Genomic DNA, 110790 nt, shown 5'->3' with positions numbered 1-110790 from the left:
GCCAATACAGTGGGTTCTGCAGTCTATGACGTCAGCGGCGCGAGCGAAAACGGTGTCGATCCAAAGACCGGCCTGTTTCACGCCCACTATCCCATCGGGATAATTTGTGGGCTGTCGGGCAAGGGGCCGCAGATCGATCTTACCCTTCACTACTCCGCCACGCGCGCCAATGAAAGTGCCTTGGGTGACGGTTGGGCATTGCGCTTCAGTGCTTATGACAATCGTCTGCACAGATTGACATTGCACACTGGTCAGACCATCACACTCACTGCTGACCACATTCAATCGGCAAAAGGCGCAAAGCGCCTGGCCATCAGTGGGGTCACGCTCACGGGTGCAACTGGTAATTACGCATCATTGACGGGCTTGAAAGTGATCCTTCCCTCTGGGCGCATGGAAACTTTGGCCAAACCCAGTCCCCATGATGGCCAGGAAGCGAGTGAGGATTACAAGCACGCATTCATTCGTAAACTGCAAAAAATCAAGGAGAACTTGCAACAGTGGCTCAAGGAATCAGGACTGACAACGGAGCAAACTACCAATTTCAACGATAAAATTACAGACATCGAAAAGCTTGAGAAGGAGATGAACCGCAAAGCGCTCATGCTGGTACCCACAAGCATCACCTCACCGCAAGGTGGCACGCTTACACTGGCCTGGGAAAGTAAAAGAGGCCATGTTCGACTGAACTCGATCGCGGATGGCGATATCCAGCTGCTTACGGCAAACCATGAAACGCCGAAAGCAACGGGGACCTATTCCAGCTCCTTTACGGTTTGGCCGGGCACTGACGAGCAATACACCGTAACCCTCAAAATTGAGGACTGCCTGCTGACGCAACTCCAACGTCAAGGAAAAAACGAAGCCAACCCGGTGCAAACGGTGGTGTTTGGCTACGAAGGTGAGCCGGTCCTCGACCGCGTGCTGTGCTCAGTGGCCGAAGAAGATGGCTCTCTGGAATACGTGAGTTATGCACCGATGTGGAAACATTGGGATACCAGCACCACGCTCATCCCTCTTTCCCGGGTGCTGCGCCATACCTTGTTGCCAGGCGCAGGGCAGCAGCCCATCACTCATATTTGGGAGTGGGAAGGTAAAAACAGCGGGTTTGGCATGAGCGAAGGCGATAGCTTCACCGCCACCCGTAGCCTGGAGACCGGCAGCCGTCTCCTTGGTCCCTCTACGCGTCGGACATGGCAGCTCATAAATGGCCTATTGGTGGAAACGAAGGTCGTTGTAACGACGCCTGGCTTGAGTCGTGAAACTACAGAGATGACGTACCCAGACGCGATCACAAGCACTGACGCAACCGTGATTTATCGCCTGGCGACTCAGCCTATATGCACGACAGTGACAACCGAAGATCTGCGCTCCAGCACCATCAATCCCGCCGCTCAGGGCAATACTACCGACGACTCCGTTGTGGAGAGCCAATCATGAACACAGGCCTGGAAGCAACCGCCACTCCGATGACTCAACCTGCTTGCGGACGGGTGACAGAAACGACCCACTTCACCTACGACGCCAACTTCGGGCTGCTGACAACAACCGTCACTGAGGATGGGTACACCACCCACCTTTGCTATTACAGAACGCAGGCAAGCGCCGAAAAACCTGATCGCAGTGATCAAGTTCCGAAGACCGCTCATTTGTTGAAAGGGCTCAAAGTTGAACAGGACCAAGCAGCCGCATCCGCCCAGGTGTTGTCATGTCCAGAGCTCCCGGACGCCAGTTCACCTCCGTTGCTGGCGCAGTGCAGCTATCTAGTGTTCCCAGATGGTAGCCGCTCGGAAATGAGTATTTTACTCTTCGGCTATGCCGATGCCCATAAGGACAGTTTGGGGATTCTGACTCCCGACACGATCCTGAGCTTGGAGGGTGTCACGGTCGACACCTCCAACACACCGTGGACCCTCGTTAAAGCTGAAGGCCGCGATGGGCTTCTAGTCAGCTTGCAGCAGGTGAGTAACTCAGAGAGCGGTGGGCTGAGCGAAACCGTAACGACTTCCACCCGTTGGTATAAAAACAATGAAGCTCGCCAAACTCACATTCTTAAGGAAACGACGACTGCAGATGCAACCTGCGGCACGCTGTCGAGCAAGAGCGAATCCCCCTTCGAATGGCGTGGACTGAAGCTGACGGCGACTGTGGCTCACCATGTACGCTCCGCGCACAGCGGTCTTGTGATGCGTGAAACGACGCAAGACGAGTTGGGCCGGCCCAGCGGCATGGTGTATCACACCTACGATGCCCGTAACCGGCTTTTGAGCAGCACAGCCTACGACTGGGACGAAGGTTGCTTTACCTCTGGGCGTGCCGATGGCGCTGCGCTCGCGAAGACCACCCATACGCTGGCCGATTCGGTAAATGGTACCTACGTGACCTCTGTGGGCCCGGATGGCCGTACTACGCGCACGTTGATCGATGGGCTTCAACGTCCGGTGCGCCGAGAAATGCAACGCCAGCCCGGACCCAACGACTTAGCCGGAGATTATGTCTGTCTTGAAGAAATAGCATACGGTGCGAATGGCGAAATGCAATCCTGCTGTACTTATGACTATCACCCAGGCGGCCTGTGCGTGCGTAACGACGGTGCCAGTTTGCCATCTCACCTGCGAGACTGGTTCTGGCAGAGCGAGTTGCAGCAGACCCTGGTCGAGGAAGATGGGTCGCAAGGTCTGAGCACGGCGCTGACAACTGGCACTGTGCTGAAGGGGCCTTTGCACTGCCAAGTTGAAACACAAAAAAATCATCGCGACGGCCGCATTACGCTCGAACTGCACCACCAGCATTGGAACAAAATGCACAAGCGAATGGATGACCAGCCGCTGCATACCGAGCAACGTATCAATGCTCGCGGCCAGTGCGTTCTCATTACAGAATCCTTGGGAAACATCAAAAGAGAATGGAAACATGAGTACGACGAATTGGGGCGCCGTACTCAGACCACAGCGCCAAATGGAGCACTAGTGAAATGGGCTTTCAAAGGGTTGAGCAATACCCCCGTGCGGGTCAGCATCAAATCAGCAACTGATCACGAGGTGCAACTGGGCCAACAAGAACTGCGTGGCCCCGGCAATGCAGGTGCTCGGGTGTTGTCCAGAACCGTAGGTACCGAGAACTCATCGCGGGTATTCAACTTTCATGACAGTGGCTACCAGCGGCCGGATGGTGCTAAGGTTTGGAGTGAAAGTAGCACTGACGGTAATACCGTGACGTGGTACAGCGAGGCAAAGGAAAGGCGTGGCGCGAAAACTAAAATCGCTTCCTTTAGCTACAACGCAATCACCCAGTCCATGCAGTCAGAGCGAACAGCCACTAAAGCAAACCTGCAAAGCCGTATCAGCGCTGAAAGCCAAGCGCCGCGGTTGCTTGGGCAACTGAGTATAGTGCAATCAACTCGCGGCTTACGACAGCACGCACGGGTACTGCACTCCCTACGTAATAACGCCACTGTTCTTGAGTCGTCTAACGGCGCCATTAGCCGCGCCTGGACGGATGCGCAAAATCGCCGTATACGGGTACGCCGCGGGCAGTTTGAGTATCGCTACCGCTATGCCGCTCAGGGCGAAATTGAGCACATGAACATCAATGACCGAAGCAGCGGCCGCAACATGGCTATTTCATATGATTACGACAGCCTTGGCCGAGAATCCCAGCGCACATACTTCCTCGACGGTGAGGTCAAGAGCCGTTATGAACAGCGCTGGTCCTCGACGGGCCAATTGTTAAGCAAGGCGTGGTACCGCAATGGTGACAATTCGGCAACTCGTACCGAAACCTATGAGTACGAGGCCGATCGCAATGAGCTCAAGCACTGGACCGTCGTCGCAAGCGAAGGCTTCGAGATCAGGGACGCAAACAATCAAGCCATCAAAGAACAAACCTACACCTATGATGTGCTTGGTAACGTTTCGACGTGCACAACGCTTCACCTTGACGGCGCGAAAGAAACGCGAGTCTACGCGTATACCAATCCATCGCAACCGACCGAGCGTACTCAAGTCACTGTCACACGCACAGCTCAAGATGGAAAAGCTGGGCAGCCAACTATTCTCAAACTAGTCAGCGATGAGAACGGTAGCCTCACCCGAGATGCGTTGGGGCAAGTGATCACTTATACCCCAGAGGGCAAAGTGCTTGCCGTCAGCATGGGTGCTAATGAGCAGGCTATTACGCACTATGAATACGACCAACTTGGAAGGCTGGCCACGCAATGGGATGAGCGCAAGCAGCAACGACGAGTGTTGCAATACCATGGCGCTCTCCTGTGTGGTGAGGTCTGGCTCGACGCGAACAACAAGCCGCAACGCCAGCGTGTGCTCGACGAGGAAGTTGGTCTAATCGTGCAGTGCCGGAACATTGCCGCGGACAGACAAAGTACGCAAACATTTTTTGTGCTCGCAGATCCGCAAAACGGCGGTGGAGAAGAGTATTCGCTCAACCGTAAAAGCGAGTGGGAAAGCCGGTCAGTTGGCTTTACTCCTTGGGGCGAGGCTCCACTGGAAAACCTCAATGCACTGAACAGCGGTCTTGGCTATAACGGTCAGCGTGTCGATCCGGTCACGGGCAGCTATCATCTCGGCAACGGCCACCGCGTCTACGACCCTCGCCATCAGGCCTTCTTTCAAGGGGACGGTCTGAGTCCGTTTGATAATGGCGGGTTGAATGACCGCGCTTATTGCGCAGGCCGCGACCCCGTTAACTGGCACGATCCGAGCGGGCGCATCATGATCAGCCGCCGCGAAGAGTCAGTCAGTCTGGCGTCTCTAGATGAGATGATTCGCGACACCAAGCCACCGCATCATGAGCCTGCTGCATGGTGGGAATGGGTGCTACTGGTTTACGGCACTTTGCTGATCGTCGGATTATCCGTTATGACCGGTGGTGCAGCAGGCGCACTGATGCTGGGCTTCGGCCTTTTAGGGTTCGGACTGGGAGCGGCGGCCCTGGCCACGCAGCGCGATAACCCAGCGCTCTCTGAAAAACTAGGCTGGGCGAGCCTGGCCGTTGATCTTATCGACATGTCCGGCAAGGGCCTTGTCAAGGCAGGCAGGGCACTGTTAAGTGCCGGAAGAAAGGCAGTCAAAGGCATTCGATCAATCCGTGAAATGAGAAAACTGCGAAACTTATCGAAGGCATTTGGCTCCCCTATTAAGAATGTGTTAGAGCGAGGACATGCGACATTACCTGGCGGGGCATACCCACTGCTGTCCCTCCATGGTGAAAATTTCACGCTTCACTCCGTACAGAACTCGAAAGGGTTGTTCATCAATGGCCATGGCACACGCGTCGATGGACTCAAACGAGGAGGACCCGCAGGAGCAGATGTGCCAGAATACTTTGGCACCACAGTCGCCCCCGAAGTTCACTTCTATACGCGCGAGGGGCTTAAGGCAATGATGCTGGGAAAAAGCTATGACAGCGTCCTGATGGGCGTGAGCAAGCCGTCAGAGCGGATTTATTCCAGTGTGGTTCCCAACTACATTATTTCCGAGCTAAGCGCTGCCGACGTGGCCACTGAGTTGCCCGCGCTCGCAGGAAAACCAACAGATCTTTTTCACGCAGCGATTGCAAGAATCGCAAATTCCTACAGCTTCGACTACCTGCAAGTTCACGGAGCGGCATCATTCGACTCAATCTTGAACATATTGGAATTGAACGGCCATCGTTACAACACAGTCAATGGAATGTTCTGCCGCGGCACAGCGTCATTGATCGCCCCGCCAAATACGCCGAAAATGTTGTACGACATGAAACTCGCAGCGATCTACTCGGCAAACGATATCGTTAATTATACAAAAGGCGTTAGGCAAGTTCCGTAGTCAATACTCATTACCGAAAGTGCCCAGGTGTATACCGGGCACTTTTTTCTTATAGCATTATTTAAAGAGTACCTCTCTTGAGGCTTTGCTTGCTAAAGCCGCTACCTATAGGCATGTCAACAGCCAGCGAGGCCATCGCGGCATAAACTTTTACGCGCTTGTCGAAGCGCGTACGATTCAGCAGTTCTCCTTAGCGTGCCAAGCAGGCCCATCCAAGCGGCATAGGTATTATGCTTACATCCCGATCAGCCGCCAGGAAGGCCCGCAATGCCCTATCCCACCCTGCCCCGTACCCTATCGACCGCCCGCACGATGCTGGTGCGTCCAGCCGTCGCATTCGCCCAGCAGTTGCAGCAGGCGCTGCTCGACAGCTATGACCTGCACCAACCGTTTCTCGCCTGGGCCAAGCCGAACTGGAGCTTGGCTGAAGTGGTCGACAGCCTGCAGCTGAGCGCCGAAGAATTTCTTCAGCCAGACAAGGAAAAACGCTTCTTCGTCCTGGCCCCTGGCAGCGGCGAGGTAATCGGCTGCCTCGGCCTGCGGCCCGGCCAGGGTGAATACGAGGTTGGCTACTGGGCCAGCCAGGCCAGCACAGGCCAGGGGCTAATGCGCGAAGCACTGACTTGCCTGCTGGACGCGGTCGAGGCGCCGGTATGGCTAACCACCGACATCGACAACCTGGCCAGTCAGCGCCTGGCCGAACGCGCCGGTTTCCACCGCGCCGGCTGCAAGCTGACCGAGCTCGACCCGAGCACGCCGCGCCCGCTCTATCGGCGCTTGCCGGTTGCACCCGCTGCCTGAAACGGCGGCGCTGCAAGCATCGCTCAGCGCTTGCGCTGCATCCAGGCCGCCCCGAGGCCGCTCAAGCAGATGATGGCGATGCCCAAAAGACTGGCGCTGTCCGGTACCTGACGGTAGATCAACAAGCCCAGCAGCCCGGCGAAGACGATCTGGCAGTAGCTGAACGGCGCCAGCAGCGCGGGCGCAGCGTGGCGAAAGGCCTGGGTCAGCAACAAGTGTGCGCTCATGCCAAAGCCGCCCAAGGCCAGCATCAGCAAGGCATGCTCCCAGCGCGGCACCTCCCAGAAAAACGGCACCAGCGCACTCATCACCACGGTATTGCACAACCCCGCGTAGAAGTTGCTGGTGGTGGGACTGTCGTAGGCGGAAAGAATGCGCGTGAGCAGTTGGTAGAAGCAAAAACCCAATGCCGAGCCGAAAGGCAAGAGAATGGCCGGGGTGAACATCGCCCCGCCTGGGTGCACCACCACCACCACGCCGATGAATCCAAGCACCACCGCCAGCCACTGCCCCGGCGTCACCCGTTCCTTGAGCAGCGGCGCCGACAGTGCGGTGACCAGCACCGGTGCAAGAAAGTTGACCGCGGTAGCCTCGGCCAGTGGCAGGTATTGCAGGCCTGTGGTGAACAACAGGCTGGTGCTCAGCAGGCTCAGGGCGCGCAGGGTTTGCAACAGCGGGCGGCGTGTGCGCAGTACGTTCAGGCCGGATTGAGGCAGGAAAATCCCGGCCATCAGCAGCGTATGCACGACGTACCGCGCCCATACCACCATGACGATCGGGTACAGCCCACCGAGGAATTTCGACAGCGCATCGTGGCTGGCGAACAGAAACGTCGCCACCACCACCAGGGCGATGCCACGCAGGGGTTGGTTGACTCCGGACAGCGGGGTACTGGAACTCATGGCGGTCTCGACGGCGGCGCGGCTCATTGCTGCGCCAGGGGAAGGTGCGACAGCACCGATTCTAGAAGAGATACGACGACTTGAGGAAGTTCATTCGTACCGGCGTGCACCGCGGGCAAGCCAATGCGTGCGCTAATCGACCACTTTCAATTGAGCGCTGGCGCTGTGCCCCGCTTCGTGGAGCCAGAAACTTCCCACGACCTACAGCGACACTAGACATCACGTGTGTAGGCAGTAGCCGCTTGGCTGTTTACATTCAGTGCCCCGGCATGGAGGCCAGTACAGCCAACACAGGCACCTGATAAGAGGAACGACCATGGCACTGTATTCATTTCAGCTCGCCTACACCGTAAGCCCTTGCAGCGACAGCGACGAGGACGCCGCACGCGATGCGCGGCGCCGCTTGCGCAGCGTCGAGTGGGAAACCATCAAACACATCGAGACCACTCTGCTCGGCGAGCTGGAGCTGAATCGAAGCACCCTGGCCGGCAGGATCACCCAGGCGCAGAAACTGGTCAGTGAACGGATCAAGGATGAGCTGCGCGATCTGAAGGTGCTGTCGCGAATCAGGTTTCGCGGCAGCCTGATGGTCGACGGCCTGGGCTCGGCCATCGCGTTCAGCCTGTCCTGAGACTGTACGGGCGTATCGAGTGCCGCGCACCTGATACGCCTGGGCTCACTTTTCTTCCAGCACTGCCCGCCCCTTGGCCGCCCGTGGCCCGCGTACGGCCCAGGCCAGCAAGCCCACGATCGGTACCCAGACCACGAACACGATCCATAACATCTTGCGTTCGGCGCGGCGTTCGCTGCCGATGATGTGCCAGATGGCCCAGATCTCCAGCAGGATGATCAAGGCCGCGACAATGATCCAGATCGTTCCGATTTCCATGTGCATTCTCCCAATGGCATGTACCGCTTTGGCCGCCGCCGGCCGCAGTGGTTCCTTTGAGTTTAGCCAACAAGCCGAGCGGTAAAGGGTTTGTTGTTCGGGCGAGGTCAACGGACGGATAGTCGGGCATACGGCCGGCCACTTGCCCGGTTACGACATCGGGCACGACACGCCTCTGGCAGAGATTGTCTTTACCTCACGCTGCCCCCACACTCTGCTGGCACGCCAGGAAACGGAGTCCAGAGTGGCCATTCCACGTCAGTTCAGCAAGAAAACCAGTACCAGCAACATGCTGCGGCTCAAGGCCAGTAGCGACAATCCGGCTGCGCCCTATCGAGTGGATTTCATTCTGCTCGAGCACTTTTCCATGGCCAGCTTCACCGTCGCCCTGGACGTGCTGGTCACCGCCAATTTGCTGCGCGCCGACAGCTTTCACTTCACGCCGCTGGCGCTCAGCGGCGACCGCGTGACCAGCGACCTTGGCCTGGAGCTGGTGGCCACCGAACTGTGCGCCGAGGAGCTCAAGGGCCTGGACTTGCTGATCGTCTGCGGCGGCTTGCGCACCGCATTGAAATACCCCGAGCTCGATCGCCTGCTCGCTGACTGCGCCGCCCATGGCATGGCCCTGGGCGGCCTGTGGAACGGCGCCTGGTTCCTCGGCCGCGCCGGCGTGCTCGACGACTATGGGTGCAGCATTCACCCCGAGCAGCGCGCCAGCCTGTCCGAACGCAGCCCACAGACGCGTATTACCCCATCGAGTTTCACCCTCGACCGCGACCGCCTCAGTGCAGCCAGCCCCAACGGTGCCATGGAGTTGATGCTGGGCCTGGTACGGCGCCTGTATGGCGATGGCCTGGCCGAGGGCGTGGAGGAAATCCTGTCGTTCTCAGGCGCACGCTACCGCCAGGTAGGCCCGGGAGCGAAAAAGTCCATGAGCCTGCACCTGCGCACCATCGTCGAGCTGATGGAGAACAACCTCGAAGAAACCCTGAGCCTGGATCAGCTGGCCGCCTACAGCGGCCGCTCGCGACGGCAGATCGACCGCTTGTTCCAGGCCCAGCTTGGCACCTCGCCACGGCGCTACTACATGGAGCTGCGCATCACCAAGAGCCGTCGCCTGCTGCAGTACTCAGACCTGTCGGTGATGGAAGTGGCGGTGGCTTGCGGCTTCGTCTCGGTGTCGCACTTCAGCAAATGCTACGCCGCCTATTTCGGCTACCCACCCTCGCGCGAACAGCGCCTGGGCGAATGAGCCCTAGGCGCGGATGTAGCTCATCACCACCTCGCAGATCATCTGCCGATGGCGTGCCTTGACCTGCTCGGCGGCCAGGTCGATCTGGAAGATGTCGCCGAAGGTATGGCGGTTGGAGACCCGATAGAAGCAGAACGAACTCATCAGCATGTGCAGGTCGATGACTTCGATGCCAGGACGGAACACTCCTTCCTCCACGCCCCGGGCCAGGGTGCTGCCCAGCGCTTGCAGGACCAGGCTGCTCATCTCGCGGATCACCGGTGACTTCTTGACGAATTCACCGTAGTGAATGTTCTCGGTGCAGACCATGCGCACGAAATCGACATTGCGATCGTGGTGATCGAAGGTGAATTCGGCCAGCCGGCGAATGGCCTGCTCGGCCGGCAGCGACTCCAGGTCCAGGCTCTGCTCGGTCTTGCGGATGTCGCCGTACAGCTTGACCAGGCACTCGACGTAGAGCTGTTCCTTGCTGCCGAAGTAGTAATAGATCATGCGCTTGGACGTCGCCGTGCGCTCGGCAATGGCGTCCACGCGCGCGCCGGCCAGGCCCTGCTGGACGAATTCGTTGATCGCCGCCTGCAGGATGTCTTCGCGGGTTTTCTCGGGGTTGTTCTTGCGCGGTTGGCGCGTAGCCGAGGGTTCAGGCGGGCTGAGGGGGGCTACGGGGTTGGTCATGGGGGCTCACGGAGTATTTTTGGAATTAGCGGGCGATTATCCGTGACTGCGCCTGCGCAGGGAAGCGTTGCCCATGGCGCAGCGACACTTCAGGAAAAGCGTGCGAAGGGTTTTGAACTATCGCCACAAGCCTGCGCCCTAACCTTGTGCCCATTAGCTTTTAACGGAAGGTAAAGCCCTATGAAGCGTGAACAGATCGAAGGCGTAGCAGACAAGTTGACTGGCAAGGCACAAAGCGTTGCCGGTGAATGGCTGGGCGACCCGGCCTTGGAAGCGGAAGGCGACGCACGTCAGGCCTCGGGCCAGGTCACCAAAGCCTACGGCGATGCACTGGATAACGTCTCGACGTTCGTGCGCGAAAAGCCGCTGACTGCACTGGCAGTGGCAGCGGGCCTGGCGCTGGTCGTCAGCCGCTTGCTGCGTCGCTGATCGACGCATGAGGTTGCGCGGCAGCACTGACCTCATCAAGGTCGCTGCCGCGACACCGCCCATCCCTGCGGCTGGCTAAACAGATGCCGCTACTTCACCCCTGCAGTTTCACAACACCGGTTTGCGCACCGCGCCGCTGCGCCGCTTGGCCATTGCCGCCAGGCGTACGGCGACATTCGCCGCACCATAGCCGGCGTAGTCACCCTTGCGTTGAATGATCTCGAAGAAGAAACGTTCTTCGAAGGGCTCGGTGTAGACGTGGAACAGTTCGCCGCCCTGGGCATCGCGGTCGTACAACACGTTGTAGTAAGCAAGCTCGCTCAAGAACTCGTCGGTGAAGTCGAAACGCGCCGCCAGGTCGTCATAGTAGTTCAGCGGGATCTCCAGCAACGGCACCCCTGACTCCTTGGCTCGCGCCACTTCACTGAAAATGTCCGCGCAATCGAACGCGATGTGGTGCACGCCCGAGCCACGGTAGCTGGACAAGGCGTGGGCAATGGCCGTGTTGCGGTTCTCGGAAATGTTCAACGGCAGACGCAGGCTGCCGCAGTGGCTGCGCAGGGCACGACTTTTGACCAGGCCATAGGGATCAGGCAGCACCACTTCATCGTCGGCAGCGAAATCGAACAGGCTCTTGTAGAACAGCACCCAGCTGTCCAGCGCCTCGGCCGGCAATGCCAGAGCCATATGGTCGATACGCTGCAGCCCGCCGCTGGGCATGGCGGCTGCGTCGAGGCGGAAGTCGGTGTCGTACAACGACGGCCCCTGCTTGCCCTGTTCGACCAGGTAGATCAAGCTGCCGTCGGGTGCGCGCACCGCTGGCACTTCACACTCGTTAGGGCCAACCAGGCCGCGAAACGGCTGACCGCGAAAGTCCGTGGCGCGCTGCAGCGCGGCCTGCTCGTTCTTGACCCGCAAGGCGGTGGCGCACAGCGACGGACCGTGGGCTTCGAAGAAGTTATGGCCGAACGAATAGGGCTCGGCGTTGAGCACGATGTTGATATCGTTCTGACGCAGCAGGCGCACATCCTTGCTGCGGTGCTTGCCGGCCTCGGCGAAGCCCAAGCGCTTGAGCCAGCCGCCAAGGCGCGCGCCGACTGCCTCATCGACGGCAAACTCGAGAAACTCCACCCCTTCGTAGGCACTGGCGGCCGGTGGGCTGAACAGTACTCCCGGCTCGAGGCTGGTGCCCTGCTGGGCCAGGCGCAGGCGCGTCTGTTCTTCGAGGTACAGCAAGGAGCGCAGACCATCGGCAGCATTCTGCCGTGGCGGCGCGGCACGGAAGCCATCGTTGAAGATTTCCAGCGACAGCGGGCCGCGATAGCCGGTGCTCAGGATCGGCGCGAGAAAGCCGGCCAGGTCCATCTCACCTTGGCCAGGGAAACAGCGGAAATGCCGGCTCCACTCCAGCACGTCCATGTTCAGGATCGGCGCATCGGCCATCTGCACGAAGAAGATCTTGTCGCCAGGAATGTCAGCGATGGCAGTCGGGTCGCCCTTGAGCGACAGGGTATGGAAGCTGTCGAGGATCACCCCCAACGACGGGTGGTCGGCCTGGCGTACCAGGTTCCACACCTGCTGATAGGTGTTCACATGGCGGCCCCAGGCCAGGCCTTCATAGCCAATGCGCAGGCCACGCTTGCCGGCGTGTTCGGCAAGCAGGCGCAAGTCGTCCACCAGCATCTGCTCCTCGCCCAGGGCGTCGGCCTGCACGTTGCTGCACACCAGCACCAGGTCGGTGCCCAACTCCTGCATCAGGTCGAACTTGCGCTCGGCCCGGTCGAGGTTTTTCTGCAAGCGCTCGCGCCGGCAGCCTTCGAAATCGCGAAAGGGCTGGAACAGGGAAATGGCGATGCCCAGGTCGGCACAGATCTGCCGCACTTCACGCGGACTGCCGGCGTAGTACAGCAGGTCGTTCTCGAAGATTTCGACGCCGTCGAAACCGGCGGCGGCGATGGCCTCGAGCTTCTCCGGCAGAGTGCCGCTCAAGGACACGGTGGCTATCGAACGCTGCATGGTAGGTTCCTTGTTATTGGACGGACGACAGGGCAAAACCCCACAGGTTTATGGCACTGTCGATTATTCGCAGGTAAAGTCACCCGGGCAATCTGTTTGTACGAAATGGTTAGTTTTTCGTTCGATTACCGCACACAAGCGAATTCAGCGAATTGCGTCACTGCAGGCCCTGGGCAAACATGAGTCCGGACGTAGTCGCCGAGCCCCCCTGCTCTGCCGCCTGGGAAGCTCGCTGTAACCTGCGCCACCATGCCTAACGTCACGCCCTGATAAATTCAATAAACCGGGTACCGACCTATGTACATCGACTTCGCCTTGCGATCTGCAGTTGCTCGTTCGTCTCTGTTGTGCAGGCACCGCCTGCGCGCACTTGCGCTTTAAACCCACGCCCTACTCCCGACAAGCGATCGCACCTCGCTTGGCCGCCAGCGCGCGACGCCAGCAGTGCGACGACCTACAAGAACAACGGAGACCACAATGGCTCACTCAAGCTCCCAAGCCAAGAAAGCGACCGCCAGCGGGTGGATCGGCTCGGCCCTGGAATACTACGATTTCTTCATCTATGCCCAGGCTGCGGCGTTGATCTTCCCGCAAATATTCTTCCCCAACAGTGACCCAAAAATGGCCATCATCGCTTCGCTGGCCACTTACGGCGTGGGCTACCTGGCCCGCCCGATTGGCGCCTTCGTGCTGGGCCACTGGGGCGATACCCGTGGTCGCAAGCATGTGCTGTTGCTGTGCATGTTCCTGATGGGCCTGTCGACCATGGCGGTGGGCCTGCTGCCGACCTACCACGACATTGGCCTGTTGGCGCCGGCATTGCTGGTGGTGTTGCGACTGATTCAGGGCTTCGCCGTGGCCGGTGAGATTTCCGGTGCCAGTTCGATGATCATGGAGCACGCCCCGTTTGGGCGTCGTGGCTATTACGCAAGCTTCACCCTGCAAGGTGTGCAGGCTGGGCAAGTGCTGGCGGCTGCGGTGTTCTTGCCGCTGGCTTACTTCATGCCGAGCGAGGCGTTCAACGACTGGGGCTGGCGCATCCCATTTCTGATGAGCGCGGTGGTCCTGATCGCAGGCTTCATCATTCGCCGGGAAGTACACGAGACTCCAGCGTTCGTCAATGAAGAGAAACACGCCAAGGTCGCCAGATCGCCGATCAGCGAGGCCTTCCGGCACAGCTGGAAACACATGGTGCTGGTGATGTTCATGGCGTTGATGAACGTGATACCAGTGGTCGCCACCATCTTCGGCGCCGCCTACGCCGTGCAGCCGGCCTATGGCATCGGCTTCGACAAGAGCGTGTACCTGTGGATTCCGGTGGTGGGCAATATCGTCGCGGTACTGGTGATCCCCTTCGTGGGCAACCTGTCGGACAAGATCGGTCGCCGCCCGACGATGATCGCGGGCTGCCTGGGTTCAGGCTTGCTGGGCTTCGTCTACCTGTATGCGATCAGCCTGCACAATGTGCCGTTGGCGTTTGCCGCGTCGATCATCATGTGGGGCATGGTCTACCAGGGCTACAACGCCGTCTTCCCAAGCTTCTACCCGGAGCTGTTCCAGACCCGCTACCGTGTCTCGGCGATGGCCATCGCACAGAACATCGGCACCATGCTCACCGCCATGCTGCCAGCATTGTTCGCCCTGGTCGCGCCCCCGGGTTCGCAGAACATCCCGCTGGTGGTAGGCGCGCTGGCGTTCTTCATCACCTGCGTCTGCGCGCTGGCGGCGTACATCGCTCCGGAAACCCACCGCCTGGCGATGGAGGACCTGGGCAATCCGCAAGCCAGGCCGATGGAGAAAGAGGCGTTCGAGGCCAGCCGCAAGGGCAGCTTTCAGGCGATAAGCTCATAACTGCAGGTGCAGGGCCGGGCGACGGCCCTGCCGGCAGCACGCCGAGTGGCCGTGGCTACGCCACCACCGCCTGCAGCTGGCGCCAGAGGTGCTCCACGTGCACGCGTTCGGTCGGCAGCGCCCCTACCGATACCCGCACCATCCATTGCCCTTGTAGTGTCGCAGGCGTCACATAGGCGGCACCGGAGGCGTTCAGGCGCTCGGCCCAGGCCCGGGTGTGGGCATCCAGTACCTCGCCCTCTAGGCCTTCAGGGCAATGCCGGATGCACAGGGTCTGCAAGTGCACCGGTGCCAGGATGTGCCACTGCGCCGCTGCCCCGATCTGCTCGGCCAGCCAGCGTGCATTGTCGAGGTCGCGGCGCAAGCGATGCTGCAATGCCTCGACCCCTTCGCTGCGCAGCATGAACCACAGCTTCAAGGCGCGGAAACGCCGCCCCAGTGGAATGCCCCAGTCGCGCAGATTCTTCACCTCACCATCGACCGCCGATTGCAGATAGCTGGGGTTGGTGCTCATCACCCGAATCAGGTGCTGCGCATCGCGCACATAGTAGAGCGAGCAATCGAACGCTACGCCCAGCCACTTGTGGGCATTGACCACCACCGAGTCGGCCAGCTCGATGCCATCCCACATCCAGCGGCACTCGGGCAGAATCATCGCCGAACCTGCCATGGCCGAGTCCACATGCAGCCACAGCCCGTGGGCTTGGGCAATCTCCCCGATGGGCCGCAGCGGATCGAGCGCGGTGGTGGTGGTGGTGCCGGTGGTTGCGACCACCGCGCAGGGCTGGTTGCCCGCTGCCAGGTCCTGCTCGATGGCCGCCTGCAGCGCCTGCGGGCACATGGCATAGGCGGCGTCGGTGGCGATCAGGCGGATGTTGCTGCGCCCGAAGCCGGCCAGCAGCGCCGCTTTGTCGACCGAGCTATGGGCGTGCGCACTGACGTAGACGATCAGGGCTTTGGCTTCGGCCTGCAGGCCACCCCGCACCAGGCCATAGTCCGTGGCCCGCTCACGGGCACTGATCAGTGCCACCAAGGTGCTGGTCGAGGCGGTGTCCTGGATCACTCCGCTCCATTGCGCGGACAGCCCGAGCAGCTGGCGCAGCCAGTCGAGCGTGGCTTCCTCGAGCTCGCTGAGCGCCGGGCTCGATTGCCACGACAGCCCCAGCACGCCCAGGCCGGTGCTGAGGAAATCGCCAAGCACCGAAGACAGTGTTCCGTTGGAGGGGAAATAGCCGTAGAAGTCCGGGTGCTGCCAATGGGAAAGGCCGGGCATGATCAGCGTGTCGACATCCGCCAGAATCGCCTCGAACGGCTCGCCTTGCGAAGGCGCAGTTGCCGGCAGTTGCGCCTTGAGGTAACCGGGTGCGACCTGGGCCATGACCGGTCGCGCAGCGACCGATTCACGGTAGTCGGCGATCAGGTCGATCAATTGGTGGCCATGGCGGCGAAACTGTTCTGGGGTCACGGGCGGGTCTCCTGCGCGGGTGGCTGTGGAAAGATTCAAGAGCCGTCAGTCTAGGCGCTCGCCCGGACGCGAATAAGCCCGCCTGGCGCATAGCTGCTATGGCAGATCCGCAACCCCGCCGTGCACCCCGAACTGCGACTGGCGCCACAGTGCATACACCCGCTCACGCAACCATCGGTGCTCGGCCGAAGCATGCAGGCGCTGGTGCCAGACCACCCAGTAGCGCTGGGTGTGCTCGATGAACGCCAACGGACGCCAGGCCAGACCGTGCAAACGGCACAGTTGGCGAGCGATGTGCTCGGGGACCGTAGCAATCGCTTGGCTGCGCCCCAGCACCTGCACGGTCGCGCTGAAGAACGGCACCTCCAGGCAGACCCGCCGCTGCAAGCCCTGGGCGCGCAAGTGGCGGTCGATGAAGCTGTCCTTGTCCCCGCCGCCGGAGATGCGCACATGCTTGCAGCCCAGGTAATCGGCCTGAGTGAGCGCTGCCAGTGGGGTAAGTGGATGATCGTGGCGCATCAGGCACACGGCGCGGTCTTCACCGAGCAGGCGGCCGTGCAGGTTGGCGGGCGACTCCTCGAACAGCGTGGTGGCCAGGTCGATCTCACCACTGGCCAGCAAGGCGTACTGCCCGGCCTGCCAACTCCGATAGTCGATCGACACCCCCGGTGCCTCGCGCTCCAGCGCCGTCACCAGCAACGGCAGCATGTGCTCGGCCACATAGTCCGAAGCCGCCAGGCAGAACCGTCGCTCGCAGCGTGCCGGATCGAAGGCCGCCGGTTGGCGCAGGGCCTGGAGCTCCTCGAGCACCTGGCGCAGCGGCTCGACCAGCGCTTGGGCGTATTCGCTCAATACGTAGCCACGGCCCTGGCGCACCAGCAGTGGGTCGTCGAAGGCTTGACGCAGGTGCGCCAGTTGCCGGCTCAGCGCCGACTGGCCGACATCCAGGCGGACGGCAGCATGGCTGAGGTTCTTCAATTGCAGGAGAACGTCGAGGGTGCGCAGGTGGGCAAGGCTGAGGGAGGCGAAAGCCGGGTTCATGCAGGCACCTTGGGTTGATCGAGCGCACCCTGAAAACGGGCCGCCAAGCGGCCCGATCGGTGTCTTAGGCGGTCAGGCCGACGTAGACGTTCTGTACGTCGTCGTTCTCGTCGATCGCTTCGAGGAAGGCTTCGACTTCGGCCAACGCCTCGGCGCTGAGGCTGGCTGCACTCACCGGGTTCTTCGGCGTGTAGCCGATTTTTGCCGAGGTGACGGTGAAGCCGTGTTCAGGCAGCGCCTTCTGCACGGCGTCAAGGTCGGTGATGTCGGTGATGAACAAGGTCGAGCCTTCTTCCTCACCCTCTTCGAAATCCTGGGCGCCGGCCTCGATGGCGGCCATTTCGGGGTCGGCATCGCCCTCGGGCATGGCCTCGATCAGGCCCACGTGATTGAAGTCCCAGGTGACCGAGCCGCTGGCACCGAGCTGACCCTTGCGGAACAGCACGCGAATCTGTGCCACGGTGCGATTGACGTTGTCGGTCAGGCATTCGACGATCAACGGCACCTGGTGCGGGGCAAAACCTTCATAGCTCACGGCATGGTATTGCACGGCATCGCCGTCCAGGCCAGCGCCTTTCTTGATGGCGCGTTCCAGGGTCTCACGGGTCATGGAGGCTTTCTTGGCCTGGACGATGGCCAAGCGCAAGCGCGGGTTCATGTCAGGATCGGCACCGGATTTGGCGGCGATCTGAATTTCCTTGGCCAGCTTGCCCATGATCTTGCCCTTGGCATTGGCAGCTGTTTCTCTATGTTTGGCTTTCCACTGTGCGCCCATGTCGACTCTCTTTGTTTCAGCGGCCGGTTCCGGAAACGACCGGCCAAAAGTGGGTGCAGTTTATACGCCCTCGGGCAGTGGCTCGACAAGTGTTCTGACGCTTGGCCCTAGCGCGTGGCCACCACGAACAGGCGCGGAAACGCCAACAGCACCTTGCCGTCGGCCGCTGGCGGATAGTGCTGCTGCATGGCTTGCAGGTACATCTGCAGAAAGCTGGCCTGCTGGTGCTCGTCGAGCCGGGCCAGGTAAGGCCGCAGCGCCGACCCCTTGAACCAGTCCACCACCGCCTCGGCGCCGCCAGCCAGGGGATGATGATAGGTGGTACGCCAGACATCGACCCGCGTGCACAGTGGGCTGAGCAGGTCGTAGTAGAAGCCGGCGGTGTGCCGTGGCGGTAGCTGAAGATCAGCGAACTTGGCCGCCCAAGGCCCCTGACTGGCGATCTCGCGCAGCTGCCGATGCGCCGGTTCGTCGAGGTTGTCCGGGGTCTGCACCGCCAGGCTGCCGCCCTCGCTCAACTGGCGCACCAGGTGCGGGTACAGCGAGCCGTGTTCTGGCAGCCATTGCAGTGAGGCATTGGCAAGGATCAGATCCTGCGGCTCGGGTGCCGACCAGCCGCCGATGTCGGCAACCTCGCAGCGCACCCGCGGCAGGTGCAGGCGCTTGCGCTCGCGGGCCTTGTCGATCATGTCGGTGTCGCTGTCCAGCGCAGTCACCTGGGCGTCCGGGCAGCGCTGCAGCAGCACCTCGGTGGAATTGCCCGGGCCGCAGCCAAGGTCGGTGGCGTGCCGCACCGGTCGCGGCGGAACGGCGGCCAGCAGGTCGCGCACGGCGCGGGTACGTTCATCTTCGAACAGCGAGTACTGGTTGGCAGACCAGGCCATGGGGCGGCTCCTTTGGCGGGCGATGAGTGAGCATAAGCATGGATCAACTGGAACTGTCCATCCATGCGCGAAGTCAGTCGTTCATGCGCATGCCCGTGAAAATCTCCCTGGCCTTGGCCATCCTGGCGCTGATCGCCGCCGCCGTCCTGCTCGGCTCGCCCTGGATGAACCAGGGTTTCCACATGCCCGCGGAAAAACACCCGGCGCCACAACGCGAAACGGCCGGCTCCTCGAAGGAGCCGGCCGCTTCCACAAGCAAATGATGCCTGGCGCGATCGATCAGTGCAGGCGCTTGGCGCTGCGCATCTGATGCACCACACCCATGGCCACCACGATGCCCGCGGCGATGCCGGTGGAGATCACCAGGATCTGATAATCAGGCATGAACGCCATGGTCACCAGCGCTGCGACGATGAAGCCGATCACCAGGTAGGTCAGCCACGGGAACAGCCACATCTTCAGGCGCACTTCCTTGCCTTCGGCAATCAGCTTGCGACGCATGCGCAGCTGCGAGAAGGCGATCACCAGGTACACCAGCAAGGCGATCATGCCGGTGGTGTTCATCAAGGTGTCGAGCACGTCTTTCGGGCGCAGGGTCTCGCTGAAGTTGATCAGCGCACAGACGACCGCCACGGCGCACGAGCCGATGATGGCAAATACCGGGACGCCGGTACCGGCGCGGGTAATCTTGAAGAACGACGGCGCATCGCCGCGCTGGGCCAGCGAGAACAGCATGCGCGAGGCAGTGTAGTGGCCGGAGATCAAGCAGCTGCTTACCGAGGTCAGCACCACGAAGTTCATCAGCAGCTCGGCGTGCGGCACGCCCAGCAGTTCCAAGGTGCGACGGTAGGCACCGTAGCCGGAAACGCCCAACTGCGGGTCGTTCCATGGCACCAGGCAGACGATCAGGAAGATCGAGCCGACATAGAACAGGCACACGCGCCACACCACCGAATTGGTGGCCTTGACGATCTGGGTGGCCGGGTCCTTGGCTTCGGACGCTGCGATGGTGACGATCTCCGCGCCCAGGAAGGCGAACATCACCCCCAGCAGCGCGCCGATCACCGTGGTGATGCCGTTGGGCATGAAGCCTTCGGCGGTCAGGTGAGTCATGCCGCGCACTTCACCGAACTGCCAGATGTTCATGACTGCGGCGGTACACACCACCAGGAAGCAGACGATCGCCACCACCTTGATCAGCGCGAACCAGAATTCGAACTCGCCGTAGTGCTTGACGTTGAAGAAGTTGACGGTGATCAGCAGCAGGGTCGTGGCCAGCACGAACACATTGACGCTCACGTCCGGGAAGAATCCGTGGAGGATCTTGCCCGCCACATAGGCTTCCCAGGCCATCAGGATGACCCAGTACCACCAGTACAGCCAGCCGATGGTGAAGCCGGCCCAGCGGCCGATGGCGCGGTCGGCGTAGGTAGAAAACGAGCCGGTGTCAGGCGATGACGTGGCCATTTCGCCGAGCATGCGCATGATCAGCACCACCAGGATGCCGCCAGCCAGATAGGCCAGCACCGCTGCTGGACCGGCGCTGTGAATCACGCTGCCGGAACCGACGAACAAGGCGCCGCCGATGACCCCGGCGATCGACATCATCGTCAGGTGGCGCGACTTGAGCGAGGCACTGAGCTTGCTCTCGTGCTCGCCTTTCGCGGTGGTGGATGTGGATGTTGCGTCCATCAGTTGTGTACCCCGTGCTTCTTTTTATCCAAGGAAAACTGTGAAACCCCGATGGCTCTCGGTTTCACCTGTACATCAGTGCTAATGCGGGCAGGATGGTGTGCGCAGCACACGCAGGCCTTCCATGGCGGCCTGCTGACGCGCCCCAGGTAGGCCCCTGGGACGAACTGAACATGCTTTGTGTGGCGATATCCGACACCTAATGTAAAAATGTCCGACGTAGAGAGCCATGCACAGTGGCATGAATCTCGCACTGCACTGTACAGGTCGCCGATGCAATACACCTCGCTGGCGCTTGCCGTCACGCACTCCTGAAGGCCCCGAATGCTTGAATTACACCCAGACTCGCCGACGCCGTTGGTCAATCAGATCATCGACGGGCTGCGTGAGCTGATCGACAACCAGACCCTCAAACCTGGCGCCAAGGTTCCGTCTATACGCGCTTTCGCCGCGACCTATTCGGTGAGCACCTTCACTGTGGTCGAGGCGTACGACCGTTTGGTTGCCCAAGGGTTGTTGGTGAGCAAGGGCAATGCCGGGTTCTTCGTCAACCGCGCGGCGGGCGAGTTGCTGGACAATCAAGCCAGCGAATCCGACAGCGGTCGCCCGACGTTCAATTCCGAGTGGTACCTGCAGCAGATCTTCGAGACCCGCCAGCTGCCGTTCAAACCAGGCTGCGGCTGGTTGCCCAACGACTGGATGTACGAAGACGGCCTGCGCCGCGGCCTGCGTCAAGTCGCGGGCAGCCCGTTGGAGCTGTCCGGTTATGGTGATCCGATGGGGTTGCCGGAGCTGCGCGCGCTGACCGCGCAGAACTTGCAGCAGGAGCTGTCGATCGTCTGCAACCCGGCGCAGTTGATGCTCACCCATGGCGCCAGTCAGGCCCTGGACCTGGCCGTGCGCACCCTGGTGCGCCCAGGTGATGTGGTGCTGGTGGACGACCCTGGCTATCCGAACCTGATGAGCATCCTGCGCACCCAGGGCGCCACCTTGATCGGCGTGCCGCGCACGCCCAACGGCTACGACCTCAACCACCTTGAGCAGCTGTTGGCGCACCAGCGCCCGACAGCGTTTTTCACCCAGCCGCACCTGCACAGCCCGACCTGCTCACGCACGCCATTGGCGCAGTTGCATCGGCTGTTGCAACTGGCCAGCCAGCATGGCGTGCGGCTGGTAGAAAACAACCTGTACGCCGACATGGTCGCCGAGCCGCAACCGTGCCTGGCCAGCCTCGATCACCTGCAGCAAGTGGTGTACGTCGGCAGTTATTCCAAGAGCATCTCGCCCAATGTCCGGGTCGGCTACCTGCTGGCCAACCCGGCGTTGGCGCAGAAGCTGCTGCAGCTGAAAATGCGTTCGGGCCTGACCACCTCGCAGGTCATGGAGCGGGTGGTATACGCCGCGATCATCGATGGTCGCTGGCGCAAACACCTCAAACGCCTGCGCCAGCGCCTGGCCGAAGCCCATCAGCAGGTCGGCCGACACTTGCATCGGCTGGGCTTCGAGCTGTTCATCGAGTCCGACGAAGGCATGTACATCTGGACCCGCCACCCGGCGATTCCGGACAGCGCAGCGTTGCTGGACGACGCGCTGGAGCAAGGCATCATGCTCGGCCCCGGGCAGTTGTTCATGGTCGATGCCAAGGCCACCGGCTGGATGCGCTTCAACGTGGCATTCAGTACCGATCCGGCGATGTGGGAATTGTTGGAGAAGGTGCTGGTCAAGCATGTGCGACGCTGAAACCGTGGCCAGACCGTGGCCAGCCAGGACAACGAGGCGTTAGCCTTACCGCACCTGCCATCGACCCTAGCGCCAGTCCCCCAGGTCCGCAAAAAACGCCCGTGCATTGTCCTGCAAGCTCTCCAGGTGATACCCACCCTCCTGCACGATGACACACGGCAAGCGCAGCGCTCGGATCCGCTCGCCCAAGGCGGCGAAGCCTGCGGTGGTCACCGCCACCTTGCTTTGCGGATCGAGCTCGTAGATATCGAAGCCTAACGACAGCACCAACGCGTCGGCGCCGAAGTTCTTCACGGCAGCCAAGGCCACCTCCAGCTTGGCCATGAAGTCCGCCTCACTGGCGCCATGGGCCATCGGCAGGTTGAGGTTGTACCCTGCACCGGCGCCGCTGCCGCGCTCGTCTTCGAATCCCGCTACGGCGGGGTAGAAATTGGTCGGGTCACCATGGGTCGAAACGTACAGCACGTCGTTGCGTTCGTAGAAGATCTCCTGGATGCCCTGGCCGTGGTGCATGTCGGTGTCGAGGATCGCCACCCGGCCGTAGCGGCTGCGCAGGGTCTGCGCTGCAACGGCGGCGTTGTTCAGGTAACAAAAGCCGCCGGCCGCCTCGACGCGCGCATGATGGCCCGGCGGGCGACTCAGCGCGTAGGCCGCTGGCGCCCCATCGATCACGGCCTGGGCGGCGGCCTGCGCGCTCTGCGCCGACCAGTAGGCCGATCGCCAGGTGTGCTCACCGACGGGGCAGCTGCCATCGGCCAGGTAGCGCGCGGCCTGGGCGAGGATGCCGCGCAGCGCGTTAGGCTCACGCACGAAGATGTTCGACATGACCTCGTCGCCCCAGTCTTCGGGTACTGCTTTCCAGCGCGTGTGCGCCTGTTCGAGAAACGCCAGGTAGGCCTCGCCATGCACCGCCTTGAGCGGCGCCAGGCCGGCATCGCCCGGCTGGCGGATATCCATGCCAAGCCGTTGCGCCGCTTGCAGCAGCTGCTGGGCACGCTCTGGGACCTCTTGCGGGGTGCGCATGGCGCCGCGCGAGTAGTAGCTGCGCGGATGATGCAGCAGCTGTTCGGGATGGAAATAGCAACGCATCAGGCTTCTCCTTGTGCGACGTGGCCGGCGCGGGCCAGCACCGCGTTAAGCAAGACATCGACACCCTGGCGGGCATCCTCGGGCAGTACGTCTTCGGCTTCGTTGTGGCTCAGCCCGCCTACGCACGGGATGAACACCATGGCGGTCGGGCAATAACGGGCCAGCAGGATGGCGTCGTGGCCGGCGCCGCTGACGATGGATTGCTGGGCATAGCCGAGTCCGTCCACGGCCTGCTGCACGGCCGCTACGCAGTCGGCATCGAACGGCGTCGCCGGGCTCACCCAGTGACGTTCGATGCGCACCTGCAGGCCGCGCTGCTTGGCGATAGCCTGGAGCTTCAGACCCAGGTCGCGCTCCATGGCCTCGATGGCGTCATCGCGGTGGTGGCGCAGGTCCACGGTAAACCGCAGTACCCCTGGAATGGTGTTGCGCGACGACTTGGCGATGCTCAGCTCACCGACGGTGGTCAGGCCTTGCGGGGCAAAGTCCGCCGCCAGTTGCTCAACGGCCTGGATCATCCGCGCAGCGCCATACAGGGCGTCCTTGCGCAGCGGCATCGGCGTGGTGCCGGCGTGGGCGGCCATGCCTTCGACCGTCACATCCAGCCAGCGGATGGCCTGGCCGCCACTGACCACGCCAATGGCCTTGGCGTTGTCTTCAAGGATTGGCCCCTGCTCGATATGCGCCTCGAAATACGCATCGACCGCGCCGCCCAGCGGGCGTTGCCCGGCAAAGCCGGTGCGCTTGAGTTCATCGGCAACGCTCAGGCCAGCCGCGTCACGGATCGCCAAGGCCTGATCCAGGCCCAGGCTACCGGTGAACACCGCCGAGCCGAACATCGCGGGGGTGAAGCGTGCGCCCTCCTCGTTGGTCCAGACTGCGAGTTCCAGCGGCTTGCGGGTACGGATATCCAGCTCATTGAGGCGGCGCACCACCTCAAGACCGGCCAGCACCCCATAGACGCCATCGAAACGACCGCCCTCGGGCTGGGTGTCGAGGTGGCTGCCGATCATCACCGGCGCCGCTTGCGCATCGGTCCCTGGGCGGCGGGCGAACAGGTTGCCAATGGCATCCACGCTCAGCGTCAGGCCGGCCTCGCGGCACCAGTGGCTGAACAGTTCGCGCCCGGCCTTGTCCTCATCGCTCAGGGCCAGTCGGCAACTGCCACCGCGGGCGGTGGCGCCGATTTCGGCCATTGCCATCAGGCTCGCCCACAGGCGATCACCATTGCTCTTCAACATGTGTGGATACTCCAGAAGCTGAGAAATCATCGCGCCATTTCCAGGCGCTGGCTGTGGGCATACTGGCGCGCCAGGGCGAGCACGCAGAGCAGCGAGGTCATGGCGATCACGCTGTAGAACACGGCCATGGGCCACCACTGACCGGTGAAGGTGTGTGCAAGCCAGGTGCCGATCAGCGGTGTCAGGCCGCCGGCGATGGCGCCACAGACCTGGTAGGCCAGGGATATCGCGGTGTACCTGACCCGTGTCTCGAACATGCCGCTCACGTAGCCGGCGATCACCGCATAGAACGCTGCCATGCAGGCCGCAGCCAAGGCGATGCCGAGCACGATCAACGGACCTTCGCCGGTGCTGACCAGCACGAACATCGGATAGGGCGAAGCCATTGCCAACAGCGCGACCAGGGCCAGGAAGCGGGTGGCACCGAGCTTCTCCGACAGCCATGCGGCCAGTGGCTGCACGCAGAACTGGATGAACGCCACGAAGAACAGGCACTCAAGGATCAGCGAGCGCTCGAGCTGCAACTGCTGCGTGGTGTAGCTGATCATGAAGGTGTTGGTGAAATAGACTCCGGCGATACCCAGGGTGTTAGCGCCGATGCACAGCAACAGCGGGCGCCAGGCGCTGCGCAGCACCTCCATCACTGGCGCTTGCTCCTTGCGCTGGGCCTTGGCCGCCTGCTCGCGGCTGGCGATGAACTCCGGCGACTCGTTGACCCCCAGGCGAATCGCCAGGCCCACCAGCAGCAGCAACGCGCTGGCCAGAAACGGCACGCGCCAGCCCCAGCTCATCAATGCCTCTTCGGGCAGGCGGGTGACCGCGCCAAAGGCCAACAGCGACAGGATCAAACCAGCCGGGCTGCCCAATTGCGCGAACGAGGCGAAGAAATTACGCCGTCCCTTGGGCGCATGCTCGCCGGCCATCAGCACCGCCCCGCCCCACTCACCGCCCACCGCAATGCCCTGGACCACCCGCAGGAGGATCAGCAGCACCGGCGCCGCTGCGCCGATCTGTGCATAGGTCGGCAGCAGGCCGATGCAGACGGTGACGATACCCATCATCAACAGCGTGATCACCAACGACTTCTTGCGGCCGATGCGATCACCCATGTGGCCAAAGATGATGCCACCCAACGGCCGGGCGAAGAAGCCCACGGCGAAGGTGCCGAAGGCGGCCATGGTGCTGAACAGGCTGTTGTCGGACGGGAAGAACAACGCGCCGAACACCAAGGCGGCGGCGGTGGCGTAGATATAGAAGTCGTACCATTCGATCATGGTGCCGATGAAGGCGGCAGCAGCGGCACGACGCGGCTGAGACTGGGGCGAAGCGAGCGGCTTCATGGTAGCTCCTTTGCTTGTTGTTCTGGCAGGAGTTGAAGATCACGGTGGCACTCTGGGGGTGCCTAGGGGTGATTTTTCGACCGAGGGCTATGATTAGTCAATTTTCTATTTATTATTCGCACTATTAGCCTTGCTTATTATCGAGTCGATCATGTCCGACCGCTTGCTCAACGATCGCCTGGACTGGAACCTGCTGCGCACCTTTCGCGTCATTGGCCAGGAGCTGTCGATCAGCCGCGCCGCCGCCCGCCTGCATTTGACCCAACCGGCAGTGAGCCAGGCGCTCAAACGCCTGGAGGAACAACTCGGCCGCCAACTCATCGCCCGACGCGGCCCCCGCTTCGTGCTCACCGACATGGGCGAGCAGCTGTTTCGGTTGGCGGGTGAGGTGTATGGGCAGATGTCGCAAATTGGCGGCCTGCTGGAACATCCGGCCGATGAAGTGGTGGGCAAGGTCCGGCTGTTGATGATCAGCCGCATCGTCAGCGAGCGTTTCGATGACTTTCTTGCCGATTTTCACCGGCAACACCCGCGGGTCGATCTTGAGATCGACGTGATGCGCAGCTCCGACATCGTCGCCGCCTTGCAGGAAAAAACCGCGACCGCAGGCCTGAGCCTGAACCGCCGGGCCCAGCCGCGACTGGAACAACGGCTGTTTCTGCGCCAGCGCTATGCGTTTTTCTGCGGCAAGCATCACGCTCTGTTCGGTCAGGCCGAGGGCGATCTGCAACGGGAAAACTTCGTCAGCTTCACCAGCGACCAGATCGGCGGCATGTTGTCACCGCTGACCATATTCCGTGACCAACAAGGTTTTTCCGGGCGCATCGTGGCTTCCTCGCCCAGCCTGGAAGAAGTACGGCGGCTGGTGATCGCCGGGTTCGGCATCGGTTGCCTGCCTGAACACGTGGTCGCGCCGGATGTGGCAGCGGGGCTGCTGTGGAAACTGCCGCCTCGTGAAGGCATTGCCGATGTCGATATTCACCTGTTGTGGAACAAGGAGCAGCGCTTTAGCCGCGCTGAAAACGTATTTATCGAAGCGTTGCAACAGTGTCTGGAGCACGCCATCGGTTAGCGCTTGCTGATGCGCTCGGGAAACTTGGATCCGATCGAGGGTTGGAGTATGCTACGACAGTAGCCAATTGCCATCACCTCGCACGTCGCTTGTGCCTGGTTTCAAGGACGAAGCCCAGTGCCCAGCCATCCGACCCGCCATACCATTGCTCGCCAGTGGCAGCTGCTCAAACTCTTGCCCGATCGCCATCCAGGCATGAGCTCGACCCAACTGCGCGCCGCGCTGGCCAAGCTGGGGCATGCCACCAGCAAGCGCACGGTCGAGCGCGACCTGGTCGAGCTGGCAAGTCTGTTCACGTTGCGCTGCAACAACAAAGGCACGCCGTATGGCTGGTACTGGCAGCCGGGGCTAAGCCTGGACGAGGCGCAGCAACTGCAGCCCGATACCCTCACGCCGTCGCCTGCGATCGAGCTGCAGGCGTGGGTCGACGATGGTCTTGCGCGCCAACTGCAACGCCAGCCGCTGGCCGACAACCAGCAGCTGGCACCCTACGCCGACAGCGGTGCACTGCTGGCGGCCACGGTCGAAGACAGCCGGGCATTGATGAGCTGGCTGCTGTCCCAGGCCGGGTCGATCCGAGTGACGGCTCCGGAAACGCTGCGGGTGGCGCTGGTCGAGCAGTTGCGCCAGAGCCTGGCGCTGAACGATTGCAATCTCTGAGCGAGCCATTCAGTGCGCCACGCTGCGCGTCGGACCGCACCGCAAGGAAAAGTCGTACACCAGGCGCCGACTCTCCTGACTGTGGTATCCGCCCAAGCTGACTAGCATCGGCACTCCTTCCCTGAGATGAGTGCCATCGCCATGCTCTCGATCCGCCCACGCCAAGCAGCGCTGACGCTACTTTGTACAGCTGTCCTCGCCAGCCCTGCGTTGTTCGCCTCACCGCTGACCCGCGACAACGGTGCTGCCGTTGGCGACAACCAGCATTCCCAGACTGCCGGTGCAACGGGGCCGGTGTTGCTGCAAGACGTGCAATTGATCCAGAAGCTGCAGCGTTTTGACCGTGAACGCGTGCCCGAACGCGTGGTGCATGCACGCGGTACCGGCGCACATGGCGAGTTCACAGCCTCTGCAGACTTGTCCCCACTGACCGTCGCGCCGCTGTTCACGCCCGGGGAAAAAACCCCGGTCTTCGTACGTTTCTCCTCGGTGGTGCATGGCCTGCATTCGCCGGAGACGCTACGTGATCCACGAGGCTTTGCCACGCGCTTCTACACCACCACGGGAAACTGGGACCTGGTCGGCAATAACTTCCCGACCTTCTTCATTCGCGATGCCATCAAGTTCCCTGACATGGTCCACGCGTTCAAGCCTGACCCGCGCACCAACCTGGGCAATGATGCACGGCGCTTCGACCTGTTCTCGCACATGCCCGAAGCCACGCGCACGCTGACGTTGCTGTACTCCAACGAAGGCACCCCCAAGAGCTATCGGCACATGGACGGCAACAGCGTGCATGCCTACAAGTTCATCAATGCCCAGGGCGACGCGACCTACGTCAAATTCCGCTGGAAAAGCCTGCAAGGCCGGGAAAACCTCGACCCCAAGGCGGTCGAGCGTATCCAAGGTAAAACCTTCAGCCACATGACCGAGGACCTGGTCACGGCCATCGAGCGCGGCGACTTCCCCAAGTGGGACCTGTACATCCAGACCCTGCGCCCTGAGCAACTGCCTGCCTTCGACTTCGACCCACTGGATGCCACCAAGGTGTGGCCGGATGTGCCGGAGCGCCGGGTCGGGCAGATGGTGCTCACGCGCAATGTCGGCAATGTCTTCCAGGAGGTCGAGCAAGTCGCGCTGGCGCCCTCCAACCTGATCAAGGGTATCGAGCCTTCCGAGGACCGCCTGCTGCAAGGTCGGCTGTTCGCCTATGCCGACACCCAGATGTATCGGGTCGGTGCCAACGCGGCCAACCTGCCGATCAACCAGCCACGGGCGGCTGTCAACAACGGCAATCAGGACGGGGCGCTCAACCCCAACCGCAGCCGCGACATGGTCAACTACCAGCCAAGCCGCCTGCAACCGCGGGTCACCACCGACAGCGCTCGCTACAGCCAGTTGCCCCTGGCAGGCACTACCGAGCAACGTGTCATCACCCGCACGCAAGATTTCAAGCAGGCAGGCGACCTGTATCGCGCTTACTCGAAAGACGAGCAGCGCGACCTGGTCAACAGCTTCGGTCAGTCACTGGCAGTTGCCGATGACCAAAGCAAGCACATCATGCTCTCGTTCCTCTACAAGGCCGATGCCGAATACGGGACACGTGTGAGCAAGGTGGCCAAGGGTGATCTGCAACGGGTCAAGGCCTTGGCTGCCGAGCTTGCGGATTGAAGCAACCGGTTACCGGGTCTCAAGGTTGATCAGCCGGGCACGGTAGGTTCCAGGACTCTGCCCGGTCCACTTCTTGAACGCCCGGTGAAAGGCACTGGGCTCCTGGAACCCGGCCTGGGTGGCGATCTCAGCAATGCTCAGGCACCCTTCACGCAGGTGCTCGAAGGCTTGCGCGCGGCGCACCTCATCCTTGATCTGCTGGTACGAACGCCCTTCGCGCTCGAGCTGCCGCCGCAACGTGCTGGTGCTGATGCCCTGCTGCTGGGCAAGCGCCGACAGGGTTGGCCAATGCCCATGGGGGCAAGCCCGCAGCTGTCGGTAGATTTGGGCAGCGCGCCCAAGCGGGTTGCGAACGCGGATCACCAACCCTTGGGGCGCGCTGCGCAGGAAGGTCTTGAGCCCTGCCACGTCCTGAACCACCGGCAGGCGCAGCCAGGCGCTGTCGAGTTCGACTTCGGTACGCCCGCTGCCCAATCGCAGGTCCGGGCCCCAGAGCAAGGCGTCGTCGTCCTGGGCCGGGCGGGCCACTGCCAGCTCGGTGCGGTGGATGACGACACGCTGCCCGGCCAGCCAGCACAGCAGTCCGATCACCAGAATCAGGTAGGTTTCCTCGGCATACACCCGCTGCAGTGGGTCGGCAATCACCGACTGCAGGCTGATCACCGCGCGTGAGCCGCGCAGCGTCAAGGTGCCGCGCAAATCGCGCAGGAACAGGGCAAAACTGTTCAGGCACTGGCGCAGCGCTTTCTCCAGGTTCGGCTCGTGGATCAAGCCGCGGCAGATCAAGGCAAAGCTGCCCAGTGGCATGCCATGGCTGTCCAGGTGAAAGAACTCATCGTCCAACGCCCAGATCATGTCCAGCCACAGGCGCGCGAAGGCCTTGGCCGGCACCCGCGCCTGGGCCTGTCCGAGCAGGGCCGGGTCTATGCCGACGCCGCGCAAACGGGCGTCGCGCGCTTCAGGCTGCTCGCGCAGCGCATGCAGCATGGCATCGAGAAAATACACCGCGACCGAATCGCTATCGCGCATGGCAGGCTTCTGTCTATGCTGAGTGGCAAAAAACGCCAGGTTGACTGAACAGATCCGGCATAGGCTGGCTTGATGGGTTTGCCTAGACTCAAGCCCACATCCGGATCGCCGGGCATTCTCGCAGAGCCGGCCCGGTCCCCGCCACGCCTTCGTCTCTGGAGCCCTCATGAGCCGCGCAGAAATCTACATCGTCAGTGCCGTACGAACCGCCATCGGTGGTTTTGGCGGTTCACTCAAGGATCTGCCTCTGGCAGATCTCGCCACGGCCGCGACGCGCGCCGCCATCGAGCGATCGGGCGTGGCCGCCGAGCAAATCGGCCACGTGGTGATGGCCAACGTGATTCCCACTGAACCACGCGATGCTTACCTGTCGCGTGTGGCCGCGATGAATGCGGGCATCCCCAAGGAAACCCCGGCCTTCAACGTCAACCGCCTGTGCGGCTCCGGCCTGCAAGCCATCGTTTCTGCCGCGCAGTGCCTGCTGCTGGGTGATGCCGAGGTGGCGCTCGCCGCCGGTGCCGAATCCATGAGCCGCGGCCCGTACCTGCTGCCGCAGGCACGTTGGGGCGCGCGCATGGGTGATCTGCAAGGCATCGACTACACCGTCGGCGTGTTGCAAGACCCCTTCGAACACTTCCACATGGGCATCACCGCCGAAAACGTCGCGGCCAGCCAAGGCATCAGCCGCCAGATGCAAGACGAGCTGGCGCTGATCAGCCAGCGCCGCGCCGCTCGCGCCCAGGCCGAAGGCCGTTTCGACAGCCAGATCGTGCCGCTGGAACTCAAGACCCGTAAAGGCACCGTGCACTTCGCCGTGGACGAGCACGTGCGCGGCGATGTGACCGCCGAGCAGTTGGCAGGCATGAAGACAGTGTTCAAGAAAGACGGCACCGTCACTGCCGGCAATGCCAGCGGCATCAACGACGGTGCTGCCGGGCTGGTGCTGGCCAGCGGCGAGGCCGTGCAACGGCTGGGCCTCAAGCCCCTGGCGCGGCTGGTGGCCTATGCCCATGCCGGGGTTGAACCGGCGCTGATGGGCCTGGGCCCGATTCCGGCGAGCCGCAAGGCCCTCGACAAGGCAGGGCTGAAGGTCAGCGACCTGGACGTGATCGAGTCCAACGAAGCGTTCGCGGCGCAGGCATGCGCCGTGGCCCGCGAGCTCGGCTTCGACCCAGAAAAGGTCAACCCGAACGGCTCGGGCATTTCGCTGGGCCATCCGGTAGGTGCCACTGGCGCGATCATCGCCACCAAGGCCATTCATGAACTGCAACGCGTCCAGGGCCGCTACGCGCTGGCCACCATGTGCATCGGCGGCGGCCAGGGCATTGCCGTGATCTTCGAGCGGGTCTGAGGACTGAAACATGAGCATCGAACACATCGCGGTCATCGGCGCGGGTACCATGGGCAACGGCATTGCCCAGGTGTGCGCGGTAGCGGGCTACCAGGTGCTGGTGGTCGACGTGAGTGAGGCTGCCTTGGAGCGCGGCCTGGCGACCCTGGGCAAGAACCTCGAGCGCCAGGTCGGCAAAGGGACACTGGACGCCGAGCGCGCCACTGCCGCGAAGACCCGGATCCGCACCAGCACCGACTACGCACAACTGCACAGTGCCCAGTTGGTGATCGAGGCGGCCAGCGAAAACCTGGCACTCAAGCAGCGCATCCTGCAGCAAGTGGCTGCCAACGTCAGCGCCGAATGCATCATCGCCACCAATACCTCATCGTTATCGGTAACGCAGTTGGCAGCGGCCATCGAGCAGCCACAGCGCTTCATTGGCGTGCATTTCTTCAATCCGGTGCCGATGATGGCGCTGGTCGAGATCATCCGCGGCTTGCAGACCTGCGACAGCACCTATGCCCAGGCCTTGCTGCTGACCGAGAAGCTCGGCAAGACCCCGATCAGCGCAGGCAACCGGCCAGGGTTCGTGGTTAACCGAATTCTGGTACCGATGATCAACGAAGCGATTTTCGTGCTGCAGGAAGGTCTGGCCAGTGCGCAGGACATCGACACCGGCATGCGCCTGGGCTGCAATCAACCGATCGGGCCGCTGGCCTTGGCCGACCTGATTGGCCTGGACACCTTGCTGGCGATCATGCAGGCGTTTCATCAAGGCTTCGACGACAGCAAGTACCGCCCTGCCCCGCTGCTCAAGGAAATGGTCGACGCCGGCTGGCTGGGACGCAAGAGCGGGCGCGGCTTCTTCAGCTACTGATCAGCCAGCTCCAGCCCTGCTTGCGCTTCAGCGCAGCAAGGTCTGGATCTGCTCGTGCAGGGTGTCGAGATCGAACGGCTTGGCCAGGATCGGCGCCTTGCGCGCGATCGGGCTACCGGACTCAAGGATCTCCGCCGGGTAGCCGCTGATGAAGATCACCTTCAGATCCGGACGCAGCTTCACCGCAGGCTCGGCGATTTCCACCCCGGAAATGCCGCCGGGCAGGCGAAAATCGGTCACCATCAAGTCCAGGTGCGGTTTGCTCGCCAGGATGGCGAAGGCCTGCTCACCGTCTTCTGCCACCAATACATGGTAGCCCTCACCCGCCAGGTAATCGCGCAGGATCATCCGGATCGCCGGTTCATCCTCGACCACCAACACCACATCTTGTGCATCTTCACTCATGATAACGCCTTGAAATTCATACAGTTGGCCATCTGACCCCAGCCTTAGACGGAGGTTGCCCGCAGCTGGTCGTTTTGTTCGGTGACGCCTGCCAAGGGCAACAGCAGACTGAAGGTCGAGCCCTGCCCCACTTCGCTCTCGACGTGAATCCGCCCGCCGTGCGCTTGCACGATCTGCTCGGAAATATACAGACCCAGCCCAAGCCCGGCACTGCTCTGCTGGGTAGCGACCCGTTCGAACTGCTGGAAGATGCGCTGCTGGTTGCTGGCACTGATTCCGATCCCATGGTCTTGCACCTGTACCCACGCCATGCCGTCCTGGCCGAAGACCCTGACATGCACGGGCTTGTGTTCACCGTAACGCAATGCGTTGGACAGCAGGTTGGCCAGTACTTGTTCAATCCGAAATTCATCCCACAGGCCCTGGAGTGTTTCGCAGCGTTGCAGCTCGATACAGGTGTCCAATGTCGCCGCCTGCGCGCTGAAGTTTTCCACCAGGCCGCGCACCAGCTGACTGAGATCGAAGACCTTGGGCCGCAACGACAGTTTACCGGTGCGAATGCGCGAGACATCGAGCATGTCTTCGATCAGGCGGATCAGGCTGTTGATCTGCCGCTCGTCGCGCTCGACCATGGCCTGCAGCTTGTCGGCACTGAACGCCTCGAGGTTGCCGCGCGACAGGTGCATCTTGCGCAACTGGGTTTCCAGGATCAGCCCGTTGAGCGGTGTGCGCACCTCATGGGAGACGATCGACATGAAGTCATCGCGCATGCGCACCGCGTGCTCCAGCTCGCCGCGTGCCAGCTGCAACTGCCCCAGCAGCAGCTCCTGCTCCTGGCGGCTGCGTTCGAGCGCCTGCAATTGCCGGTCGAGGACCTTGCGCTGACGGTACAGGTCGACGAACACCGACACCTTGCTCTTGACCGCCAAGGTGTCGAGCGGCTTGTACAGGAAGTCCACCGCACCACTTTCATAGCCTTTGAATGCGTAGTTCATTTCTCGCCCGGCAGCGGTGACGAAGACGATCGGGATATGACGCGTCTTCTCCGTGCCGCGCATCAGCTCGGCCAGCTCGAAGCCATTCATCCCAGGCATCTGCACGTCGAGGATGGCCAACGCGAACTCATGCTCGAGCAGCAGCGACAATGCCGCTTCGGCCGACTGGGCCTGATGCACTTCACGGTCATCGCCTTGTATCAGCGCGTCGAGCGCCAGCAGGTTTTCCGGCAGGTCGTCGACGATCAGCAGTTTGGCGGTGGTATGGCTTAGCATTCGCTGGATTCCAGGGTAGCGAGCAACTGCCCGATACCGCTAAGAGAAAGGATAAGGTCAGGCTGATGCAGGGCCAACGCGGCCTCCGGCATCAGCGCCACCTGTGCGTCGCGGGGGTCCTGGACCACAGTCCGGCCGCCGCTGTTCTTGATGTAGGCAAGCCCTTGGGCACCGTCTTCGTTGGCACCGGTGAGCAATACGCCGAGCAATGCGCGGCCATAGGCATCGGCCGCCGAGGTGAACAGAAAATCGATGGCTGGGCGGGAAAAATGCACCGGCTCCTCCTGGCTCAGTGACAGGCTGAAGTCCGCTTCGACCGACAGGTGGTAGCCCGGCCCGGCTACATAGATCTGTCCAGCGGTAATCGGTTCCTTGTCACAGGCCTGGCGCACCGGGCGCCGTACGCGGCGCTGCAGCACTTCGGCCAACTGGCTGTGGCGATCGTCGGGCAGGTGCAGCACGCACAGCACCGGAATGCTGAAGTTCGCTGGCAGCGCGCCGAGCACGGTGGACAGCGCCGTGACGCCGCCTGCCGAGGCGCCAATGACCACCGCCTGGATACCGTTCATGATTTACGAAAGATCCGTTCAGGCTTGACCAGCGGCTGGAAACGCTCGCTGTACGCTGAAAAATCCACCGATTCCTTGCTGCCCAGGACCAGGAAACCGCGGTGGCACAAGGACTCATGAAACAGCCCGAAGGCCCGGTCCTGCAGCTCCTTGTTGAAGTAGATCAGCACGTTGCGGCACGAGATCAGCTGCGTCTCGGAGAACACGCTGTCGGTGGCCAGGCTGTGGTCGGCGAAAGTCACGTTCTCACGCAGGCTGCTGTCCATGATGGCGTTGCCATAGGCGGCGGTGTAGTAATCGGAGAAATCACGACGGCCACCGGCCAGGCGATAGTTTTCCTCGTACCCACGCATGCTCTGCAGGGTATAGATGCCTTGCTTGGCACGGTCCAGCGAATGCGGGTTGATGTCGGTCGCATAGATGATGGCGCGCTCGAGCAGGCCTTCTTCACGCAGCAGGATGGCCATCGAATACACCTCCTCCCCAGTGCTGCAACCGGCGATCCACACCTTGATCGACGGCCAGGTGCGCAGCAGCGGCACCACCTCTCGACGCAGCGCCAGGAAGTGGCTGGGGTCGCGAAACATCTCGCTCACCGGAATCGTCAGGTACTGCAGCAGTTGCATGAACATGCCCGGGTCATGCAATACCCGCTCCTGCAAGGCCGAAACGGTCTGGCAGTCGAACTGTCGCAGGGCATGAAGTATCCGGCGCTTGATCGAAGCGCCGGAGTAGTTGCGGAAATCGTAGCTGTACTTGAGGTAGATCGCCTCGATCAGCAGCCGGATCTCGATGTCGGTGTTGCGCTCGCTAATCAAATTCGCTCCAGTTGCGGCAGCCAGACGCGGATCAACGAGAACAAGCGGTCCAGGTCGATCGGTTTGGCCAGGTAATCATTGGCGCCCGCTTGCAGGCAGCGGTGCTGGTCGTCTTTCATCGCCTTGGCGGTGACGGCAATGATCGGCAGCTTGCGCCAGCGCGGCTGCTGACGGATCAGGCGGGTCGCTTCGAAACCGTCCATCTCCGGCATCATCACGTCCATCAACACCAGGTCGATATCTTCATGCTGTTCCAGGCGCTCGATGGCCTCGCGGCCGTTGCGGCCGATCTCGACGATGGCGCCCTTGTGCTCCAGGGCACTGGTCAGGGCGAAGATGTTGCGCACATCGTCATCCACCAGCAGGATCTTGCGCCCCTCGAACACCTTGTCGCGGCTGCGTGCGGTCTTGAGCATGCGCTGACGTTCATGGGACAACTGCGATTCGACCTTGTGCAGGAACAGTGTCACTTCGTCGAGCAGACGCTCTGGCGAGCGCGCGCCCTTGATGATGATCGAACGCGAATACTTGAGCAGGTCGGTTTCTTCCTCGCGGGTGAGGTTGCGCCCGGTGTAGACGATCACCGGCGGGAAGGCGCGGATGTCCTCGGCGGTCATGCGCTTGAGCAGCTCGTTGCCGAGCATGTCCGGCAACTTGAGGTCGATGATCATGCAGTCGTAGATGTTCTCGCGCAGCAGCGCCAGGGCATCCTGGGCCAGGGCCACGGCGGTGATCTCGATGTCGTCGTCGCCGATCAGGCGCGCAATGCTCTCACGCTGCAGGTCATCGTCCTCGACCAGCAGGATGTGCTTGAGTTTCTGGGTCAGCTTGGATTCCAGGCGAGCGAAGACTTCCTTGAGCTGTTCGCGGCTGGTCGGTTTCACCGCATAACCCACCGCGCCCATGTGCATGGCCGCCTCGACCCGGTCTTCCACCGAAATGATGTGCACCGGGATGTGCCGGGTGCTGGCCTGCTCCTTGAGGCGCTGCAATACAGTCAGGCCGGAATGATCGGGCAAGCGCATGTCCAGCAGAATCGCGTCAGGCAGGTATTGCGCGGCCAGCTCGAAGCCTTCGTCGGCGCCATGGGCGACCAGGCAGTTGTAGCCCAGCTCGTGGGCCAGGTCGAAGAGGATGCGAGCGAAGTTGGGCTCGTCTTCGATCACCAGGATGCAACGATTGTCGAATGGGGCACGCTCACGATCATCGGCGAAGGTTGGCCCAGGGCTCTTGCTCGTCGCTGGCAAGGCAGGCACGCGCGGCGCAGGCAAGCTGTCGACTGCAGGGCGCAAGCTTACAGGCTCGATATCCTGGTCCTGCGACTCGTAGCGCTCAGGCAAGGTCAGGCTGAACACACTGCCCTGGCCTGGGGTGCTCTGCACGCTGATCTGCCCCCCCAGCAGGAGCGCCAGGTCGCGCGAGATCGACAGGCCCAGGCCGGTGCCGCCATAGCGGCGGTTGCTGGTGCCATCGACCTGGTGGAAGGCGCCGAAGATCGCCTGTTGCTGGTCGGCGGCGATGCCAATGCCGCTGTCGCGCACCGAAAAAATGATGCCGCTGTCGGCCCGGTAACCGATGTCCAGGCTGACCTTGCCGTGTTCGGTGAACTTGAAGGCGTTGGACAACAGGTTCTTGAGGATCTGCTCCAGGCGCTGACGGTCAGTGAACAAGGTGGCCGGCACCGTGGGTGCGACGCTGACATCGAAGCCCAGGCCCTTCTGCTCGGCCAGTGGCAGGAACATCCCACGCAGGCCCTCGACCAGACGCGCCAGCTGGGTGGTTTCCGGACGCACCTCGAGCTTGCCGGCCTCGACCTTGGCGATGTCGAGAATATCGTTGATCAGGTTCAGCAAGTCGTTGCCGGCTGAGTAGATCGACTCGGCAAACTTGACCTGCTCGGCGCTGAGGTTGCCTTCGCCATTCTCGGCCAGCAGCTTGGCCAGGATCAGCGAGCTGTTGAGCGGCGTGCGCAGCTCGTGGGACATGTTGGCGAGGAATTCGGACTTGTATTTGCTCGAGCGCTGCAAGTCATCGGCACGCGCCTGCAACTCTTGCTGGGCCTGGCTGAGCTCGTCGTTCTTGCGGTTCAGGGCGTCGGTGCGCTCGGACAGCTGCTCGTTGGTCTGCTCAAGTTCGGCCTGTTGGGTCTCCAGGTGCGCCTGGGATTCCTTGAGCACCCGCGATTGCTCTTCGAGCTCTTCGTTGGCGGTCTTGAGTTCTTCCTGCTGGACCTGCAACTCTTCATTGAGTTGCTGGGTTTCGGCCAGTACTTCCTGCAGGCGCTGGCGATTTCGCGCACTCTCTACCGAGATACCGAGGTTTTCGCCAATGCGCTGCATGAGCTCGTCGTCGCGCTCCTGCAAGGGGCGCAGGAAGCCCAGTTCGATCACGCCGTTGATCTGTCCATCGTCGCTGGTCGGCATCAACAGAGCGCTGCGCGGCAGCCCGCTGCCGAGCCCGGAGCTGAGGTGGTAATAGTCCTGAGGCAGGTCATCCAGACGCAGCAGGCGGTTTTCCCGCACCACTTGCGCCAGCAGGCCGTCGTGCTCGCCGAGCACTTGGGTGCGCGCCTGCTCGGCCGCGTCCAGGCCGTAGCTGGCCACGCGCACCAGGCGCCCGTGGTCGTCACGCACGTACAAGGCGCCGACCACGCTGCCCAAGTAGCCGGCGAAGAAGCGCAGGATCTTGTCGCCGAGCATGGTCAGGGTCAGTTGCCCCAGCACCTGTTCGGCCAGGCGGGTCTGGCCATTGCGCAGCCAGGCCTGGTGCTCGAGACGCTCGGCCGAGCGCTGTTGCGCCTGCAGGTTGGCCGTGTAGCTGTCAGAGAGCGCCAGGAGATCGCGGCGGCCCAGGTACGCCAGCATGGCGCTGAGGCCGACGATGAACAGCACGAATACACTGATGGCGGTGACGGTGACCGAACTGACCTTTTCATTTCGGGCCATGCGCAGTTGCTGTTCGCTGCCGATCAGGTCGTCGAACTCTTTGCGAATTTCGTCGGTGATGCGCTTGCCGCGACCATTGATGACGGACTGACGGTAATCGCCGCCGTTGCGTCGCTGCTCGATCATCTCGCTGCCAAAATCGTTCCAGGCGCCTTGCAGGGCGACCAGGCGGTCGATGCGGTCGAGCTGCTGCGGGTTGTCTTCGACCATTTCGCGCAAGCTCTTCAGGCTTGCCAGGATACGTGGCTTGGCCACCTCGTAGGGATCGAGAAAGCGCTCGTCGCCGGTAATGAGAAAACCGCGCATGCCGGTTTCCATGTCGATCGACAGCTTCACCGTTTCGTTGGCGTTGCCGATTACCCGGTCGGTGTGCTCGACCCATTGCATGGCTGACAGCAAGTAATTGATGACCGCGACGAACGCCACGGCGCCGAGCAGGCCTACCCCCAAGGGAAGGCCAATGTTGCGGCTCAACAGCTTGCGAAAGCTCTGCTGGTCCATTGAGGCTGCTTGAATCATTCGAAAACGCCCGCGCGAAAAGTCCATTGAAAAAGAGTGGCGGCCACCGCCTTGTTGTTATCTACCGCTGTACTCAGCGGTCAACCGCCGAGTCTAACCGGCTGCGCACAGTACCGGCAGGGCATTTAGCCAGTATTTGAAGGTATGCCGTGCGAATCGTTCCATCGAGATTGCACAATCGGTATCCTCGGGAACTTCTTTCTCTGTCTGGCGCACAGATAGGGACATGCCTTCAATAACAGGAAATCAACCCATGCACCTTCTAGTAGTCGAAGACGACGACATCGTACGGATGCTGATGGTCGAAGTGCTCGACGACTTGGGCTACGCCACCATCGAAGCGGAGAACGCCGCTGCTGCGCTCAGGATTCTCAACGATCCCGAGCAGCACCTGGCCCTGATGGTAACCGACGTGGGCCTGCCTGACATGCGCGGCGACCAACTGGCTGGCGAAGCACGGGCAGTGCGCCCTTCGCTGCCGATCCTGTTCGCCAGCGGCTATGCGGAAAATGTGGTGGTGCCGGAGGGCATGCACTTGATCGGCAAACCGTTCAGCATCGATGAACTGCGCGACACGGTTTACCGCATTCTCGGCAAACCCTGAGATGTTTCATGTTGGCCAACGCATGGCCAGCTAGACAGTCCTGCGCAGCAAATAGATATCCATGATCCACCCCCTGCGTAGCCGCTCACGCTCGCGCACTTCAAGTATCCGGGCCTTGACTGCCTGCAACGGCCCGGCGATCAGCACCTCGTGCTCAGTGCCCAGGTAGGCGCCCCAGTAGATGTGCAGCGCCGGGTCGTGCAGCGCTGCAAACCTGCATTGGCCATCGAGCATGACTACCACGTTGTCTAGCTGCCCATGGGCTGTCAGGTGTCGCCCCGGCAGCACGGTCAGCGGCTCGCTCACGCGGTTCAGCGGCACCTGATGCCTGGCCGCCAGGGCCTGTAGGCTGCTGATGCCGGGAATCACTTCTACAGTCATCGCGACGCCAGCCTCACGCACCAGGTCGAGAATGCGCAACGTGCTGTCGTACAGACAGGGGTCGCCCCACAACAAGAAGGCTCCGGTGTCGTCACTGCCCAGTTCTTCATCGATCAGCCGCGCATACAACCTGGCCCGTTGGGAATGCCACTGATGAACCGCGGCCTTATAGTCGGGCGCATCGGCGTCGCGCTGCGGGTCGGCAACTTGGACCAGCCGGTAGTTGCCCTGCGGGCAGTGGCGTTGGAGCATGTTTTTGCGCAGGTGCAGCAACGCGTCTTTGTCAGTGCCCTTGTCCAGTACGAAAAACACCGAGGCGTGGCGCAAGGCATCGAGTGCTTCGAGGGTGATCTGGCGTGGGTCGCCGGGACCGATTCCGATCAACAGCAAGGTTTTCATTACACGGTCGCTTATGAAACGAGGATGATGGTGAAGTTATAGCTGAGCGAGGCCATCGCGCCCGGCAATTGACAGCGCCGCATGGATCAATTCAATGAGCGAAGTGGACAGCACGGGCAACAGCAGAAAGTTCCCGAATTAGTTAATCAAAGTTAGCTGTTTGCCGAATGCCATGGGCTGACTACACTCGAAGTCAGTGGACTGATGTTTAAACCGCGTGGCCGGCGCCAAGTGCCTGACAGTTGCGTTGCGCCCTGCCGCTGAAGACGTTAAGGAGTGATGACAGTGTCCAGACTTGCAGAGTTTCGCGCCGCCGAAAAAGCGCTTCAAGAACAGATGGCGCAACTGGAGGCGTTAAAAAAGGACGCCGGCCTCAAACGGGAAATTGAATTCGAGCAGAAGCTGGTTGGGTTGATGAAAACCTATGACAAGGGCCTGCGTGATATTGTCGCGCTGCTCGACCCCAAGACGCCATCACGGGGTAAAGCGAGTGCGCCCAAACAACAGCGTCGGGCGCGCGTGGTGAAAGTCTACGAAAACCCGCATACCGGCGAAAAAATCGAAACCAAAGGGGGTAATCACCGGGGCCTGAAGGCCTGGAAAGAGCAATACGGCGCCAGCACGGTAGACAGTTGGCTGCGCGGATGAAACATCAACAAGCGCTTCACACTTTTTTCACACCGCCGCGCGCACTATCGAACCAGCTAACGGACTAGCGACCCCATCACGCGCCCGCACATGCGGGCCTCTAATTCCAGCGCCCTGCTCCTTCAAGAGCAGGGCGCTTTCATTTGCGCTGAATCTTCACTGCCGTATCATGGTCTGCTTGTTTGTTGCGCTGGCAACCGCTTGCCAGCTTCGCTATTGGAGTTCCTATGAGCCTGCATGATCTGCAAACCCTGCCTGGTGTCACCGCGCAGCCTGACGCCGCCACCGCCCAGTTCGTGTTCAACCACACCATGCTGCGGGTCAAGGACATCGAGAAATCGCTGGACTTCTATACCCGCGTGCTGGGCTTTCGCGTCGTCGACAAGCGCGACTTCCCGGATGCGGCCTTCAGCCTGTACTTCCTGGCGCTGGTCGACCTGGCGCAGATCCCCGCCGATGACGCCGCGCGCCATCAGTGGATGAAGTCGATCCCAGGCGTACTGGAACTGACCCACAACCACGGCAGCGAGAACGACCCTGAGGTCGTCTACCACAACGGCAACACCGACCCGCGCGGCTTCGGCCACATCTGCGTATCGGTGCCGGACGTGCGCGAGGCGTGCGCCCGTTTCGAGGCGCTGGGCGTGCCCTTCCAGAAGCGTCTGCAAGACGGGCGCATGAACCACCTGGCCTTCATCAAAGACCCGGACGGTTATTGGGTCGAAGTGATCCAGCCGGCCGCACTCGAGGGCTGATCACCCCTGGGTACGCTCGTCGGGCCGGGTTTCGCCGGCCCCCTGCTGTGGTATATCAAGGTTATGGCTTTACCCACCACAGCGAGGTAAGGACGATGCAATCTCTTCACTGTGAATACCGCGACCACATCATCACTGCCAGCGTGATGCCCCATCCCGATTCCCCCCTGCCCTATGCCGCTGGCTGTCTGATCACCGATCCGCAGGGTCATGTCAGCAGGCGCATGTCGATGCCGATGAAGTTCTTCTCCGACCTGGACAATGCCCAGCACGTGTCGCTGGCCCACGGCCGAGCACTGGTCGACCAGCAACTGGACGGGCGCCACCGCGCCCGCTAAGGGCAATCAACTCACCGATGCGGCGCGCGCGTAAGCCACCGCCGCATCGACTTGTTCCGGGGTTGGCCTGACGCCGGTATACAGCACGAATTGCTCCAGGGCCTGCAAGGCGATGACTTCCAAGCCCGTGATCACCGGTTTGCCCAGCGCCTGGGCGCGGCGGATCAAGGGCGTCTGCGCGGGCATCGCGACCACGTCGAAGACGCGCTCGGCAGCCGTGATGGCAGTGTCGCTGAAGGCCAGTTGCTCCGCCTCCGGCCCACCGGCCATGCCGATCGGCGTGACGTTTACCAGCATCGGCGGGCACAGGTCACCCAGCTCCGCCACCCAGCGGTATCCGCAGACATCGGCCAACTGCCGCCCAGCCTGCTCGTTGCGTGCCACGATGATGCCCTCGGCAAAGCCAGCATCGCGCAACGCGCAGGCCACTGCCTTGGCCATGCCGCCACTGCCGCGCAAGGCAAATGCGGTATCAGGATCGACTGCATGCTGCTCGAGCAATTGCCGAACCGCCAGATAATCGGTGTTATAGGCCTTCAGGCGCCCTGCCTCGTTCACCAGCGTGTTGATCGACTCGATTGCCGCTGCCGATGGGTCGATTTCATCGACCAGGGCCATGCAGGCCTCCTTGTACGGCATCGACACCCCGCAGCCGCGAATGCCCAAGGCACGGATACCTGCCACGGCCGCCGGCAGGTCATCGGTGGTCATGGCCTTGTAGTAGAAGTCCAGCCCGAGCTGCTGGTACAGGTGATTGTGAAAACGCACGCCGAACGTACCTGGCCGTCCCGCCAGGGAAATACACAACACGGTGTCTCTGCTGGGGGTGACCGCCATGAATCGCTCCTTCTTCTAGATACCCACCACCACTGCGCCGGGCCACGCCGACCGCCAGGCTTACCTTACACAACCTTTACCCTTTCCCTGTGCTTGTTTTACACAGGTCGTTGTCATAGTAACAAGGCCCGCAGACAGGCGTTGGCAGTGCTCGTCACCTGAGACCGTTGATAAAACTAATGAGCACTATTGAGCGTGTTGATTTCAAACGCCGACGGCTGCTGGGTAAGGTAGGCCCACGTTTACAGGAGGTCCCCATGACCACTATCCAGATCATGTCCGTCGTCGGCACTGCCGTCCCTGCCGCGCTGCGTGCGCAAGGCCTGCTGGCCTGTTGGTACCTGGTCAGCAATGGCGAGCCGGTGAGCGGCCCGCTGGCCAGCCGCGCCAGCGCCCAGGCCCTGGCCGAGCAGCTGCAGGCCGATTGTTTCATCGCTTGACCGAATTTGTTGTGCGTTGCTCCCTACGCCCTTTGCGACCCACCTTTTGGTGGGTCTTTTTTTGCCTGGCAGAACAGGGGGGAGCGGTTGCATGCCGTCCACAGCATCAACCTTCTTCAGGCATGCAAATCAACGGCACCTGTACAAAACAGGGAATAGAACCGAGCTGCAAGATAAGACGCCGGCGGTGCCCGCTGCATGAATGGGTGCTGCATTGCCCAAGACGCTTCGCTTGAAAGCTTGATCGACGTGGCTTCCATGATTATTCTCCGGCGACTTTTCAAGCGCTTGCGACGTCTGTTTTGCCAGAAGACGGCTAAACCGTGACGCGCAAAGCCGGACACGCCTACGACGAATACCGTTTCATTGGACGTAAAAAGGAGCTGTACGCCTCATGTGGATGACAAGCGAGCGGGAAATCGTGGGGAGTTTCAAGATGCTGGGGTCCAAAGACCCTGATGCGGTTTTTGCGCAGAAAAACATGCTGCTCAAAGGCGCAAAGTTTCTCAAGCTCATCGGATGGTGTTGCATTGCGCTGGGAATACCCATGCTCTTTCTGATTATTCCAGGGATCATAATGATTGCCCTGGGATGGTTCCTGTTGTCGCGGGCCAACAAGAACATTGCGTTGATCGAGAGCGCGGCAGCGTCATACTGCGCTGAGGTCGGGATAAGCAGCATTTAAGCTTCATGGAGAAACTCGCCGAGCGGCGCCAAATGCTGCGCGGGCTCGGCGAATCCCGCATTCCGGTTAGCTGATCAACAGCTACCTGCCGCAGCCTCATGGCAGCGCAAGTCATCCATGCCAGCACCCAGGCCGCTTACCCTTTTTGGCCGCACGGTTGCAGCGAAGCAATTCGCCGCCCAGTGCGACAGCCAGCCTATCTATGCCAACTGACTATGGCCAAACTATTGGGCTTATCTCGCCCGGCGTGAGGTGACGTAATGGGTACAAAATGGGTACAGGATTAAATTTCCTTCACGTTTAGCCCTTTGGATATAAGGCATTCGACAGCCGTTGAGCCATACTCCAGAATGCAGCGGTTTTTTGGGGGAAAACCCTTGCACAGCCAACGACATACCAACCTTTAGTGAGCCTCATTGTGAAAACATCCCTGTCCATACTCAGCCTGCTGCTGTTGCTCACAGGTACCGCGACGCTGCCGTCGACCGCTGCTGCTCAACCCCCGGCCAAGGTCCAGCGTGACCCGTCCAAATTGCACCTGGCATCGGGCAGTGCCCTGCTGATCGACCTCAACACCAATCAGGAGCTGTATTCAAGCCATGCCGATCGCGTGGTACCGATCGCCTCGGTGACCAAACTGATGACTGCGATGGTGGTGCTGGACGCCAAGCTGCCGATGGACGAAATGCTCACCATGACCATCGCCAACAACCCGGACATGCGCGGGGTGTATTCACGGGTACGCCTGGGCAGTGAGTTGAATCGGCGCGAAACCCTGTTGATCACCTTGATGTCATCGGAAAACCGCGCGGCCACCTCGCTGGCCAACCATTACCCAGGCGGCTATCCGGCGTTCATCAAGGCCATGAACGCCAAAGCCCGTGCACTGGGCATGGCGCACACCCGCTACGTCGAGCCGACCGGGTTATCGACGCAGAACGTCTCCAGTGCGCGGGACCTGGCCAAACTGCTGCTGGCCTCGCGCAAATACCCACTGCTCAGCCAACTGTCGACCACCCGGGAAAAGACCGTGGCGTTCCGCAAGCCCAACTACACCTTGGGCTTTCGTAACACTGATCATCTGGTGAACAAGAGCAATTGGGACATCAGCCTGACCAAGACCGGTTTCACCAACGAGGCTGGGCACTGCCTGGTGCTGTTGACCAAGATGGACAACCGCCCGGTAGCCATGGTTATTCTCGACGCCTTTGGCAAGTACACCCACTTCGCCGACGCCAGCCGCCTGCGCCAGTGGCTGGAAACCGGTGCCGCCAAGCCAGCGCCGGCGGTGGCCATGCAGTACAAGTCCGACCGGCAGGGCAAGGGACGCGTCGCTGCGGACTGAGCCTCGCGTCCGATCATTGCCCCAGCACCGACAGGCCGCTCGCTACCCGCGTCAAGCCTGGGTGTTGACCACACTACCCGCGCTGCTGCCGCCACTCTTCTGCAGCGCCTCGAGCAGTTGCCCGGTGGCCGTCATGATCTCGCCTGCCAAGGTGGCGATGCTGGCCTGTTTGGCGGTGATGGCCGCCAGACGGGTGGGATCGTCGCCCTTCTGCGCCATCAGGCTGGCCAATTGCTTCTGCTCCTCGGTCAGCTGCTTTTGCAGTTTCTTGATCATTTCGCGTAGCTGCTTGATGTGCGCAGGCTCATCACTGGCGCTGCTGTCCTGGGTACCTTTGGTCGCCTGGGCCTGGCCGTCGCCGCGGACCTTGCCGGTGTCGACGTGCAGTTTCGACCCGGCCGCCGTGGCCTTTTCGCTGTCTGCGGCCTGGGCACTACCCAGTGCCTGGGCCGCATTGTTGCTGATGTTGACTGCTGCGATACCAACCATTTTTGTCTCCCTGCCGTGCAGTGGGTCCTTGCGTTGACCAGCATATCGACCGAGGGGCGCAGAGCTTTAGCGTGCACCCGGCTGGCAGTAAATTACCTTTCCCTTGGCTCGTTCCACCCAATGTACAAGCGCAGGCGCCGGAGCTACGGCATGCGCCCACATTCGACCCTTTATGGAATCGCAGCCATGAGCCAGCCTGCACACACGGAAATCATCAAGGACTTGATCGGCGTAGGCTTCGGCCCGTCCAATCTGGCCTTGGCCATCGCCCTGGAAGAACTCGCCCAGACCCAAGGTCATGCCCTCGACGCGCTGTTCATCGACAAGCAGGAGGAATACCGCTGGCACGGTGAAACCCTGGCCACGCAAAGCGAGCTGCAGATTTCCTTCCTCAAGGACTTGGTCTCGCTGCGCAACCCGACCAGCCCCTACAGCTTCGTCAACTACCTGCACCAGAAGCAGCGCCTGGCCGATTTCATCAACCTGGGCACGTTCTATCCCTGCCGCCTGGAGTACAACGACTACCTGCGCTGGGCTGCCGAGCATTTCGCCAACCAGGCGGTGTACGGCGAGCAGGTACTGCGCATCGAACCTGAGCTCAAGGAGGGTCGCGTCCAGCACCTGCGCCTGGTGTCGCGCGATGCCCAGGGCCGCGAATTCAGCCGCTTGACCCGTTCGGTGGTGGTGGGCAGCGGCGGCACACCGAAGATCCCCGAGAAGTTCGGTGCCTTCAAGGACGATCCGCGGGTATTTCACCATTCCCAGTACCTCAGCAGCCTGAGCAAGCTGCCCTGCACCGCTGGCAAACCCATGCGCATTGCTGTCCTGGGCTCCGGCCAGAGCGCGGCCGAGGCGTTCATTGACCTCAACGACAGCTACCCGTCGGTCAAGGTCGACATGATTCTGCGCGGTTCTGCCCTTAAACCCGCCGACGACAGCCCGTTCGTCAACGAGATCTTCTCGCCGGACTACACCGACCTGGTCTACAACGAGCCGGCCGACCAGCGCGCGAAGTTGCTCGGTGAATACCACAACACCAACTATTCGGTGGTCGATCTCGACCTGATCGAGCGGATCTACGGCATTCTCTACCGGCAGAAAGTGGCCCATCAGTTCCGCCATAACGTACTGTGTCGGCGCCAGGTGGAAGCAGTGGTGGCCACACGCGATGGCATCGAACTGACCCTGCGCGACCTGGCCACCGGTCAGCAGCAGACCCACCGCTACGATGCGGTGATCCTCGCCACGGGCTACGAGCGCCGCTCTCACCGCGAGCTGTTGGCGCCCTTGGCCGATTACGTGGAGGACTTCAACGTCGACCGCAATTACCGCTTGCTGGCCGGCCCTGAGCTGCAGGCATCGGTGTACCTGCAAGGCTTCTGTGAAAACAGCCACGGCCTGAGCGATACCCTGCTGTCGGTGCTGCCTTCGCGCGCCGCAGAGATCGCACGAGCGCTGCACCGCGACCTGGCCTGCCAACACGGCGCGGTCCAGGCGCCGCTGGCGCTGACCAGCGCATAGCCGAGGCCTGCAGGCAGCAGGGCGCTTCGAGCGCCCTGCTTGCCCGGGCCTTTGAAATATTTGCTTGCATTTAATCTCGCAAGATTTCCATTCTCATTCGTCTTCTCAAGAACAGCCCCTGTTGGTTGGGCCTGTGTTCGCCCCTTTTCTTGAAGAATGACCGATGGCCAAATCACCGAAAAAATCCAAGTCCAAGCTGTGGTTTCTGGTGCACAGCTGGCTCGCCCTGCCGATCTGGTTCTTCGTGCTGATCGTCTGCTTCACCGGCATGCTCGCCGTGGTCAGCCAGGAGATCGTCTGGCTGGCCAACCCGGATGTGCGCGCCAGCAAGCCTGACGGTGCCACGCAGCGCTTGAGCTTCCAGCAGGTCTTCGATGCCTTGCACCAGGCCGAGCCGGACATGGCGATCAACTCGATCAGCCAACCCGACGGCTCGCACTTCGCCCTGCGCGTCGACGTCACCCGAGCCGATGGCTCGAGCCCTACGCTCTATGTCAACCCGTATACCGGGGTCATCCAGGGCAAGATGCCTGACTTCAACTTCGAGGCGTTCACCCGCGCCCTGCACGGCTGGTGGCTGGTGCCCTTCACCAGCGGTTTCAGCTGGGGCTGGTACATGGTGTCGCTGCTCGGCTTGCCGATGCTGGCATCGCTGGTGACCGGCCTTGTGGTGTACAAGAAGTTCTGGAAGGGCTTCTTCAAACCGGTGCGCCTGGGCCAGGGTGCACGGATCTTCTGGGGCGACGTGCACCGCCTGGCCGGGGTGTGGTCGATCTGGTTCATTGCCGTGATATCCATCACCAGTATCTGGTTCCTGATTCGGGCGATCCTGTTCGATAACCAGATCACCATCTCCAGCGAACCGATCGTGCCGGTGATCGCCCGCGAGCAGGTGCCACAGAGCAGCGATGGCGGCCCGGCGCCGCGCATCGACCTGGACGAGGCAGCGCGAATCGCTGGCTTGGCCATACCGAGCCTGGACATCACCTCGGTGTCGCTGCCGGCGACTGCCTATAGCCATATCGAAATGGGCGGACGCGGCTGGTATCCGCTGATGTTCCAGAGCGCTTCGGTCAACCCTTATACGCGCGCCGTCGACAGCCAGTTCCTGCTCAGCGACCGCTCCGCCCTGGAATTCGTCACCGAATCCATGCGCCCGCTGCACACCGGCGACTTCGGCGGCCTGGTGATCAAGCTGGTGTGGTTCTTCTTCGGCCTGGTGTTGACCTTGATGGTGTTCAGCGGCCTGTTGATCTGGACCAAGCGCACGGCCCAGGCCACCGCCGCCGCCCTCAAGCGCAGCGAACGGGGGCCGCGGGTTGCGGCTGAGCCCAGCCGCCTGGAGGTGCAGCCATGAACCAGACACATGCTGTGCCGCCTCGCTCGTTGAAAAGCTGGTGGCTGAAGTGGCGCTTTCACCTCAACATCCTGCTGATCCTCATACCCCTGGGCTTCATGCCCAAGTATTTTGCCGACGCCAAACTGTTCCGCGGCGACGCCGGGCTCGGCGCCAACCCGATCAGCGCCATCGCCGTAGGCCCCTACAGCCTGGACCTGGCCGAACTGCGTGACGAAGCACCCCGCGCCGACGGACCTGCCGGCCATTTCAAGCTGTTCAACGCCGCGCTGTGCAAAGCCTGCGTGAATGACGTCAAGGCGGTCTACCTGCGTATCGGCAAGCCGCGCAGCCTGCGGGCGGCGGGCACGATCTTCTTTGGCGCGCCGTACCGCATGATCACCAACCTGCCGATCCCGCCACGCACCCGTACCGACGCGCAGATCTGGATCACCATCGAAGGCTGGGACGGCAGCATGCACCAGGCGTCGGTGCCATTGGCCAAGGCATCGCCGGCGACCCTCGCCTGGCTTGAAAAACAAGGAGGCAAACCATGAAACACCTGATGCGCAGGCTCGCCCTGCCCCTGCTGATGCTTGCTGCCGGCCCGGCGCTGGCCCACAACCCGATGTGCGAGTGCGAAGAGCTCGCGGGCGGGCAGGTCAAGTGCACGGGCGGCTTTTCCGATGGCAGTGGTGCCCCGGGAGTGACGCTCGATGTCATCGGCTACGACGAACAAGTGCTAGTGGGCGGCAAGCTCGGCGATGACTCGAGCCTGACTTTCAAGCGCCCCGATGGGGAGTTCTATGTACTGTTCGATGCAGGCCCTGGTCACGTGGTAGAAGTCGACCACGCCGACATCGCCCAACCATGAGCCGCGCTGCCATGAACCGCCCCACCCCTCACCACAGCCAAGTGGTACGCCCGGCCGGTGCTGGCCATGAGACGCTCTACGTGTTGCTGATCAGCCTGTTGATCGTCGCCCTCTCCGCCAGCGTGGTCATGCTGCGCGGTGAGCGCCAGGACGAACAAACCATCGCCGGCCACCAGATCGACGCGCGCCGCGACTTGAGCGCCGCCGAACAGGGCATCTACACCGACCTGAGGGTGGCCTTCGATGAAATTCAGCTGCTGCGCGAGGACACCGGCAGCGTGCCCAGCGTCGCCACCTTGGCCGGCGAAGCGCTGCCGCCGTTCGTGGACGACGCGGGCAGCCAGAGCCGCGGTGACCATCACTGGCAGTGGCTGCCCAGCGGCGCTTACCTGGGCCACAGCCAGGCGCCGCGAGTGGCGGGCAGCTTTCTGATGATCGTGCCGCACGACACCACCGGCGAGGTCGACATTTGGCTACGCCGCGATGGCGCAGCCGATCCAATCACGACCTTCGAGCCAGCAGCCCTGATCGATGCGGGCTGGCAGCAGGTGGTCAGCCACTACGACGCCGGGGTCACCCGCGAACACCGCCATTGAACCCAAGGATTTCCCATGTTTCGCAAAACCCTCGCCCTGCTCCTGGCCTGCGCCCTGCCGGCACTGGCCATGGCCGACACAGGCAAGCCCCTGCGCGTCGGCATCACCCTGCACCCCTATTACAGTTACGTCAGCAACATCGTCGGTGACAAGGCCGAGGTCGTCCCGCTGATCCCTGCAGGCTTCAACCCGCATGCCTACGAGCCGCGCGCCGAAGATATCAAGCGGATCGGCACGCTGGACGTGATCGTACTCAACGGCGTCGGTCATGACGACTTCGCTGACCGCATGATCGCCGCCAGTGAAAAACCCGCCATCGCCACCATCGAGGCCAACCAGAACGTGCCGTTGCTGGCCGCCACTGGTATCGCTGCGCGCGGTGCCGGCAAGGTGGTCAATCCGCATACGTTCCTGTCGATCAGCACCACCATCGCCCAGGTCAACAACATCGCCCGCGAGCTGGGCAAGCTCGACCCGGAAAACGCCCGCTTCTACACACAAAATGCCCGCGCCTATGCCAAGCGCCTGCGCACCTTGCGCGCCGAGGCCCTGGCCAAGGTCACCGAAGCGCCGGCAGCGACGTTCCGGGTCGCCACCATCCACGCGGCCTATGACTATCTGGTGCGCGATTTCGGTCTTGAGGTAACCGCTGTGGTCGAGCCGGCCCACGGCATCGAACCAAGCCCGGCACAGCTGAAAAAAACCATCGACCAACTCAAGGCGCTGGACGTCAAGGTGATCTTCTCGGAGATGGACTTCCCCTCGGCGTACGTCGAAACCATCCAGCGCGAGTCGGGGGTGCGCCTGTATCCGCTGACGCATATCTCCTATGGCGAGTACACCAAGGACAAGTACGAGGTCGAGATGCAGCGCAACCTCGACACCGTGGTGCGCGCCATTCAGGAGAACCGCGCATGACCGCCGCCGCTCAATTGCGCCTGGCCGCCGGGCCGCGCATCGAGTTCGCCGGCATCGACCTGACCCTGGGCCGCACGCGCATCCTCGAACAGGTGCACTTCGCGGTCGAGGCCGGCAGCGTGCATGCCATCGTCGGACCCAATGGCGGTGGCAAAAGCTCGCTGATCAAGACGCTGCTCGGGCAGATGCCGCATCAGGGTCAGCTGACCCTGCACTGGCCTGGCGATCAACAGGTCATCGGCTACGTACCGCAAGCGCTGGAATTCGACCGTGGGTTGCCGATGACCGTGGACGACTTCATGGCCGCCATGTGCCAGCGTCGTCCGGCCTTCCTTGGCCTGTCGCGGCGCGTGCAGCCGGCGATCGATGCAGCACTGGCGCGGGTCGGCATGCTCGACAAGCGCAAGCGCCGCATGGGTGCGCTGTCTGGCGGCGAACGCCAGCGTGTGCTGCTGGCCCAAGGCTTGATTCCCGAACCGCAATTGCTGGTGCTCGATGAGCCGATGTCGGCGCTCGATGAAGCGGGCATTCAGGTGTTCGAGCAGCTGCTGCACAGCTGGCGCCAGGCAGGTACCACGGTGCTGTGGATCGAACACGACCTGGAGGCGGTGCTGCGCCTGGCCGACCGGGTCACCGGCCTGAGTCGCCAGGTGTTGTTCGACGCCCCGCCAGCCGAAGCCCTGACGCCCGAGCGGCTGCTCGGGCTGTTTTCCGTTCACCCACGCAGCGAGAGCCTTGCCTGATGAGTTTCGACGCATTTCGCCAGCTGATTCAGGAATGGGCCGGCGCCGGTTACCTGCCAGAGGCCCTGGCCTATGGTTTCGTGGTCAACGCCTTGCTCGCAGGCTTGATGATCGGGCCGGTGCTCGGCGGGCTGGGCACCTTGGTGGTGGTCAAGCGCTTTGCCTTCTTCTCCGAGGCGGTGGGCCATGCGGCGCTGACCGGCGTGGCCATCGGCATCCTGCTCGGCGAGCCCTACACCGGCCCCTACGGCAGCCTGTTCGGCTACTGCCTGCTGTTCGGCATTCTGCTCAACTTTCTGCGCAACCGCACGGGGCTGTCGCCGGACACCTTGATCGGCGTGTTCCTTTCGGTATCCCTGGCCCTTGGCGCGAGCCTGCTGTTGATGCTCGCAGGCAAGATCAACGTGCACATCCTCGAAAACGTGCTGTTCGGTTCGGTGCTGACTGTCAGCGGGCAAGACCTGGTGGTCCTGGGCATCGTCGCTGTGCTGGTGCTGGCCTTGGCCTTGCCGCTGTACAACCGCATCATGCTCGCGAGCTTCAATCCGCAACTGGCTGCCGTACGCGGGGTCGCGGTGAAGACCCTGGACTACCTGTTCGTGGTGCTGGTGACCTTGGTGACAGTCGCAGCGGTCAAGGTGATCGGAGCCATCCTGGTCGGTGCCTTGCTGGTGATCCCGGCCGCCGCCGCACGCCTGGTTAGCCAATCGCTAAAGGGGTTCTTCTTCGTGTCGGTGGTGATTGCCACGTTGAGCACCTTGCTGGGCATCCTGCTGCCAATCGTTCTGGACCTGCCGGTGCCATCGGGTGCCGCGATCATCCTGGTCGCTGGCATCTGCTTCGCCCTCGCCGCATTGGCCCGCGCCCTCGTTCCACGCTTGCAAGGAAACCCGGCATGAACCTGAAGCACCTGACTATCGCCCTCACTCTCGCCGGCCTGCCCATGCTGGCCTCGGCCACGCAGGTACTGACCACCTTGCCGGTGACCCATAGCCTGGCCAGCACCTTGCTCGAGGGCACCGCCGTGCAGCTCACCCGCGCAGCGCCTGCAAGCTTGCCGGCCAGCCGCCAGCCCTCGTACTTCAGCAGCCGTGGCGCCGCCGGCCTGGCCAAGGCGGCACAACAGGCCGATGCGGTGATCGGCGTGCGTTCGATTTGGCGCGACGATCCGCTGTATCCACTGGCGCGGCGCAGCAATATCCGCATCGTCGAGATCGACGCGGCGCGCCCGGTCGACGGCGCCTTGCCGGGTATCGCGGTGAACGGTGACGACGCCTATGCCGCGTACCCGTGGCTGCATCCGACCAATCTTGGGCGCATGGCCGATGTCGTGGCCAATGACCTGGAACGTCTGGCGCCGGCCGACAAGTCAGCGATTCAGCACAACCTTGCGCAACTCAAGCGTCGGTTGCTGACACTGACCGCCAACAGCCAGGTGCAACTGGCCGAGGCTGACAACCTCAGCGTGGTCAGCCTGTCCGATCGCCTGGGATACTTGGCCAGTGGTTTGAACCTGGATGTGGTGGAGCAACCGCTGCCCACCGACGGCAAATGGGACGCGGTGGCGCTCAAGGCATTGGCCGATACACTCAAGGAGCAGGACGTGGCGCTGGTGTTGGATCATCGGCAGCCCGATGCGGCGCTCGCTGAGATAATCGAGGCCAGCGGCGCGAAGCTGGTGGTAGTCGACAGCGACGCCGAGGATGCCGTGGCGGGGCTGACGACGGGCACCGAGCAGGTGGTCCAGGCGCTGGCGGGGCGCCGAAGCGGTGACTGAAGAGGCGTGCAGCGGAACTCAGGCTATCGGCTGCGTAGCTGATACTGCCGGGGCTGCGTTGCAGCCCGGCCGTTCCGGCTGCCTAGCTTGAATCCTGGAGGTTGTGCGTCCTCTGGCAGAGTCAACACCGGATGATCAAGGTTATTTAAGCTCAGCCAATGCCTGATTCAGCGCTGCGGAGTCAGTGAACCTGCGCTCACTCACCACCTGCCCACCTTGCAACTGCAGCCATTGAACCTGGTCGCGGTCACCTGCATAGCGCTCGGCCACACGCCCTTCACGATCCAGCAGAATCCGGTACTTGGCTGAGCGCATGGACGGAATTAGCACCGCCTGCGCCATGCTGGGCACTTGCGCGATGTCGGCCACGAACACCACCGCGCGCTCGTCTAGATAGCCGGCAGGCGCCTGCTCGATGGCGCGGTTGACCATGCGCGCAGTGGAAAAGCTGCGGGCGATGAGGACCACTTGGGTTCTGTCATCCAGGGTATAGGCGCGATCGAACTGATCGACCAAGGTCCATCCGCCCACCACGGGTGTGGCAGACTCAGCGTGGGCGAAGGGCAGCGACAGCAACGCAAGCAACAGGCAGCAGAACCGCATTCGGGTAACTCCGGCTAGGTTATCCAGCAACCTTAGCCGGGCTGGGCCTATTGCGACAAATTTTGCATCGCTGTCACCGGGTTATCACGGCTTGGGATGCTCGCTGGACACCGAATTGTTCGCCTCGACGTCCTTGAGCTCCTCTTCGATGGGCGCATCGTCGTCGCTGTGCAGCGGCGGATCTTCATGGGTGCGCGCGGTGCCGTTGTCACGCGGTACTTGAGAGTCCTGATCGGAACCCGGATTGCCCGGTGGTGGGTTCCAGTCCTCTGGACGATTGGCCGACCATGCCTCACCTGTACCCTGCTTGGGCTCCGATGGCGTCTGCTCAAGCCCTGAGCCGTGGCCTGCGTTTTGCTCGGTGTCGCCTTCGGCTGGCCCTGGGTACGGGGCGTCAGGGCCGTTGTGATCGATCGCCATGATAATTCTCCAATCTGCGGTGCAGCCGATCCGCACCTATAACTCTGAGGAACTCAAACGCCGCTGAGTGCCTCAGTTGCGACAAGCGGCATGAAAACATCCTGCCCAACCGCCTGACCCGAGGTCCCCAATGAGTCTGATCCCCAATCTGGACGGCACTGCCGATGCACTGGTATGCGGCGCTAGCGCCGGGATAGGCCTGGCCCTGTGCGAAATGCTGCTGGCACGCGATGACGTGGCACGCCTGTGGGCCGTATCGCGAAGCGCAGGCAACAGCGAAGCACTGGCAGCGCTGGCGGCGCAGCATGGTGAGCGGTTGATCGTCATCGCCTGCGATGCGCGTGACGAGCAGGCGCTAGCCGCCTTGGCGACGCAGATCAGGCAAGTCAGCCAACACCTGCATCTGGTCATCAGTACACTGGGCATTCTGCATCAGGACGGTGCGAAGCCGGAGAAGTCCCTGGCACAGCTAGACTTGGCCGGCCTGCAGGCGAGCTTTGCGACCAACGCCTTCGCGCCGATCCTGCTGCTCAAGCACCTCATGCCACTGCTGCGTCAACAGCCGACAACCTTTGCCGCCCTGTCGGCCCGCGTCGGCTCGATTGGCGATAATCGGCTGGGCGGCTGGTACAGCTATCGCGCGAGCAAGGCGGCGCTCAACCAGCTACTGCACACCGCGAGCATCGAGCTCAAGCGGCTCAATCCACAGGCCACGGTGTTGGCCTTGCACCCTGGCACGACAGATACTCAGCTGTCGCGGCCTTTCCAAGCCAATGTCCCAGCGGGCAAGCTGTTCGCTACGCGCTTTGCCGCGCAGTGCCTGCTCGACCTGGTGAGCCGGGTCGAGCCGCTGGACAGTGGCGGGTTCTGGGCCTGGGACGGGCAACAGATCCCGTGGTGATCCGCGCCCCTCCCTGCCCTGTCAGCACACAGGCGCCATGTCACTCGGCGCCTGGCGGGATGCCGTCCTTGTTCTTGTCTTTCAGGCGAGCCTTTTCTTCTTCCGTCGAATGGGCCGGCACCTGGGATTGCTGCTGATCCTTGTTCTGTTCAGTCATGTTGCTGTCCTCTTGTGGTCAACATTTGGGCAACGCCCTGAGACCGACGGTTCAAGGCAATTGCCCGCCACGGTATCAGGCTGCCGGGCCGACTGGCGTGGCCGACGGTACCGATGACCGTGCGTTGTCTGCCATGGTTTCCGGCACCGCGGCCCACACCAGCACGAACGCTACCGCGGCGATGCCGGCCAAGGTCAGAAATGCCGCATCGTAACCGGCCGACTGCACCACCAGCCCGGCGATGCCAGGGCTGAGCGCAGCGCCAAGACCGAATACGGTGGTCAGCGCCCCGAGGCTGACATTGAAGCGCCCAGTGCCCTCGGTCAGATCGCGCACCACGATGGGGAACAGCGCGCCGAAAATGCCTGCGCCCACACCGTCAAGCAATTGCACGCCCACCAGCCAGAACGGGCTGTCTGAAAACACGTACAGCGCGCCGCGCAGGGGCAGGATCAGAAAACCAGCCAACAGAAACGGCTTGCGCCCCCACTGCTCGGCCTTGGCACCCACCAGCCAGGCCATCGGCACCATGACCAGCTGCGCGGCAACGATGCAGGCCGAGGTCAAAGTGGTAGCCAGGCGCATATCGACCTGAGACAGCTTCTGGCTCACCAATGGCAGCATGGCCGCGTTGGCCAGGTGGAACAGCGCACAGCACACCGCGAACAGCAACAAGGTGCGGTTGTGCAGTAGCAGGCGCAAGCCCGCCGGGTGTTCCTCAGCGCCCGGCGCGTGGGCCAGGCCACGGGCCAGTTGATGATCGATGGCCGCCGCCGGCACGCGGCTGACGGCCACGATGCTGGCCACGGTCATGACCGCCATGAGGTAGAACACCACGACAGGGCCAAAGGCATACGCCAATACCCCTGCCAACAGTGCCGACACGGCGTTGCCCGCATGGTTGAAGCTTTCGTTGCGCCCTACCCGCCGGGTGAACGCCTTGGGCCCGCAGATGCCCAGAGAGATCGCGGCGATGGCGGGGGCAAACACGGCACCGGCCATGGCGCTGAGGGTCTGGGTCACGGCCACCCAGCCGAACGTGGACAGCCACGGCAGCAGCAGGCAGGCACCAGTGACCAACAACGTCGCAATGACGATCAGGGTGCGCTTGGCCGGCGTGCGGTCGGTCAAGGCGCCGACCGGGGTTTGAGTCAGCAGTGCCGCGACCCCAGCCACCGACATCACCAGGCCGATGCTCGCCGGCTGCCACTGATGCACCGCCAGCAGGTAGATCGCCAGGTAGGGACCGAGGCCGTCGCGCACATCGGCAAGAAAGAAGTTCAGCCAGTCGAGGGCACGCTGGTGTGATGCACAAGGCCTTGAATTGTCCAAGGATGCAGTCTCGCAAGAAGCCACAGGGAGCACCTCGGGCAGCGGCCTTCGGCGCCGTTGTTCAGCCGACCTGCAGGCGATTGCGGCCTGCGGCCTTGGCGGTGTACAAGGCCTGGTCTGCGCAGGCAAGCAAGGCTTGCTCGCTGTCCCGTGGGCTGCCGCTCACGCTGGCAATACCGATACTCACGGTCACCTGTTGGAAGGGACTTGCGCGATGCGCGATTGGTTCCTGGCCCAGGCTGACGAGCATCGCCTGGGCGACCGCCACAGCGCCGGCTGCATCGGTTTCGGGCAGCACCACCGCCAGCTCCTCGCCGCCGTAACGGGCCAGCAGGTCGGGCGGGCGGCGCACGCAGCTGGACAGGCGCTGGGCCACCTGTTGCAGACACGCATCGCCTGCCAGGTGGCCATAGTGATCGTTGTACGCCTTGAAATGATCGACATCGATCATCAGCAGCGCCAGCGCCGTGCCATTGCGCCGGGCCCTGGCGAACTCCTGGTGCAGGGTTTCATCGAAACAGCGGCGGTTGGCCAGGCCCGTCAGGGCATCGTGCATGGCCAGACGCTCAAGTTGCCGGTTGCTGTCGAGCAGGTGCTGCTGGGCCACGCGCAGTTCGCCTTCGGCATCGCTGCGCCTGCGCATGGCACGCAGCAACCACCAACCGATGAGGCCGGTCAGGCCCAGTAAACCGCACACCACCAACAACGACAGCTGCGCCTCCAGTTGCCAGGCTGCCAGCGCCTCGCGCTTGCCCAGGGCAACGGTGGTCACCAGCGGCAGCTTGTCGCTTTTGCGAAAGGCGTACAGGCGCTCGACGCCATCCAGGCTCGAGGTGAACGATGCCGTGCCCACCGCGTTGTCGACCAGGTACTTGGCATAGATCGGCGACTGAGAAAAGTTGCGCCCCATGTCCTGCTCGCGGAACGGGTAGCGCACCAGCATCGCGCCGTCGGTGTAGGACAGCCCGATCGCGCCGTCGCGGCCCACGTCGATCTGGCCGAACAGCTGCAGGAAGTTTTCTACGCCGAGGGTCACCGCCACCACACCGGCGAACTGCCCAGCTGCATCGTTGAAGCGGCGGCTGATGGTGATCACCCACACCTGGTTGGAGCGACTGCGAATCGGCAGACCAATGAAAGGCTCACGCGATGGGTCATCGCGGTGATGAATGAAGTAGCCACGGTCGGCGCTGTTGAGTCCTGCCGGGATCGGGTGGTCCGAAGACATCAACCAGCGACCGTCCCGGCCATAGACGGTGATGCCACTGGACTGCGGCATCAACGGCTGCAACCGCGCGACCAGCTGGCGCAAGCGACGGATCTGCACAGGCCCGCTGCCCTCGGTTTCCAGGCGCTCCACCAGCCCGGTGAGGACCACGGCGCTCTGGCGTACCATACCCTCGGCGTAGTTCGACAGCGCCTGGGTCAGGTTCAGGCCGTGGGTGTTGATTTCATCCAGGGCATGGCGGCGTGAGTCCATCACTTTCCACAGCGTCAGCGACGCCAACGAGCAACCAATGACCAAAAGCAAGAGGACAACAAGGTGAACGTCGCGCTTCACGTGAGTACCTGATGGACAATCCGAATTCCGAGGCTGGCAGGGTGCAAGGATACAGGCTGGCATGCCGCCCACGCACCTCCCAGCGCGCGCGGGGGCGCGGCGATGTGAAAGATTCTTAACCTGCGCTTAACCCCGCTTGCCGTCGCGCAGCGCTAACATGCTGATCTTTCACCACTAGGAACATTGCGATGCTTCGTGTGCTGTCTTGCGCTGCCCTGTTGACCACCGCCTTCGCCTGTTCGGCCGCTGATGCCGGGCCTGATGCGCACACCCTGACCGTCTTGAGTTCTGGCGGCATCATGGGCGCCATTCGCGAAGTGGCGCCAGCCTATGAAAAGCAGTTCGGCGTGAAGCTGCAGGTGCTGGCCGCCCCGTCCATGGGCCAGACGCCCCAGGCCGTGCCCAACCGCCTGGCCCGTGGCGAACAGGCCGACGTGGTGCTGATGGTCGGCGCAGCGCTGGACACACTCAGCGCTGCCCAGGTCGACAAGGCCAGCCGCGTCGACCTGGGCGAATCGTACATCGCCATGGCCGTGCGTCACGGTGCGCCCAAACCCGACATCAGCACCCTGAAAGCCCTGCGCACCACCCTCTTGAACAGCACCTCGGTGGCCTATTCCGACAGCGCCAGCGGCGTGTACCTGTCCACCACCTTGTTCCCGCGCCTGCAGCTGGGTGAGCCGTTCGCGAGCAAGGCGCACATGATCCCGGCCGAGCCGGTCGGCGCGGTGGTCGCGCGCGGCCAGGCGCAAATCGGCTTTCAACAGTTGAGCGAGCTCAAGCCCGTCAAAGGGATCGATATCGTCGGGCTGATCCCGGACGAGGCGCAAAAGATGACCCTGTATTCCGGCGCCATCGTCAGCAAGAGCCAGCACCGTGCCGAGGCCCAGGCGCTGCTCGACTACCTGGCATCGCCCAAGGCCGACGCCGCCATCGAGGACAGCGGCCTGAAGCCACTGCCACACAAGGCCGGCTGATTCGCCCGGCGTCAGGCCAGATCGGTCCCCCGGTCTGGCCTCACCAGATGGCGATGTCGTAGGTCAGGTAGATGCGGTTGCTGTCGCGCCCACGGGCAAAGTCCGAGCGGTACACGTAGTTACGCAGCTTCACTCCCAGGCCCTTCGCCGGCCCGGCCTGCACCACGTAGGCCAGCTCCATGTCCCGTTCCCATTCGGCCAGCCCGTTCTCGCCCGAGCGGCCGTTATCGCCGCTCAGGTAGCGCGCCATGAACGTCAGGCCCGGCACACCAGCGGCCGCGAAGTTGTAGGCATAACTGGCCATCCAGGTTTTTTCGTCCTCCTCGATGAATTTGCCGATCCCAACGTTGCTGAACGAATACACCGTCGCACCGCTGACGTAGGGCAGCCCGCCCTGGCCGTCGAGTACCTGGTAGCCGGCGCCGAAAGTGTGCCCCGCCAGGCTGTAGGCCAGTTGCCCGCTGTACATGTGATTGTCCAGGCTGCCTGTGTAGCCGGCACCGTGGTCGCGGCTTTGGAAGTAGCGCAGGTCGGTGGTCAACACGCCTGCGCCGATGGGCAGTTCATGCACCAGACCCAGATAGCGCTGACGGTAGAAATCATCGAGCTGGCCCTGATACAGGCTGATGCGCAGTCCCTTGCCGAGCGCATAGTCTGCACCGGCGAAGCTGAAGTCGCCTGATTCCGGACCTGCGTAGCCGTCGGCATACAAGCCCGTGCTGTCGGCTGAATCGCGTTGTTTGAAACGCTCCAGGCGCCCGGCGGTGAAGGCCAGGCCGTCGATGTCGGTACTGGTCAACTGGGTGCCCTGGAAGGTCTGCGGCAACAGACGGGCGTCGTTATGCACCAGTACCGGCAACTTGGGCAACAACGTGCCATGGCGTACCACGGTCTTGCCCAGCCTGGCCTTGGCGGTGAACCCGGCGCTGCTGAATTCGTCCGCCGCGCGGCCATCGTCATGCATCGGCAGCAAGCCCGTACCGCTGCGTCCGCGACCGGAGTCGAGCCGCACGCCCAGCAACCCCAGCGCATCCACGCCCAGGCCGAGGGTGCCACTGGTAAACCCGGACTGGTAGTCGAGCAGCGCGCCTTGGGCCCACTCGACCCGCTCGCTCTTCGCGTTGGCAGCGGCGCGCGCGCTCATGCCTTGCTCGTCACGGAAGTTTTCATTGAAGTACACATTGCGCAGCTGCAGCTTGAGCTTGCTGTCGTCGATCAAGCCGGCAGCGCCGGCAACGGGCAAGCAGCCGCACAGCAGGCCGCAGGTTGCGACACGCAGAATGACAGGCGTCATGTTCGATGCTCTTTTAATTGTTGTTGGCGCGAAGGCCGGGCGCAGCTTGCTGCCCGGCCCGTCTCAGACGAAGAACGACAAGGCGCCGGTAGCGACGGCCAGGGCGGTGATGACCAGCGAAGTCAGCACCGCCCATTTGACGGTGGCTTTCTGGAAGTCGCCGATATCCCGGTCGACCATGCCCAACAGCAGCAGCGTGGAAGCCACCAATGGGCTCATCAGGTGCACCGGCTGGCCGAGTACCGACGCGCGGGCGATCTCCAACGGATCGATGCCGTAGGCCGCTGCAGCGTTGGCCAGGATCGGCACCACGCCGAAGTAGTAGGCGTCGTTGGAGAGCACGAAGGTCAGCGGCATGCTGGTCAGCGCCACCACCAGCGGGAACCAGTGGCTCCACGAGTCGGGAATCCAGTCGACCAAGGTCTGCGCCAGCGCATCGACCATCTTGGTGCCGGAGAAGATGCCGGCGAAGATACCCGCAGCGAACACCAGCAGCACCACCGTCATGGCATTGCCCGAGTGCGCGAGAATTCGCTCCTTTTGCAGCTCGAGTTGCGGGTAGTTGATCATCAGCGCGGCGACGAAGCCGATCATGAACAGGATCGCCGCATGCATCACGCCCAGCACCAGCGCGATCATCACTGCCACCACCAGCGCCAGGTTGATGTAGGCCAGGCGCGGGCGCTTGTGCGGGGTGTCCTCGAGAATCGCCTTGATGTAGCAGTTACCCCCGCCAGACTCGAGCTTGATGTTGCCGATGCGCCTGCGCTCGGCGCGGCCCAGCCAGAACGCCGTGAACACCACCCAGGCAGCGCCACCGGCCATGGTCGGCAGCATGGGGATGAAGTACTCGCTGGCATCCAGCCCCAAGGCTGCGATGGCACGGGTGGCCGGTCCACCCCAAGGGCTCAGCCCACTCATGATGCTCAACGACAGCATCGCTACCGTGGCCAGCACCATCGGGTTCATGCCGATGCGCTTGTACAGCGGCAACATCGCCGCGCAGGTAATCATGTAGGTGGTGGTGCCGTCACCGTCCAGGGCCACCAGCAATGACAACAGCGCAGTGCCGATGGCGATCTTGATCGGGTCGCCGTTGACGCGCTTGAGAATCTTGCGAATCAGTGGGTCGAAGAGGCCGGCGTCGATCATCAAACCGAAGAACAGGATGGCGAACAGCAGCAGCGCGGCGGACGGTGCGACCATCTTCAAGCCATCGAGCATCATCTTGCCGGTGGTCGGGGCGAAACCGCCGATGACCGCGAAGACGATCGGCACCACCGTCAGGGCAACGATGGGCGACAAGCGTTTGCTCATGATCAAGTAGGTGAAGGTCACCACCATGACCAGTCCAAGCAATGCGAGCATGATTGGGTTCTCTTGTTTTTATTCTGTGCAAGGCTTGCTGCGGGCAGCAGGCCGCCTGCCCACTGCGCATCGTGCCGATGCTCAGTGGGATTTTAATCAACGTCTGGGGGCTTGGCTGGGGCTTAGCCGATCTGCCGAGGCGGCGCCGACCACTGGCTTTGTTCAGCCAGCGCGGGACTCGGCAGCGCTGCGCCGCGGTCGAGTGCGCGCAGCAGGGTCTGCCGTTCGCAGGCGTTTTCCGACAGTGAGATCACCACGGTGGCGACCGCGTTGCTGGCAAGACTGGTCAGCGCCCGCGCCTCGGACATGAAGCGATCGATACCGATCAACAAGGCCAACCCTGCCAGCGGAATGTCGTGGATCACGGTCAAGGTCGAGGCCAGCGCAACGAAGCCGCTGCCGGTGACCCCTGCAGCCCCCTTGGAGGACAGCAGCATGATCGCAAGCATGGTGACGGTCTGGCCAAGCGTCAGGTCGATGTTGCAGGCCTGGGCAATGAAGATCGCCGCCAGCGACAGGTAGATCGCCGTGCCATCGAGGTTGAACGAATAGCCGGTGGGCAGCACCAGGCCGACCACGCCTTTCTTGCAGCCCAGTGCCTCGAGTTTTTCCAGCATGCGCGGCATCACCGGCTCGGTGGACGAAGTGCCGAGCACCACCAGAAACTCCTCGCGCAAGTAGCGCAGCAGTTTCCACAGGCTGAACCCGTGCGCCCGGCACAGGCCACCGAGCACCACCAGCACGAAGAACGCACAGGCGATATACAACGTACCAATCAGCTTGGCCAGTGAGCCGAGCGAGGTGACCCCGTACTGGCCCACGGTGAACGCCAGCGCGCCGAACGCACCGACCGGGGCGAAGCGCATCAGGTAGCCGAAGATACGGAACACCATGCCCGAGGCCGACTCCAGCACGTGCAGCACCGGCTTGCCCTTCTCGCCCATGGAGGACAAGGCAAAACCACTGAGCACGGCGATGAACAGCACCGGCAGCACTTCACCCTTGCTGAAGGCGCCGACGAAGGTGTCGGGGATGATGTGCATGAAGAAGTCCACTACCGACAACTTGGCAGCCGATGCAGTGTACTGGCTCAGGCCCGCTGTACTGAGGGTCGAGGGGTCGATATTCATGCCCACGCCCGGGCGCAGCAGATAGACCGCCGCCAGGCCGATCATCAGGCTGATGACCGTGAGGATCAAGAACAGCAACAACGTCTTGCTCATCAGCCGCCCCAGCGAGCGCTTGTCGGTCATGCCGGCGATGCCGGTAACAATGGTGCAGAACACCACCGGGGCGATCATCATCTTGATCAACTTGATGAAGGCATCGCCCAGCGGTTTGAGCGCAACGGCCTGTTGCGCCCAGAAGTGGCCGACCACCACGCCCAGCAGGACGGCGCAGATGATCTGGAAGTACAGCGATTTGACGAGTTTCATCGGCATCACCCTTTTTGAAATTGTATGGATGCGCTTATCGAATGGGTATCTGGGTCGTACGGATCAGCCCGCCAGCCTGCGCGCCTGCGCGGCATACACGAAACCTGAGAACAGCCGTCGCGCGGTGCGCACCACCGACGCCTGCAAGGTCTTGCCATCGGCGCCGCTGCGCGTCAGGGCCACGTCGATGCCGCCGCTGGGGTGTTCCAGGCGCACTTCGCTCAACTGCTCGGCAGCCTCGCCAAGCAGTTGCCGGGTTACCGTGCCAGGGCTGACGCAGGCAGTGGCCAGCCCTATCGCGCCGGTAATCGCCAGGGCGCGGTGACAGTTGTGCGGCATGAAATAGCGCACCTGCAGGGTGCCGTCGTACCGCGGCGGCGAAACCAGCACCGGCTTGGGAATCACCATGGCGCTGACATCGCCTAGGCCCATGGCCTTGCCGGCCTTGATCCGCAGCGCTTCCAGACGCTGCAGCAAGGCCCCGTCGGCATCCAGCTGCGCCGGCGTTTCGCTGCCGCTGACGCCCAGTTCACGGGCATCGACGATCATCATCGGCATGGCCATGTCGATGCAGGTGACCGGCACGCCGTCGATCACATCCCGGGCGTTGCCGGTGGGAAACAACTTGCCGGTCTTGCTGCCCACGGCGTCGAGGAAGGTCAGGTGCACCGGCGCGGCAGTGCCCGGCACGCCATCGATGGCTGTACGCCCCTCGTAGCGCACCACGCCGCCAGGGGTCTGCACCCGTGAGTTGACGAACGTGTTGGTATTGAGGTTACGAATGCGCACCAGGGTAGTGCCTTCATCGGCCTTGACCAGCCCCTGCTCGATGGCAAACGGCCCCACCGCACACAGCATGTTGCCGCAGTTCGGGGCGGTGTCGACGCGGCGCTGGGCGACCATGACCTGCACGAACAGGTAGTCGACATCGGCATCGGCATGCAACGAGGGGCTGATGATCGCCACCTTGCTGGTCTGCGGGCTGCCGCCACCTATTCCGTCGATTTCCAGCTCATGGCCCGAGCCCATGAGGTTGATCAGCAACTCGTCGCGCTCCACCACATTGGTCGGCAAGTCCCAGGCGTGAAAAAACGGGCCTTTGGAGGTACCGCCGCGCATCAGTACACAGGGAATACGTTGCATGATTTCTGACTCTTGTTGATCAATAGGCTTCATTGATGTGTTAGAAACAAGAGTGACAGGCCGCGATAAATCAATCCAATGCAAAGATCGGAGCGATTATTGCGTTTCGCGAACAAACAAACCGACTGCTGACCGAGCGCCGAGCATGGAATATGAACTGGTAGATGTCAGATCTTTCGTGAAGATCGCTGAAATTGGCAGCTTTCACGAGGCAGCCGAAGCGCTGCATGTGTCGCAATCGGCGCTCAGTAGGCGAATCAAGAAGCTCGAGGACGGCCTCGGCACTCCCTTGCTCGAACGCACCACCCGGCGCGTCGGGCTGACCAGCGTCGGGCGTGATTTTCTTCCCAAGGCCAGACGCCTGCTCGATGACTTCGAAGACTCGATCATGAGCATTCGTGAACTGGCCGAGCGCCAGACCGGACAAGTGACCCTGGCCTGCATCCCGACGGCAGCCTTCTATTTTCTGCCCTCGGTGATCCGCGATTACAACGAGCAATACCCCAAGATCCGCATCCGATTACTTGACCTGAGCGCCAATGATGGGCTCGAAGCGGTGTTGCGTGGCGAGGCTGACTTTGGCATCAACATGATGAGCGGGCAGCATCCGGATATCGAATTCGTGCCTTTGGTGGAGGAGCACTTCGTACTGGCCTGCCGCCGCGACCACGCCTTGGCCAAGCGCCGGGCAGTGACCTGGGCCGAGCTTGCCGACTACCGATTGATCGGCGTGGGCCGCCTGAGCGGCAATCGCATGCTGCTCGACCATGCCCTGGCGGGCCTGAGCTTTCGCCCCAAGTGGTTCTACGAGGTGCAGCACTTGTCCACCTCGCTGGGCATGGTCGAGGCGGGGCTTGGCATTTCCGCGATGCCTAGCCTGGCGATGCCGGCGGCTGACCACCCTACCCTGGTCAGCGTGCCGCTGACCGAGCCGGTGGTTACGCGCACTCTGGGCCTGGTCTATCGGCGCGGCGCCTCGCTGTCGCCAGCAGCGGAAAAATTCGTCTCGATCCTGCTGGCGAAGTGGCCGAACCAGTGACCGCGCCGCAGGCGCGGCGGGGTGAACCTTCAGGGCAAATGGCGCTCAGTTGAGCAGACCCTCGCGCGCGATATCGACAAAGGATTGCCATGGCAAACGCTTCACCCACCGCCCTCCCGCCGCTTGGCCCGCATCGGGAGCTGAGCCTGCGCGCGGTGCTGACTGGCGCGGTACTGGGCATCTTGCTCACCCCCTCCAATGTCTATGCCGGGCTCAAGATCGGCTGGTCGTTCAACATGTCGATCATCGCCTTGCTGGTCGGCTTCGCCCTGTGGCAGCGTCTGGCTACCCGTTCGAGCGCACAGCCCAGCTGGACGCTGCATGAAAGCAACATCAACCAGACCGTGGCCTCGGCGGCCGCTTCGATCGTTTCCGGTGGCCTGGTCGCGCCGCTGCCCGCCTATACCCTGCTGACCGGGCAGCAGCTGGACCCGCTGCCGATGATGGCCTGGGTATTTTCGGTGAGCTTCCTCGGCATCTGGATCGCCTGGTACCTGCGCCCCACCCTGCTCAACGATGCAGATCTGAAGTTTCCGGAGGGTATGGCGACGCTGGAAACCCTGCAGCAGATCTACAACGAGGGCAGCGAAGCCCTGGCGCGGATCAAGGTGTTGTGCAGCGCCGGGTTGTTATCGGCAGCGGTGAAATGGCTCGATGGCTTTCTCTGGAGCATACCGCGCTGGGCGCCGACGCCGGCGCTTGAGCGGCTGACCTTCACCCTTGATCCGTCGCTGCTGTTGATCGGCTTCGGCGGCATCATCGGCCTGCGCGTGGGCCTGACCTTGCTCGGCGGCGCAGCGTTGGCCTGGGGTGGTCTGGCCCCAGCACTGATTGCGCAGGGCTGGGTGACGCTCGATGCCAACGCCAGCGGCCCACAATTTGCCGCACTGGTGGAGTGGTTGCTATGGCCCGGGGTCAGCCTGATGGTGTGCGCGACCCTGACCTCGTTGGCGATGCGCCTGCTGCAAGGACGCAAACGGCGGTCCCAGCAGCGCCGCGCGCACTTCCCTGCCCAGGCCAGCGTGGGCCTGTCGCCTTGGCCGATCGCAGGCTTGTTCACTGCGGTCGCCCTGGTCGTCACCCTGCAGGCGCTGTTGTTCGGCATCGATTGGTGGATGGCGCTGCTGAGCATCCCGCTGGCCGTGTGCCTGGCGGTGGTCGCTGCCCGCGTGGTTGGCGCCACCGGTATCGCGCCGATCGGCGCCATCGGCAAGCTGTCGCAGCTGAGCTTCGGCGTGGTCGCCCCTGGCCAGGTGGCGATCAACCTGATGAGCGCCAATACCGCCGGTGGCGCCGCCGGGCAGTCGACTGACCTGATGAACGATTTCAAGGTCGGCCAGGCCATCGGCGCGACGCCGCACAAGCAGTTGATCGCGCAATGCATCGGCATTTTCCTCGGCAGCGTGGTTGGCGTGCTGGTGTACCTGATGCTGATCCCCGACCCGCACAGCCAGTTGCTTACCAGCCAGTGGCCGGCACCTGCGGTGGCGACCTGGAAAGCCGTTGCGCAGACCCTGACCCAGGGCCTCGGCGCACTGTCGCCTGCGGTGCAGTGGGCGATCGTCGCCGGCAGTGCCATGGGTGTGCTGCTCGGCGTGCTGGACAGCAGGCTGGCACCGCGCATCGCCCGTTGCTTGCCGAGCACCGCGGCGCTGGGCCTGGCCTTCATACTGCCGGCCTCGATCAGCCTGATGATGGGCTTGGGCGCGGTACTGACCTGGCTGGTCAGTTGCCGTTGGCCGAACATTACCCAGCGCTTTGCGATCACAACAGCAGCGGGGTTGATCGCTGGGGAAAGCATCATGGGTGTAGGCGCATCGTTCTGGGAAATGCTGCGCGCGTTCTAGGGCTTCGAGGAGAGCGACACGATGGTAGCGTTCGATCTGCAACGGATGCTGTTGGGCGAGTTGCCGGGCACGTTCCTGATGGAAGTGGCGGTGCGCGCACTGGCGGCCTTTCTCGCCGTGTTCCTGTTCCTGAAATTCAGCGGTCGGCGGGGCATCAAGCAACTGTCGCGCTTCGAGCTGGTGGTCATCCTGACGCTGGGTTCGGCCGCAGGCGACGTCACCTTCTACGAGGACGTGCCGCTGTTACCGGTGGCGCTGGTGTTCATCACGCTCCTGCTGCTGTACCGCGGCACGGTGTTTCTCATGCGCAAGAGCAAAGCCTGCGAAGCGTGGATCGACGGGGTGCCGATCACCGTGGTCAAGGACGGCATGTACGAGATCCATTCGCTGCGCAACCTGAACATCTCGTCCAACGAGCTGTTCATGGAGCTGCGCCAGCTCGGCGTCGAGCACCTGGGCCAGGTACGCCTCGGGCTGCTGGAAACCGACGGCGAGCTGAGCCTGTATTTCTATGCACCCGAGGACACGCGCGCAGGTTTGTCGGTGCTGCCGGTCGAGCACCGGCCGGAGTACCGGACATTCCCAGGCGCGGGGGTATATTGCTGCGTAAGCTGCGGCGCTGCGGCCTATCACGAGGCCGAGCAGACAGCGGTGTGCGAGCGTTGTGGTCACGATGTGTGGGCTGCCGCACTGACCGCCCCACGTAACCGATGATGGTGGCACTGGCGGGTCACTCCGGGGTTTGGCCAGGCTCCACGTGGCGCTCGCGAGCAGCCGGTCGCCACCAGCGGGCCAGGCCGTAAAGCACCGCGCCGAGGGCCAGCAGAACCCCGGCGCGCAGCCAGTTTTGCCATGGCTGTTGGCTCATCAAGAGCAAGCAGGAGGCGATCGCCAGCACGGGCACCAAAGCCGGTACCTTGAAGTGCGCCTCAGCGATCTTGTCGCGTTTCAACACCAACACCGCCAGGTTGGTACTGAGGAACACCACCAGCAGCAACAGCACCACCGTCTCGGCCAGCACCTGCAACGAGCCCGTGAAGGTCAGCAGGATGGCCAGCGCCGTGGTCGCGACGATGGCGTAGCCCGGTGTCCGGCGCTGCGGCAATACGCGCCCCAACACCTGTGGAATCAATCCCTCACGGGCCATGCCCCAGGCCAGGCGGCTGGCCATGATCATGGTCAGCAAGGCCCCATTGGCCACCGCGATGAGGGCGATCACGGCAAACACCCACTGCGGCACGCCCAACTGCGCACGGTGCACGATATCCATCAAGGGCGTCGCCGCCGCGATCAGTTGCGGCACGGGCATCACCAGTGCGGCACCGGCGCCGATGGCCAGGTAGACGACACCGGCGATCAGCAACGCGCCGAACAGGGCCCGTGGATAGGTGCGGCGTACGTCCTTGATTTCTTCGGCCAGGTTGGCCGAAGTTTCGAAGCCCACATACGAATAGAACGCCAGCAAGGCCCCGGCCAATACCGCCCCGCCTGGCCCGTGGCCGCCAAAGTCGAGCAAGCGCGCAGGCTCGGCGTGACCTTGCCCGCTGAGCACCGCAACGGCGACCAGCACCAGCACCAGACCGCTCAGCTCGATGAGGGTCATGACCAGGTTGGCGCCCAGCGATTCCTTAATGCCGCGCAGGTTGAGCAAGGCGATGGCGACCAGGAACAACGGCGCGAGCACTGCCGAGGGCCAGTCGATGAATACCCGCAGGTATTCACCGGCAAAGGCCAGTGCCAGGCCCGCTGCACTGGTGATGCCAGCAGCGAGCATGGCGAAACCGACCAGAAACGCCAACAACGGTGAACCGAACGCCCGCCGCGCGAATACCGCCGCACCGCCTGCGCGCGGGTACTTGCTGACCAGCTCGGCATACGATGCCGCCGTCAGCAGCGCGAACAACAAGGCCATGCCCAGCGGCGCCCAGAGGGCTCCGCCGGCTCTGTCGGCAATCGCTCCAGCCAGGGCATAGACTCCGGCGCCCAACACATCGCCGAGAATGAAAAACACCAGTAGCTGGGTGCCGATCGCGCGTTTGAGTGGGGCTGCGGCTTGGCTTGCCATCGGTGCTCGCTCCTTGTGCTCGAGGGTCATGGCGCTGTGACTGGGAGCGAGTCGGCAGGGTTCAGATCGATTGCGCTGGTTTTTTTTCACACCCCTGCATCCAGAACGGCAACTGGCGGGTAGTTAGGAGCAGGCAGCTTGTCGCTGTCCACCCAATGACCTGTCAGGAGTACTGCCCATGAACGTCAAAACTTCCGCCAGCCTGTTCGTCTGCACGCTGGCCCTGGCGCTGCAAACCGTGCATGCCCAGAGCGCAGTGCCACAACCGATCCAGGTGCCCGATGGGCACAAGGTGCTGCTGGAAACCGTCGGCGTCGGTGAGATCACTTACGAGTGCCGCGACAAGCCCAACGCGGCAGGCCAGACCGAATGGACTTTCGTCGGCCCCAAGGCGGTGCTCAATGACCGCAGCGGCAAGGCCGTTGGCGATTATTTCGGCCCGCCCGCCACCTGGCAGGCCAAGGATGGCTCGAAAGTGACCGGTACCCAGTTGGCCGTGGCGCCGGCTGGCGAAGGCGCCATTCCCTATCAACTGGTCAAAGCCAACCCGGCCGAAGGCAAAGGCGCCATGCAAGGCGTGAGCTACATCCAGCGCCTGGCGACCCGCGGTGGGGTGGCCCCGGCCAGTGGCTGCAGCGCACAGACCAAAGGCAGCCAGCAAATGGTGCAGTATCAGGCTGACTACGTGTTCTGGACCGCCAAGTAATCCAGCCTGGGGCCCACACCCGGCGCCGGATGATCTACGCTCCTGGCAAGGCCCCGGCACTGTGGTCGGGGTCACTTGCCTGACGCAAGGATGCACCGCCCTTGAATTCATCTGTTGCGCCGTTTGACTTCCAGCAGTGTCTGCACGCCTGCGCGCAAGGCGAGCGCCGCGCGTTGCAGGCACTCTACGACCACGAAGGTGCGCGCCTGCTTGGCGTAGCGCGGCGCATCGCCCGCGACGACGCCATGGCTGAAGACATCGTCCACGACGCGTTCATTCGCATCTGGACCGGCGCCGCCAGCTACGACCCGACGCGCGGTTCGGCGCGCGGCTGGATCTACAGCATCACTCGGCACCTGGCGCTCAACGCCATACGCGCCAGGCGCCGCGAGACGCTGCTTGAAGAAGGCGAATTGGAAGCCGCCCATGGCCTGGACCAAGGCGTCGAACAGCTGCACAGCTGGAGTGGCTCGGCCACGCTTTACCGCTGCCTCGAACGACTTCAGCCAGCGGCCCAGCGCTGCATCGTGCACGCCTATGTCGATGGCTGTAGCCACGCCGAAATCGCCGGTCTGCTCGGTGCGCCGTTGGGTACCGTCAAAGCCTGGATAAAGCGCAGCCTCACAGCGCTACGGGAGTGCCTTGGATGAACGCCGAAGCTGCTCAAGCGCTGGATGTGCTCGCCGGGGAATACGTTCTGGGCACCCTCTCTGACGAACAAGCCGCACAGGTCAGCGAACGTCTGGCGCGCGAACCTGCGCTGCGCGCGGCAGTGGATGCCTGGGAGGCGCGCCTGCTGGACTTGACCGCCCAAGCGCCAGCGCAAGCGCCGAGTGCCCGGCTGTGGCCGCGTATTCAACGCAGCCTGGACGCACAGGCAGCACCTCGCCGCGCGCACTGGTGGCAACGCCTGGTGCTCTGGCAAGGGCTCAGTGCCGCCGGCCTTGCCGCCAGCCTGGTGTTGGCCTGGACGCTGTTGCACGCCCCGGCGCCAACCACCGAATACCTGGTCGTGCTGGTGGCTCCCGACAGTCAGCAAGCTGGCTGGGTGGTGCAGGCCCATGACAGCCGTACCATCGAGCTGCTGCCACTGGGCCAAGACCCTGTGCCACAAGGCAAGGCGCTGCAATTCTGGACCAAAGGCGAACAGTGGGGCGCGCCGCTCTCGCTGGGACTGGTCAAGCCAGGCGAGCCCTACCGCGTGCCCAGCGCCAGCCTGCCGCCCCTGGAGCGCAACCAGCTGTTCGAGCTGACCCTGGAGCAGGCCGGTGGCTCACCGAGCGGGCGGCCAACCGGTCCGGTGAAATTCATCGGCCGCGCGGTGAAGGTCATCTAGGCACCGCTGGCGTGCGCCGCTGGCACGACCGGCGGGCGCAGCAGCCTGGCCAGGCCCAGCAGGCACAGGGCGCCGATGACCATGATGCCCCAGGCCCAGTGCAACGAGCTCAGCTGATCGCGCACGATACCGGCGACCAGCGGCACGCTGGCCGCGATCAGGTAGCCACCGCCTTGCACGAAGGCCAGCAGCGCACCGGCCTGGGCCGGGGATTCAGCGTGATCGAGCGTGACAATGAGCGACAGCGGAAACAATGCGCCGATGCCAAGGCCCAGACACAAGGTGGCAAGGATGGCCAATTGCAGCGGTGCGCTCATCAGGCAGGCCAGACCGGCCAGCAACAGCACAATCACCACCGTCAATGGCTGACGGCGGTCCGGGTAGCGATGGATCAGTGCCGACACCATCAGCCCGGCGGCCACCTCAGTGAGGGTCAGGGCACCCAACAGGTAACCGGCCTCGGCGGCGCTCCAGCCAAGCTCCACATAAAACGGTGGCAACCACGCCAACACCAGGGTGTAGGCACCGGTGCCAATGCCGAAGAAGGCCAGCAGCAACCACGCCCGGGCGCTGTCGTACGGCAACCTCGCCTCGGTGACACGCGCCGGGTCGCTACCGGCTGCCAGCACCCAGGCGATCAAGCCGATCAGCGCAGGCAAAGCCGCCCAGCCGAGCGTCAGCTGCCAGCCGAAGGTTGCCGCGCCGGGGGCCGCGAAGGCAGCCGCCAGGGCTGCGCCGGCCATGATTCCGGTGGTGAACAACCCCATGAGCATGCCGGCGCTTTGCGGGTGGCTGCGCTTGAGAAACGCAGGCATCAGCGCCTGGATCATCGCGATGCCCACGCCGCCGAGCATCGCCGTGGCGATCAGCGCTGCGCCCGAGGTGACATAGGCGCGCGCCGCGCAACTGATGGCGATCAACGTGATGCCCAAGGCAACGCCTTTGATCTCGCCAATCAGGCGTAACAACCAGGGACCGCAGAGGGCGAACAAACCCATCATCATCACCGGGAGCGTGGTCAGCAGCCCGGCCTGCGCGCTGCTCAGGCCAAGGTCCTGCTGCAGAGTGCCGAGCAGCGGGCCGATGGCCGCCATGATCGGGCGCAGATTCAGGCCAATCAGCACGGCCAACAGGCCGACGCAGGCTTTACTCGGTACGTTACGCATGCTCAGGTTGCTCCTGCAGAAAACTGCCCATCGCCTGATTGAACGCTGGGGCGAGCGGAATGTTGAAGACGTGGCCGTCGCCTGCCAAAGTCAGCAGCTGAGCGTGGCCGATGCGCTCGCTCAGAAGCTCGGCTTCCGAACGCGGGCTGAGCTGGTCGCCTGTGGCCGCCAGCACCAGGGTCGCGGCCTGGATCGCTGGCAGCTGCTCTCTGAGGTCGTACTGCTGCATGCCCTGGCACCAGTGCACCTGGTTGGCGCTGGCCAGTTGCGCGGCCTGCGCATGCCAAGCCTGATACAGCCGTTGCCCACGATTAGACGCGGCGAACTCGGCTCCGACCAATGCCGGCCAGGTCGACTTGAAGCGCTTCAGGCACCCATCGGTTTGCCGCAGGCCGTCGGCCCAGTCGCTGAGCGTGGTTTGGCGGTGACCATCGTTCATGTGGGCGAAACTGCCGGCGATGATCAGCTTCTGCACGGCATGCGGCGCATGACAAGCCATCTCCAGCGCTACCATGCCGCCAAGCGACAGGCCGATGACATGCGTGGATTCCAACCCCAGGTGATCGAGCAGAGCAAGCATCTGCAGTGCCTGGGCGTGGGCTGTGATACCTTCCGGCGCACGGCTGGAGGCGCCGTGGCCCAGCAGGTCAGGTACGATGACGCGGTGCCCCAGATCCAGCAGCGCGCTGACCTGGGGCATCCAGGCGCGCCCACTGTTGCCCAGGCCATGCAGCAACAGCACCGGGCTGCCGGCTCCGGCGTCGTAGTAGTAGTGGCGGTGCGGCCCCTGTGTGAAAAATGCCATGTGTCTCTCCTGATCCTTCAGTCGCATGTTCGTCAAGATAACTTAACGTTAAGATACTTTAAAGGCGCTGGGGTTCAGGTTTGTGTGCGGGTTAACAGTGCTGAAGGGCACGATCGAGGGAAACGATGGACGATCATGTGGATTTCGTGGTGGCGCAGTGGGCGCAGGCGATGCCCGAGGTGGACGTTTCTTCCATGGCGATCTTCGGGCGCATGGTGCGCATCCATAAGCATCTGGAACGCCTGCGCGCCGAGGCGTTGGCCCAGTATGGCTTCAAGGAAGGCGAGTTCGACGTGCTGGCCACGTTGCGCCGTGCAGGGGCACCGTATCGGCTCACCCCCACCGAGCTGTACCGCTCGCTGCTGATTACCTCCGGTGCCATGACCAATCGGCTGGCACGGCTGGAAAGCGCCGGCATGGTCGAGCGGATCGCCGACAGCCAGGACAAGCGCAGCTCGCATGTCGCGTTGACCGCCGGGGGTAAGGAATTGATCGACCAGGCCGTCCTTACCCATACCGAAATACAAGAGTTGGTATTGGCACCTTTGAATGAACAACAGCGCGCGGACTTTGCGCAATTGTTGAAGCACGTGCTCGTGCATTTGCCCGGCGAGGGCGCGCCAACACCATGAACTGGAATATTCAGGAGGAATTTCCATGCTTCACAGCAACTACCTCAAGCAGTTGGACCTGCAGGACATCGTGGTGTTTCTCAACTTGCTGGAGTTGCGCAGTGCCAAACGCACCGCCGAGCTGATGAGCGTGAGCCAGCCGACGGTCAGCTATTGCCTGAAGCGGCTGCGTGGCTGCTTCGACGACACGTTGTTTTCTTCATCGCAAGGGGTGCTGCAACCGACCAGCAAGGCCGAGAAGATCGCGCCTTATCTGCGCGTAGTGGTCGAGTCGGTCAACCGCTGCGCCGAAGACGAAAGCCAGGCAGCTGCGCAAGCCGTGCGCAAGATCTGGCGGCTCTGCGCGCCGGAGTACTTCGAGCTGTCGTTCCTGCCGCAAACCCTGGCGATGCTGTCGCGCACGCATGCCAATACGTCGCTGCACCTCGACCGCCTGAGCCGCGACCTGCCGGTGGATCAGTTGATGTCAGGGGAAATCGACATCGCCATCGGCTTCGGTCCGGGTTATCACCAGATGCACCCAGAGCTGCAATGGCAAGCGATAGTCAACGACGATTTTGTCTGCCTGACCAGTCAAAACGGGTTGGCCAACGACGCGGCCATGAGTCTGGATGAATTCTGCGCCTCGCCCCATGTGTTCCCAACACCGTGGATTTCGGAAAAGAACATGGTCGACAGCTGGCTGGATAAAGTCGGCCGTTCGCGCAACGTGCTGGTACGCGCCAATGGTTACCAAGCCTGCGTGAACATCGTCGCCGCAGTACCGGCCACGCTCGCACTGCCGGCACGCCTGTTGCCGCACCTGCGCATTGCGCCATCTGTGAAAGTCTGCCAACCGCCGCTGGGCTTCCCGACATTCACCTTGGACATGATCTGGGCGCGCGACCGTAGCGACAGCAAAGATATTGGCAGCCTGCGCCGGTTGATCGAACAGGTGGCCGAGGTGTTGTTGACGGAACGATGAAACGGGCTTTTAAATTTTCACCACGCTTTTAGATTTCTTAAAACCAGCCAGCCGCTCATTTCTCTTATCGTGTGGTCATCGGGTAGCGCAAGACCTACCTGAGTCCCACACTTTCATGGAGGAATGAGTCATGCTGGCGCACGCCGAACCTTTAGTGTTTCCCTACTTCCGACAACCGACGCCGTGCTACGGCTTCGAGTGTGTCATTGCGGTCGATCGCGACATGCGTGTAAGCGATTCGATCAGCGCCGCTTCTTTATATGAAGACCTCGCCCACAGTGGTGCGGTGATCTATCGCGACTTCGCCGACAGCCTGTCCGACTTCAACGAATTCGTCAGTGCGCATTCGTCGCGGGTCACCTTCGATCCCGCGCGCAAGGCAGCTACGGCCAATACCGCCGAGATCGAAGCCGGTATTCACGAAATGGGCCTGCACCGCGAAAACGGCAACCTGCCGTTCAACCCTGACTTGCAGTGGTTCTATTGCCTGGAAGCCGCAGATGTCGGTTCGCAGACCACACTGTGCGATGGCCAGCGGGTGCTGTTCGATCTGTCGGCAAAAACCCGCAAGTTGTTCGAACAGCGCGAGATCCGCTATAGCCGGCGCATCCCTTGGCAAAACGTCAAACGCTTCCTGAGCATTGAACTGCAACTGCCGCTCGAGGCCATTACCGACGAACACCTGCAACAGGTCAATGATCAGGTGGCGGGGCAAACCTATCGGCGCATCGACCAGAACCTGATTGCCTCGCAGTTGATCATTTCGGCGGTGGAAACCAGCTGTTTCAGTGGCCGCAAGGCGTTCTGCAATTCGATGCTCGGCCCCAGCGTCAACTACGAACCGCCGCGTATCACCTGGAGCGACGGTGAAGATATCGCCCTGGAAATCTGGGATGAAATCAAGGAAGTGACCGAGCGCAATACCTATAGCCACTTCTGGCAGAAAGGCGATGTCATCGTCATCGACAACACCCGCGTCATGCACGGCCGTCGCCGTCTGGATGACCCTTCGCGACGCATTTTCGGCGCGCAAAGCTACCGCCTGGGAGGCAACGGCCAATGATCAGCCAAAAGATGCAGGACTATCTGGCAAGCACGCCTGACCGCGTCGTCATCCGTGAAATGGACGGCCGTGAATACACCTTGCACGAGCTGCGCCGCGACGTCCTGCGCCTGGCCAGCGCCCTGGAGGGGCGCGTGGGGCGCTGCGAACGCAAAGTGTTCGGGATTGCCATGCGTTCGTGCTACGAGTGGGTCTATACCCTGCTGGCCATTCAAAAGGTCGGTGCGGTGCTGCTGCCGGTGCCGATCGAGTTCTCCGACGACCAGATCGCCAGTTTGCTGGGCAAGGCCGCAGCCGTACTGGTGCGCGATGAAAAAACCGCCAAGCGGCTGCACAACATCCTGCCGGACAAGCCCTGCTTCATTCCCGGCCAGTTGATGACCCAGGCCATCGGGGAAGAATGGCGCAATGAGGACGAGCTGATTCCGGACGGTATCGTTTCGATCATCCATACCTCTGGCACCACCTCCAAACCCAAGGGCGTGATGATTCGCGACGAGGCGGTCAGCCTGTTGGTGGACAACGTCATGAAGCGCTTGCCCCAGCAGCCGCTGCATTATTTCTCGATCGTGCCAATGAGCTTGCTGATCGAGCAGGTGCTGGGCGTGTTCATCCCGATCCTGTCCGGCGGCACCCTTACGCTGATGCCCGAAGGCGTGCCCGAGTATGGTGCGGCAAGCGGTAACGCCAGGCACTATCTGGAGCTGATCGCACCCAACGAGCCGAACTTCCTCTACCTGCCGCCCAAACTGCTGGAGGAAGCCAACACGCTGCTGCAGGACTGTTCGGTGCAGCAGTTGTTCGGTGCCCAGCACCCCCACATCATCACCGGCGGCGCGAAGATCCCGGTCAGCGTGCTGGAGGCGCTGGAAGCCCATGGCGTGCAGGTATTCGAGGCCTATGGCCTGAGCGAAAACTCCTCGATCATCTCGCTGAACTCGCCAGCCGAGCGGCGTATCGGTTCGGCCGGAAAGCTGCTCGACGGCATCGAGCCCAAGCTGGTCGACGGCGAGCTGCTGGTGCGCACGCCGACCCTGTGCGCCGGCTACTACAACGCCGATGACACGGCCTGCGACCTGTCGGACGGCTACCTGCACACTGGGGATATCGCCGAACTGCGCGACGGATTCCTGTACATCACCGGGCGCAAGAAGCACGTGATCATTCTTTCGACGGCGCGCAACATCTCGCCCGAGTGGGTCGAGAACGTCTACAAGGAAAGCCCGTTGGTTGACGACATGATCGTCATGGGCGAAGGCCAGGACGAGCCCTGCGCCATCGTGCTGAGCGGCGCCGGCAGCGATCAGGTACGCCGCGAAATGGCGCGCCTGGAACATCGCCTGGCCGACTTCGCCAGGGTCCGGCAGATTCGCGTGATCGAGGACATCGCCCAGTTCCGCGAGCAGTTCTACACCGTGACCGGGCGACCGCGACGGGCCGAGATCGAAGCGCGTTTCATCGACCAGATGTACGCCTGAGGAACGCCCCATGTACATCGTGCGCAATTTCTACAAAGGCCGGCCCGGCTACCGTTGCCTGCAGGAGGCGGTGCGTGCTCACTACCTCAAGCACTACGATGCCACCCCCGAGCCGCAGCCGGACGTGTTCGTGTGCCTGACCGGGTCCAACGGCGGCGCGCCAGGTTATGCCTGCGCCGGCATCAGCTACGGCGATTCGGGCAAGCTGTTCAGCGAGTACTACCTGGACCAAGGTCTGGATCAGCGTTACGGCCTGGACCGGGCGCGGATTGCCGAAGTGGGCGCCTTCGCCTCGTTTCGCAGCGGCAGCGGCGCCGGCAAGTACCTGCTCAACAACGTGATCCAGACCTTGGCCCTGCGCAATTTCGGCCTGGTGGTGCTGACTGCGACCGAGCAGGTGCGCCAGCTGCTGACCCCGATCGTCGATACCCTCGACGATCTGGGCGGCGCCGATCAAGGCCGGGTCAAGGATCCGCAGGTCAATTGGGGTTCGTACTACCAACATGACCCGCGCGTGGTGGCCGCGCGATTGTCGCCGCCGAGCATCTGGATGAGCGCACCGGCATCCGCCGCGGGCCTGGGCCATGCCCTGCCCTCTTTCAATCGCCAGGCCTCGGCCTGACCACGATGCGCGCCGAGCATCCGCTGCCCGGCGCGCCGGAGGTAAGCATGAACGCGACCAAGCGTTACGAGAATTTCATCGTCTTCCTGGCGCCGCTGATCAACAGCGTGGGCGGCATCGCCATCGATCTGTACGCGCCGAGTATTCCCTCCATCGGCCGTGAGCTGTCAGCCAGTCCGGCACTGATGCAGAACACCATCACCATCACCCTGCTGTTCTACGCCCTTGGCCAGCTGTTCTTCGGCATCATGGCCGATGCCCGAGGGCGGCGGCCGGCAGTGCAGCTGGGGCTGCTGGTGTTCCTTGCCGGCAGCGTGCTGGCGACCTTTGCCACGTCCATCGAGATGCTGCTGCTCGCCCGCGCTTTGCAAGGCTTCGCCATCGGCGCCTGTCAGGTGGTTGCCCGTGCGCTGCTGGTGGACATCGTCAAAGGGCCGCGCTTCTACGTGGCGATCATCTACCTGAGCCTGGCCTTCGGCCTGGGCCCAGTGATCGCGCCGTACATTGGCGGGGTGATCGAAGTGCACCTGGGCTGGCGCTACAACTTCGTGCTCTACGCTGTGTACGCTGTCATCGTGCTGGCCTTCGTGCTGGCAGGGCTCAAGGAGTCGTTGCCCGCAACCAACAGACGCAGCGCCTTGCAGACCTGCGCCGGCTACCGCCCGATCCTGGCCGACAGCCGCTTTCGTTCCTCGGTGGTGGTGCTCGGCTCGAGCTTCTCGGCGTTCCTGCTGTGGAACGTGTTCGGCCCACACATCGTCCAGGAACGGCTGGGGCACAGCGCACAATATTTTGGCACCACCGCGCTGGCCGTTGGCAGCTGCTACCTGGTCGGCACCCTGGTCAACCGCGCGCTGATTCGGCGGATCAAGCCCCGGCTGCTGATGTGGGGAGGAATGACTGTGTTTCTGCTCGGCGTCGTGACCATTGCGGCGCAGGCAAGGGGCCTGCACCTGGCCTCGATCCTGGGCGGCATCATGCTGGTCGCGTTCGGCCAAGGCTTCATCTTCTCCAACGCCATGGCCAGCTCGATGTCGCTGTTCCCCGACCGCGCCGGCGTTGCCGCCAGCCTGCAGGGCTGCCTGATGCTGGTATTCGGGTCACTGGCTTCGGCGCTGGTCAGTGCCTTGCCGCTCACCTCGAACCTGGCAATTGCCTGCGTCTTCGTGGTGCTGTGGTTGATCTCGTTGTCGGGCATGTTGAGCGTGCGCGTGCAGCGTCAGGCCTCGGTGGCCTGAACCTTGCCACCCTGGGGTCTGCTAGGCAGCGCTTAGCAGACCCTTGATGAACTGCGAGAAGGCCTTGATCCGGGAGGATTCCCGGTTGATCGGCAGGTACACGAGATTGATCGACGCATCCACGGCAGCGGGCGCGACGGCATGCTCGGGCAGCACGCGCAGCAGGCGGCCGTGTTGCACATCGTCGGCCACCAGCCAATCGGCCAGCAAGGCCACGCCCTGCCCTGCGACGGCCGCCTGCCTGAGCACATCGGCGTTGTTGCTGAGCATTCGGCCCTGCACCGCGACTGCCACGCACTGCCCGTCGACGCTGAACTGCCAGTGCTTCATCGGCCCGCCGTAGTCGAAGCGCAGGCAGGCATGGTGCGCCAGCTCGTCGGGCTGGTGGGGCGTGCCCTGGCGGTGCAGGTACGCCGGGCTCGCCACCAGCCAACGCTGGAAGTGACCCAGGCTCGCGCAGATCACATCGTCGCTCGATACCGTGGAGCCCAGGCGGATGGCCAGGTCCACGGGCTCCCTGAACAGATCGACCCGTTCATCGCTGAGGTTCAGGCTCACCTCCAGCGCAGGGTGGCGAGCAAGGAAATCACCCAGGTGCGGTGCTATCACCCGGCGACCGAATTCGACCGGCACGCTGACCCGCAGCTTGCCTTTGGCCTCGCTGCCTCTGTCGGTGACCAGGCTATCGGCGCTGGCCAGCGCGTCGAGGATGGCCACGGCGTTGTCGAAGTACGCCCGGCCCTGGTCGGTCGGATGGTTCTGTCGGGTGCTGCGAGTAATCAGCGTGACGCCCAGCTCGGCTTCCAACGCCGCCACCTGCCGCGCCACCGACGAGGTCGCCAGGCCCAGCTTGCGCGCGGCGGCCGAATAGCCGCCGCAGCGCACGGTTTCCACGAACATGTTCAACGCCAGAAACTTATCCATCTGTGCAACTCTGCTGGTGATCATCGGAGCGGTCTCTCCAGCAGTCGATTGTCAGCGCTTGATGCCGTGTTTGGCGAGGAAAATCACCAGCGCCAGTGCCGGGATGATAGCCGCAGCGCAGCTGGTGGTGGCCCAGCCGAGGTTCTCGTAAAGGGGGCTGGCGAGCATCGAGCCCAACGCGCCGCCGACGAAGATGCTGGTCATGAACACCGCATTCAGGCGTGCCCGGCTGTGCGGATCGAGGGCATAGACCTCGCGCTGGCCAAGCACCATGTTCATCTGCACGGCGAAATCCAACGCCACCGCAGCGATCACCAGGCCCAGATAGCCTAGCCCTGGCAGGCCGCCCACCAACAAGGCAGTAGGGGCCATGAGCAGCGCCACCCGTGTGCTGGCATGACCGTGGCCGGCATCGGCCAGACGCCCGGCGATCGGCGCTGCGATGGCACCCACGGCGCCGACCAAGGCAAACAGGGCCACACCGTTCTGGCTGAATCCGTAATGGCGGATCAGTTCGATCGGTGCCACCGTCCAGAAGAAACTGAAGCTTGCGAACAACAGGCCCTGATACAGCGAGCGCTCGCGCAATACGGGGTATTGCCTGGCCAGCTTGAACACCGAGCCGATCAGGCGCGGATAACCGGTGTGGTGGCTGGGCTTGCGCTGGGGCAGCAAGACGGCTACCAGCGCGGCGATCACCAGCATCAGCAGCGCGGCGCTGAAGAACACGCCACGCCAGCCAATGTACTCGGACGCCACGCTGGCCACCGGACGGGCCAGCAGAATACCCAGCAGCAGACCGCTCATGATGTTGCCCACGACCCGACCGCGGCTGCTCTCGGGCGCCATGTGCGCTGCCAGGGGCACCAGGATCTGCACCGCGACCGAGGTCAGCCCGATCATCAGCGAGGCGATCAGGAATAGCGAGGGCGCCTCGGCCAGGCCGGCGGCGGCGAGAAATACAGCGACCAGCAAGGTCAAGCCGATCACCAGGCGCTTGTTCTCCGCGAGGTCGGCCAGCGGCACCAGGAACAACAGGCCGGCGGCATAACCGAACTGGGTGAGCGAGACGATCAGGCTGGCGTGCTCGGGGGACAGGCCAATGCTGGGGGCGATGAGCTCGACGATAGGCTGGGCGTAATACAGGTTGGCGACCACGGCGCCGCAGCAGAAGGCCAGAAAGATGACCAGGGTGTTGGACAGCACTGGCGTGGTGCCGCTGTGCGCTGGGGATGATGCCAGGACTTCAGGGTTGCTCGCGGACATCGCGACGCCTCCGAGTGAGGTTGAAGGGATTTGCGTGCAAGCCTAAGCCTGGCGGCCGGTTGCTGGAATACCCGTGTCGAGCAATACAGTTGCGCGCGCTGCGCCAAACAGGTCGCAAACCTGCCAGCGCCAGCACAATCCTCAGCGCCTGCCCTCACGGCATGCGTGGTAACTCGTTGGGCCGCAGATCGAACACCAGCACCTCGGCATCCTGGCCATTGCGCAGTTCGATCAACTGCTCGTGTTTCAGGCGCACACCGTCGCCCTCACCGAGTCGCTGGCCGTTCAGCTCGATGCGGCCGCGGGCAACGTGTACATAGGCATGGCGGTTGTCGGCCAGGGTCAAGGTGGCATGCTCATCGCCATCGAACAACCCGGCATACACCCGCGCATCCTGGCGCACCTGCAACGAACCCTGCTGGCCATCGGGGGATATGATCAAGCGCAATTTGCCGCGTTTCTCGGCTACCGCGAAATGTTGCTGCTGATAGCGAGGGGTCGCCCCGCGCACGCTGGGCACGATCCAGATCTGCAGGAAGTGCACCGGCTGCGTTTTGCTGTGGTTGAACTCGCTGTGGGCCACGCCGCTGCCGGCGCTCATCAGTTGCACGTCACCGGGTTTGATCACTGAGCCGGTGCCCAGGGTGTCTTTGTGCTCAAGAGCGCCTTCGAGTACGTAGGAGAAAATCTCCATGTCACGGTGCGGGTGCTGGCCGAAGCCTTTGCCCGCGATGACGCGGTCATCATTGATCACCAGCAGGTCGGAGAAGCCCTGCTCATCAGGGTCGTAGTAGTTGGCGAAGGAAAAGGTGTGCGCCGACTTCAGCCAGCCGTGGTTGGCGTGGCCACGTTCTTGAGCGTTACGGACAGTGATCATGATTCGTCTCCTTGAGGCTTATCTGCCTGTGTGCGATGAATCCACTTTACTGTCAGTGATGGATCACAAAAATAGGTTGGCACAGGATTTACTGTCACGCTGAAAGAGACAGTGATCCTGTGCCACCTGGCTTTCGTTCAGGGAATTAGCGTCGAGCGCTCGTAGGTTCGATAGCCTCGCGCAGTAAGCCCGACCCAGACGAATCCAGCTTTCTGATAGAGGTAGCTGGCAGGGTTGTCGGGGCGCACGTTCAGGCGCAGCTGGGTGAAGCCTTGCAGCCCGGCATCGCGCCGGTAGGCGTGCAACAGCGCAGTGCCCACGCCCTGCCTGCGCAACGCTGGGTCGACATGCAGGGTACACAACTCGGCGCAGGCGCCATCGGGCACCCACAGTGAATACCCGGCGAATCGATCATCGACCACGGCGATTTTCAGTTGGTTGAAGTGCTCGACCCAGCGCGTCAGGTGACGACCCAGTTCGCTGCGCCAGGCTGCCTCATGGGCAGGCTCCCATGTGCGGATGTAATGCTCTTCGCCGCGGTAGATGGCGGGAAGATCAGCCACCTCGGCCTGTCTGAGTTGCAGTGCCATTCCATAGCCTCTGATTGCTTGATCCATGCGTAGCGAATCTAGGGGGTATTGCGCGTGTATGGCAAGCGGCACTTACCGGGTGCATGGGGCGCGATGCAGGCGTCATCCAGCGCGCCGTTCAAGCCACAACCAGTACGACAAGGCTGTCGCGCTGATGATCGCCCCCAGCGCGCAGACCGCCGGCCAACCCGAGTAAGCGTAGGCGTGGGTTGCCGCAACCGCCCCCAGCCCGCTGCCCAGGGAATAGAAGCACATGTAGGCGCCCACCAGACGGCTGTGCGCGTCGGGGCGCGCGGCCAGTATCAGGCTTTGGTTGGTCACGTGCACAGCCTGGACGGCGAAATCCAGCAGCACCACGCCAACGAGCAATGCCAGCAACGAACTGTGCAGCCCGGCACTGGGCAGCCATGACAGGGTCAGCAGCAACAACGCCCACCCGGTCGTGCGACTGCCCTGGCCGCGGTCGGCCAACCGTCCCGCCCGCGCCGCAGCCAGCGCTCCGGCAAGACCGGCCAGGCCGAACAGGCCGATCTGCGTATGCGAAAGACTGAGTGCCGGATCACTGAGCGGTAACACCATCGCCGTCCACAATACGCTGAACGCGGCAAAACTGAGCAGGGCCAACAGCCCGCGTCGACGCAGCGTTCGTTCGTGCACGAGCAACTGCAGCATCGAGCGCAGCAGGGTGAGATAACCCGCGCTGGCACGCGGCGTATCGGCTTCAGGCAGGGTTCGCCACAGCACCACGGCCATCGCCGACATCATCAGCGCTGAGGCGAAGTAGACACTGCGCCAGCCCGCCAGGTCCGCCAGCACGCCAGATACCAGACGCGCCAGCAAGATGCCCAGCACTACCCCGCTGGTCACGCTGCCGACCACCTCGCCGCGTTGCTCGGGGCTGGCCAATGTCGCCGCGTAGGCGACGATCACCTGTACCAGCACGGCCATCAACCCCACCAGCAGCATGGCCGCCAGCAGCAAGCCCCATGTCTGGGCAAGGCCGACCGCGCCCAGCGCCACTGCGCACAGGAGCATCTGACCGATGATCAGCCTGTTGCGGTTGAGCAGATCACCCAGGGGCACGATGAACACCAGCCCCAAGGCGTAGCCCGCCTGGGTGGCGGTGACGATCACACCGATCGTGGCACTGGGCACCGACAGGCTGTCGGCCATCGACTGCAATAGCGGCTGGGCGAAGTACACATTGGCGACTGCCAATGCGCAAGTGACGGCAAAGATGAACGTCTGCCGACGGCTTAAGACACAGTTGCGGATATGCCCACTGTCGATTGACTGTGCTGTTTGATTGGTGGAACTCATCGAGTCGTCCTTGATACTGGTTTTAAAAAGAAACCGGTTGATTGCGTTCTAGCAAACCAGGTTGTTAAATGCAACCGGCGAGCTTGGCGCGCTGTCGTCGCTCTCCACCTTCCAGTCCGCAGATCGACAGGTAGCAAACCATGGCCAGACAGCACCTGCTGGCGCGCAGCGAATGCCCAGTGGCGCGTACCTTGGAGGCGATCGGCGATCGTTGGATGTTGCTGATCTTGCGCGAAGCCTTCGACGACGTACGCCGGTTCAACGAATTTCAGAAGCGCCTCGGCGTAGCCAAGAACATCCTGGCCGTCAAGCTCAAGGCTTTGGTCGCGCTCGACGTATTCGAGATACACCCAGCGTCCGATGGCAGCGCCTACAAGGAGTACGTGCTGACCGACAGGGGGCGCGCAGCCTTTGCGATCGTCATCAGCTTGCGCCAGTGGGGCGAGCGTTTTTTATTCGACACTGGGGAGCGTCGTTCCATGCTGGTCGACAATGCCGCCGGCGAACCGGTCGAGGCGCTGACTGTGCGCTCGCGCGCGGGCAAGGCATTGCGCCCTGAGGACTGTCATCGGGTGCTGGTCGACGCGATGGTCGCAGATCGTGAGTAAGCCACGCGAAGCAGGCCAAGGCCCTTGGCCGGTGTTTCTGATCTTCCTGCGCCTGGGGCTGACCTGCTTCGGCGGCCCTATTGCGCACCTTGCCTATTTTCGCGACGAGTTCGTGGGGCGGCGAGGTTGGCTGAGCGACAGCAGCTATGCGCAACTGGTCGCGCTCTGCCAATTTCTGCCGGGTCCGGCCAGCAGTCAAGTGGGGATGGCGTTAGGCTTCACCCGTTGCGGCTACGCCGGCGCGCTGTCCGCCTGGCTGGGCTTCACCTTGCCCTCGGCATTGCTGATGATCATCGCCGGCGTCGGCATCACGCATTATGGCGCTGTGGTGCCGGACGGCGTGGTGCACGGCTTGAAGGTGGTGGCCGTGGCGGTTGTGGCTCAGGCGGTGTGGAGCATGGCGCGCACGCTGTGCCCTGATGCCGCGCGCCTTTCACTGATGGCGGCCGCGACCTGCCTGGTGCTGTGGATGCCGTGCGCATTGGCTCAGCTGGGGGTCATCGCTGCTGGCGCGTTGCTCGGCTTTTTGCTGCTCAAACCGCAGCATGAAGACAGCGATGCGCCGCTGCACATCGGCATCAAGCGTCGCACGGGCGTGCTGTGGCTGGGTGCGTTCGTCGCGCTGCTGGTGGGGTTGGCGCTTTTGCACGCACTGTCGTCAAGCCCATTGCTGGCCATGGCGGCTGCGTTCTATCGCGTGGGCAGCATGGTGTTCGGTGGCGGTCATGTGGTGCTGCCGCTGCTGCAGGCCGAGGTGGTGCCGGATTGGTTGAATAACGATGTGTTCGTGGCGGGGTATGGCCTGGCGCAGGCGGTGCCAGGGCCGCTCTTCACGTTCGCGGCGTATCTAGGCGCTGCGATGGACCTTGGGACAGGCGGCTGGACCGCAGGCGTGGTGTGTCTGCTCGCAATCTTTGCGCCGTCGTTTCTCTTGGTGATGGGCGCGTTGCCCTTCTGGGCGGCCCTGCGTCGTAGCCGCCGCAGCCAAGCGGCGTTGCAGGGCGTCAATGCCGCTGTGGTCGGCCTGCTGCTGGCCGCGCTTTATCAGCCGGTCTGGAGCAGCGCCATTCACGCACCTGCCGACTTCGCTTGGGCCTTGGTGGCGCTGGTGGCATTGATGGCGTGGAAGATACCTGCCTGGCTGGTGGTGATCGGCAGTGGTGTGCTTGGTGGGTTATTGGCGGCGGTGTGACCGGGGGAAAGCAACTTTAGCGTTTTTTCTTTTTCTTCTTGTGCTTGCCCAGGGCTTTCATGCGCTCGGCGGCTTTTTGCACGGTCGCCATTTTCTCCGGACGCTTCATGCCCCGCCACTTGCGAATTTCTTCGCGTGTGCGTCCGCAACTGACGCACATCTCGCTGTTGAGCTGGCACAGCGAGACGCAGGGGTTTTCCACATCTTTGGCCATGGCACTACTCGTCTGTTGCGCTGGTGGCGTTGCTGGGCCTGACGGGCGTGCGCCAGGCCCAGCGCGACCAGGATTACTCGGCGGCCTGCTCGACCGGCGCTTCCACGGCCGCCGCTGGCGCTGGGGCCTTGGGCTTGGCGCGCTGCTTGCGGCTCTGGCTGCGTTGCCGCGAGGCCTGCTGCTTGGCGTACAGCGCCTGGGCGGCGGTGACACTACCGGCCGGCTGGCCGTTGAGGTCCAGGCGCGGCGCGTCCTCGACCATGCTGGTCCAGTAACGGTTGCCGCGGCACCAGGTGGAGATGCCCAGCTTCAGTTGTTCGCGGGTGATGCCAAGCAACTCAAGGTGCTGCTCGGCATCCTTGAAGATGCCCTCCTTGAGTGGAACCTTCGGCGCCGGGTTGACCGGGAAGGCCAAGGGGAAATGCTTCTGCAATGGCCAGATCGCTTCGACCGCTGGATCTTGCTCGCGCGCCTTGGCCTGAGGCGCAGGCTTGCGCTTGGCGGGCTTCGCGGTGGCGGCCTTGGCCTGCTCTTTCTCAGACCGCAGGCGGTCGCGTAATTCAGCTAGTTGTTCAAAACCCATCGTTAATTCACTGCTTCTACGTTGATTGCGTGGCGTAAGGATATGCCATGCAGCGCCCAAGAGCAGCAGGAAAGAGTATGAATCGCTGCAGTTTTCGTTACCAACCGTCGTCGGAGCCTGGCTGCCGAGGCCCGACGACACGCTGCGCTAGCCTTCAGGCAATGGCGATTTCAGTGATTCCCAGCACCTCTGCCTGGGCCAGGACCTGCACCGGCGTGGCGTCGGCCGGTGGCAGGAGCAGGCTGTTTTCGCTGTCGCCGAAATGCAGCACGATGAGGTGCATGGCGGCTTCGTGAAGGGCGAGATTGCCCTGTTCAAGCTCGAACGTGTGGGTCGAGGGTTGGCCATCGAGGGCATAGCTGACGGTGTAGGCAGGCATGGCGATTTCCTAAGCGGATAAGGGACTCATTACCTGACCGGCAGGACAGGAATTAATTCAGCGCCAAATGCAGCAAAGGAAACGGGCGCCCCTCGCCGTCCAGCGGCGAACGGCCAGTTTGCGCGAACCCGTAATGCCGATAGAAGCCCACCGCTTCAGGGTTCTGTTCATTCACATCGACGCTCAATTGACTGCGTGTACTGCGCGCATGATCCAGCAGCGCGCGGCCGATGCCTTTGCCGCGCAGGTCGGGCTCGACGAAAAGCATTTCGACGTGGGTGGCATTGAGGCCAATGAAGCCGAGCGGTGAATCTTCGGCATCGACCGCAACCCAGAGCTCGACAGCGGGCAGGTAACAATCGCGCAACTGCGGCAGCAAGGCATCGATATCAGCGTCTTGCAAGAAGTGGTGAGTTGCGCGGACGGAGCGCTGCCAAAGCGCCAGCAATCGCGGATGGTCGGCAAGAGTAGCCTGACGAATGATCATGGAATCATCCTTTGTATTTGATAACGGAAGTGAGCCGCGCCCGCGAATGAGAGGCGGCCGGATCAGTGTCGGCAACGTGAATGACCGCTTCGCGAATTAACGCCTGGGCGGTTCACGGCAGAGGTGGCCGAAAAGGAAGGAGGCGGCAACGATACCTATCGGGTTGCCGGAGGTCAACCAAAGCGCAGCCGCGGCGCTGCATGCCACAAGCCTTTGGCTGCTTGGCCGAAGATCGCCTGATAGCTTATTAGCGATGCCGCAGCGGCGCTGCCAGCGTGGCAAGTTGCACGCGCTCCTCGGGCAGCACCAGGGCGTGATCGGCGAACGCCAGCAACCGCCGCGCGTGCCTGGCAGCGCTGGCTTCAAAGGCCAACGGATTAATCTGTGCCAGGCTCAGCAAGGCCTTGAGCAGACGCAGGTTGACCTCTTGCAAAGCGGCGCAGTCGCGACTGAGCGGTCCGAAGAAATCGTCGAACAGGTCATCGATGACCAGACCGCGCACATAGACGCGTGCGAAGCCATCACGCGGCGGCGTCAACACCTGCGGCCGTGCCCATTGCGACAGGCATCTGACGCTCCGGCCGATCACATCGATGGCCGTGCCTGGGTCGTTGGTGGCCGGGGAAAGCGCCCGTGAGGCGATCTCTGACAGCACCGAGACAGCAAAGCGCGGGTCATGCTCGAAGGTCCGCCGCGTGCCCACGGTAATCGCAGCCAGGACCCGCTGCTGGACTTGTTCGCGTGCAGCCATCGATGGCTCTTCGCGAGGCACGATATTGGCCAGAAGCGCGCCTGGGTGCACAAACGCGCCTGGAAGCACCTCGACATACACTTCCAGTTGCTGACGCTTGGCGATGCCGGCCAGCGCTTCGACGTCGATGTGCTGGACATAACCGGTCTGCTGACTCACCAAGCGCCAGGCGCCGGGCGCCAGCACCAGATCCTGCGGATAGGCCGAGCCACCGAGGAACGGCCAGCGGTTGCGGTGCGCGATGGCGTCCAAAGCGGCTTGCTCGACGCGATCGATGGTTTCTCCAACGCGGCCAAGCCGTGACAGATGATCGATCCAGCGCAACAAGGTGTAGACGATCAGGATGACCACGGCGATGGTGACGGCGAACAGCAACACGCGGCCCTGGTCGCCGTAGGCACCGGTGCTTAACGCAATCAGGCCGACCAGGCTGAACAGAAATGAGCCGATGAAGGTGGCCAGGGCGTTGTGGGTGGTCGCGTCTTCCATCATCAACTGGGTGGCACGCGGCGTCACGGCAGTGCTTGCTGCGCCGTAGGCCGCGACCATGGTGCTCAGGGAAAACGTAGTGACGGCGAGCATGCTGGAGGCGATGATGCCCAGAATCTTGTCGACGGCATCGGCGCCTATCTGGCCAGGCAATGAGGCTGGGATGTGCCCCTTGAGCACCACGGCTATAAGTGCCGTTGCCACGCCCAGCAGGGAAAACAGCGTGGCGCGGAACCACAGCCGTTTGGTGATTTTAATAGCGAACCATCGCCAACGCGCCATCATCGTTGCTGTCCCCTTCCCCAACATAGCCAACAAGCGTATCGGTGGTTGCTGGGCTGACGCCAGTCATGAATTGCCACCCTGCCGCATCCGACCACTGAATGCGGCGAGGGTCACCATCTGCCTGCCAGATAAAACATGCCTCCCGCAAACCCGGTTATAAAGACGCCTTTGAGTACATCGCCAGAATCCGCAGATCCTGAGAACCAGGCTTCGACCTGTACGGCCAAGAACAAGATAGCGATGAGCAAAACGACGCAGGCTATGCACCGCTGAGCTTTTAACCTGGCCTTGTCGGTTCCGAACCACAACATGTGGGCCTCCTTGAGCCTCCGTTCGTAAGCAAGATAACTCGCGCAGGCTCTTTGGTCACGGAGGCGTCAAGCGGCAGCATGTTCCTTGAAAGCGCAATCACAGCCAGGCTTTGATCTGCGCGCACACCGCTTCGGTCGAAATACCGTAACGGTCATGCAGCGTCGGCAAGGCCCCTGCATCGAGGAACGCGTCGGGCAACGCGATCTGGCGGAACGTGGGGGTCACGCCGTTGCGCAGCAACAAGCCCGCGACCGCCTCGCCCAGGCCGCCAATGATGCTGCTGTTCTCGGCGGTCACCACGAGCCGCCCGGACTGCCTGGCCTCGGCGAGGATGGTATGTTCATCCAAGGGCTTGATGGTCGGCACGTGCAGCACCGCGACGTCCACCCCATCGGCCTGCAACGCCTTCGCAGCGTCCAGCGAGCGCATGGTCATGAGCCCGGTTGAAATGATCAGCACGTCCCTGCCCGTGCGCAGGGTCTTGGCCTTGCCGATCTCGAACGTGTAGCCGTATTCATCGAGCACCACCGGTACATTGCCGCGCAGCAGGCGCATATAGACCGGCCCCTGGTGGGCGGCGATTGCCGGCACTGCCTGTTCGATTTCCACCGCGTCGCACGGATCGACGATCATCAGGTTCGGCATCGCGCGGAAGATGGCCAGATCGTCGGTCGCCTGATGGCTCGGCCCGTAGCCGGTGGTGAGCCCAGGCAGCCCGCAGACGATCTTGACGTTCAGGTTCTCTTCGGCGATCGCCATGCAGATGAAATCGTATGCGCGCCGCGAGGCGAACACCGCATAGGTCGTGGCGAAGGGCACGAAGCCCTCGCGCGCCATGCCGGCGGCGGCGCTCATCAGTAACTGCTCGGCCATGCCCATCTGGTAGAAGCGCTCTGGGTGCGCCTTGGCGAAAATGTGCAGGTCGGTGTACTTGGACAGGTCGGCCGACAGCCCGACAATGTCCGTGCGATGCTCGGCCAGGGCAGCCAGTGCATGACCAAAGGGCGCCGCCCGGGTGGCCTGGCCCTCGGCGGCAATCGAGGCGATCATCGCCGAGGTGGTCAGGCGCTTCTTGGTCGGTTCACCAGCGCCAGTATTCGAGTTGTTCATCGCTGTTGTCCTTGTTCGAGATGGTCGAGGGCCATCGCCCATTCGTGTTCTTCAACCCGGATGAAGTGGGTTTTCTCCCGGGCCTCCAGAAACGGCACGCCCTTGCCCATCTTCGTGTCGCAAATGATCACGCGCGGTTGCGTCCCGGCGAAGGTGCGCGCGGCATCGAATGCTGCGACCAGGGCCTTGAGGTCATTGCCATCGACACGCTGGGTGAACCAGCCGAACGCCTGCCAGCGGTCCACGATCGGCTCGAAAGAAAGAATCTCGCTCGAATAGCCATCGGCCTGCTGGTTGTTCACATCGACGATGGCGATCAGGTTGTCGAGTTGCCAGTGCGAGGCCGACATCACCGCCTCCCAGGTCGAGCCTTCATTGAGCTCACCATCGGACAGCAGGTTGTAGACGAAGGACTTCGACTGCTTGCGCTTGAGGCCCAGGCAGGCCCCGACCGCGATCCCCAGCCCCTGCCCCAGCGAACCTCCGGTGATTTCCATGCCAGGGGTGTAGGCGGCCATGCCCGACATCGGCAGGCGGCTGTCATCAGAACCATACGTTTCCAGCTCCTCGAGCGGGACGATGCGCGCTTCGATCAAGGCAGCATAGAGTGCTATCGCGTAATGCCCGATCGACAGATAGAAGCGATCGCGTGGCTCCCAGTCCGGGTCATCAGGCCGATGGTTCAGCGCATGAAAGTAAGACACAGCCAGCAGGTCCGCAGCGCCCAGGGCCTGGCCGACATAACCTTGGCCTTGTACCTGGCCCATGCGCAGCGCATGTCGGCGGATATTGTGCGCGCGCTCGGCCAGGCTCAAGGCAGGCGTGGTAGTGGTAGTCATGAAGTGGCTCCGTTATTTCATCGATTGACTGCAGCAGCGGGGATGCGCAAGACCAGCGAGGACCCAATCAGCAAGACCCCGGTAATCAGGTACATGCCGATGGCACTGGACCCTGTCTGGGTGGTGATCCAGCCAATCAGGTAGGGTGAGCAGAAACCGGCCAGGTTGGCGAAGCTGTTGACCGCGGCGATGCCCGCAGCAGCGGAGACGCCGCCCAGCAGCGTGGTCGGAAGCATCCAGAACAGCGAGGTGGCCGACAGGATCCCGGACGCAGCCAGGCACAGGCTGAGAATCGAAAGCGTGACATTGCCCCCCATCAAGGCGGCCAGGCTGAGGCCGATGGCGCCGGCGATCATCGGCACGATCAAATGCCAGCGGCGCTCGCGGTGTTTGTCGCCGCTACGCCCGACCAGCAGCATGGCGGCTATCGCGCACAGGTACGGCAGGCTGGACAGCATGCCGATGTGCAGCGGATCGAATACGCCGGCATTGCGCACCAGCGTCGGTAGCCAGAACGTAACGGCATACTGGCCCATGACCACGCAGAAATAGATGCCAGCCAGCAACCATAAGCGGCGGTCGCGGATGAACTCGCCCACCGAAGCATGGGTAACCTTGTGCTGGTTGTCCTCGGCCAACTCGCGGGTGACCAGGACCTTCTCCTCATCGTTGAGCCAGGTAGCCTGATGCACCCCGTCTTTGAGGTAAGCCAGTACCAGCAGGCCAACCACGACTGTCGGCACGGCTTCGAGCACAAACATCCATTGCCAGCCGGCCCAGCCCTGCACGCCGGCGAACGCGTTCATGATCCAGCCGGAGAGCGGCCCGCCGACCATGCCTGACAGTGGGATGGCGATGAACCACAGCACCGTCATGCGTGCACGCCGATAGGAGGGAAACCAGTAGGTCAGGTAGAGCAGCAAGCCCGGGGCCAGGCCCGCTTCGGCCACGCCGAGAAAAAAGCGCAGCAGGTAAAACTGCCAGGCGGTCTCGACGAACGCGAACAGCGCCGAAATGATCCCCCAGGTAATCATGATGCGGGCGATCCACACCCGCGCGCCGACCTTGTGCAGGATGATGTTGCTGGGCACCTCACAGAGAAAATAACCGATGAAGAACATGCCTGCGCCAAGTCCATAGACGGCTTCGCTCAAGGCCAGGTCATTCATCATCTGCAACTTGGCGAAGCCGACGTTGACCCGGTCCAGATAAGCGCAGAGGTAGCACAGCATCAGGAACGGCATCAGGCGCCAGGCGGTCTTGCGATAGGCGGAGGTACGCACGGTCGAAACCGCTTCGAGCGAAAGGGTAGTCATGAGGGTTCGATCTCTTGTTGTTATTGACCGCCAGGCCTGCAACCTGGCTGGGCCATCGATCCAGAACCGCGCGGGCCGTGCTCGGCCCGCCCACGTGAACTCAGTGGATCAGCATCCCGCCGTTGACATCCAGGGTGATACCGGTGAGGTAGCTGGACAGGTCGCTGGCGAGGAACAACGCCGCGTTGGCCACATCCTGTGCCTGGCCAAGCCGCCCCAGCGGAATGCCTTCAATGATGGCGTGGCGACGTTCGTCCTGCATCAGGCCGCCCGTGATATCGGTGTGGATCAAACCTGGCGCAATGGAATTGACCCGCACATTGTCCGGCCCCAATTCCCGCGCCATCGCCCTGGCGAGGCCGAGTACGCCCGCCTTTGCGGCGCTGTAGTGCGGACCACCGAAAATGCCACCGCCGCGTTGGGCAGACACCGAGGACATGCACACGATGCTGCCACTCGACTGCGCGCGCATGGAAGGGATCACCGCCTGGGACATCAGCAACGTGCCGCGCAGGCTGACGTCGAGCACCTTGTCGTAGTCGGCGCCGCGGATATCCAGAGTCTTCAGTGGCTGGGTGATCCCGGCGTTGTTGATCAGCACGTCGATGCGGCCGAACTGCTCGATGACCGTCGCCACTGCACGCTGCACCTGAAGCTCATCGGTCACGTTGGCGGACAAGCCAAGATGCCCCTCGCCCAGTGCCGCAGCGGCATCGCGAGCAGCAGACGCGTCGAGGTCGAGGATCACGACCCGAGCGCCGTGTTCGGCGAAGGCCATGGCAGTGGCCCGGCCAATACCGCGCGCTGAAGCGGCGCCGGTGATGATTGCGACTTTACCTTGAAGAAGCATGCATGAACCCTTTGTTTGTTGTTGTGGGTCGATCTGTGAATCGTGGGTTCAGCTTGGTCTCCGCCAGGAGGACGAGCAATAACGTGAAAATCATTTGATACTGAAAAAATTTCAGCACTCCTGAACTATCTTGGTCTCGCAGCACGAATAAAAATAACGAATGGAGCTAGCTAAATGCGTTCTCTCAATGATGCGGCAGCGCCCTTGCCGCCGCTTAAGACCATCCAGGCCTTCGAACAGGCCGCCCGCTTCGGCAATGTCGCACGCGCTGCCGAAGTACTGGACCTGACGCCCTCTGCCGTGAGCCACCAGTTGGCCAAGCTGGAGGCGATGATCGGCAGGCAGCTGTTCGTGCGTGGCGCTCGGGGCGTTGCACTCACCCCGGTGGGCGAGCAATACCTGAAAGAGGTGTCGGGCCTCCTGCACAGCCTGGCCATCGCCACCGAGCGCGCCAGTAGCGATGTCAGCCTGGACTGCTTACGCCTGCATTCCTCGCCAAGCTTCGGCCTGCTTTGGCTGATGCCGCGCCTGGAGGCGTTTCGCGAGGAATACCCGGCCATCCAGATCAATCTGTCTTGCTCCTATGAAGCGCTGCATTTCAGCCGCGACCAGATCGATGTAGATATCCGCCACGGCGAGCCGAATTGGCCCAGTTACGAGGTCCGCACCATGGCCAACGAGACCTTCGAAGTGCTGGCCGCGCCGAAACTCCTGGCACGCCAGCCCGTGCGCCACGCCGGCGACCTGCTCGACCGCGACTTGATCTTGTCCGAGGCAACCCTGCTGAAATGGCCGGCCTGGTTCGCCCAGCATGGCCTGGCACGCCCTGAAAAACCCTATACCCTGAGTTTCGACCGCTCCTACATGAGCCTGGAGGCGGCCAGCCATGGCCTGGGTTTCGCGTTGGAAAGCGGCTTGCTCGCGCAGAAATACCTTGAGGCCGGTACCCTGGTCAAAGTGGCGCCCGAAGCGCTGGGCGCGCCGGTGGCTGCGCATCACCTGGTGTTTCCCAAAGCCCACGCGGCGTTTCCCAGAGTTCGATGTTTCCTGCGTTGGGTCGAGAATGAACTGGGCCATCAGTTCGTTTTCTGATGCTTACCCAGGCAACGCCAGACCGCGAGGCTTGAATGTCCACGTACACACTCGAACCGCAACTTCAGCAGTACCTGCGCGAATGCGCCCAGTTCGAAGGGAACACCGAAGATTGGCAGGTGCGCCGCGCACGCTTTGCCGAATCGGGCAGGTATTTTTCCCCGGACATGGCTGGTATCGCTGTGACCGACGAACACTGCCGGCACGTGCCGGTTCGCATCTATAAACCCGAGGCAGCGGCGCAAGCGGTCCCCCTGCCCACGATCATGTACCTGCACGGAGGCGGCTGGTGCCTGGGCGACCACACTACTCACGACTGGTTCGCGCACGCGCTGTTGTCGCGCCTGCATGCCAGGGTGATCGCAGTGGGCTACCGGCTTGCGCCTGAACATCGCTTTCCTGCGCAGTTGGATGATACGCGCACCGTGTGGGAGGCGCTGAACCAGGGCCATTGGCACGACGTCGATACCCGCGCTCTGGCGGTGGTCGGTGACAGCGCCGGTGCAACGCTGGCGGCTGGGCTGTGTATCGACCTGCACGACCGCGGCCAGCCTCAACCGCTGCTGCAGGGGTTGCTCTATCCCCTGCTCACGCGGCGTCCCGATCTGCCGTCCATGCAGGCCCACGCCGATGCGCCGCTGCTGACCAGTGCCGACGTGCACGCTGCACTGGCGCTCTACGCGCCGGAGCCAGAACAGTACCTTGACCCCAGGGCGCTGCCGCTCGATGCAACCATCCGACCAGGGCTCGCCCCTGCATTCATCGTGGCGGCGCAGTACGATCCCCTCGCCGATCATGCCCAGGCTTACGCAAGCGCATTGGCCACGGCAGGGGTGGCGGTGGAATTCCATCTGGCACTGGGGATGCTGCATGGGGGCCTGCGGGCAGCGAAACTGGCGGAGACGGCCAAGGTATTCGAGCGCCTGTCGAATGCACTCGGGCGGGCTGTCTCAAGGCCAAACCAACGCACGAGTGCAGGTGACAGCTAGGCAGCCGCGGAGGCCGGCCCAGGTACACCGGGCGCGATGAGACGCCGAACACCCCGGATGAAACGCCCCTCAGCCCCCCTTGCAACTCAAGCCCGCCGACAGTACCCGGCGATCAATAACCCCGCGCCTGGCACCAGCAAACCCACTGCGGTGTAACCGAACGCAGACTGCCCTGAAAAGCCCACAGCTGCGAATGCAGCACCCACGGCAATCAACGGCGCGGCGACGAGATAAAACGGTTTGGCTGTCTTGCCCATATCGAACCTCCTGTAGGACCTCCACTTTTTAACACAACGGTCCGCTGGTAGGCGCGGGGATGGAGCGCCGTTGGGATGAAAAACACACAGCAGAAGGCTGGAGGAGCACTGAGGCCATTTGAGAAGGCGAGGACTGACCGTTTTGAAAAGGAGGCAGGTGTAAAAGGTGAGAAGTCACTCAAAAGTCACGCACATGAAAAAGGCCACCCCTTTCGGAAATGGCCTAAATCACTGAAATATATGGTCGGGACGGAGTGATTCGAACACTCGACCCCTTGCACCCCATGCAAGTGCGCTACCGGGCTGCGCTACGCCCCGACTGGGCTTGAAGCATGTTCTCGATGTTGCCAAGAACGTTGAAGAATGTACCCTAAGCTCATGATTAATGGAAGCTTTTTTCTCAAAAATTTTCCACTCATCAGAAACCGCCAAGCTACTTCTTCAAAACCACCAACACATCTTCCAATTCGACGATCATCTGCCGAATCAGCTGCTTGTACTGGCTCGACTCATCCTTCACCTCATCACTGGAAAGCCGCAAGCGCGCCCCGCCGATGGTGAAGCCCTGATCATACAGCAAGGCCCGGATCTGGCGGATCATCAGCACGTCTTGGCGCTGATAGTACCGCCGGTTGCCCCGCCGCTTCACAGGATTGAGTTGCGCAAACTCCTGCTCCCAATACCGCAGCACGTGTGGCTTTACGGCACACAACTCGCTGACTTCACCGATAGTGAAGTAGCGTTTGCCCGGTATGGGGGGCAGTTCGTCGTTATGGCTTGGTTCCAGCATAGGCCTCAACCCGGGCCTTCAACTTCTGCCCTGGACGAAAGGTGACGACGCGCCGTGCGGTGATCGGGATCTCTTCCCCAGTCTTGGGGTTGCGGCCCGGCCGCTGACGTTTGTCGCGAAGGTCAAAATTGCCGAAACCGGACAATTTGACCTGCTCGTTCTCTTCAAGTGCGTGCCGAATTTCTTCAAAAAACAGCTCGACCAACTCCTTGGCCTCACGCTTGTTAAGCCCCAGCTCCTCGTACAGCCTCTCGGCCATCTCAGCTTTCGTCAGAGCACCCATGCCGTTATTTCCTTAACGTGGTGTTCAACCTTTGTTCGAGCGAGGTGAGGATGTTGTGCAGGGTAGTGTTCACCTCATCGTCGTTAAGAGTGCGCGATGGATGCTGCCAGGTCAAGCCGACGGCCAGGCTTTTTCTATCAGGATCAATACCTTTACCCTGGTAGACATCAAACAGCCTGAGGTCTGTGAGCCATTCGCCTGCATTGTCACGAATTACGTCAAGCACTGCTTGAGACGCTACATCACGTCCTGCGATCAAAGCCAGGTCACGACGGGTTTCTGGGAACTTGGACAATTCGCGGAATTTAGGCAGGCGGCCTTCGACCACATCTTCCAACACCAGCTCGAAGACGAACACCGGGCGGTCCAGGTCCAGGGCTTTGGCAAGCTCCGGGTGCAGGGCGCCGAGATAGCCGACATCCTTGCCGTCACGCTGGATCAGAGCAGTCTGGCCAGGGTGCAGGGCCGGATGCTTGCCGGCGACGAAGGTGAAATCGCTCAGCGCGCCGCTGTAACCCAACAGGGCTTCGACATCGGCCTTGACGTCGAAGAAGTCGAGGCTGTCACGGCCGTTGGCCCAGCCCTCAGGCAGGCGGCTGCCGGTCACCACGCCAGCGATCATTGGCTGCTGCTGCAGGTCGCCGAGCTGGCCGACAAAACGCAGACCACTTTCGAACAGGCGTACGCGGTCTTGCTGGCGGTTGAGGTTGTGCTGCAGCGCCTTGACCAGGCCGGGCCACAATGAGGCGCGCATGGCGGCCATGTCGTTGGAGATCGGGTTGGCCAGCAGCAGCGGCTCGACGCCTGGGCTGAACAGCTCGAACAGCTTGGGATCGATGAAGCTGTAGGTAATGGCTTCCTGATAACCACGGGCTACCAGCAGGCGACGCAGGTTTGGCAGCTCACCACGGGTTTCCGGACGCGCTTGCGGCGCCAGGCGCGCTTGCGGGTAACGCACGGGCAGGTTGTTGTAACCGTACAGACGAGCCAACTCTTCGATCAGGTCGACTTCCAGGCTGATGTCGAAGCGGTGGCTTGGCACGTTGACGGTCCACTGCCCTTCCCCAGCCGCTCGAGTCATCAGGCCCAGGTTGTTGAGCAGTTGCTCGACCTGCGCCGGGTCCATTTGCATGCCCAGCATCTGGCTGATGCGCTCAGCGCGCAAGGTTACCGGGGCGATGTTCGGCAGGTGCTGCTCGCTGACGGCTTCAACCACCGGGCCGGCTTCGCCGCCGACGATATCAAGCAGCAGCTGAGTCGCGCGCTCGATGGCTTCGCGGGCCAGTTGCGAGTCGACACCTCGCTCGTAGCGGTGCGAGGCATCGGTGTGCAGGCCGTAGGAGCGCGCTTTACCGGCGACGGAAATCGGCTCGAAGAAGGCGCTTTCCAGGAACAGGTCGCGGGTCTTCTCAGTGTTCACACCGCTGTGCTCGCCGCCCATGACGCCGGCAATCGCCAGTGCCCGGGTGTGGTCGGCGATGACCAGGGTATCGGCACGCAGGGCCACTTCCTGGCCGTCGAGCAACACCAGCTTTTCGCCCTCCTCGGCCATGCGCACACGAATCCCGCCGTTGATTTCAGCGAGGTCGAAAGCGTGCATCGGCTGACCGAGCTCAAGCATCACGTAGTTGGTGACATCGACGGCCGCATCGATGCTGCGCACGTCGCTGCGACGCAGGCGCTCGACCATCCATAGCGGCGTCGGCTTGCTCAAATCGACGTTACGGATCACGCGGCCCAGGTAACGTGGGCAGGCCGCTGGCGCGCTCACCTCGACCGGGCGCACTTCGTCATGCGCAGGCGCAACGGCTGGCACCACCGGGCGGGTGACCGGTACGTCATACAGCGCGCTGACGTCACGGGCAAGGCCGGCGATGGACAGGCAGTCACCGCGGTTCGGCGTCAGGCCGATCTCGATGCTGGCGTCGTCCAGGCTCAGGTACTGGCGGATATCCTCGCCAACCGGAGCGTCGATTGCCAGTTCCAGCAGGCCGTCGTTCTCTTCGCTGATCTGCAATTCGGCTGCCGAGCAGAGCATGCCGAACGACTCGACACCGCGCAGCTTGGCCTTCTTGATCTTGAAGTCGCCAGGCAGTTCGGCGCCGATCATGGCGAACGGAATCTTGATGCCAGGGCGGGCGTTAGGCGCGCCGCACACGACCTGGAAGGTTTCCTGACCGTTGCTGACCTGGCAGACGCGCAGCTTGTCGGCGTCTGGGTGTTGTTCGGTGGCGAGGATCTCGCCCACTACGATGCCGCTGAACTGGCCGGCAGCGGGGGTGACGCTGTCGACTTCAAGGCCGGCCATGGACAGGCGGGCGACCAGTTCGTCACGGGAGACTTGCGGGTTTACCCAACCACGCAGCCACTGTTCACTGAATTTCATGCTGTTCTCCTAGAAAGTGCGTCGATTGGGCCTAGCGGAATTGCGCCAGGAACCGCAGGTCGTTATCGAAGAACAGACGCAAATCGTTGACGCCATAGCGCAGCATGGCCAGGCGCTCGGCGCCCATGCCGAAGGCGAAGCCTTGGAACTCTTCAGGGTCGATGCCAGACATGCGCAGCACGTTGGGGTGGACCATGCCGCAACCCATGACTTCCAGCCAGCCGGTCTGCTTGCACACACGGCAGCCTTTGCCGGAACACATCACGCACTGGATATCGACCTCCGCCGAGGGCTCGGTGAACGGGAAGAACGACGGGCGGAAGCGCACAGCCAGTTCTTTTTCGAAGAACACCCGCAGGAATTCTTCGATGGTGCCCTTGAGGTCGGCGAAGTTGATGCCACGGTCGATCAACAGGCCTTCGACCTGGTGGAACATCGGCGAGTGGGTGATATCCGAGTCGCAGCGGTACACGCGGCCAGGGCAGACAATGCGAATCGGCGGCTGGCTGGACTCCATGGTCCGCACCTGCACCGGCGAGGTGTGGGTGCGCAGCAGCATGTTGGCATTGAAGTAGAAGGTGTCGTGCATCGCCCGGGCCGGGTGGTGACCAGGGATGTTGAGCGCTTCGAAGTTGTGATAGTCGTCTTCGACCTCTGGGCCTTCGGCAATGCCGTAGCCGATGTGGGTGAAGAACTGTTCGATGCGCTCGAGGGTACGGGTGATCGGGTGCAGCCCGCCGGTGGTCTGGCCACGGCCTGGCAGGGTCACGTCGATGCATTCGGCGGCCAGGCGAGCGCTGAGCTCGGCCTCTCCAAAGGCGGCCTTGCGAGCGTTGAGCACGACGCTCACGCGCTCTTTGGCATCGTTGATCAGCGCGCCGACCTGCGGGCGCTGTTCGGCTGGCAAGTTGCCCAGGGTCTTCATCACCTGGGTCAGTTCGCCCTTCTTGCCGAGGTACTGAACCCGGATCTGTTCCAGGGTAGTGATGTCTTCAGCGCGCTCGACAGCCTCCAGGGCTTGCGAGACCAGCGCATCCAGGTTTTCCATGTACAGACTCCAGATACGAAAATAGGGGAAGAGCTTTGAAGGCTCTTCCCCTATCGATGACGTTCAATGCCCGGCGGCGCATGCACCGCCGGGTGATTGTCGCGGGTACTTAAGCCAGAACGGCTTTAGCTTTCTCGACAATCGCAGCAAACGCCGCTTTTTCGTTCACTGCCAGATCGGCCAGAACCTTACGGTCGATTTCGATCGACGCCTTTTTCAGGCCAGCAATCAGACGGCTGTACGACAGACCGTTGGTGCGGGCACCGGCGTTGATACGAGCGATCCACAGTGCGCGGAACTGACGCTTCTTCTGACGACGGTCACGGTAGGCATATTGACCAGCCTTGATGACAGCCTGCTTGGCAACGCGGAATACGCGCGAGCGTGCACCGTAGTAGCCTTTAGCCAGTTTCAGAATTTTCTTGTGACGCTTACGAGCGATGACGCCACGCTTAACACGAGCCATGAGTAACTTCCTCTATCTAAACCAGAATTAACGTACGCGCAGCATGCGCTCGACTTTTGCTACGTCGGACGGGTGCAGCAAGCTGGCACCGCGCAGTTGACGCTTACGCTTGGTCGACATTTTGGTCAGGATGTGGCTCTTGAAAGCGTGCTTGTGCTTGAAGCCGGAAGCGGTCTTCAGGAAGCGCTTCGCAGCACCGCTCTTGGTTTTCATTTTTGGCATGTTGGAACTCCGCATTCGATAAAATTACACAATAATCATCAGGCCTGCCGTGCCCGGGAGATTACTTCTTCTTTTTGGGGGCGATGACCATCATAAGCTGGCGTCCTTCCATCTTAGGATGCTGTTCCACGGTGCCGTATTCCACGAGGTCAGCTTCGACCCGCTTCAACAGCTCCATGCCCAGCTCCTGGTGGGCCATCTCACGACCACGGAATCTCAGAGAGATCTTGGCCTTGTCCCCATCGGCAAGGAAACGTACCAGGTTGCGTAGTTTTACCTGGTAATCCCCTTCTTCCGTCCCTGGACGAAACTTGATTTCTTTAATCTGGATCTGCTTCTGATTTTTCTTGGCTTCGTTGGCCTGCTTCTTCTTCTCGAAGAGGTGCTTGCCGTAGTCCATCACCTTGCAGACAGGCGGTACCGCGTCTGCAGAGATTTCCACCAGATCCAGCTTCGCTTCTTCAGCGATACGAAGCGCTTCATCAATCGAGACGATGCCAACCTGCTCGCCGTCTGCGCCAATTAACCGAACCTCGCGGGCCGAGATATTCTCGTTGATCGGGGCCTTCGGTACAGCACGCTTATCATTTCTCATTTCACGCTTAATAGTCATTACTCCGATTCTTGGCGACCACGCCGGGAAACCGCTTGTGTCAGCAGCTCGGTGAACTGGGCGACGGGCATGGAGCCCAGGTCAGCGCCTTCACGAGTACGCACAGCGACGGTTTGCGTTTCGACTTCGCGGTCCCCTATAACCAAAAGGTACGGGACCTTGAGCAAAGTATGCTCGCGGATTTTAAAGCCGATCTTCTCATTTCTCAAGTCCGACTTGGCACGGAAACCGCTACCGTTCAGTGCATTTTCCACCTGGAGGGCGAAATCGGCCTGTTTGTCGGTGATGTTCATGATCACCGCCTGGGTCGGCGCCAGCCATGCGGGGAACACACCGGCGTAGTGCTCGATCAGCATGCCGATGAAGCGCTCGAACGAGCCGAGGATGGCGCGGTGCAGCATGACCGGGCGCACGCGGCTGTTGTCCTCGGCGATGTAGCTGGCGTCCAGGCGCTCAGGCAGGTTCGGGTCGTACTGCAAAGTGCCGCACTGCCAGTTACGGCCCAGGCAATCGCGCAGGGTGAACTCGATCTTCGGTCCGTAGAACGCACCCTCGCCCGGTTGGTATTCCCACTCCAGGCCCGATTCGTTCAAGGCATCGGCCAGCGCACCTTCGGCACGGTCCCACAGCTCCTCGGAGCCGACACGCTTGGCCGGACGGGTGGAGAGCTTCATGGCGATGTCGCTGAAGCCGAAGTCCTTGTAGACGTCCAGGGTCAGCTTGATGAAGTCGGCCGCCTCTTTCTTGACCTGCTCCTCGGTGCAGAAGATGTGGGCATCGTCCTGCACGAAGCCGCGCACGCGCATGATGCCATGCAGGGCGCCAGACGGCTCATTGCGGTGGCAGGCACCGAATTCGGCCAGGCGCAGCGGCAGGTCGCGATAACTCTTCAGACCCTGGTTGAACACCTGCACGTGGCACGGGCAGTTCATCGGCTTGACCGCGTAATCACGGCTTTCCGACGACGTGGTGAACATGTTTTCGGCATAGTTCGACCAGTGGCCGGAACGCTCCCAGAGAATGCGGTCGACCACTTGCGGGGTCTTGATTTCCTGGTAACCGTTGGCGCGCTGGATCTGGCGCATGTACTGCTCGAGCACCTGGTACACGGTCCAGCCGTTGGCATGCCAGAACACCATGCCGGGCGCCTCTTCCTGCAGGTGGAACAGGTCAAGCTGCTTGCCGATCTTGCGGTGATCGCGTTTTTCGGCTTCTTCGATACGCTGGATGTACGCCGCCAGCTGCTTCTTGTCGGCCCAGGCGGTGCCATAGACGCGTTGCAGCTGTTCGTTCTTGGCATCGCCGCGCCAGTAGGCGCCGGACAGCTTGGTCAGCTTGAACGCCTTGAGGAAGCGGGTGTTCGGCACGTGCGGGCCGCGGCACATGTCGACATATTCTTCGTGATAATACAGGCCCATGGCCTGTTCATCGGGCATGTCTTCGACCAGGCGCAGCTTGTAGTCTTCGCCACGGGCCTTGAACACGTCGATGACCTCTGCACGCGGGGTCATCTTCTTGACCACGTCGTAGTCTTTCTCGATCAGCGCCATCATGCGCTTTTCGATGGCAGCCATGTCTTCAGGAGTGAAGGGCCGCTCGTAGGCGATGTCGTAATAGAAACCTTCATCGATCACCGGACCGATGACCATCTTGGCGGTTGGGTACAACTGTTTCACCGCGTGGCCGACCAGGTGGGCACACGAGTGACGGATGATCTCCAGTCCCTCTTCATCTTTAGGGGTGATGATCTGCAGGGTGGCGTCGTTGTGGATCAGGTCGCAGGCATCGACCAGCTTGCCGTCGACCTTGCCGGCCACGGTCGCCTTGGCAAGGCCGGCACCAATGGATGCGGCGACGTCGGCAACGGATACGGCATGATCGAACGAACGTTGACTGCCATCGGGAAGAGTAATAACGGGCATGGCGCCTCCTCTCCTAGTGGTGACCCCTACCAAAGGTCACGTGGGTTGGGATGAGCCAGTACAAGATCCGACCTGCCTTCCCGCCGGGAAGCCTGCCTCACAGTGGCAGAAGCCTTTCGGCTTGCCAGGACGAACCAGAGTGACTGGAAAATGAGAAATAGCTGCAAGCTGCCAGAGGCGAGCTGCAAGCCGACCATGCTAGCACGCGGGTTGCAGGGCCGGCAGAAATATTTGGAAATTACATCGCCTGGATGAACTAACCCAGGAAAAGTCCTATCAGACCTTGGGAAGCAACCTACTCTTGATGAGACCTTAACCCAAGGAGTAACTGGTTATGCGAGTACCGTCTCTTCTGGCCCTGGCGGCCACTGGCGCCCTGCTGCTACCGATGGCTGCCACTGCCGGCAACTTCCCCGCCGGGAAGGAGGCCGCATACATGAACCAATGCACCCAGGTGGCAACCGACAAGGGCCTGGATGCCGCGACCGCCAAGAAGCACTGTGACTGTGGTGCCCAGGCGATCAAGCAGAATTTCACCGACAAGGAGATTCAGGACCTGGATAGCAAGGATGGCGTGGACACCAAGCTGATGCAGAAAGCACAGTCGGTCGTACAAGCTGCCTGCAAGCCGAAATGAGCCTGGCGCGGGTGTGACCGACGCACTATTTGCCTCGGATCAATATCCTGCGAAGGTAAACAGCGCTAGATGCGCAGAATTAGACTATGATGTTCCCGTGCTCCGTAGCCTCGGCCGCATTGCACCACTGAAAAAACTAAATGTTCTGGAGATTCACCTCATGTCCAATCGCCAACAAGGCACCGTCAAATGGTTCAATGATGAGAAAGGCTACGGCTTCATCACCCCAGCAGGCGGCGGCGACGACCTGTTCGTACACTTCAAAGCCATCGAATCTGACGGCTTCAAGAGCCTGAAAGAAGGCCAGACTGTTTCCTTCGTCGCCGAGCGCGGCCAGAAGGGCATGCAGGCTGCTCAGGTTCGTCCGGAGTAATTCGGGCAGCTGTAAAAAAACCCGCCACGTGTGGCGGGTTTTTTTATGGCCTTCTGGCTGGCATCGCCCACCAGGAGCGATGGGCAGACCTCTCAGCCGCAGTTGACGCGGGTTACGACACCCTGCTCGTCAACATTCAGGTTCAAGCGCTCGGAGCGGTACTCCAACGTCACCACATCGCGCGGCTTGAGAATGCGCGCCGTTTGCGAGCCGCTGGCCTTGCGTGCTTGCTCGAGCAGGTCGGCACTGCCTTGTTTGCCGATGGCAAAATCAGCACCACTGGCCTGGCAGCGACCATCGTTGCTGGCTGTGCCATCGACCGCCTGGCCACCGCCGGAGCTGCCGCCGGTGCTGCAACCAGCCAACACAGCAGCAACCGCCAAGGTCGCCAGCAACGCACGGGTACGGAACATGAATCCTCCTAAAATCGATCTGGGAACTGCCTGATCCGACAGTTCCACCAAGAGTTTGTTGCAAAACCGTGCAAGTCTGCCCGAACTGCGCCCGCTTCGGCCAACGGCAATCGTGACCGAATTTTACCGCTCAGCCGACGAGTCGCTTGGTTCGAGCCGCAAAGTCATGATTTACTTTAGGAAGTGAAGGCACAGTGCCTTCTTCGAACGCCAGGATCCGGTGTTCGCCCCTCCGCCCCGGGCCCCAGCGAGACCTCTTCATGAGCACCCACAGCATCGACGCCAACATCAAGGTCAAATGGGCCGAGGGCCAGAGCGCCTACAGCCCCGGCACCCCCGAGGAGCTGCTGCTGATTGCCATCGATCTGCTGGTGCGCGACCGCGGCAGTGACGCGGCGCGCAGCTTCATCGACCAGGTCTTCGAGCGCTACGCGCCGCATGGGGCTATGGCAATCGAGCCAGGCGCTCGCTGAGCAAATCGAAGAATCCTTGAGCGTTGCCGTCGTTGATCCACAGCACGTTGGCAGGCTGCTTGAGGACCCCATACCAGTCAGCGACGGTCTGACCGAAGCCTGGCCCCTCGCGGCTGTCGACGCTCATGTGAATGCGTCTGCCGCTGAACAGCTCAGGCTTGAGCAGATAGGCGATGACACTGGCATCGTGCACCGGACCGCCGGGCATGCCGTACAGGTCCATGTCGTGCTTTATGTAGGCCTCGAGGATATCGACCACCTGCTTGCTGGTCTTGTTGTTCACCGCGGCCAGCTGTTTCAACCGCGCATCGCTGGTCAGCACTTTGTGCGTGACGTCCAGCGGTAGATAGGTCAGCTGCACACCGCTGGCCAGCACCACTTCAGCTGCGTGCGGGTCGGCATAGAGGTTGAATTCGGCAGCCGGCGTGATGTTGCCGCCGTTGAAGTGCGCGCCGCCCATTACTACCACTTCCTTTATGCCCTTGGCGATCTCTGGCTGCTGAATCAGCGCCAGTGCAAGATTGGTCTGTGGCCCGAGCATGGCCAGGGTAATGCTGTGCGGCTGCGCTTGACCCAGGGTATCGATCAGGTATTGCACGGCGTTGCCGTCGGCGAGTGCTTGTTTCGGCTCGTGCACCTGTACCCCGGTAAGGCCCTCTTCGCCATGGACTTCAGCGGCGTAGATCGGCGTGCGCACCAGTGGCCGGCCTGCTCCGGCATACACGGGAATGTCTTCGCGCCCCGCCCACTCACGGGCCAAGCGCGCATTGCGCGAGGTTTTTTCCAAGCGCACGTTGCCGGCCACGGTGGTGATCGCGCGGATATTGAGTTCCTCGCGCGAGGCCATCGCCAGGAACAGCGCCACCACATCATCGGCACCGGGGTCGGTGTCGATGATCAGCTCACGCGGGGCGGCCTGCAGGCTGGTGGCGGCAGCAGCGGCCATGAGGGTCAATCCTTGTAGCAGTGGTTTGAGCATGGGGCACTCCTGTTGCCGAAAGAAAACATGCGGCGTTAAAAGGTCACGCCGGAGACCAGGGCGATGTTGCTGTAGGGCTGACACTCGCCGGTACGCACGATGGCCCGGGCATTGCGGGTCAGCTGCTTGAAGGCTTCGTGATCGAGCCATTCGCGCTTGCCGAGCTTGCCTTTCAGACGCTCGATCTCGACCAGCGCCGGCGGCACCACCGCTTGCATCTGTTCAGCCAGAACGTGCCGCTCTACCTGCAGCTCGCTCAATACCGCGCGCAGTACGCTGGTGAAATCGGGGATGCCCGGGCACAACGCCAAGTCAATCAGTTCGACCCCAGGCGGTACCGGCAACCCGGCATCACCGATCACCAAGATGTCACCGTGCCCCATCCCGGCGATGGTGCGCGACAGGGCGATGTTCAGCAACGCGGTCTTTTTCATGGGATGAGCTCCGCCAAGTACGGAATCGACGGCTGCGCCCCGGCGCGGGTGACCGACAAGGCTGCCGCACGCTGACCGAAGGCGATGGCCTGGTCCTGCGTCTGGCCTTGCACCAGCGCTGCGGCAAAACCGCCAATGAAGGTGTCACCGGCCGCCGTGGTATCCAGCGGTCGCACGTGCGGCGCCGGAAAATGCCGACTGCCGGCACGCTCGACCAGCAATGCGCCCTGCGCGCCCAAGGTGACGATGACCTTGCCAGCGCCCATGTGCAACAGGCGCTCACCGGCGCGGCGGGCGCTGTCCAGGTCGGTGACCGGCTCACCGGTCAACGCCCCGGCCTCGCTTTCGTTCGGCGTTAGATAATCGATGTTGGCGAACCAATCCGGCGGCAGCGGCCCTGTAGCCGGGGCGGGATTGAGGATGACCTGCTTGCCGAGCTCGCGACCTCGGGCAAGCGTCCAGGCTACCGTCTCGGCAGGCACTTCCAGCTGGCAGATGATGACCTCGGCCGCCTGCAGCAGGGCATCGAAACGCTGTACCGAGGCAGGCGTCAGCAGGCCATTGCCGCCGGGTATGATGACGATACAGTTCTGGCTGGCAGCATCGACCGTGATCAGCGCCACGCCGCTGGAACTGCCTGGACAGACGCTCACCGCCTGGCACTCGACCCCTTCAGCCTGCAACGCCTGGCGCAACTGCTGGCCATAGGCGTCATCGCCAACATTGCCCACCATGGCAACGCTTGCGCCCAGGCGGGCCACGGCTACCGCCTGGTTGGCGCCCTTGCCGCCAGGCACGGTGAAAAACTGCTCCCCGGCAAGGGTTTCGCCCGGCCTTGGCAGCCGCTGAGCGCGGGCCACCAGGTCCATATTCAGGCTCCCGACCACCACGACCTTGGCACTCATTGCAATTCCTTAGCGGTAATCATTGAACAAATCCGGGCGCGGCCCGGTGGATTCGCGCGGCACGATGCGCGGCTCGACAATGCGCTGCTCGGCAGCGCCAGCACGTGGCACGGCGATGCGCGACAGCAATAAGGCGGCGGCGCTTTCACCCAACTCGCGGATCGATTGACCCACGGTGGTCAACGGTGGGTACACATAACGGCTCAGCTCGATGTCGTCGAAGCCAATCACCGACAGCTCACCGGGCACGTCAATATTGCGCTCGGCTGCCGCACGCAACACGCCGAAACCGATCATGTCATTGCCGGCGAAGATGGCCGTCGGGCGTTCGCCATCGAGCAAGCGCCCGGCTGCGGCATGGCCACCGGGGCTGGTGAAGTCGCAGTGCAGCTCGCGCTCGGCGGCGACCGGTGCCTGTGCTTCAGCCATCGCCCGGCGAAAACCGCGCAGGCGCAGCTGACTGACACCGGTTTCGGCGGGGCCACCGATGTAGGCGATATCACGGTGACCCAGATCCAGCAGATGTCGGGTTGCCAGGTAGCCGCCTTGTTCGTGGTCGATGCGCACCAGATCGGCATCGACGCCCTCGAGTTCGCGGTCGACGATGACCATGGGCGTGCGCACACCGGCCAGGCTCTGCAACAGGTCGGCGTCCTCGCCCACCGATGCCACCACCAGGCCGTCGATGCGTTTTTCCAGCAACACCCGCAAGTAGCTGCGCTGTTTCTGCGGGTTGTCATCGGAGTTGCACAGGATCACGCAGTAGCCGTTGCGTTCGCAGGCATCCTCGATGCCGCGCGCCAATTCGGCGAAATAGGGGTTGACGCTACTGGGCACGAGCAGGCCGATGGTCGCCGTGCTGCGCGCCTTGAGTGAGCGCGCCACGGCGCTGGGCACGTAGTCGAGCTCGAGGATCGCGGCCTCTACCTTGAGCCGGACCTGCTCGCTGACCGGACGCGTCTTGTTCAGCACATGCGACACCGTGGTGTAGGAAATGCCCGCCAGGGCAGCGACATCTTTGATGGTGGCCATGTTGTCAGTTCCGCCGGCCTGCACGCCGGCTACGGTAGGTGTCGAGCACCACGGCGATGACGATCACCGCCCCGGTGATGATGCGCTTGGTGGGCTCGGAAGCACCGATCTGCGCAAGCCCTGCGGCGAGCACCGAAATGATCAGCACACCAAAGAACGTGCTGATCACCGAGCCGCGCCCGCCCATCAGGCTGGTGCCGCCAATCACCACGGCAGCGATCACCTGCAGCTCCAGGCCCGAACCTGCGTTGGGGTCGGCGGCCTCCAGGCGCGAAATCTGAAACAGCGCGGCCAGGCCCGCGAGCAGGCCCATCAGGGCAAACACCAAGACCTTGTAAGGCCGCGGGTCGATACCCGCCAGACGCACAGCCTCTTCATTGGTGCCAATACCGATCAGGTAGCGGCCGAACACCGTCCGGGTGAGCACCAGCTGCGCCAGTACGATGACCAGCAAGGCAATCACGAAGGCCGGCGAAATGCCGAAGGCGAACGGCTCGGAAAACCAGGCGAAGGCATCGCCGATGTAAGCGGTGCGCGAATCGGTGAACTGATAGGCCAGGCCTCGGGCCATCTCCAGCACACCGAGCGACACGATGAAGGACGGGATGCGCCAGGCAACGGTGACGGCACCGGTGATGCTGCCGGCCAGGGCCGCGATGGCCATACCCAGCAAGGCCGCCGGCAGCACGCTCCAGCCCCAGCCCAGCATCGCCACGCTGACGGTCGAGGCTGCGAGGGCCAGGACCGAACCGACCGACAGGTCGATGCCACCGATGATCAGCACGAAGGTCATGCCCACGGCCAGCACCATCAGATCAGGGATCTGGTTGGCCAAGGTGCTGAAGGTGGCGTACGACCAGAAGTGGCTGCTCAAGAACGAGAACAGCACGATCATCGCCAGCAAGGCGCCGGCCAAGCCCAGGTAGGTGCCCAGGCCGAAATAGGTGCCGCTGCGACGCGCCGGGGCGCCGGTTGTATCGAGTGGTGTGGTTTTCATGCATCCATCCTGGGCGCTGCGTCATGCAGCAAGGCATCACGTTTCTGGTAACCGGCGAAGGCAGCAGCGAGCAGTTGATCCTGGCTCCAGTGCTCACGGTCGAACGTATCGATCAGACGACCGGCCGAGATCACGGCGATGCGGTCGCAGATCAGCATCAACTCGCGCAGGT

Annotated in this window: 113 protein-coding genes and 1 tRNA gene (2 of these 114 cut by a window edge); 51 read left to right on the top strand and 63 right to left on the bottom strand. The window is 62.4% G+C overall.

From position 1 onward, the window contains the following. The 3 genes from FS665_RS02685 to FS665_RS02675 form a co-directional block, all read left to right on the top strand. Positions 1-1440 carry the 3' portion of a hypothetical protein gene (locus FS665_RS02685; RefSeq protein ID WP_145182962.1) on the top strand. 3123 nt of this gene lie to the left of the window's left edge, so only the last 1440 of its 4563 coding nucleotides appear in the window; the start codon falls outside the window, past its left edge; it ends in the stop codon at positions 1438-1440. Then, positions 1437-5825, top strand: a complete 4389-nt coding sequence (locus tag FS665_RS02680) for an RHS repeat-associated core domain-containing protein (protein ID WP_178108283.1) — start codon at positions 1437-1439, stop codon at positions 5823-5825. Before FS665_RS02685 ends, FS665_RS02680 begins: the two co-directional genes overlap by 4 nt. 267 nt (positions 5826-6092) lie before the next feature. Beyond that, positions 6093-6626, top strand: coding sequence for a GNAT family N-acetyltransferase (locus FS665_RS02675; RefSeq protein ID WP_145182956.1), 534 nt, complete (start codon positions 6093-6095; stop codon positions 6624-6626). Positions 6627-6649: 23 nt separating this feature from the next. Here FS665_RS02675 and FS665_RS02670 read toward each other — a convergent pair whose 3' ends face one another. Next, a complete protein-coding gene (locus tag FS665_RS02670; RefSeq protein ID WP_145183356.1) occupies positions 6650-7528 on the bottom strand; it encodes a DMT family transporter in 879 nt (292 codons plus the stop codon). Between the two features lie 316 nt (positions 7529-7844). Here FS665_RS02670 and FS665_RS02665 point away from each other — a divergent pair, with 316 nt between their 5' ends. After that, the gene (locus tag FS665_RS02665; RefSeq protein WP_145182953.1) at positions 7845-8159 is read left to right on the top strand and encodes a hypothetical protein; all 315 of its coding nucleotides are present in this window, start codon (positions 7845-7847) and stop codon (positions 8157-8159) included. Positions 8160-8204: 45 nt separating this feature from the next. On the opposite strand, the gene FS665_RS02660 is transcribed toward FS665_RS02665, so the two are convergent. Then, a complete protein-coding gene (locus tag FS665_RS02660) occupies positions 8205-8417 on the bottom strand; it encodes a PLD nuclease N-terminal domain-containing protein (protein ID WP_145182950.1) in 213 nt (70 codons plus the stop codon). A gap of 244 nt (positions 8418-8661) precedes the next feature. On the opposite strand from FS665_RS02660, the gene FS665_RS02655 reads away from it, so the two are divergent. Further along, positions 8662-9669 carry a GlxA family transcriptional regulator gene (locus FS665_RS02655; RefSeq protein ID WP_145182947.1) on the top strand — a complete coding sequence of 336 codons (1008 nt, stop codon included), beginning with the start codon at positions 8662-8664 and terminating at the stop codon, positions 9667-9669. Between the two features lie 3 nt (positions 9670-9672). On the opposite strand, the gene FS665_RS02650 is transcribed toward FS665_RS02655, so the two are convergent. Beyond that, on the bottom strand, positions 9673-10344 hold the full coding sequence (locus FS665_RS02650) for a TetR/AcrR family transcriptional regulator (protein WP_145182944.1): 672 nt from the start codon (positions 10342-10344) through the stop codon (positions 9673-9675). 180 nt (positions 10345-10524) lie between these two features. Between FS665_RS02650 and FS665_RS02645 the strand changes: the two genes are divergently transcribed. Next, a complete protein-coding gene (locus FS665_RS02645; RefSeq protein ID WP_145182941.1) occupies positions 10525-10773 on the top strand; it encodes a CsbD family protein in 249 nt (82 codons plus the stop codon). 108 nt (positions 10774-10881) lie between these two features. Here FS665_RS02645 and quiC read toward each other — a convergent pair whose 3' ends face one another. After that, positions 10882-12789, bottom strand: a complete 1908-nt coding sequence (quiC, locus tag FS665_RS02640; RefSeq protein WP_145182939.1) for a 3-dehydroshikimate dehydratase QuiC — start codon at positions 12787-12789, stop codon at positions 10882-10884. Between the two features lie 477 nt (positions 12790-13266). On the opposite strand from quiC, the gene FS665_RS02635 reads away from it, so the two are divergent. Then, positions 13267-14640 carry an MFS transporter gene (locus FS665_RS02635; RefSeq protein WP_145182936.1) on the top strand — a complete coding sequence of 458 codons (1374 nt, stop codon included), beginning with the start codon at positions 13267-13269 and terminating at the stop codon, positions 14638-14640. Positions 14641-14695: 55 nt separating this feature from the next. On the opposite strand, the gene FS665_RS02630 is transcribed toward FS665_RS02635, so the two are convergent. From FS665_RS02630 to tam, 4 genes are all read right to left on the bottom strand, one after another. Then, complete coding sequence (locus FS665_RS02630) at positions 14696-16105, bottom strand: DOPA decarboxylase (protein WP_145182933.1); 1410 nt, start codon at positions 16103-16105, stop codon at positions 14696-14698. Positions 16106-16201: 96 nt separating this feature from the next. Then, positions 16202-17146 carry a LysR family transcriptional regulator gene (locus FS665_RS02625; RefSeq protein ID WP_145182930.1) on the bottom strand — a complete coding sequence of 315 codons (945 nt, stop codon included), beginning with the start codon at positions 17144-17146 and terminating at the stop codon, positions 16202-16204. Positions 17147-17210: 64 nt separating this feature from the next. Next, positions 17211-17921, bottom strand: a complete 711-nt coding sequence (locus FS665_RS02620) for a YebC/PmpR family DNA-binding transcriptional regulator (protein WP_145182928.1) — start codon at positions 17919-17921, stop codon at positions 17211-17213. Positions 17922-18028: 107 nt separating this feature from the next. Further along, positions 18029-18805 (bottom strand): trans-aconitate 2-methyltransferase, encoded by a 777-nt coding sequence (tam, locus tag FS665_RS02615; RefSeq protein WP_145182925.1) that lies wholly within the window; start codon positions 18803-18805, stop codon positions 18029-18031. Between the two features lie 83 nt (positions 18806-18888). Between tam and FS665_RS02610 the strand changes: the two genes are divergently transcribed. Then, positions 18889-19068 (top strand): hypothetical protein, encoded by a 180-nt coding sequence (locus tag FS665_RS02610; protein ID WP_145183353.1) that lies wholly within the window; start codon positions 18889-18891, stop codon positions 19066-19068. A 16-nt stretch (positions 19069-19084) separates the two neighbouring features. Here the strand turns inward: FS665_RS02610 and FS665_RS02605 are convergent, their stop codons facing one another. Continuing rightward, positions 19085-20497, bottom strand: a complete 1413-nt coding sequence (locus FS665_RS02605) for an amino acid permease (RefSeq protein WP_145182922.1) — start codon at positions 20495-20497, stop codon at positions 19085-19087. A 324-nt stretch (positions 20498-20821) separates the two neighbouring features. Here FS665_RS02605 and FS665_RS02600 point away from each other — a divergent pair, with 324 nt between their 5' ends. Beyond that, positions 20822-22237, top strand: coding sequence for a PLP-dependent aminotransferase family protein (locus FS665_RS02600; protein ID WP_145182919.1), 1416 nt, complete (start codon positions 20822-20824; stop codon positions 22235-22237). A 66-nt stretch (positions 22238-22303) separates the two neighbouring features. On the opposite strand, the gene FS665_RS02595 is transcribed toward FS665_RS02600, so the two are convergent. The 3 genes from FS665_RS02595 to FS665_RS02585 are packed head-to-tail and all read right to left on the bottom strand — an operon-like array spanning position 22304 to position 25907. Continuing rightward, the gene (locus tag FS665_RS02595) at positions 22304-23326 is read right to left on the bottom strand and encodes a histone deacetylase family protein (protein WP_145182917.1); all 1023 of its coding nucleotides are present in this window, start codon (positions 23324-23326) and stop codon (positions 22304-22306) included. Further along, the gene (locus FS665_RS02590; RefSeq protein ID WP_145182914.1) at positions 23326-24567 is read right to left on the bottom strand and encodes a Zn-dependent hydrolase; all 1242 of its coding nucleotides are present in this window, start codon (positions 24565-24567) and stop codon (positions 23326-23328) included. Before FS665_RS02590 ends, FS665_RS02595 begins: the two co-directional genes overlap by 1 nt. Positions 24568-24593: 26 nt before the next feature. Next, positions 24594-25907, bottom strand: coding sequence for an MFS transporter (locus tag FS665_RS02585; RefSeq protein ID WP_145182911.1), 1314 nt, complete (start codon positions 25905-25907; stop codon positions 24594-24596). A 151-nt stretch (positions 25908-26058) separates the two neighbouring features. Between FS665_RS02585 and FS665_RS02580 the strand changes: the two genes are divergently transcribed. The 3 genes from FS665_RS02580 to FS665_RS02570 all read left to right on the top strand — a co-directional run bounded on the left by FS665_RS02580 (position 26059) and on the right by FS665_RS02570 (position 29310). Beyond that, complete coding sequence (locus FS665_RS02580; RefSeq protein ID WP_145182908.1) at positions 26059-26979, top strand: LysR family transcriptional regulator; 921 nt, start codon at positions 26059-26061, stop codon at positions 26977-26979. 117 nt (positions 26980-27096) lie between these two features. Further along, positions 27097-27639, top strand: a complete 543-nt coding sequence (locus FS665_RS02575) for a WYL domain-containing protein (protein WP_145182906.1) — start codon at positions 27097-27099, stop codon at positions 27637-27639. 141 nt (positions 27640-27780) lie between these two features. Then, the gene (locus FS665_RS02570) at positions 27781-29310 is read left to right on the top strand and encodes a catalase (RefSeq protein ID WP_145182903.1); all 1530 of its coding nucleotides are present in this window, start codon (positions 27781-27783) and stop codon (positions 29308-29310) included. Between the two features lie 9 nt (positions 29311-29319). Here FS665_RS02570 and FS665_RS02565 read toward each other — a convergent pair whose 3' ends face one another. Continuing rightward, positions 29320-30339: an AraC family transcriptional regulator gene (locus tag FS665_RS02565; protein WP_145182901.1), complete on the bottom strand. Its 1020-nt coding sequence runs from the start codon at positions 30337-30339 to the stop codon at positions 29320-29322. 166 nt (positions 30340-30505) lie between these two features. Between FS665_RS02565 and FS665_RS02560 the strand changes: the two genes are divergently transcribed. Continuing rightward, complete coding sequence (locus FS665_RS02560) at positions 30506-31690, top strand: acetyl-CoA C-acyltransferase family protein (RefSeq protein WP_145182898.1); 1185 nt, start codon at positions 30506-30508, stop codon at positions 31688-31690. Positions 31691-31700: 10 nt separating this feature from the next. Continuing rightward, positions 31701-32549, top strand: a complete 849-nt coding sequence (locus FS665_RS02555; RefSeq protein WP_145182895.1) for a 3-hydroxybutyryl-CoA dehydrogenase — start codon at positions 31701-31703, stop codon at positions 32547-32549. Positions 32550-32576: 27 nt separating this feature from the next. On the opposite strand, the gene FS665_RS02550 is transcribed toward FS665_RS02555, so the two are convergent. From FS665_RS02550 to FS665_RS02530, 5 genes are read right to left on the bottom strand one after another with little or no spacing between them, the layout of a single operon-like run. Next, on the bottom strand, positions 32577-32954 hold the full coding sequence (locus FS665_RS02550; RefSeq protein WP_110699668.1) for a response regulator: 378 nt from the start codon (positions 32952-32954) through the stop codon (positions 32577-32579). 44 nt (positions 32955-32998) lie between these two features. Next, entirely contained in the window at positions 32999-34225 is a 1227-nt protein-coding gene (locus tag FS665_RS02545) for a hybrid sensor histidine kinase/response regulator (RefSeq protein ID WP_145182891.1), read from the bottom strand. Next, positions 34219-34794, bottom strand: a complete 576-nt coding sequence (locus FS665_RS02540) for a chemotaxis protein CheB (protein WP_145182887.1) — start codon at positions 34792-34794, stop codon at positions 34219-34221. The genes FS665_RS02545 and FS665_RS02540 overlap by 7 nt, the downstream gene beginning before the upstream one ends. Then, positions 34791-35612 carry a protein-glutamate O-methyltransferase CheR gene (locus FS665_RS02535; protein WP_145182884.1) on the bottom strand — a complete coding sequence of 274 codons (822 nt, stop codon included), beginning with the start codon at positions 35610-35612 and terminating at the stop codon, positions 34791-34793. The genes FS665_RS02540 and FS665_RS02535 overlap by 4 nt, the downstream gene beginning before the upstream one ends. Next, positions 35609-39076 (bottom strand): response regulator, encoded by a 3468-nt coding sequence (locus tag FS665_RS02530; protein ID WP_145182881.1) that lies wholly within the window; start codon positions 39074-39076, stop codon positions 35609-35611. Before FS665_RS02530 ends, FS665_RS02535 begins: the two co-directional genes overlap by 4 nt. A 253-nt stretch (positions 39077-39329) precedes the next feature. On the opposite strand from FS665_RS02530, the gene FS665_RS02525 reads away from it, so the two are divergent. Beyond that, positions 39330-39680, top strand: coding sequence for a response regulator (locus FS665_RS02525; protein WP_145182878.1), 351 nt, complete (start codon positions 39330-39332; stop codon positions 39678-39680). A 30-nt stretch (positions 39681-39710) separates the two neighbouring features. Here FS665_RS02525 and cobF read toward each other — a convergent pair whose 3' ends face one another. Continuing rightward, positions 39711-40460 carry a precorrin-6A synthase (deacetylating) gene (gene cobF, locus FS665_RS02520; RefSeq protein ID WP_145182875.1) on the bottom strand — a complete coding sequence of 250 codons (750 nt, stop codon included), beginning with the start codon at positions 40458-40460 and terminating at the stop codon, positions 39711-39713. 285 nt (positions 40461-40745) lie between these two features. Here cobF and FS665_RS02515 point away from each other — a divergent pair, with 285 nt between their 5' ends. From FS665_RS02515 to FS665_RS02505, 3 genes are all read left to right on the top strand, one after another. Then, on the top strand, positions 40746-41108 hold the full coding sequence (locus tag FS665_RS02515) for a histone-like nucleoid-structuring protein, MvaT/MvaU family (RefSeq protein ID WP_145182872.1): 363 nt from the start codon (positions 40746-40748) through the stop codon (positions 41106-41108). 227 nt (positions 41109-41335) lie between these two features. Next, complete coding sequence (gloA, locus tag FS665_RS02510) at positions 41336-41863, top strand: lactoylglutathione lyase (protein WP_145182869.1); 528 nt, start codon at positions 41336-41338, stop codon at positions 41861-41863. Between the two features lie 95 nt (positions 41864-41958). Further along, positions 41959-42201 (top strand): hypothetical protein, encoded by a 243-nt coding sequence (locus tag FS665_RS02505; RefSeq protein ID WP_145182866.1) that lies wholly within the window; start codon positions 41959-41961, stop codon positions 42199-42201. A gap of 6 nt (positions 42202-42207) precedes the next feature. Here FS665_RS02505 and FS665_RS02500 read toward each other — a convergent pair whose 3' ends face one another. Next, positions 42208-43038, bottom strand: coding sequence for a shikimate 5-dehydrogenase (locus FS665_RS02500; protein ID WP_145182863.1), 831 nt, complete (start codon positions 43036-43038; stop codon positions 42208-42210). Between the two features lie 257 nt (positions 43039-43295). Between FS665_RS02500 and FS665_RS02495 the strand changes: the two genes are divergently transcribed. The 3 genes from FS665_RS02495 (at position 43296) to pbpG (ending at position 45508) form a co-directional block, all read left to right on the top strand. Then, positions 43296-43478: a hypothetical protein gene (locus FS665_RS02495; RefSeq protein ID WP_145182861.1), complete on the top strand. Its 183-nt coding sequence runs from the start codon at positions 43296-43298 to the stop codon at positions 43476-43478. A gap of 394 nt (positions 43479-43872) precedes the next feature. Then, complete coding sequence (locus FS665_RS02490) at positions 43873-44163, top strand: hypothetical protein (RefSeq protein WP_145182858.1); 291 nt, start codon at positions 43873-43875, stop codon at positions 44161-44163. Between the two features lie 418 nt (positions 44164-44581). After that, positions 44582-45508 (top strand): D-alanyl-D-alanine endopeptidase, encoded by a 927-nt coding sequence (gene pbpG, locus FS665_RS02485; protein ID WP_145182855.1) that lies wholly within the window; start codon positions 44582-44584, stop codon positions 45506-45508. A 51-nt stretch (positions 45509-45559) separates the two neighbouring features. Here pbpG and FS665_RS02480 read toward each other — a convergent pair whose 3' ends face one another. After that, the gene (locus tag FS665_RS02480; protein ID WP_145182853.1) at positions 45560-45997 is read right to left on the bottom strand and encodes a hypothetical protein; all 438 of its coding nucleotides are present in this window, start codon (positions 45995-45997) and stop codon (positions 45560-45562) included. A 186-nt stretch (positions 45998-46183) separates the two neighbouring features. On the opposite strand from FS665_RS02480, the gene FS665_RS02475 reads away from it, so the two are divergent. From FS665_RS02475 to FS665_RS02435, 9 genes are all read left to right on the top strand, one after another. Continuing rightward, positions 46184-47518, top strand: a complete 1335-nt coding sequence (locus FS665_RS02475) for a lysine N(6)-hydroxylase/L-ornithine N(5)-oxygenase family protein (RefSeq protein WP_145182850.1) — start codon at positions 46184-46186, stop codon at positions 47516-47518. 163 nt (positions 47519-47681) lie between these two features. Beyond that, positions 47682-48875, top strand: a complete 1194-nt coding sequence (locus tag FS665_RS02470; RefSeq protein ID WP_145182846.1) for a PepSY domain-containing protein — start codon at positions 47682-47684, stop codon at positions 48873-48875. Beyond that, the gene (locus FS665_RS02465) at positions 48872-49411 is read left to right on the top strand and encodes a thiamine pyrophosphate-binding protein (protein ID WP_145182843.1); all 540 of its coding nucleotides are present in this window, start codon (positions 48872-48874) and stop codon (positions 49409-49411) included. The genes FS665_RS02470 and FS665_RS02465 overlap by 4 nt, the downstream gene beginning before the upstream one ends. Next, entirely contained in the window at positions 49408-49728 is a 321-nt protein-coding gene (locus FS665_RS02460) for a hypothetical protein (protein WP_145182840.1), read from the top strand. The genes FS665_RS02465 and FS665_RS02460 overlap by 4 nt, the downstream gene beginning before the upstream one ends. An 11-nt stretch (positions 49729-49739) precedes the next feature. After that, complete coding sequence (locus tag FS665_RS02455; protein WP_145182837.1) at positions 49740-50324, top strand: DUF6162 family protein; 585 nt, start codon at positions 49740-49742, stop codon at positions 50322-50324. A gap of 15 nt (positions 50325-50339) precedes the next feature. Continuing rightward, positions 50340-51242, top strand: coding sequence for a metal ABC transporter substrate-binding protein (locus tag FS665_RS02450; RefSeq protein WP_145182834.1), 903 nt, complete (start codon positions 50340-50342; stop codon positions 51240-51242). Continuing rightward, a complete protein-coding gene (locus tag FS665_RS02445; RefSeq protein WP_145182831.1) occupies positions 51239-51985 on the top strand; it encodes a metal ABC transporter ATP-binding protein in 747 nt (248 codons plus the stop codon). Before FS665_RS02450 ends, FS665_RS02445 begins: the two co-directional genes overlap by 4 nt. After that, positions 51985-52884, top strand: coding sequence for a metal ABC transporter permease (locus tag FS665_RS02440; RefSeq protein WP_145182828.1), 900 nt, complete (start codon positions 51985-51987; stop codon positions 52882-52884). The genes FS665_RS02445 and FS665_RS02440 overlap by 1 nt, the downstream gene beginning before the upstream one ends. Further along, on the top strand, positions 52881-53762 hold the full coding sequence (locus FS665_RS02435; RefSeq protein ID WP_145182825.1) for a metal ABC transporter solute-binding protein, Zn/Mn family: 882 nt from the start codon (positions 52881-52883) through the stop codon (positions 53760-53762). The genes FS665_RS02440 and FS665_RS02435 overlap by 4 nt, the downstream gene beginning before the upstream one ends. A 141-nt stretch (positions 53763-53903) precedes the next feature. On the opposite strand, the gene FS665_RS02430 is transcribed toward FS665_RS02435, so the two are convergent. Together FS665_RS02430 and FS665_RS02425 are read right to left on the bottom strand one after the other, a co-directional pair. Further along, positions 53904-54365: a hypothetical protein gene (locus FS665_RS02430; protein ID WP_145182822.1), complete on the bottom strand. Its 462-nt coding sequence runs from the start codon at positions 54363-54365 to the stop codon at positions 53904-53906. Positions 54366-54449: 84 nt separating this feature from the next. Beyond that, the gene (locus FS665_RS02425; RefSeq protein ID WP_145182819.1) at positions 54450-54785 is read right to left on the bottom strand and encodes a hypothetical protein; all 336 of its coding nucleotides are present in this window, start codon (positions 54783-54785) and stop codon (positions 54450-54452) included. Positions 54786-54915: 130 nt separating this feature from the next. On the opposite strand from FS665_RS02425, the gene FS665_RS02420 reads away from it, so the two are divergent. Further along, the gene (locus tag FS665_RS02420) at positions 54916-55686 is read left to right on the top strand and encodes an SDR family NAD(P)-dependent oxidoreductase (RefSeq protein ID WP_145182816.1); all 771 of its coding nucleotides are present in this window, start codon (positions 54916-54918) and stop codon (positions 55684-55686) included. Positions 55687-55918: 232 nt separating this feature from the next. On the opposite strand, the gene FS665_RS02415 is transcribed toward FS665_RS02420, so the two are convergent. Continuing rightward, positions 55919-57175: an MFS transporter gene (locus FS665_RS02415; protein ID WP_178108282.1), complete on the bottom strand. Its 1257-nt coding sequence runs from the start codon at positions 57173-57175 to the stop codon at positions 55919-55921. A gap of 61 nt (positions 57176-57236) precedes the next feature. Beyond that, a complete protein-coding gene (locus FS665_RS02410) occupies positions 57237-58736 on the bottom strand; it encodes a sensor domain-containing diguanylate cyclase (protein WP_145182810.1) in 1500 nt (499 codons plus the stop codon). 188 nt (positions 58737-58924) lie between these two features. Here FS665_RS02410 and FS665_RS02405 point away from each other — a divergent pair, with 188 nt between their 5' ends. Continuing rightward, positions 58925-59713, top strand: a complete 789-nt coding sequence (locus tag FS665_RS02405; protein WP_145182805.1) for a substrate-binding domain-containing protein — start codon at positions 58925-58927, stop codon at positions 59711-59713. Between the two features lie 40 nt (positions 59714-59753). Here the strand turns inward: FS665_RS02405 and FS665_RS02400 are convergent, their stop codons facing one another. The 4 genes from FS665_RS02400 to FS665_RS02385 form a co-directional block, all read right to left on the bottom strand. Then, a complete protein-coding gene (locus FS665_RS02400) occupies positions 59754-61007 on the bottom strand; it encodes an OprD family porin (protein WP_145182803.1) in 1254 nt (417 codons plus the stop codon). 63 nt (positions 61008-61070) lie between these two features. Continuing rightward, complete coding sequence (locus tag FS665_RS02395) at positions 61071-62375, bottom strand: CitMHS family transporter (RefSeq protein WP_145182800.1); 1305 nt, start codon at positions 62373-62375, stop codon at positions 61071-61073. A gap of 122 nt (positions 62376-62497) precedes the next feature. Then, positions 62498-63811 carry a C4-dicarboxylate transporter DctA gene (dctA, locus tag FS665_RS02390; protein ID WP_145182797.1) on the bottom strand — a complete coding sequence of 438 codons (1314 nt, stop codon included), beginning with the start codon at positions 63809-63811 and terminating at the stop codon, positions 62498-62500. A 63-nt stretch (positions 63812-63874) separates the two neighbouring features. Continuing rightward, a complete protein-coding gene (locus FS665_RS02385) occupies positions 63875-64954 on the bottom strand; it encodes a 4-oxalomesaconate tautomerase (RefSeq protein ID WP_145182777.1) in 1080 nt (359 codons plus the stop codon). A gap of 145 nt (positions 64955-65099) precedes the next feature. On the opposite strand from FS665_RS02385, the gene FS665_RS02380 reads away from it, so the two are divergent. The 3 genes from FS665_RS02380 to FS665_RS02370 all read left to right on the top strand — a co-directional run bounded on the left by FS665_RS02380 (position 65100) and on the right by FS665_RS02370 (position 68554). Beyond that, positions 65100-65993: a LysR family transcriptional regulator gene (locus FS665_RS02380; protein ID WP_145182774.1), complete on the top strand. Its 894-nt coding sequence runs from the start codon at positions 65100-65102 to the stop codon at positions 65991-65993. Positions 65994-66082: 89 nt separating this feature from the next. Next, positions 66083-67840 carry an OPT family oligopeptide transporter gene (locus tag FS665_RS02375; protein ID WP_145182771.1) on the top strand — a complete coding sequence of 586 codons (1758 nt, stop codon included), beginning with the start codon at positions 66083-66085 and terminating at the stop codon, positions 67838-67840. A 21-nt stretch (positions 67841-67861) separates the two neighbouring features. Then, positions 67862-68554, top strand: a complete 693-nt coding sequence (locus FS665_RS02370) for a DUF421 domain-containing protein (protein WP_145182769.1) — start codon at positions 67862-67864, stop codon at positions 68552-68554. Positions 68555-68570: 16 nt separating this feature from the next. On the opposite strand, the gene FS665_RS02365 is transcribed toward FS665_RS02370, so the two are convergent. Beyond that, positions 68571-69905, bottom strand: a complete 1335-nt coding sequence (locus FS665_RS02365) for an APC family permease (RefSeq protein WP_145182765.1) — start codon at positions 69903-69905, stop codon at positions 68571-68573. Positions 69906-70083: 178 nt separating this feature from the next. On the opposite strand from FS665_RS02365, the gene FS665_RS02360 reads away from it, so the two are divergent. The 3 genes from FS665_RS02360 to FS665_RS02350 all read left to right on the top strand — a co-directional run bounded on the left by FS665_RS02360 (position 70084) and on the right by FS665_RS02350 (position 71947). Continuing rightward, a complete protein-coding gene (locus FS665_RS02360; RefSeq protein ID WP_145182762.1) occupies positions 70084-70611 on the top strand; it encodes a DUF3455 domain-containing protein in 528 nt (175 codons plus the stop codon). A 101-nt stretch (positions 70612-70712) separates the two neighbouring features. Beyond that, positions 70713-71261 (top strand): sigma-70 family RNA polymerase sigma factor, encoded by a 549-nt coding sequence (locus tag FS665_RS02355; protein WP_145182759.1) that lies wholly within the window; start codon positions 70713-70715, stop codon positions 71259-71261. After that, the gene (locus FS665_RS02350) at positions 71258-71947 is read left to right on the top strand and encodes an anti-sigma factor domain-containing protein (protein ID WP_145182757.1); all 690 of its coding nucleotides are present in this window, start codon (positions 71258-71260) and stop codon (positions 71945-71947) included. Before FS665_RS02355 ends, FS665_RS02350 begins: the two co-directional genes overlap by 4 nt. Here the strand turns inward: FS665_RS02350 and FS665_RS02345 are convergent. Together FS665_RS02345 and FS665_RS02340 are read right to left on the bottom strand one after the other, a co-directional pair. Further along, positions 71944-73113 carry an MFS transporter gene (locus FS665_RS02345; protein ID WP_145182755.1) on the bottom strand — a complete coding sequence of 390 codons (1170 nt, stop codon included), beginning with the start codon at positions 73111-73113 and terminating at the stop codon, positions 71944-71946. The two genes, FS665_RS02350 and FS665_RS02345, sit on opposite strands and share 4 nt — an antisense overlap. After that, positions 73106-73918, bottom strand: a complete 813-nt coding sequence (locus FS665_RS02340) for an alpha/beta fold hydrolase (protein ID WP_145182753.1) — start codon at positions 73916-73918, stop codon at positions 73106-73108. The genes FS665_RS02345 and FS665_RS02340 overlap by 8 nt, the downstream gene beginning before the upstream one ends. 125 nt (positions 73919-74043) lie before the next feature. On the opposite strand from FS665_RS02340, the gene FS665_RS02335 reads away from it, so the two are divergent. The 6 genes from FS665_RS02335 to FS665_RS02310 all read left to right on the top strand — a co-directional run bounded on the left by FS665_RS02335 (position 74044) and on the right by FS665_RS02310 (position 79915). Beyond that, entirely contained in the window at positions 74044-74550 is a 507-nt protein-coding gene (locus tag FS665_RS02335) for a MarR family winged helix-turn-helix transcriptional regulator (protein WP_145182751.1), read from the top strand. A 25-nt stretch (positions 74551-74575) separates the two neighbouring features. Then, the gene (locus FS665_RS02330) at positions 74576-75514 is read left to right on the top strand and encodes a LysR family transcriptional regulator (RefSeq protein WP_145182749.1); all 939 of its coding nucleotides are present in this window, start codon (positions 74576-74578) and stop codon (positions 75512-75514) included. A 130-nt stretch (positions 75515-75644) separates the two neighbouring features. Continuing rightward, positions 75645-76577, top strand: coding sequence for a TauD/TfdA family dioxygenase (locus FS665_RS02325; RefSeq protein WP_145182746.1), 933 nt, complete (start codon positions 75645-75647; stop codon positions 76575-76577). Next, positions 76574-78055, top strand: coding sequence for an AMP-binding protein (locus FS665_RS02320; RefSeq protein ID WP_145182742.1), 1482 nt, complete (start codon positions 76574-76576; stop codon positions 78053-78055). Before FS665_RS02325 ends, FS665_RS02320 begins: the two co-directional genes overlap by 4 nt. A gap of 10 nt (positions 78056-78065) precedes the next feature. Next, the gene (locus FS665_RS02315; protein WP_145182739.1) at positions 78066-78677 is read left to right on the top strand and encodes a thermostable hemolysin; all 612 of its coding nucleotides are present in this window, start codon (positions 78066-78068) and stop codon (positions 78675-78677) included. Positions 78678-78724: 47 nt separating this feature from the next. Further along, a complete protein-coding gene (locus FS665_RS02310) occupies positions 78725-79915 on the top strand; it encodes a multidrug effflux MFS transporter (protein WP_145182736.1) in 1191 nt (396 codons plus the stop codon). A 21-nt stretch (positions 79916-79936) separates the two neighbouring features. Here FS665_RS02310 and FS665_RS02305 read toward each other — a convergent pair whose 3' ends face one another. From FS665_RS02305 to FS665_RS02285, 5 genes are all read right to left on the bottom strand, one after another. Further along, positions 79937-80839, bottom strand: coding sequence for a LysR family transcriptional regulator (locus FS665_RS02305; RefSeq protein WP_145182733.1), 903 nt, complete (start codon positions 80837-80839; stop codon positions 79937-79939). A gap of 51 nt (positions 80840-80890) precedes the next feature. Then, positions 80891-82105 (bottom strand): MFS transporter, encoded by a 1215-nt coding sequence (locus FS665_RS02300; RefSeq protein ID WP_145182730.1) that lies wholly within the window; start codon positions 82103-82105, stop codon positions 80891-80893. Between the two features lie 154 nt (positions 82106-82259). Then, complete coding sequence (locus FS665_RS02295; protein WP_145182727.1) at positions 82260-82982, bottom strand: pirin family protein; 723 nt, start codon at positions 82980-82982, stop codon at positions 82260-82262. A gap of 137 nt (positions 82983-83119) precedes the next feature. Further along, entirely contained in the window at positions 83120-83572 is a 453-nt protein-coding gene (locus tag FS665_RS02290) for a GNAT family N-acetyltransferase (RefSeq protein ID WP_145182724.1), read from the bottom strand. Positions 83573-83674: 102 nt separating this feature from the next. Beyond that, positions 83675-84892: an MFS transporter gene (locus FS665_RS02285; protein WP_145182721.1), complete on the bottom strand. Its 1218-nt coding sequence runs from the start codon at positions 84890-84892 to the stop codon at positions 83675-83677. Positions 84893-85032: 140 nt separating this feature from the next. Here FS665_RS02285 and FS665_RS02280 point away from each other — a divergent pair, with 140 nt between their 5' ends. Both FS665_RS02280 and chrA read left to right on the top strand, forming a co-directional pair. Continuing rightward, positions 85033-85500: a helix-turn-helix domain-containing protein gene (locus tag FS665_RS02280; protein WP_145182718.1), complete on the top strand. Its 468-nt coding sequence runs from the start codon at positions 85033-85035 to the stop codon at positions 85498-85500. Beyond that, positions 85493-86692 carry a chromate efflux transporter gene (gene chrA, locus FS665_RS02275; protein WP_145182715.1) on the top strand — a complete coding sequence of 400 codons (1200 nt, stop codon included), beginning with the start codon at positions 85493-85495 and terminating at the stop codon, positions 86690-86692. Before FS665_RS02280 ends, chrA begins: the two co-directional genes overlap by 8 nt. 16 nt (positions 86693-86708) lie before the next feature. Here the strand turns inward: chrA and FS665_RS02270 are convergent, their stop codons facing one another. The 9 genes from FS665_RS02270 to FS665_RS02230 form a co-directional block, all read right to left on the bottom strand. After that, positions 86709-86906 carry a DUF1289 domain-containing protein gene (locus FS665_RS02270; protein ID WP_145182712.1) on the bottom strand — a complete coding sequence of 66 codons (198 nt, stop codon included), beginning with the start codon at positions 86904-86906 and terminating at the stop codon, positions 86709-86711. 73 nt (positions 86907-86979) lie between these two features. Next, positions 86980-87489: a ProQ/FinO family protein gene (locus tag FS665_RS02265; RefSeq protein WP_145182709.1), complete on the bottom strand. Its 510-nt coding sequence runs from the start codon at positions 87487-87489 to the stop codon at positions 86980-86982. 154 nt (positions 87490-87643) lie between these two features. Beyond that, positions 87644-87868 carry a hypothetical protein gene (locus tag FS665_RS02260; RefSeq protein ID WP_145182706.1) on the bottom strand — a complete coding sequence of 75 codons (225 nt, stop codon included), beginning with the start codon at positions 87866-87868 and terminating at the stop codon, positions 87644-87646. A gap of 52 nt (positions 87869-87920) precedes the next feature. Continuing rightward, the gene (locus FS665_RS02255) at positions 87921-88355 is read right to left on the bottom strand and encodes an acetyltransferase (RefSeq protein WP_145183350.1); all 435 of its coding nucleotides are present in this window, start codon (positions 88353-88355) and stop codon (positions 87921-87923) included. A gap of 247 nt (positions 88356-88602) precedes the next feature. Continuing rightward, positions 88603-89880, bottom strand: a complete 1278-nt coding sequence (locus tag FS665_RS02250) for a DUF2254 domain-containing protein (RefSeq protein WP_145182703.1) — start codon at positions 89878-89880, stop codon at positions 88603-88605. 408 nt (positions 89881-90288) lie between these two features. Next, a complete protein-coding gene (locus FS665_RS02245; protein ID WP_145182700.1) occupies positions 90289-91302 on the bottom strand; it encodes a transketolase family protein in 1014 nt (337 codons plus the stop codon). After that, complete coding sequence (locus tag FS665_RS02240; protein ID WP_145182697.1) at positions 91299-92141, bottom strand: transketolase; 843 nt, start codon at positions 92139-92141, stop codon at positions 91299-91301. Before FS665_RS02240 ends, FS665_RS02245 begins: the two co-directional genes overlap by 4 nt. Before the next feature lie 17 nt (positions 92142-92158). Further along, positions 92159-93457 (bottom strand): MFS transporter, encoded by a 1299-nt coding sequence (locus tag FS665_RS02235; RefSeq protein WP_145182695.1) that lies wholly within the window; start codon positions 93455-93457, stop codon positions 92159-92161. Positions 93458-93557: 100 nt separating this feature from the next. Then, positions 93558-94307, bottom strand: a complete 750-nt coding sequence (locus FS665_RS02230) for an SDR family NAD(P)-dependent oxidoreductase (RefSeq protein WP_145182693.1) — start codon at positions 94305-94307, stop codon at positions 93558-93560. Between the two features lie 174 nt (positions 94308-94481). On the opposite strand from FS665_RS02230, the gene FS665_RS02225 reads away from it, so the two are divergent. Both FS665_RS02225 and FS665_RS02220 read left to right on the top strand, forming a co-directional pair. Next, on the top strand, positions 94482-95399 hold the full coding sequence (locus FS665_RS02225; RefSeq protein WP_145182690.1) for a LysR substrate-binding domain-containing protein: 918 nt from the start codon (positions 94482-94484) through the stop codon (positions 95397-95399). A gap of 35 nt (positions 95400-95434) precedes the next feature. Then, a complete protein-coding gene (locus FS665_RS02220) occupies positions 95435-96388 on the top strand; it encodes an alpha/beta hydrolase (protein WP_145182688.1) in 954 nt (317 codons plus the stop codon). Between the two features lie 86 nt (positions 96389-96474). Here FS665_RS02220 and FS665_RS23360 read toward each other — a convergent pair whose 3' ends face one another. The 10 genes from FS665_RS23360 to thrS form a co-directional block, all read right to left on the bottom strand. Beyond that, entirely contained in the window at positions 96475-96645 is a 171-nt protein-coding gene (locus tag FS665_RS23360; RefSeq protein ID WP_178108281.1) for a hypothetical protein, read from the bottom strand. 241 nt (positions 96646-96886) lie between these two features. Next, a tRNA-Pro gene (locus tag FS665_RS02215) sits at positions 96887-96963 on the bottom strand. A 115-nt stretch (positions 96964-97078) separates the two neighbouring features. Beyond that, positions 97079-97435: a MerR family transcriptional regulator gene (locus tag FS665_RS02210; RefSeq protein WP_145182685.1), complete on the bottom strand. Its 357-nt coding sequence runs from the start codon at positions 97433-97435 to the stop codon at positions 97079-97081. After that, positions 97416-97718 (bottom strand): integration host factor subunit alpha, encoded by a 303-nt coding sequence (gene ihfA / locus FS665_RS02205; protein ID WP_003250679.1) that lies wholly within the window; start codon positions 97716-97718, stop codon positions 97416-97418. Before ihfA ends, FS665_RS02210 begins: the two co-directional genes overlap by 20 nt. Positions 97719-97722: 4 nt before the next feature. Next, positions 97723-100104 carry a phenylalanine--tRNA ligase subunit beta gene (pheT, locus tag FS665_RS02200; RefSeq protein ID WP_145182682.1) on the bottom strand — a complete coding sequence of 794 codons (2382 nt, stop codon included), beginning with the start codon at positions 100102-100104 and terminating at the stop codon, positions 97723-97725. Positions 100105-100135: 31 nt separating this feature from the next. Next, positions 100136-101152, bottom strand: a complete 1017-nt coding sequence (pheS, locus tag FS665_RS02195; protein ID WP_145182679.1) for a phenylalanine--tRNA ligase subunit alpha — start codon at positions 101150-101152, stop codon at positions 100136-100138. A gap of 109 nt (positions 101153-101261) precedes the next feature. Then, a complete protein-coding gene (gene rplT / locus FS665_RS02190; protein WP_003250671.1) occupies positions 101262-101618 on the bottom strand; it encodes a 50S ribosomal protein L20 in 357 nt (118 codons plus the stop codon). Positions 101619-101645: 27 nt separating this feature from the next. After that, on the bottom strand, positions 101646-101840 hold the full coding sequence (gene rpmI, locus FS665_RS02185; RefSeq protein ID WP_003250667.1) for a 50S ribosomal protein L35: 195 nt from the start codon (positions 101838-101840) through the stop codon (positions 101646-101648). Between the two features lie 61 nt (positions 101841-101901). Beyond that, entirely contained in the window at positions 101902-102453 is a 552-nt protein-coding gene (infC, locus tag FS665_RS02180; protein ID WP_178108280.1) for a translation initiation factor IF-3, read from the bottom strand. Next, positions 102453-104375: a threonine--tRNA ligase gene (gene thrS / locus FS665_RS02175; RefSeq protein WP_145182676.1), complete on the bottom strand. Its 1923-nt coding sequence runs from the start codon at positions 104373-104375 to the stop codon at positions 102453-102455. The genes infC and thrS overlap by 1 nt, the downstream gene beginning before the upstream one ends. 334 nt (positions 104376-104709) lie before the next feature. Here thrS and FS665_RS02170 point away from each other — a divergent pair, with 334 nt between their 5' ends. Beyond that, a complete protein-coding gene (locus tag FS665_RS02170) occupies positions 104710-105012 on the top strand; it encodes a hypothetical protein (protein WP_145182673.1) in 303 nt (100 codons plus the stop codon). A gap of 160 nt (positions 105013-105172) precedes the next feature. Further along, positions 105173-105385, top strand: coding sequence for a cold-shock protein (locus FS665_RS02165; RefSeq protein WP_003250656.1), 213 nt, complete (start codon positions 105173-105175; stop codon positions 105383-105385). Between the two features lie 92 nt (positions 105386-105477). On the opposite strand, the gene FS665_RS02160 is transcribed toward FS665_RS02165, so the two are convergent. Further along, a complete protein-coding gene (locus FS665_RS02160; RefSeq protein WP_145182670.1) occupies positions 105478-105798 on the bottom strand; it encodes an I78 family peptidase inhibitor in 321 nt (106 codons plus the stop codon). Between the two features lie 260 nt (positions 105799-106058). Between FS665_RS02160 and FS665_RS02155 the strand changes: the two genes are divergently transcribed. Beyond that, on the top strand, positions 106059-106271 hold the full coding sequence (locus FS665_RS02155) for a hypothetical protein (protein ID WP_145182667.1): 213 nt from the start codon (positions 106059-106061) through the stop codon (positions 106269-106271). Here the strand turns inward: FS665_RS02155 and FS665_RS02150 are convergent. The 6 genes in view from FS665_RS02150 to FS665_RS02125 are tightly spaced (at most 35 nt apart) and all read right to left on the bottom strand, a layout consistent with a single transcriptional unit that may run on beyond the window. Further along, a complete protein-coding gene (locus tag FS665_RS02150) occupies positions 106243-107250 on the bottom strand; it encodes a nucleoside hydrolase (protein WP_145182664.1) in 1008 nt (335 codons plus the stop codon). The two genes, FS665_RS02155 and FS665_RS02150, sit on opposite strands and share 29 nt — an antisense overlap. A gap of 35 nt (positions 107251-107285) precedes the next feature. Next, positions 107286-107684, bottom strand: coding sequence for a D-ribose pyranase (gene rbsD, locus FS665_RS02145; protein ID WP_145182661.1), 399 nt, complete (start codon positions 107682-107684; stop codon positions 107286-107288). Continuing rightward, positions 107681-108589 carry a ribokinase gene (rbsK, locus tag FS665_RS02140; RefSeq protein WP_145182657.1) on the bottom strand — a complete coding sequence of 303 codons (909 nt, stop codon included), beginning with the start codon at positions 108587-108589 and terminating at the stop codon, positions 107681-107683. The genes rbsD and rbsK overlap by 4 nt, the downstream gene beginning before the upstream one ends. A gap of 9 nt (positions 108590-108598) precedes the next feature. Beyond that, the gene (locus FS665_RS02135) at positions 108599-109621 is read right to left on the bottom strand and encodes a LacI family DNA-binding transcriptional regulator (RefSeq protein ID WP_145182654.1); all 1023 of its coding nucleotides are present in this window, start codon (positions 109619-109621) and stop codon (positions 108599-108601) included. A gap of 4 nt (positions 109622-109625) precedes the next feature. Further along, positions 109626-110618, bottom strand: a complete 993-nt coding sequence (locus tag FS665_RS02130) for an ABC transporter permease (RefSeq protein ID WP_145182651.1) — start codon at positions 110616-110618, stop codon at positions 109626-109628. Beyond that, positions 110615-110790 carry the 3' end of a sugar ABC transporter ATP-binding protein gene (locus FS665_RS02125; protein WP_145182648.1) on the bottom strand. It continues 1378 nt past the right edge of the window, so the window shows 176 of its 1554 coding nt (coding positions 1379-1554); its start codon lies off the right edge, out of view; the stop codon is at positions 110615-110617. The genes FS665_RS02130 and FS665_RS02125 overlap by 4 nt, the downstream gene beginning before the upstream one ends.

This window comes from Pseudomonas sp. URMO17WK12:I11 (assembly GCF_007677725.1).
Taxonomy (GTDB): Bacteria; Pseudomonadota; Gammaproteobacteria; order Pseudomonadales; family Pseudomonadaceae; genus Aquipseudomonas.
Note: the sequence above shows the minus strand (reverse complement) of the source record. Positions and strands in the feature narration are given on the sequence as shown.

What these genes read in the sequence shown, in the direction of transcription:
- FS665_RS02680 (WP_178108283.1), top strand. Translation starts at nt 1,437, where the DNA reads ATGAACACAGGCCTGGAAGCAACCGCCACTCCGATGACTCAACCTGCT.
- FS665_RS02675 (WP_145182956.1), top strand. Translation starts at nt 6,093, where the DNA reads ATGCCCTATCCCACCCTGCCCCGTACCCTATCGACCGCCCGCACGATG.
- FS665_RS02670 (WP_145183356.1), bottom strand. Translation starts at nt 7,528, where the DNA reads ATGAGTTCCAGTACCCCGCTGTCCGGAGTCAACCAACCCCTGCGTGGC.
- FS665_RS02665 (WP_145182953.1), top strand. Translation starts at nt 7,845, where the DNA reads ATGGCACTGTATTCATTTCAGCTCGCCTACACCGTAAGCCCTTGCAGC.
- FS665_RS02660 (WP_145182950.1), bottom strand. Translation starts at nt 8,417, where the DNA reads ATGGAAATCGGAACGATCTGGATCATTGTCGCGGCCTTGATCATCCTG.
- FS665_RS02650 (WP_145182944.1), bottom strand. Translation starts at nt 10,344, where the DNA reads ATGACCAACCCCGTAGCCCCCCTCAGCCCGCCTGAACCCTCGGCTACG.
- FS665_RS02645 (WP_145182941.1), top strand. Translation starts at nt 10,525, where the DNA reads ATGAAGCGTGAACAGATCGAAGGCGTAGCAGACAAGTTGACTGGCAAG.
- quiC (WP_145182939.1), bottom strand. Translation starts at nt 12,789, where the DNA reads ATGCAGCGTTCGATAGCCACCGTGTCCTTGAGCGGCACTCTGCCGGAG.
- FS665_RS02635 (WP_145182936.1), top strand. Translation starts at nt 13,267, where the DNA reads ATGGCTCACTCAAGCTCCCAAGCCAAGAAAGCGACCGCCAGCGGGTGG.
- FS665_RS02625 (WP_145182930.1), bottom strand. Translation starts at nt 17,146, where the DNA reads ATGAACCCGGCTTTCGCCTCCCTCAGCCTTGCCCACCTGCGCACCCTC.
- FS665_RS02620 (WP_145182928.1), bottom strand. Translation starts at nt 17,921, where the DNA reads ATGGGCGCACAGTGGAAAGCCAAACATAGAGAAACAGCTGCCAATGCC.
- tam (WP_145182925.1), bottom strand. Translation starts at nt 18,805, where the DNA reads ATGGCCTGGTCTGCCAACCAGTACTCGCTGTTCGAAGATGAACGTACC.
- FS665_RS02610 (WP_145183353.1), top strand. Translation starts at nt 18,889, where the DNA reads ATGCGCATGCCCGTGAAAATCTCCCTGGCCTTGGCCATCCTGGCGCTG.
- FS665_RS02605 (WP_145182922.1), bottom strand. Translation starts at nt 20,497, where the DNA reads ATGGACGCAACATCCACATCCACCACCGCGAAAGGCGAGCACGAGAGC.
- FS665_RS02600 (WP_145182919.1), top strand. Translation starts at nt 20,822, where the DNA reads ATGCTTGAATTACACCCAGACTCGCCGACGCCGTTGGTCAATCAGATC.
- FS665_RS02595 (WP_145182917.1), bottom strand. Translation starts at nt 23,326, where the DNA reads ATGCGTTGCTATTTCCATCCCGAACAGCTGCTGCATCATCCGCGCAGC.
- FS665_RS02590 (WP_145182914.1), bottom strand. Translation starts at nt 24,567, where the DNA reads ATGTTGAAGAGCAATGGTGATCGCCTGTGGGCGAGCCTGATGGCAATG.
- FS665_RS02585 (WP_145182911.1), bottom strand. Translation starts at nt 25,907, where the DNA reads ATGAAGCCGCTCGCTTCGCCCCAGTCTCAGCCGCGTCGTGCCGCTGCT.
- FS665_RS02580 (WP_145182908.1), top strand. Translation starts at nt 26,059, where the DNA reads ATGTCCGACCGCTTGCTCAACGATCGCCTGGACTGGAACCTGCTGCGC.
- FS665_RS02570 (WP_145182903.1), top strand. Translation starts at nt 27,781, where the DNA reads ATGCTCTCGATCCGCCCACGCCAAGCAGCGCTGACGCTACTTTGTACA.
- FS665_RS02565 (WP_145182901.1), bottom strand. Translation starts at nt 30,339, where the DNA reads ATGCGCGATAGCGATTCGGTCGCGGTGTATTTTCTCGATGCCATGCTG.
- FS665_RS02560 (WP_145182898.1), top strand. Translation starts at nt 30,506, where the DNA reads ATGAGCCGCGCAGAAATCTACATCGTCAGTGCCGTACGAACCGCCATC.
- FS665_RS02555 (WP_145182895.1), top strand. Translation starts at nt 31,701, where the DNA reads ATGAGCATCGAACACATCGCGGTCATCGGCGCGGGTACCATGGGCAAC.
- FS665_RS02550 (WP_110699668.1), bottom strand. Translation starts at nt 32,954, where the DNA reads ATGAGTGAAGATGCACAAGATGTGGTGTTGGTGGTCGAGGATGAACCG.
- FS665_RS02545 (WP_145182891.1), bottom strand. Translation starts at nt 34,225, where the DNA reads ATGCTAAGCCATACCACCGCCAAACTGCTGATCGTCGACGACCTGCCG.
- FS665_RS02540 (WP_145182887.1), bottom strand. Translation starts at nt 34,794, where the DNA reads ATGAACGGTATCCAGGCGGTGGTCATTGGCGCCTCGGCAGGCGGCGTC.
- FS665_RS02530 (WP_145182881.1), bottom strand. Translation starts at nt 39,076, where the DNA reads ATGATTCAAGCAGCCTCAATGGACCAGCAGAGCTTTCGCAAGCTGTTG.
- FS665_RS02525 (WP_145182878.1), top strand. Translation starts at nt 39,330, where the DNA reads ATGCACCTTCTAGTAGTCGAAGACGACGACATCGTACGGATGCTGATG.
- cobF (WP_145182875.1), bottom strand. Translation starts at nt 40,460, where the DNA reads ATGAAAACCTTGCTGTTGATCGGAATCGGTCCCGGCGACCCACGCCAG.
- gloA (WP_145182869.1), top strand. Translation starts at nt 41,336, where the DNA reads ATGAGCCTGCATGATCTGCAAACCCTGCCTGGTGTCACCGCGCAGCCT.
- FS665_RS02505 (WP_145182866.1), top strand. Translation starts at nt 41,959, where the DNA reads ATGCAATCTCTTCACTGTGAATACCGCGACCACATCATCACTGCCAGC.
- FS665_RS02500 (WP_145182863.1), bottom strand. Translation starts at nt 43,038, where the DNA reads ATGGCGGTCACCCCCAGCAGAGACACCGTGTTGTGTATTTCCCTGGCG.
- FS665_RS02495 (WP_145182861.1), top strand. Translation starts at nt 43,296, where the DNA reads ATGACCACTATCCAGATCATGTCCGTCGTCGGCACTGCCGTCCCTGCC.
- FS665_RS02490 (WP_145182858.1), top strand. Translation starts at nt 43,873, where the DNA reads ATGTGGATGACAAGCGAGCGGGAAATCGTGGGGAGTTTCAAGATGCTG.
- FS665_RS02480 (WP_145182853.1), bottom strand. Translation starts at nt 45,997, where the DNA reads ATGGTTGGTATCGCAGCAGTCAACATCAGCAACAATGCGGCCCAGGCA.
- FS665_RS02475 (WP_145182850.1), top strand. Translation starts at nt 46,184, where the DNA reads ATGAGCCAGCCTGCACACACGGAAATCATCAAGGACTTGATCGGCGTA.
- FS665_RS02470 (WP_145182846.1), top strand. Translation starts at nt 47,682, where the DNA reads ATGGCCAAATCACCGAAAAAATCCAAGTCCAAGCTGTGGTTTCTGGTG.
- FS665_RS02465 (WP_145182843.1), top strand. Translation starts at nt 48,872, where the DNA reads ATGAACCAGACACATGCTGTGCCGCCTCGCTCGTTGAAAAGCTGGTGG.
- FS665_RS02460 (WP_145182840.1), top strand. Translation starts at nt 49,408, where the DNA reads ATGAAACACCTGATGCGCAGGCTCGCCCTGCCCCTGCTGATGCTTGCT.
- FS665_RS02455 (WP_145182837.1), top strand. Translation starts at nt 49,740, where the DNA reads ATGAACCGCCCCACCCCTCACCACAGCCAAGTGGTACGCCCGGCCGGT.
- FS665_RS02450 (WP_145182834.1), top strand. Translation starts at nt 50,340, where the DNA reads ATGTTTCGCAAAACCCTCGCCCTGCTCCTGGCCTGCGCCCTGCCGGCA.
- FS665_RS02445 (WP_145182831.1), top strand. Translation starts at nt 51,239, where the DNA reads ATGACCGCCGCCGCTCAATTGCGCCTGGCCGCCGGGCCGCGCATCGAG.
- FS665_RS02440 (WP_145182828.1), top strand. Translation starts at nt 51,985, where the DNA reads ATGAGTTTCGACGCATTTCGCCAGCTGATTCAGGAATGGGCCGGCGCC.
- FS665_RS02435 (WP_145182825.1), top strand. Translation starts at nt 52,881, where the DNA reads ATGAACCTGAAGCACCTGACTATCGCCCTCACTCTCGCCGGCCTGCCC.
- FS665_RS02430 (WP_145182822.1), bottom strand. Translation starts at nt 54,365, where the DNA reads ATGCGGTTCTGCTGCCTGTTGCTTGCGTTGCTGTCGCTGCCCTTCGCC.
- FS665_RS02425 (WP_145182819.1), bottom strand. Translation starts at nt 54,785, where the DNA reads ATGGCGATCGATCACAACGGCCCTGACGCCCCGTACCCAGGGCCAGCC.
- FS665_RS02420 (WP_145182816.1), top strand. Translation starts at nt 54,916, where the DNA reads ATGAGTCTGATCCCCAATCTGGACGGCACTGCCGATGCACTGGTATGC.
- FS665_RS02405 (WP_145182805.1), top strand. Translation starts at nt 58,925, where the DNA reads ATGCTTCGTGTGCTGTCTTGCGCTGCCCTGTTGACCACCGCCTTCGCC.
- FS665_RS02400 (WP_145182803.1), bottom strand. Translation starts at nt 61,007, where the DNA reads ATGACGCCTGTCATTCTGCGTGTCGCAACCTGCGGCCTGCTGTGCGGC.
- FS665_RS02395 (WP_145182800.1), bottom strand. Translation starts at nt 62,375, where the DNA reads ATGCTCGCATTGCTTGGACTGGTCATGGTGGTGACCTTCACCTACTTG.
- dctA (WP_145182797.1), bottom strand. Translation starts at nt 63,811, where the DNA reads ATGAAACTCGTCAAATCGCTGTACTTCCAGATCATCTGCGCCGTCCTG.
- FS665_RS02385 (WP_145182777.1), bottom strand. Translation starts at nt 64,954, where the DNA reads ATGCAACGTATTCCCTGTGTACTGATGCGCGGCGGTACCTCCAAAGGC.
- FS665_RS02380 (WP_145182774.1), top strand. Translation starts at nt 65,100, where the DNA reads ATGGAATATGAACTGGTAGATGTCAGATCTTTCGTGAAGATCGCTGAA.
- FS665_RS02375 (WP_145182771.1), top strand. Translation starts at nt 66,083, where the DNA reads ATGGCAAACGCTTCACCCACCGCCCTCCCGCCGCTTGGCCCGCATCGG.
- FS665_RS02370 (WP_145182769.1), top strand. Translation starts at nt 67,862, where the DNA reads ATGGTAGCGTTCGATCTGCAACGGATGCTGTTGGGCGAGTTGCCGGGC.
- FS665_RS02365 (WP_145182765.1), bottom strand. Translation starts at nt 69,905, where the DNA reads ATGGCAAGCCAAGCCGCAGCCCCACTCAAACGCGCGATCGGCACCCAG.
- FS665_RS02360 (WP_145182762.1), top strand. Translation starts at nt 70,084, where the DNA reads ATGAACGTCAAAACTTCCGCCAGCCTGTTCGTCTGCACGCTGGCCCTG.
- FS665_RS02350 (WP_145182757.1), top strand. Translation starts at nt 71,258, where the DNA reads ATGAACGCCGAAGCTGCTCAAGCGCTGGATGTGCTCGCCGGGGAATAC.
- FS665_RS02345 (WP_145182755.1), bottom strand. Translation starts at nt 73,113, where the DNA reads ATGCGTAACGTACCGAGTAAAGCCTGCGTCGGCCTGTTGGCCGTGCTG.
- FS665_RS02340 (WP_145182753.1), bottom strand. Translation starts at nt 73,918, where the DNA reads ATGGCATTTTTCACACAGGGGCCGCACCGCCACTACTACTACGACGCC.
- FS665_RS02335 (WP_145182751.1), top strand. Translation starts at nt 74,044, where the DNA reads ATGGACGATCATGTGGATTTCGTGGTGGCGCAGTGGGCGCAGGCGATG.
- FS665_RS02330 (WP_145182749.1), top strand. Translation starts at nt 74,576, where the DNA reads ATGCTTCACAGCAACTACCTCAAGCAGTTGGACCTGCAGGACATCGTG.
- FS665_RS02325 (WP_145182746.1), top strand. Translation starts at nt 75,645, where the DNA reads ATGCTGGCGCACGCCGAACCTTTAGTGTTTCCCTACTTCCGACAACCG.
- FS665_RS02320 (WP_145182742.1), top strand. Translation starts at nt 76,574, where the DNA reads ATGATCAGCCAAAAGATGCAGGACTATCTGGCAAGCACGCCTGACCGC.
- FS665_RS02315 (WP_145182739.1), top strand. Translation starts at nt 78,066, where the DNA reads ATGTACATCGTGCGCAATTTCTACAAAGGCCGGCCCGGCTACCGTTGC.
- FS665_RS02310 (WP_145182736.1), top strand. Translation starts at nt 78,725, where the DNA reads ATGAACGCGACCAAGCGTTACGAGAATTTCATCGTCTTCCTGGCGCCG.
- FS665_RS02305 (WP_145182733.1), bottom strand. Translation starts at nt 80,839, where the DNA reads ATGGATAAGTTTCTGGCGTTGAACATGTTCGTGGAAACCGTGCGCTGC.
- FS665_RS02300 (WP_145182730.1), bottom strand. Translation starts at nt 82,105, where the DNA reads ATGTCCGCGAGCAACCCTGAAGTCCTGGCATCATCCCCAGCGCACAGC.
- FS665_RS02295 (WP_145182727.1), bottom strand. Translation starts at nt 82,982, where the DNA reads ATGATCACTGTCCGTAACGCTCAAGAACGTGGCCACGCCAACCACGGC.
- FS665_RS02290 (WP_145182724.1), bottom strand. Translation starts at nt 83,572, where the DNA reads ATGGCACTGCAACTCAGACAGGCCGAGGTGGCTGATCTTCCCGCCATC.
- FS665_RS02285 (WP_145182721.1), bottom strand. Translation starts at nt 84,892, where the DNA reads ATGAGTTCCACCAATCAAACAGCACAGTCAATCGACAGTGGGCATATC.
- FS665_RS02280 (WP_145182718.1), top strand. Translation starts at nt 85,033, where the DNA reads ATGGCCAGACAGCACCTGCTGGCGCGCAGCGAATGCCCAGTGGCGCGT.
- FS665_RS02270 (WP_145182712.1), bottom strand. Translation starts at nt 86,906, where the DNA reads ATGGCCAAAGATGTGGAAAACCCCTGCGTCTCGCTGTGCCAGCTCAAC.
- FS665_RS02265 (WP_145182709.1), bottom strand. Translation starts at nt 87,489, where the DNA reads ATGGGTTTTGAACAACTAGCTGAATTACGCGACCGCCTGCGGTCTGAG.
- FS665_RS02260 (WP_145182706.1), bottom strand. Translation starts at nt 87,868, where the DNA reads ATGCCTGCCTACACCGTCAGCTATGCCCTCGATGGCCAACCCTCGACC.
- FS665_RS02255 (WP_145183350.1), bottom strand. Translation starts at nt 88,355, where the DNA reads ATGATCATTCGTCAGGCTACTCTTGCCGACCATCCGCGATTGCTGGCG.
- FS665_RS02250 (WP_145182703.1), bottom strand. Translation starts at nt 89,880, where the DNA reads ATGATGGCGCGTTGGCGATGGTTCGCTATTAAAATCACCAAACGGCTG.
- FS665_RS02245 (WP_145182700.1), bottom strand. Translation starts at nt 91,302, where the DNA reads ATGAACAACTCGAATACTGGCGCTGGTGAACCGACCAAGAAGCGCCTG.
- FS665_RS02240 (WP_145182697.1), bottom strand. Translation starts at nt 92,141, where the DNA reads ATGACTACCACTACCACGCCTGCCTTGAGCCTGGCCGAGCGCGCGCAC.
- FS665_RS02235 (WP_145182695.1), bottom strand. Translation starts at nt 93,457, where the DNA reads ATGACTACCCTTTCGCTCGAAGCGGTTTCGACCGTGCGTACCTCCGCC.
- FS665_RS02230 (WP_145182693.1), bottom strand. Translation starts at nt 94,307, where the DNA reads ATGCTTCTTCAAGGTAAAGTCGCAATCATCACCGGCGCCGCTTCAGCG.
- FS665_RS02225 (WP_145182690.1), top strand. Translation starts at nt 94,482, where the DNA reads ATGCGTTCTCTCAATGATGCGGCAGCGCCCTTGCCGCCGCTTAAGACC.
- FS665_RS02220 (WP_145182688.1), top strand. Translation starts at nt 95,435, where the DNA reads ATGTCCACGTACACACTCGAACCGCAACTTCAGCAGTACCTGCGCGAA.
- FS665_RS23360 (WP_178108281.1), bottom strand. Translation starts at nt 96,645, where the DNA reads ATGGGCAAGACAGCCAAACCGTTTTATCTCGTCGCCGCGCCGTTGATT.
- FS665_RS02210 (WP_145182685.1), bottom strand. Translation starts at nt 97,435, where the DNA reads ATGCTGGAACCAAGCCATAACGACGAACTGCCCCCCATACCGGGCAAA.
- ihfA (WP_003250679.1), bottom strand. Translation starts at nt 97,718, where the DNA reads ATGGGTGCTCTGACGAAAGCTGAGATGGCCGAGAGGCTGTACGAGGAG.
- pheT (WP_145182682.1), bottom strand. Translation starts at nt 100,104, where the DNA reads ATGAAATTCAGTGAACAGTGGCTGCGTGGTTGGGTAAACCCGCAAGTC.
- pheS (WP_145182679.1), bottom strand. Translation starts at nt 101,152, where the DNA reads ATGGAAAACCTGGATGCGCTGGTCTCGCAAGCCCTGGAGGCTGTCGAG.
- rplT (WP_003250671.1), bottom strand. Translation starts at nt 101,618, where the DNA reads ATGGCTCGTGTTAAGCGTGGCGTCATCGCTCGTAAGCGTCACAAGAAA.
- rpmI (WP_003250667.1), bottom strand. Translation starts at nt 101,840, where the DNA reads ATGCCAAAAATGAAAACCAAGAGCGGTGCTGCGAAGCGCTTCCTGAAG.
- infC (WP_178108280.1), bottom strand. Translation starts at nt 102,453, where the DNA reads ATGACTATTAAGCGTGAAATGAGAAATGATAAGCGTGCTGTACCGAAG.
- thrS (WP_145182676.1), bottom strand. Translation starts at nt 104,375, where the DNA reads ATGCCCGTTATTACTCTTCCCGATGGCAGTCAACGTTCGTTCGATCAT.
- FS665_RS02170 (WP_145182673.1), top strand. Translation starts at nt 104,710, where the DNA reads ATGCGAGTACCGTCTCTTCTGGCCCTGGCGGCCACTGGCGCCCTGCTG.
- FS665_RS02165 (WP_003250656.1), top strand. Translation starts at nt 105,173, where the DNA reads ATGTCCAATCGCCAACAAGGCACCGTCAAATGGTTCAATGATGAGAAA.
- FS665_RS02160 (WP_145182670.1), bottom strand. Translation starts at nt 105,798, where the DNA reads ATGTTCCGTACCCGTGCGTTGCTGGCGACCTTGGCGGTTGCTGCTGTG.
- FS665_RS02155 (WP_145182667.1), top strand. Translation starts at nt 106,059, where the DNA reads ATGAGCACCCACAGCATCGACGCCAACATCAAGGTCAAATGGGCCGAG.
- FS665_RS02150 (WP_145182664.1), bottom strand. Translation starts at nt 107,250, where the DNA reads ATGCTCAAACCACTGCTACAAGGATTGACCCTCATGGCCGCTGCTGCC.
- rbsD (WP_145182661.1), bottom strand. Translation starts at nt 107,684, where the DNA reads ATGAAAAAGACCGCGTTGCTGAACATCGCCCTGTCGCGCACCATCGCC.
- rbsK (WP_145182657.1), bottom strand. Translation starts at nt 108,589, where the DNA reads ATGAGTGCCAAGGTCGTGGTGGTCGGGAGCCTGAATATGGACCTGGTG.
- FS665_RS02135 (WP_145182654.1), bottom strand. Translation starts at nt 109,621, where the DNA reads ATGGCCACCATCAAAGATGTCGCTGCCCTGGCGGGCATTTCCTACACC.
- FS665_RS02130 (WP_145182651.1), bottom strand. Translation starts at nt 110,618, where the DNA reads ATGAAAACCACACCACTCGATACAACCGGCGCCCCGGCGCGTCGCAGC.